Source organism: Lentzea roselyniae (assembly GCF_039537795.1).
GTDB lineage: Bacteria > Actinomycetota > Actinomycetes > Mycobacteriales > Pseudonocardiaceae > Lentzea > Lentzea atacamensis.
Genome location: NZ_BAABBE010000010.1, coordinates 53,601 through 164,699 on the forward strand (window position 1 = coordinate 53,601; position 111,099 = coordinate 164,699).

Sequence of the window (111,099 nt, forward strand, 5' to 3'; positions counted from 1 at the left end):
TGGGTCCGTCCGGCAGCGGCAAGTCGACGCTGCTGAACATGATCGCGGGCCTGGACCGGCCGACGTCCGGCTCGGTCGTCGTGCACGGCACGGACCTGGGTTCGCTGAACGAGACGGGTCTCGCCCTGTTCCGCCGGCGCGGGATCGGCATGATCTTCCAGTTCTTCAACCTGCTCGACGACCTGTCGGCGCTGGACAACGTCGCGCTCGCCGCCCAGCTGACCGGCACTCCGGCGGGTCAGGCGCGCAGGCGGGCGCTGGAGCTCTTCGGTGAGCTCGGCATCGAGAACCGCAAGAACGTCTACCCGGCCCGGCTGAGCGGCGGGGAACGGCAGCGCGTCGCGGTCGCACGGGCGTTGATGAACCGGCCCGCGTTGCTGCTCGCCGACGAACCCACCGGCGCGCTGGACAGCAGGTCGGGCGAGCAGGTGATGGACCTGCTGCTCGACCTCAACCAGATCGGCCAGACGTTGCTGCTGGTCACGCACGACGAACGGCTCGCGACCCGGTGTGCGAGCCGGGTGATCGAGGTCGTCGACGGCAGGATCGAGCGGGAGCAGAGCCTGGAGCGCACCCAGGAGAAGGCGCTGTGACCGCGGTGTGGAGCGCGGCGTGGGCCGCGGTGCGCCGCCGGATGCTGCAGACGATCGTGATCGGCGTCGTCGTGTGCGCCTCGACCGCGACGCTCGTGATGGCCCTCGGACTGCTCGAATCCGCCGCCGCGCCGTTCGACCGGGCGTTCGCCACGCACCGCGGAGCGCACCTCACCGCGGCGTTCGATCCGGCGAAGGTGTCGGAGGACCAGCTCAGGAGCGGGCAGACCGAGTCGGCCGGCCCGTTCCTCCAGTCCACTCTGGACACCTCGACCGGCGAGGTGTTCATGGGCACGCTCACCGTCGCCGGACGGGCGGATCCCGGCGGCTCGGTCGACCGCCTGTCCGTGTGGCGGGGCAGATGGGCCACCGCGCCCGGTGAGATCGTCCTGAACCGCGTGCCGGGTGGCGAAGGCCGGACGGACGTGGGCTTCGAGATCACCGCCGCCGGACGCCCGAAGCTGACGGTGGTCGGCTTCGCCCACTCCGTCACGGGTTCCGCCGACGCCTGGGTGACTCCCGATCAGGTCAAGGCGTTGCAGCCGACCGCGCTGCAGATGCTCTACCGCTTCCAGAAGGCCGCCACCGCGGCCGAGGTCGCAGAGGGACAGCAGACCGTGACCGCCGGCCTTCCGGAAGGCGCGCTGCTGGGCACCCTGTCGCACCTCACCGTCAGGGACAAGGCCACGTCCGAGCTCGGCGTGTTCATCCCGTTTCTGATGATCTTCGGTGTGCTCGGCCTGGTGGTGGCGGTCCTCATCGTCGCCAACGTCGTCAGCGGCGCGGTCGTCGCGGGCTTCCGGCACATCGGCGTGCTCAAGGCGCTGGGCTTCACGCCGGGCCAGGTCATGGCGGTGTACCTGGTGATGGTCTCGATCCCCGCGGTCGCCGGCTGCGTGCTCGGCACGGTGGCGGGCAACGTCTTCGCCAAACCGGTCGTGCAGGACGCGGTCGAGGGCTTCGGCGTGACCGAGCTGAGCTTCGCGCCGTGGGTGAACGCCGTGGCACTGCTGGGCATGCCCGCGCTCGTGATCTCGGCGGCGCTCGTCCCGGCGTTGCGTGCCCGCGGGCTGCCGGCCGCCAGGGCGATCAGCGCGGGCATCACCACGCACACCGGGCGGGCGCTGCGGATCCAGCGCTGGCTCAGCGGAACGCGGTTGCCGCGCTCGGTCAGCCTCGGCCTCGGCGTGCCGTTCGCCCGCGCCGGCCGCAGCGCGCTGACGCTGGCATCGGTGGTGCTGGGCGTCATGACCGTGACGCTCGCCGCCGGTGTCACGATGTCGGTCGCGGCGTACGACGACGCGGTCCGTCCGTCCTACACCGATCGTGTCGAGGTGCTGGCAGGACGGCCGCCGGGCATGCCGGTCATGCGGACACCCGAGACGGGGGAGCCGCCCGCCGCCACGTTGAGCGACAGCGACGACGAGAAGATGCTGCGCTCGTTGCCCGGCACGAACGCGGTGATGGCGGTGTCGCAGCTGGAAACCGAGGTCGCCGGTGGCACGCAGGACGCCATGATCTTCTTCTACCGCGGGGACACCGGCGCACTGGGTCCGCGCGTGCTCACGGGGCACTGGCCGGACGGACCGGGCCAGGTCGTGGCCCCGTCGCGGTTCCTCAACCAGCGCGGGCTCGGCGTCGGCGACACGATCACCGTGCAGGCGGGCGAGAACCGGACCGAACTGAAGATCGTCGGCGTCGTCCTCACCAACAACGAGGACCAGATCTTCGCGGACTGGACCGCCCTGGACGTTCTCGCGCCCGGCACCCGCGCGCACTCCTACCAGGTCCGGTTCACGCCCGGCACGGACCGGCAGACCTTCACCGCCGCGATCGCGGCGGGGGATCCGGGTCTGCGCGTCCTGCCACCGCGCGACGGCTCGTCGTCGACGGCGGTGATCCTCATCAGCGCCGCGACCGTGCTGACCCTGGTTCTCGGGGCGGTGGCGGCACTCGGCGTCTTCAACACCGTCGTCCTCAACGCCCGCGAACGCCGCCGCGACCTCGGCATGCTCAAGTCGATCGGCATGACCCCGCGCCAGGTCACCGTGATGCTGGTGACCTCGATGGGCGCGCTGGGCGTGGTCGGCGGACTTGTTGGCGTGCCTGTGGGCGTTGTGGTGCACCAACTCGTCGTTCCCGCCATGGCGCACGCGGGCCAGGCCGATGCCGTGGACATCCTGATGAACGTCTACCACGCGCCCGCGCTCGTGCTGCTGGCTCTCGCGGGAGTCGTGATCGCCGTGCTCGGCGCACTCGTGCCGTCCAGGGGCGCGGCACGCCTCTCGATCGCCACCGTTCTGCACAACGAATAGGGGGAACCATGCGGCTGATCGTCATGTCGCTCACGTTGCTGCTCGCTTTACCCGCCGTGAGCCACGCCGGGGGAGAGGGCGCCACGATCCGGCGGACGTCCTACGGAATCCCGCACGTGCGCGCGGCCGACCACCGGAATCTGGGGCTGGGCCTGGGCTACGCGTTCGCCGAGGACAACGCGTGCATGATGGCCGACATCGTGGTGACGCTGGAGGCGCGGCGCTCGCGGTGGTTCGGCCAGGACGCCACCACGGAGTCCGGTGAGAACAACCTCGTCAGCGACCTCTACCACCAGCGGGTCAACCAGTCCGGCGTGATCGAGCGAGCCCTCTCCGGCCAGTCCCGGCAGGCGCGGGACCTCGTGCGCGGTTACGTCACCGGCTTCAACCGCTACCTCGCCAGGACCGGGGTCGCCGACCTGCCCGACGCCCGGTGCCGGGGCGCGGCCTGGGTGCGGCCGATCACCGAGCTCGACGTGTGGCGGCGCGTCCACCAGATCGCGGGCATCACCGGTGGTGACGGGCTGCAGGAAGCCGTGGTGGCCGCCCAGCCTCCTGGGGCACCGGCTCCGACGAAGCTGGTGCGACGTCCCGAGCAACGGCCGGGCAGCAACGGGTTCGGGCTGGGACGCACGGCGACCGGCGGCACCGGGATGGTGCTGGGCAACCCGCACTTCATGTGGGACGACGACATGCGGTTCTACCAGCAGCATTTGACGATTCCCGGCGAGCTGAACGTGAGCGGTGCCGGGCTGTACGGCGTGCCGCTGGTCAACATCGGCCACAACGACCGGCTCGGCTGGACCCACACCGCATCCGAGGCGAGGACCATCACGATCAGCAGGCTCACCCTCGTTCCCGGTGACCCCACCAGCTATCTCGTCGACGGCCGGCCGCAGCGCATGACGGCGGAACAGGTCACGGTGCCCGTGCGCCAGGCCGACGGCAGCGTCAAGCCGGTGACCAGAACGCTCTACGGCACCCCGGACGGCCCGGTGGTCGCCGATCCCGGCCCGTTGCAGTGGACCACGACGAACGCGCACGTGTTGCGCGACGCCAACTTCGGCAACCTCGCGGTGTTCGACCAGTGGCTGGCAATCGCCCGCGCTCGCAGCGTCAAGGACCTGCACCAGGCACTCGTCCGCCACCAGGCCCTGCCGTGGGTGAACACGCTCGCCGCCGACTCCACCGGCGCCGCGTACTACAGCGACGTCCAGATCGTCCCGCACGTCACCGACGAGCTGCGGGCCCGCTGCGGCACCGGGCCGGACGTCGGCCTGGTGATCCTCGACGGCAGCCGCTCGTCGTGCGGCTGGGGCACCGACGCGGACGCCGTGCAACCGGGAACGCTCGGCCCCGCCAGGTTGCCGCACCTGTTCCGCGACGACCACGTGAGCAACATGAACGACAGCCCGTGGCTCGCGAACCCGGCCGCCCCGCTGACCGGCTATCCCGCGATCGTCGGCGACACCGGCACCGAACGCTCACCCCGCACCCGCATCGGCCTGGACATGATCGCGGACCGGCTCGACGGCGGCGATGGGCTGGGCCGCCCCGGCTTCACACTGTCCACTTTGGAAGCGTCAATGTTCGGCAACCGCAACCTCACCGCGGAGGAAGGGCTGAAAGCCGTTGTCGCGCTGTGCCAGGCCAATCCGACGCTGCACAGGGTCGACGTCCGCGAGGCCTGCGCGACGCTGGCGAAGTGGAGCGGCACCGGCGACACGGGCGAACAGAGCAGGGGAGCGTTCTTCTGGCGCACCTTCATCAGCCTGGCCCGGCGGCCCGGCATCGACTTCTGGCTGGTGCCGTACGACCCCGCTGATCCCGCCCGCACACCGCGCGGCCTCAACACCGCGGACCCCGGCATCGGACGTGCTTTCGCCGACACCGTCAGGGCTTTCGCGAACGCCGGCCTCCCCGTCGACGTGAAACTCGACGACGTCCAGCACTACGAGGGCATCCCGCTCCACGGCTGCCGCGGCCCGGAAGGCTGCTTCAACGTCATCTCGGTACCCGGAGTGCCACGGCCGCTGGACCGGATTCCCCGCATTCCGCACGGCACCAGCTTCGTGATGGCCGTGGAACTGACCAAGAACGGCCCGCGGATGAGCTCGCTCCTGGTCTACGGCCAGTCGGCCTACAAGGCCTCACCGCACCACCACGACCAGGCACACCTCTACGTGCAGAAGAAGTGGGTGAGCGGGCGGTTCTCCGAACAGGAGATCGCCCGCGATCCCAACCTGAAGGTGCAGCACGTGAGCTAGTGGCGCGTCCCGGACCGTTGGCGAGGTGATTCACGCTCAGCAGGGCACCTCGCGGCACCGCCCCCGCGCCCCCGTACAACCAGTACGAGGACGCGGGGGCGGCACCACGATGCACCCGTCTGACCGCGAATTCCCCCGGCAACCTTCCGGGCCACACCACTAGTGCGGATCGGTGGCGTTGAGCGTGGCGACGACCTGGTCGTAGTCGCCACGCGCTTCGCCGTAGCGCAGGAACTTCACCCGCTCGACCTGGATCTCCCGCACGTCGGGCTGCGTCTCGATGATGCTCATGACCTCGGTGATGTACTGGTCGAGCGGCATGGCGTGGTCGTTGTCCGCCTGGCCCGGCAGGAGATCCGTCTGCACCGACGGCGGCTCCAGCTCGACGACCCGCACCGACGTGTCGGCGAGCTGCAGGCGAACGGACTCGCTGAGCATGTGGATCGCGGCCTTGGAGGCGTTGTAGCTCGGCGTCACCTTGAGCGGTGCGAAGGCCAGGCCGGACGAGACGGTCATGATCGTGGCGTCCGGCCGGGTCTGGAAGTGCTCGACGAACGCGGCGATCAGGCGGATCGGGCCGAGGACGTTGGTCGTGATGATGTCCTCGGCCGACGCGAGGAACGACTCGGGGCGGCGCCAGTCCTCGACGCGCATGACACCGGCCATGGTGATCAGCACGTTCAACGACGGGAAGCGGGCGAGCACATCCTTGGCGGCCATCTGGACGCTGTCGGCGTCGGTGGTGTCGATGCGCACGGTCTCGACGCCGGGGTGCTCGGCGGCGATCTGCTCGAGGAGCTCGGTGCGGCGGCCGCCGACGATCACGGTGTTGCCGCGCTCGCGCAGCGCGAGGGCGAGCGCCAGGCCGATGCCGCTGGTGGCGCCGGGGATGAAGACGGTGTTTCCGGTGATGTCCATGCACCGAGCTTCGGGCAGAGCGCACGAGCGGCGGCAGAGAGCGCTCATCGGGGGATCGGCGATCCCTGGTTGGCCACGAGAAGGCCTCCATACTGGGTGTGTGGATCGTGCGGAACTCGCGGCCTTCCTGCGCCGCCGCCGGGAAGAGCTCAGGCCGGAAGACGTCGGCCTGCCCGTGGGTGCGCGCAGGCGAGCCCCTGGGCTGCGGCGCGAGGAGGTCGCGTCGCTCGCCGCGATGTCCACGGACTACTACACGCGCCTGGAGCAGCAACGCGGCCCGCAGCCGAGCGAGCAGATGCTGGCCGCGCTGGCCCGCGCACTGCGGCTGAGCGACGACGAGCGCGACTACCTGTTCCTCGTCGCCGGGCGCAACGCCCCGTCGCCCCAGGTCATCAGCACGCACGTCGCGCCCGCGTTGCAACGGGTGCTCGACCGGCTCAACGACACGCCCGCGCTGATCCTGAACAACCTCGGCGAGATCCTCGTGCAGAACCGGTTCGCCGAGGCCCTCTACGGCGACTCGTCCCGCTTCACCGGTCTCGCGCGCAGCGGGATCTACCGCTGGTTCACCGATCCGGGCGAGCGGCTGATCTACCCCGAGCACGACCGCGACCGGCAGAGTCGTGCCCAGGTCGCGAACCTGCGCGCCGCCCACGCCGCGATGGGCCCGCAGTCGCGGGCCGGTGAGCTGGTCCGCGTGCTGCAACGGGAAAGCGCGGAGTTCGCGGCGATCTGGGACCGGCACGAGGTCGCGAAGAGGTTCGAGGACCACAAGGTGCTCGTCCACCCGCAGCTCGGCGAGATCGAGGTGGACTGCCAGGCGCTCTTCACCGAGGACCAGTCACAGATGCTGCTGGTGCTGACGGCACCACCGCGCACGGAGGCGTTCGACAAGCTCCAGCTGCTCGGCGTGCTGGGCACCGAGAAGTTCGTCAGCTGAGCCGCAGGATCGTCTCCTCGATCTCCGCTTTCCGCGCCGGCGCGTAGCCGACGTCGGTACCGATCTTCTCGAAGCCCGCCCTGGTCAGCACCCTCAGCGAGCCGACGTTGTCACTGGCGACGCGCCCGTACAACGGCCGGACGGTCACCTCTTCGAGGATCAGCGCCACCGCGCGCCCGGCCACGCCCTGTCCCCAGACCGACCGGTCGACCCAGTACGTGATCTCGGTGTCGCCGTCCATCACGAAACAGGCGATGGTGCCCACCATCCGCCCGTCGCCGACGATCACGCGGTTGGTGACGTCGGTACGTGCCCGGATCTTGCGCATGTGTGCGTCGAACGCCTCGCGGTCGTCGGGGTCCTCCGCGGTGAACGCGGCCATCCACGCCGACTCCGGATCACGCATCATCTCGAACACCGTGTCCAGATCGGAGTCTTCGAGCTCTCGCAACGTCACTTCCCGCATCAGCGAGCCAGCCTCTCCGCCAACCACCCCAGTGAGAGCGGGTAACGGTAGTCGATCCCGCCGTGGCCCGCGTCGAAAAGCTCGAAGTGCACGCGTTCCTCCGGCACCCCGGCCTTGGCCAGCGCGGCGCGGAACGCCTCCGCACCCAGGTCGAGGAAGTACTCGTCGCTGCGGCCCGCGTCGATCCACACCGCCCGCAACGACCGGACCGCGTCGGCGTGCGTGGCGACCATGCGCACCGGGTCCCAGTCGAGCCAGCGTTGCCAGACGTCCGGCTTCAGCACACCGGTCACCGGGTCGAACGGCAGCTGCGGCGTGCCGTCCTCGTTCGCCGAGAAGCACGCCGCGACGCCCAGCGTGCCGATCAGCGTCATGTCCTCCGGCCTGGTGAACGCGGGACGGCTCTGGAAGTCCGCCCACCACGCCTGGATGTCGTGGTCGTAGTCCCGCAACGCGCGCACGGCCTGACCGAAGTCCGGGACGTAGCAGAGCTCGTACAGCGAGTCGCCCGCGTGCGTCGCCAGCGCGCCGAACAGGTCGGGCCGCAGCATCGGCGTGATCATCGCGCCGAACCCGCCCGACGACTTGCCCATGATCGCGCGGGACCGCGGCCCGGCGATCGTGCGGTAGTGCTCGTCCACCCACGGCACGATCTCGTCGCACAGGTACGAGTGGTAGCGGCCGGTGCCGGGGGAGTCGACGAACTGCGAGCCGCCGTACGACGTCCACGCGTCGACGTAGACCACGATGCAACCCGGCGTGCCGTTCGCGAACACCGCGTCGGCGGTCTCCACGAACGGCTGGCGGAACGGCGTGCGGTTGGCCCACATGCTCAGATGCCCGGTGTAGCCCTGGATGACGTACACCGTCGGGTACAGCTCGATGGTCTCGTCGTAGCCCGGCGGCACGTACACCCACAGCGGCCGCTCGTGCGGATCGCCGAGAGGGTTGCCGCGCAGCAGCTCGGACACGACGTTGTGCCGGTCGAGCCGGCCGGCCAGTTCGCCTTCCCAGGGCAGCATGACGCCAGTCAACCACAGTGGACCGTCCAGTCCAGAAAACGTAGTGTCGGGGCATGGCACTGACGGCAAAGGGCCGCGCGACCAGGCAACGCATCGTCGAGGGCGCGGCGGCGCATCTGCGCAGCGACGACCCGGCAGGCGTGACGCTGGACGACATCAGGGCGATCACCGGCACCAGCAAGGGGCAGATCTTCCACTACTTCCCGGACGGCAAGGAGGAGCTCTTCCTCGCCGTCGCGCGCTACGAGGCCGACCGGGTGCTCGACGACCAGCAGCCGCACCTCGGCGCCCTGACCTCGTGGCCCGCGTGGGAGCGGTGGCGCGACTCGGTGGTCGCCCGCTACCGCGCTCAGGGCCGGTCGTGCCCGCTGGGCGCGCTGATGAGTCAGGTGGGCAGCACACCGGGGGCGACGGAGGTGGTCAGCACCCTGGTCGGGCAGTGGGAGGCGCACATCCGCCTAGGCATCGCGGAGATGCAGGCGGCCGGTCTGGTGCGGGCGGGCGTGGACGCCGGTCGCACCGCCGCGGCGTTCATCGCGGGCATCCAGGGCGGCGTGCAGCTGCTCAGGACGACCGGCTCCGTCGGCCACCTGGAGGCGGCGCTGGACACGCTCATCGACCATCTCCGCAGCTGACGGTTCTGGACTTGTTGGTCCAAAAATACCCACCTAACTTCGAGGGCATGGCACAACGTCTGCAGGGCAGAACGGCCCTCATCACCGGTTCCACCAGCAACATCGGCCGTGCGATCGCCGTCGCGTTCGCGGCGGAAGGAGCGCACGTCGTCGTTTCCGGCCGCGACGAGGTTCGCGGCGCGGCGGTCGTCGACCAGATCCGGCAGAAGGGCGGACGGGCCGACTTCGTCCGCGCCGATCTCGACGGCACCGCGGCCGCGAGTCACCGGCTCGCCGCGCAGGCCGCGGAGGTGGTGAACGGCAGGGTCGACATCCTCGTGAACAACGCCGGCATCTACCCGCCGACGACGACCCCGACGACCGACGAGGACACGTTCGACCGCGTCTACGGCGTCAACGTGAAGGCGCCGTTCTTCCTCACCCGGGCCCTCGTCCCGGCGATGATCGGCGCCGGTGGTGGCGTGATCATCAACCTCGGTTCGTGGATCGCCCGCCTCGCCGTCCCCGTCAGCTCGCTGTACAGCTCGACCAAGGGCGCCATGGAGACGATGACCCGCGCGTGGGCGGCGGAGTTCGGGCCGCGCGGTGTGCGGGTCAACGCGATCTCGCCCGGCGTGATCGTGTCGCCCGACCGGGACACCGCGACCGACCACCCCGGCGAGGTGATGATGCGGGGAACGCCCGCCGGCCGGTCAGGGCATCCGGACGCGATCGCCGCCGCCGCCGTCTACCTGGCCTCGGACGAGGCGGCGTTCGTGCACGGCACCGTGCTCGACGTCGACGGCGGCCGGACCGGGGTGGCGGTCGTCGCCGTGTGACCTGGCTCACTTCACGGTCCGGTTTCTGTGACCTGACGTGAGACTGCCCGGTCTCCCCATGGCGTACGGAAGTCGTCGACTGAGTGAGGGTGTTGGACGTGACGGGTCGGGAGTGGCTGGGCCAGCTGGACGCGGAGCAGGTGATCGCCGCACGGGCAGGTGATCGTGCGGCGCTCGACGCGGTCGTCGCGGCCTGTCTTCCGCTCGTCTACAACGTCGCCGGCAGAGCCCTGTCCGCCGACGCCGACGTCGACGACGTCGTGCAGGACACGATGTTCCGGGTGATCCGCGGCATCGACTCCCTGCGCGAGCCGGAGCGGTTCCGGTCGTGGCTGGTCGCCGTGACGATCAACCAGGTCCGCGAGCACCACCGCCGCCGTGACCTGGCCCCGGCGCCGCTCGAGGAGTACGACCGCGCCGATCCGGGCGCCGAGTTCGTCGAGGTGGCGTTGTCCCGCCTGCACTTCGCCCAGCAACGGCGGGAGGTCGACGAGGCAGCGCGCTGGCTCGACCCCGCCGACCGCGAGCTGCTGGCGTTGTGGACGCTGGAGCGCGTCGGGCAGCTGACCCGCGCAGAAGTGACCGACGCGCTCGACCTCGGCGCACACGCGGTCACCGTGCGGCTGAGCAGGCTGAAGGGCCGCCTGGAGACGATCCGGCACCTCGTGCGGGCGCTGTCGGCCGAACCGCGTTGCCCCGGCCTCGGGCAGGCGGCGCAGGGATGGGCCGGCGAGCCGAACCCGTTGTGGCGCAAGCGGCTGCTGCGGCACGTCGACGAGTGCGGGCGGTGCCGGCGCGGGGTGGACGACGCGATGCCGGTCGAGCGGATCCTGACCGGCGCCGCGTTGCTGACGGTGCCGGCGGCGTACCTGCCGCGGTTGCTGGAGAACCTCCGCGACCCGGCGCTCGACCCCGTCGCGCACGCCTCCGACCTCGGCGCACCCGCCTCGCACCTCGCTGAACCGTCCGGCCTGGCCGGTCTCGCCTCCACGAAGCCCGTGCTCGCGGTGGCGGGCGCGGCGGCGGTCTGCGCCCTCGTCGGAGTGGTCGGCACCATGGTGCTGTTCCCGTCCGACCCGCCGGCCGCCGTCGCGATCCCGAACACCCCACCGCCCACTACGGTGGCCACCACGTCGTCCGTCGCGGAAACCACAACCACGACCTCGACAACCACACCGTCGACCACCACGACCACGCCGACTCCGGAGCCCGTTCGCGTGGTCACGCCGGAAGAGCGCGTCCTCGCGCTGATCAACGAGACCAGGGCGGCGCACGGCCTGCCCGCCCTGAAGGTGGACCCGGCGCTCGTCGTCGCGGCCGACCGGCACACCAGGGCGATGACGGCCAACGGCTGCGGGCTGTCGCACCAGTGCCCCGGCGAGAAGGGCCTGGGGGAGCGCAGCACGGCGGCGGGCGTGAAGTGGAGCTCGGTCGGCGAGAACGTCGGCATGGGCGGCCCGGTGAAGGACGCCGTCGACCCGATCTCCAGGATGGCGCTCAACCTGACCCAGAGCATGATCGACGAGAAGCCGCCGAACGACGGTCACCGCAAGAACATTCTCAGCAAGTCCTTCTCGCGCATCGGCATCGTGGTGATCCGCGACGCCGAGGGAACCGTGTGGATGACCCACGACTTCGCGGGTTGACCGACTTCGAGCTAGAAAATTTCATCCCCTGGTCGTACGGACGAACGCGACCGCAGTCGGACGCATGACGATCTGTCCGGAAAGCACTGTCTCTTCCGTGCAGATGCCGTCGACCCCGACCCACCGCCGGACCGCGCCGGTCACCACCACGACCCCGGCGCCGGAGCTGTTGCGCTGGACGGGTTTCGGCGGTGCGGTGCTGCTCACGGCGGGAGCGTGGGCGACCAGAGCGGTGCCGATGGCGCTCGCCCTGGCCATCGCGGGCGCCGGGCTCGTGGTCCTGACGTGGGCGCTGCTCGGCCGCGCGAGGCCGGACGCGCGGTGGCTGCGCCGGACCCTGGCGTGGTGGTGCGCGCCGCTGCTCGTGGCTCCGCCGCTGTTCAGCGCCGACGTGTTCAGCTACCTCGCCCAGGGTGACGTGGCGGCACGCGGCCTGGACCCCAACGTCGTGAGCCCGGCGGCCGGCGCGAGCGCGGAGGCCGTCGCACGGGTCGGCGTCTACTGGCGTGAGACCCCTTCCCCGTACGGGCCGCTGTTCACCGCGGTCGAGCGGGCGATCGCCCAGGTCACCGGCGGCGATCCCGTCGCGGGCATCGTGCTGCACCGGCTGGCCGCGGTGCTGGGCCTGCTGCTCGTGGTGTGGGCGGTGCCGAGGCTGGCCGCGATCGCCGGGACGCCGGTGCGCACGGCGCTGTGGCTGGGGGTGCTGAACCCGTTGGTGCTGTGGCACCTCGTCGGCGGCGTCCACAACGACGCGCTGATGCTCGGTCTCATGCTGTCCGGCACGGTGATCGCATTGCACGCGCTGCCGGAGCTGCGGTGGTGGCCGTTCACGGCCGGTGTCGTCCTCATCGGACTCGGGGCGCAGGTCAAGCTGCCCGCGCTGGTGGCGCTCGCGGTGGTGGGAACGGCGCTGGCACGAAGGCTTGGCGGGGGCTGGGTCCGGTTCGTGGCCGCCGGCGCGGGCATGGTCGTCGCCGCTGCCGGGGTGTCCGTCGCGACCGCGCTCGCCGGTGGCTCCGGCTTCGGCTGGGTGCAGGCGCTCGGGACCCCGTCGAAGATCAACAGCTGGATGGCGCCGACGAACTGGCCCGGTTATCTGGCGGGTGCGGTGTTCGGGCCCGAGAGCGGGCAGGCGATGATTTCCTCGGCACGGGTCGCGGGGTTCGTGCTGATCCTGTGCGGGGTCGCGGTGGTGCTGAGCCGCCAGCTGCGCGGCGGGATCTCCGAGGTGACGGCGCTGGGGATGATGATGAGCCTGATCGTGGTGCTGGGGCCGGTGATCCAGCCGTGGTACCTGCTGTGGGCGGTGCTGCCGCTGGCCGCCTGCCTGCCCGCGGGTCCGCGGCGCACCGGGGTCGCCGTGCTGGCCGGCGTGTTCGCGCTGCTGGTGCCGCCGCTCGCGGGCAACTTCGCGGGCCGTGTGCCGGAGCTGATCACGGCCTACGTGCTCGGGGTCGCGCTGGTGGGTGGCGCGTACCTGGTGCTGCGTCAGGCGCGGGTGTCCGTTGCGCAGAGCTGACCTCGCCCGCTACGGCGCGGCGGCCCTCGCCGGCGCCGCGCTGGCCCTGAGCTTCCCGCCCCGCACGCTGTGGTGGCTCGCGGTCCCGGCGTTCGTCGTGCTGTGGCTCGCGCTGAAGGGTGTGCGTGCCCGGCGTGCGGCCGGTCTGGGTTTCGTGTTCGGGCTGGCGTTCTTCCTGCCGCACCTGCTGTGGATCGAGCACTTCCTCGGCACCGAGTTCGGCCCGGCGCCGTGGCTCGCGCTGTCGGCGATCATGGCCCTGTTCGTCTGCGCTGCCCTGGCGCTCTTCCCGCTGGTCTCGCGGCTGCCGGCGGCCCCGGTGTGGGCGGCGTCGCTGTTCGTGCTGCAGGAGACCGCGCGCGGCCTGGTCCCGTTCAACGGCTTCCCGTGGGGCCGTGTGGCGTTCGGCCAGGTGGACGGGCCGTTCGGGCAGCTCGCGGTGATCGGCGGCGCCCCGCTGGTGACGTTCGCGGTCGTGCTGACCGGCTTCGGCCTGGCGGCCTGGCTGCCGCGCGTGCGGGCGGGGTGGGCGGTGGTGCCGTTCGCGGCGGCGCTCGCGGCAGGCCCGCTGGTCGCCGTCGACGCGCAGAACGGCCAGCGGACCGTCGCGGTCGTCCAGGGCAACGCCCCCGACATCGGGCTCGGGCTGCTGAACTCGCAGGACACGTTGCGCGCCAACCACCTCCGCAAGACCGCCGAGCTGACGGCGCTGATCCGCGGCGGTGCGCTGCCGAAGCCGGACCTGGTGGTGTGGCCGGAGAGCGCCACCAGGACCCGCGACCGCGACCCGGTGATCGACCGCGCCGTCGACGACCTGGGCGTGCCCGTGCTGGTGAGCGGGTTGCGCGGCGGGGAGAACTCGGTCATCGGCTGGCATCCCGGCACCGGTGCGGGGGAGTCGTACGCGAAGCAGGAGCTCGTCCCGTTCGCCGAGCACATCCCGCTGCGCCCGCTGGCCCGCCTCGTGACGCCGTTCGCCGACCAGCAGGACCTCCGCGCCGGTACCGAACCCGGCGTGCTGGACATCGCGAACACCCGTGTCGGCGTCGGCATCTGCTACGAGGTCGCCTACGACTACGTCCTGCGCGAGAGCGCGGCCGCGGGCGCGCAGCTCCTCGTGGTGCCGACGAACAACGCCTGGTACGGCCGCGGTGAGATGACCTACCAGCAGCTCGCCATGGCTCGCCTCCGTGCCGTCGAACACGGCCGTGCCGTCGTGGTCGCGGCGATCAGCGGGGTGAGCGCGGTGGTGCGCCCGGACGGCAGCGTCGTGCAGTCGACCGGCATGTTCACCGACGCCCTGATGGTGGACTCCGTGCCGCTGCGGTCGGACGTCACGTTCGCCACGAGGTTCGGCGGCGTGATCCACGTGCTGTTCACGGCCGGGGCGTTCGGTGCGTGTCTGGTGGCGTTGTGGTCGCGACGCCGAGCACGAGCGGAAGCGGAGGCCCTCCCTCGGTGAACCGCCGCGGCGTCGGCCCGGCGTCGAGGAACGCGTTGAGCAGGGCGGGCAACGGCCAGTGCGAGGCGCCGACCTTGTCGCGAATGCCCTGCTCGGTCCACGACTCCTTGGTCCAGTGCCCGTCGAGGTAGCCGGGCTTGAGCACGACTGCGGCGGGATCGCTGCGATCGGCGAACCCGCCGCAGAAGCACGGGTGCACACCGACGTGCACGAACACCCCTCCGGGTTCGAGCACCCTGGCCACCTCGCGCAGCACGGCCGGGTACTCGGGCATGTCGGTATGCACCATCACCGAGACCACGGCGGGAACGCTGTTGTCCCGCAACGGCAACCGCCCCGCGTCGGCACGCGCGACCGGCAGCCGGCCACGGGCGTGGCGCAGCATCCCCGCGGACAGGTCCACGCCGACCGGCGTCCACCCCAGCTCCCGCACGAGGACGGCGTGCACCCCGGTCCCGCAGCCGATCTCCAGGCACACGCCGCTGCCCTCGCCGAGCAGATCCCTGATCGCGCGGTCGATGCCCAGCGGGTCACGTCCGCGTTGCCCCGCCAGGAACTCTTCCTCGTACCAATCCGCGATCTCGTCGTGAGCCGCCACCACACCAGTGGACCGCCGTGGCGGTCGCGGCCGCCACGGATTCCGCGTCCGGCGAACCTCAGTTGCGCCCGAGCAACGCCGACCCCAGCACCGTTCGCTGGTGCAGCACCGACAACCCCTGCCTCTCCGTGGTCAGCAGCCCGGCCTCTCGCAGCACCGTGGTGTGCCGGCTGACCGCGGACGGCGAAGCCCCGAGCCGTTCCGCCAGCTCGGTGGTCGTGGCGCCCGCCCCGACGGCGGCCAGCACCGCGGAGCGCGTGGACCCCAGCAACGCCGACAGCGCCCCGAGCTCGCGCCGTCCACTCGCGAGCTGCCGGTGCCAGGTCCAGTCGTGGTGCACCGGATAGACCAGCGTCGGCGGCAGTCCGGGATCGGCGAACGCCACGGGAGTCCGGCGGCAGAAGTACGACGGCACCAGTCGCAACCACCGCCCGTTCAGGTGCAGCTCCCGGTTGTGGGCGTACTGCACCTCCAGCACCGGCGGCCGCCAGTTCATCAACGGCCACATCCCGTGCAGCAGGCCCTCGACCGAGCCCGTCCCGTTGCGGTGCAGCCGATCCGTCTCGACCGCCTCGTCGATCAGCGCGCTGTACGGCTCGATCACCGCGGCGTGGTACCGGGCCAGCGCCGCGGTGAGCTCGGTCAGCGCACCGTCACAGCCCTCCGCCAGCGGACGAGTCCACGACGGAGTCGGGCTGACGCCGGCCAGCAGCCTGAACTCCTCGCGCAGCCGGGCACGCGGTGTCCCGCGAATGGCTTCGAGCGCCGGAGTCAGGCCGTCCGCTCCCTCCGGCGGCGTGAGGAAGTCGGGGAAGTACGGCCCGAGCGGTGAGAGCACCGCGAGCAGCCGCACGCCCGAACGGATCACCTGTCTGTCCCCGTTGCGCCGGACGTCGCGCAGCCAGGGCTCCAGCAGGACACCGCTGTCCCCTTCGGTCAGCCGCAACCGGCTGAACACCATCTCCCAGAGCGGGTCCACCCTTTCTGCTATCTGCGTACGCTCCAGATCACCAGCGGAAAAATGGATGCGCAACACAGCAACCTCCCCAGGCCCAGGTCACCGTGGAGAACATTACCGGCCGTGTCACTCCGCCGAATTCCGCAACGAAAACCGGGCGCGAGGCCGTTGCCCCGCGCCCGGTTCTGTGATTGAGGCGTCAGCCGCAGCGGCCGTTGGTCCACTGGTGCGAGCGCACCTGGTAGGTCCCGGCCAGATCGCCCTTCTGGCCCTGCTTGGTGCAACCGATGCGGTTGTTGTACCCGGTGTTGCGGTAGAAGACGACCCCCGTCAGCGACGCGGACGTTCCCCGGTTGTAGACCGACTTGACCTCCGTGCTGGTCGCCCAGGAGCACTTCTCGGGGCCGCTGGTCCAGTCGTCGTCCCGGTTCTCCCACATGCAGCGCCTGCCCTTGCCCTGGAAGTCGTCCCAGAAGCAGACGTGACTGGTCTTGCACTCCCACTGGGCCAGCGCCTGCCCCGTCACGCTGTCGTAGGCCGCCCCCACGGCAGCTGTCTCCGCGACCGGAGCCGCCGCCTGTGCGGCCGGAGCCGCGACCCCCAGGCCCAGCAGCATCGCGATGGGAACCACGGCCAGCAAAATACGCCGAACGAACTTCAAGGATTCCTCCCTCACCCAGTGACTGAATTCAGCCCGGCGTCACCTTAAGGCGAGGAAGGAAGTCCGGAAAAGCTATTGCTCCGTGGTGCAAAAGCTCATTTCACGACCGTCGCGTGTACCTGTGTTTCACGCCGGCCGGGAAGTGCTCGGGATCGCCGGCGGGCCGCAGCACGACCTCGGGCAGCTGCCGCCCGGCCGGGACGTAGTGCGCGAACTCGCTGTTGAGCCGCAGCAGCTGCGTCCTGATCGACTCGGCGATCCGCGCGGCGTCCGCGGTCTGACCGGGCGCGGTCTCCACGGTGATCCGCAACGACCGGTCGCGGTCGGCGTCCTCGACCGACTCGATCACGAACTTGCCCGTCACCGTGTCGCTGATCCCCGGCTGTTCCAGTCCGACGGTCACGTTCTCCGGATACACGTTGGCGCCGAAGAAGGACACCGTGAACAGCGATCGTCCGAACAGGTAGACGAACGGCAGCTGCGGCCCCGGCGGGGGAGTGAACCCGTGCTCGGCGCAGAAGGCCAGCAGCTCGTCGTGCCCGAGAACCCCGCCCTCGTCGGCGATCCGGTACCGGATCAGCGGAATCCCGCCGTCCGCCGTGAACACCAGCGTGCCGTCGTGCACCTCGAAGAACCTGCTGGCCGGGTCGTACTGGACCAGCGTGGGCAGCCGCGAGTCGCCGAACACCTCCCGTGCCAGCTCCGGCCGTTCCGCGAAGAACCTCCGGATGCTCACCGACACCGCGGTCTCGTTGCCCAGCACCCCGGAATCCGCTGTGCCGTAAAGGGAAGCGACGTCGCGGACCGGATCGGCGACGCCCGCCCGCTTCGACACCAGATCTCGCCACTGCTCGCTGAACACCTCACCCGCGAGCACCAGCTTGATGTTGTACGTGCCCCAGCCGACGCCCGGCGTGTCGATGACGTCCTTGACGAACGGCGGATACCCGAGCAGCACGACCTGCTCGAAGTGCGGCGCGAGCTCGGGCAGCACCCGCAGGATCTCCGCCTTGTTGTTCCCCGGCGCCACCACCGTGATCGGGCACCCCTTGGCCGCCAGGTGCCGGACACACGCCTGCGTGAACAGCCCGCCGACCCAGGTGCCGAGCGGAAAGCACACCACCGCCAGCGTTGCCCGCTCGTCGGCCCCGAACCCGGTGACCAGCACCTGCTCGAACCGCCGCGCCACGTGCAGCTCGTCCTCGAGCGCCCGCGGCCAGATCGTCGGCCGCCCGCTCGACCCGGACGACACCGCGATCATGTCGCAGCCGGTCAGCGCGCCGTCCCTGCACAGCTCCGGCAACGGATAGCGCTCGTGGTAGCTCGGCTTGTCGAGCAGTGGCAGCGTGCGGAAGTCGTCGAGGCTCTTGATGTCCGTCGGCTCGATCCCGTTTTCCCGCAACAGCTTCCGGTAGGCGGGCACGGTCTCGGCCGTGCGCAGGAAGAGGTCGACCACCCAGTCCCCGGACTGCCCGGCCGGTGGCCCGAAGAAGTCGTCGAACGCCTGGCGCACACGGATCTGCCGACTACCGTCCATCGGCCGAGCCTATCCAGGCCGGCATGTTGGCGCCTTCGATAACTTCAGTGCAGACCGAAACAAGGTAAACTCGGGACGGTGCGAACACTCTTCTCGTGCCGGCCCGCGTACGGTCACCTGTTCCCGTTGATCCCGCTGGCCCGAGCGGCGAAGGACGCCGGCCACGAGGTCGTGTTCGCCACCGGCCCGAGCTTCCTGAGCGCGGTGCGCGACCTCGGTTTCGAGGCGCACGCGTCGGGCATCTCGATCGGCGAGGCGGAAACCGAGGCGCGCAGCCGGCACGGTGACGCGGACGTCGTCACGCTGATGATCACCATGTTCGGGGACGTGCTGCCGCGCGCGACGATCGCGGATCTCACCGCGTTGTTGCCCAGGGTCAGGCCGGACCTGGTCGTGTACGAGATGAGTGACGTCGGCGCGGCGAAGGCCGCGAGGGACGCGGGCATTCCGTTCGTGTCGCACGTGATCGGCCGGTCGATGCCGCCCGTGATCACGGAGGCGGCCTACGGGCAGATGACGTGGATGTGGGACGGGGACGTGCCCGCCGACCTGATGCTCGGCGACACCGTGATCGACATCTGGCCGGACACCGTGCGGGATCCGGTCGTGGCGGCGTTGCCGACGGTGTTGCGGCAGCGGCCGGCGGCGTTCGACCTGGACGTGCCGATGCCGGAGCTGGACTCGGCCAAGCCGCTGATCTACCTCACGCTGGGCACCGTGGCGTTCGGTGCGACCGAAGTCCTGCGCACCACGATCGACGGGCTGTCGCGCCTCGAGGCCGAGGTTCTGGTCGCGCTCGGGCCCGGTGATCCGGCGGTGCTGGGGGAGGTGCCGGACTCGGTGCGCCTGGCGGGGTTCGTGCCTCAGGCGAAGGTGCTCCAGAAGGCTGGTCTGGTCGTGCACCACGGCGGGACCGGCACGGTGCTCGGCACGTTGGCCGCGGGGTTGCCGCAACTGGTTCTGCCGCAGGGCGCCGACCAGTTCGTGAACGCGGACATGCTCGCCGAGGTGGGTGCCGGGAAGAAGCTCGTCGGCGAGGAGATCACCGCGGACGCCGTGGCAGAGGCGGCGGGCCATCTGCTGGTCGACCCTGCCGCGCGGACGGTGGCCGCGAGGGTCAGGGCCGAGATCGCGGAGATGCCGGAGCCCGCCGCCGTCGTTCAGCGGCTCACCGGGCTGGTGTGACCGCCGCTGCGGTGAAGTGGCCGCCGACCCAGCCCGCGTTCGCGACGGCGCGCAGGCCGTCGTCGCCCTCGGTGAGCCGGCCGTGCGGGCCGAGGACGTCGGTGTGGTCGCTGCCGTCGTGCCACCGCACCGGCAGGCGGTTGTGGCGTTCGAGGAGAGTGGCGAGCTTGCCGCTGAGCTTGGCCCTGCCGATGTGCACCCACCGGCTCGGGAAGAGCTCGAGCAGGTCGATCGTGGCAGGGCTGATCTCGGGCACGACGGTGATGCCGTGGTCGAGGCCGTACTCGACGACCTCGCGGATGTGGTCGGGATCGCCCTCTGGGAAGACGTGCAGGACGTTGAGCTTGTAGGCGGCCATCTTGTCGATGGCCTTGCGCATCTCGGCCGGTGGCAGCAGGGCGCTCGTGACGCCGCGCCAGGCGAACGCGGGGGAGTCCTGCACGTCGGCCGCGCGGACGGTGCCGTCGCGGGTCATCAGCTGCCGGAACGACTGGACGCCGTGCCGCAGGCCCGCCTGGGTGCCGGCGCGGAGCATGACCGCGTGGTTGCTGACCAGCAGCGCGTAGCCTTCCGGGCCGAGGCCGCGCATGGCCGGGTCGTGCGTCACCATCAGCATGCCGTCCGGTGACTCGGCCAGCAGGTAGCCGGTCTGCCGGAAGATGTGCTCGCGCAGCAGCGCCGCGGCCGTGCGGGCCTGTCCGGTCACGCGCACGGCGACTTCTTCGGTCAGTGGGAACGCACCCGTGCGACGGGGTGCGCTCGCGGGCATGGGAACGATCACCGGATTCCTCTCCAGCGGACCAACGTGGCTCGGCGTGCGCGAGTTCCACAGTTCCGTTGTAGCAGGTTTACGGCCTGATTGGTCCAGACCTTCCAGTGATCGGGAACACCGTCAGGCGACGGTGATCGACTCGATGGCGGCTTCGGCCAGCGGTGTCGCGGTCTGCGCGTAGCGCCGGGCGAGTGACTGGAACAGCTGCTCGGCCTCGATCGCGGGCCACTCGGCGTCGAGCAGTTCGGCCGGCAGGTGCGGGTCCTGCCGCACGAGCTCGAGCCAGTCGGAGTGCAGCACGAGCTGGCGGGCGAGGTCGTCCGGGAGCGTCTTCAGCGGGGTCGGCCCGCCCCAGCGGGCGAGGAAGTCGCGGTAGCGCGCGGCGATCGCGGCCGTGTCGAACGCCCGGTGCGCGAGGTCGGCGGCCTCGGTCGGCTTGGCGTGCTGGGCGGTGAAGACGGTGACGTGCTCGGCGAGACCCAGCTCCTCGACCATCCCGGTGACGTCGTGGTGTCCCGGCGCGATCCACAGGCCGTTCTGCACCGGTCCGAAGCCCGCCCACATCAGCTGGGAGCGCAGGTCGTGCCGTTCGCTGCGGCGGCTCTCCGGCAGGGAGAAGCCGATCAGCGTCCAGGTGCCGTCCCAGTCGGTGTTGAGCGCCCCGGTCTGCCAGATGCGGCGTTCACCGTCGCGGAGCACCTCGGTCGCCCGCGGGGTCAGTCCGAAGTAGACCTTCCGGCCGTTGCGGTGCTTGGTGAGCAGGCCGCGGGCGGTCATCCGGGTGAGCGTCGAGCGCACCGCGTCCTCGGAGACGTCCACGCGGCCGAAGACGTCGATCACGCTGCCCGAGTACACGGCGGTGTCGCGGCCGAAGACGTAGAGGCCGAGGAAGTTGAGCATGAGCGACTGCGGGGTCACGCTGTCACGATACATGTTGGGCAGAATCTAGACGAGCGTCACGAATATGCCTTACGTTGGTGGCGACCCCCAGGAGAGGACGAAGTCGGATGGATCTGTCGGGAAAGGTCGCGATCGTCACCGGTAGCGGCCGCGGTCTGGGCCTCGCCTACGCGGAGGCCCTGGCGCGCAACGGGGCCAAGGTCGTGGTGAACGACGTCGACGACGTCGCGGAGGAGGTCGCCGCGCGCATCGGCGGCAAGGCCGTCATCGCGCCGGTCGGCTCCACCGAGACCGCGCAACTGCTCGTCGACACCGCCGTCGAGGAGTTCGGCAGGCTCGACGTGCTGGTCACCAACGCGGGCATCCTGCGCGACCGCGTGCTGTGGAAGATGACCGACGACGACTTCGACGCCGTGATCAACGTGCACCTGCGCGGCACGTTCACCTGCGCCCGCGCGGCCGCGATCAGGATGCGCGAGCAGGGCACGGGCGGCCGTCTCGTGCTGATCTCCTCGCCCGCCGGGCAGCGCGGCAACTTCGGTCAGACGAACTACGCCGCCGCGAAGGCGGGGATCGCCGCGATGGCCCGCACCTGGGCGATGGAGCTCGCGAAGGCGGAGATCGCCGTCAACGCCGTCATCCCGGTGGCCGCCACCGAGATGACCAGGACGATTCCCGCGTTCGCGCCGCTGATCGAGGAGTCGGAGCGCACGGGCGCGCCACTGCCCGCGTGGGTGCGGCGCGACGAGGGTCTCGGCACCGTCGAGGACGTCGCGGAGCTCATCGTCTACCTCGCGTCCGACGCGGCGAAGGGCGTGACGGGCCAGGCGATCGGCATCGGCGGCGACCGGCTCGCGCTGTGGTCGCACCCCGCCGAGAAGCAGGTCGAGTTCGCCGACGGCGGCTGGAGCGCGGAGGAGATCGCGCGGAAGCTGCCCAGCTTCGAGCCCGAGACCTACGGCATTCCGATGCCGGTGGCGCCATGAACGTTCCCGGAATGAACGTCGACGAACTGACCGCCATCGACGTCCACACGCACGCCGAGATCTCGTGCGACGGCCACAGCTCGCTGAGCCCGGAGCTGATGGAGGCCTCCGCCAAGTACTTCAAGGCCGGGCACCGCCAGCCGACGATCGCCGAGACCGCCGCGATCTACCGCGAGCGCAAGATGGCCGCGGTGATCTTCACCGTGGACGCGGAGCACGCCACCGGGCACCCGCGCATCACCAACGAGGAGGTCGCCGAACAGTGCGCTGAGCACCCCGACGTGCTGATCCCGTTCGCGAGCGTCGACCCGTGGAAGGGTCGCACCGCCGTTCGTGAGGCGCGCAGGCTCGTCGAGGAGCACGGCGTGCGCGGCTTCAAGTTCCACCCGAGCCTGCAGGACTTCTCTCCGAACGACCGGATGGCGTACCCGCTGTACGAGGCGATCGAGGAGCTGGGCGTGCCCGCGTTGTTCCACAGTGGACAGACCGGGATCGGTGCCGGCGTGCCCGGCGGCGGCGGGATCAGGCTCAAGCACTCCAACCCGATGCTCGTCGACGACGTCGCCGTCGACTTCCCGTACCTCAAGATCGTGCTGGCGCACCCGTCGTTCCCCTGGCAGGACGAGGCGCTCGCGGTCGCCACGCACAAGCCGTTCGTGTACATCGACCTCTCCGGCTGGTCGCCGAAGTACTTCCCGCCGCAGCTCGTCCGCTACGCCAACACGGTGCTGCAGGACAAGGTGCTCTTCGGCTCCGACCACCCGGTGATCACGCCGGACCGCTGGCTGAAGGACTTCGCCGCGATCGACGTCAAGGACGAGGTCCGGCCCAAGATCCTCAAGCACAACGCCGCCCGCCTGCTCGGACTCGTCAAGGAGGACGCATGACCACGACCGTCGAAGGCATCGCAGAGCTCAAAGCCCTGGCGGGCAAGAACCTCGGCTGCACCGACTGGCTGCAGATCGACCAGAACCGGGTGAACACCTTCGCCGACGCCACCGACGACCACCAGTGGATCCACACCGACCCCGAGCGGGCGGCCGCCGGTCCGTTCGGCGGCACGATCGCCCACGGCTACCTCACCCTCGCGCTGCTCATCCCGCTGATGACCGAGCTGCTCGACGTCTCCGGTGTGCGGATGAGCATCAACTACGGCCTGGACAAGGTGCGGTTCCCGGCTCCGGTGCCGGTCGGGTCGAAGATCCGGCTCAAGGGCCAGGTCGCGTCCGTGGAGGACGTGAAGGGCGACGGCGTGCAGGTGACCGTGGACTTCACGGTCGAGATCGAGGGATCGGACAAGCCCGCGTGCGTCGCGCGCGGGATCTACCGCCACTACGCGTGAGGTGAACGTCATGGCGACAACAACGCAGTTACGCCGCGCCGTCACATCCAGCTTCCTCGGCAGCGTCATCGAGTACTACGACTTCCTGCTCTACGCCACGGCGTCCGCGGTGGTGTTCAACAAGGTCTTCTTCTCCTCACTCGATCCGCTGGTCGGCACCATCGCGAGCTTCGGCACGTTCGCGACCGGCTACCTCGCCCGTCCGCTCGGCGGTGTCCTCTTCGGACACTACGGCGACCTGCTGGGCCGCAAGAAGATGCTCGTGCTCACCATGAGCCTGATGGGTGTGGCGAGCTTCCTGATCGGCCTCCTGCCCACCTACGCCCAGGTCGGCTGGCTCGCTCCGGCCGGACTCGTGCTGCTGCGCGTCGTGCAGGGCATCTCGGTCGGCGGCGAGTGGGGCGGCGCGGTGCTGATGTCCGCGGAGCACGCCACCTCGCGGCGCGGGCTGTGGGCGAGTTTCACCAACGCGGGCGCGCCCTGCGGCATGGTCCTGTCCACCGTCGCCCTCAGCGGCACGGCCGCGCTGGTGGGGGAGCAGGCGTTCCTGCAGTGGGGCTGGCGGGTGCCGTTCCTGATCAGCCTGGTGCTGCTGGCCATCGGCCTGTTCGTGCGGACCAGGGTCGAGGAGACCCCGGTGTTCCAGGCGGAGAAGAAGCGCACCTCTGTGCCGCTGATGGACGTCCTGCGCAACCACCCGCGCACGTTGCTGCTCGCCGTCGGTGTCGGTCTGTCGGCGTTCGTCGCTCAGTCCACGCTCACGACGTTCATCCTCGCGTACGGCGTGCAGGCCGGGAACACCAGGCAGACGATCCTCAACGCGCTCACGCTGTCCTCGGCGCTGGCGGTGATCGGCATCCTGGGCTGGTCTGCGGTGTCGGACAAGGTCGGCAGGCGGCCGGTGGTGCTGGCCGGTGCGGTGCTGATGGCGGCGTTCGGGTTCGCGCTGTTCCCGTTGGTGGACAACGGGCTCATCGTGCTCGCGTTGGTCGTCGGCCAGGCCGTGCTGCACCCGATGATGTACGGCCCGCTGGCGGCGCTGTACAGCGAGCTGTTCTCCACCGGCAGCCGCTACACGGGAGCGTCGCTGGGCTACCAGCTCGCCGGGCTCGGCGCGGGCCTCGCACCGCTGCTGTTCGCGCAGGTGCAGGTCTCGGCCGGCACGACCGCCATCTCGTTCATCCTCGCGGCGTTCTGCGTGCTGACCGTGCTGTGCACGCTCGCACTGCGGGAGACCAGCCGCAGCAGCCTGACAGGAGATCTGAGTGCGCAACGCGGGACTGGGGAGCTGGCCGGCGCGCCGGGCCCGGATGGCGCCCCGGCGTGAGGCGTTCACGTTCGACGGCGTCTCGACCACGTACGAGGAGGTGGACCGGCGCACCACGAAACTCGCGCGGCGCCTCGAAGAGCTCGGGGTGCGGCACGGTGACCGGGTCGCCTACCTGGGCCCGAACCACCCGTCGTTCGCGGAGACGATGTTCGCCACGCACCTGCTCGGCGCGATCTTCGTCCCGCTGAACTTCCGGCTCACCGCCGCGGAGATCGACTACCAGCTCGCGGACTGCGGTGCCCGCGTGCTGGTCCACGCGCCGCGCTTCCGGTCCGACCATCCCTCGACGGTCTCGCTCGACGACTACGAGGACTGGCTCGCCGGTGGCGCGGAGGATCCGCTGGACGTGCCGGTGGCCATCGAGGACAGCGCGCTGATCCTCTACACCTCCGGCACCACCGGCAGGCCCAAGGGTGCCGTGCTCAGCCACGCCAACCTGCTGTGGAACACGTTCAACCTGATGGTCGGCGTCGACATCGCCGCCGACGAGGTCGCGCTGGTGTCCGCGCCGCTGTTCCACGTGGCGGCGCTGACCCAGACGCTGCTGCCCACGTTCGTCAAGGGCGGCCGCAGCGTGATCACCTCACGGTGGGACGTCACCGCCTGCCTGGAGCTGATCGAGCGGGAACGGGTGACGTGGATGTTCGGCGTGTCCACGATGTACGCCGACCTCGCGGCCTCCCCGCGGTGGCGCACCGCGGATCTCAGCTCGTTGCGGGTGCTGCTGTGTGGCGGATCCGCGGTGCCGGACGCGGTCATCCGCATGTACCAGGACCGTGGCCTGGTGTTCTGCCAGGGCTACGGCCTCACCGAGTCCGCGCCGGGAGCCACGTTCCTGGAGGCGGGCGACAGCGTGCGCAAGGCAGGTTCGGCGGGTGTGCCGGTGTTCCTCGGTGACGTGCGGCTTGCGGGCTCCGGGGAGATCGAGGTCCAGGGCCCGAACGTCACGCCCGGCTACTGGAACGACCCGGTCGCCACGGCGAACGCGTTCACCGGCGACGGCTGGTTCCGCACCGGCGACGTCGGGCGGCTCGACGACGAGGGCTACCTCCACGTCGTCGACCGGGTCAAGGACATGTACATCTCGGGCGGGGAGAACGTGTACCCGGCTGAGGTGGAGAACGCGATCTCCGACCACCCCGACGTCGCCGAGGTCGCCGTCGTCGGGGTGCCGGACCCGCGGTGGGGCGAGGTCGGCCGCGCCTTCGTCCGCCCGCGCTCCGGCGGTTCCCTCGACCCGGCGGGACTGCGCGAGTTCCTGCTGCTCCGCCTGGCGAAGTACAAGATCCCGGTCCACGTCGACGTCGTGGCCGAACTGCCGCGCACCGGTTCGGGCAAGGTGCTCAAACCGGCTCTGCGGCGCCTGCCCCTGCCCTGATCGGGAGGCGCACGGTGAACGTGGTGCCCTGCCCCGGCGTGCTGGTCACGCCGGCGGTACCGCCGTGCGCCTCGGTCAGTTTCCGCACGATCGCGAGCCCCAGCCCGCTGCCGCCGGTGCTGCGGGCTCGCGACTTGTCCGCGCGCCAGAACCGGTCGAACACGTGCGGCAGGTCCTCGGCGGAGATCCCGGCCCCCGTGTCCGCGACCGCGATCACCACGTCGTCGTGGTCGCGTGCCGCGCTGACCGACACCGAGCCACCGGACGGCACGTAACGGAGAGCGTTCGCCACGAGGTTGTCGAGAATCTGCCGCAACCGCAACGCGTCCGCGTCGACCGTGAGCTCCTCGGCCGACACTGACAGCGCGACCCCGGCCTGCGCGGCCCGTACCTCGTGCGCCGCCCTGACCTGCTCCAGCGCGGCCCGCACCGGCACCGGCGCCACGGTCAGCCGCAACGACCCGGCGTCGGCGATCGCGAGATCCTGCAGGTCGTCCACCACGTGCTGGAGCACCAGCGCTTCCTTCAGCAGCAACGTGACCAGCGCCGGGTCGAGGTCGCTCACCCCGTCCTCGGCCGCCTCCAGCCACCCGCGGATGTTGCTCAACGGCGTGCGCAGCTCGTGCGCCACATCGCTGACCATCGCCTTGCGCGCCTGCTCCAGCTGCGCCCTGTTCGCGACCATCGTGTTGAACGCCCTGGTCAGGCCCGCGATCTCGTCCTGCCCGCGCTCCGGCACCGGCGGGATGTCGCTGCCACCCGACAGGTGCTGCGCGGCGGCGGTCAACGCCCGCAACGGCCGCGTGATGCGGGCGCCCGCGAACGCCGCCACCCCGACCGCGACCAGCAGCACCGCGGCTGCGGCACCCACGATCTGCCAGCCGTTGCCCGACAACGAGATCGCGGTCGTCGGCGTACCGGACGGGTTCGTCAGGTACAGCAGCACGGGCGACGCCACGTACGGCGCGAGCTGCTCCTTGCGCGACGCGGCAACGCACGCCGCGACCGCCGGCTCGTCCGGGGGTGGCGTGGCCTGCTTCTGCGCCGGGGTGTAGTCGGGGTCGAGGTCCACCGACGGCAGCGACTTGCGCGCCAGGCACGCGTTGACCAGGTCCTCCAGGTCGAGCAGGGCGTGGAAGTCGGCGGCGGTGTCGAACGGCAGCTGGTGCTCACGGCAGTCCAGCCGCGCCTGCTCCTTCTTGACGAGCCGCAGGCAGTACAACGACCCGGTCCGGTCCTCGCGGTCGCGGAAGTCGATCGGCGTGCGGAACGGCCCCAGCACCCGCTTGTCGATCCGGTCCGCCGGCGCGTCCGGCACCAGCACCGGGTCGACCGCGAGCGCGTCCACCACCGCCGCGGCCGTCGCGGGCAGCTGGCCGCCGTCACCGCCCCTGTCGGCGACCTTCCTGCCGTCCTTGGTGACGAGCGCGATGCGGCGGTGCGGGTTCTCGTCGACCAGCGAGTCGAGGTAGCCGTCCACTTCGGACCAGTCGCGGTGGCCGGTGGCGTAGGCGAGCAGCGTCGCGTAGATCCTGTTGTCCGAGGCCAGCTCCCTGCCCTGCTCGCGGGCGATGGACGCCCTGGTGAGCTGGGTCGCGAGCCAGGCGGTCGCGGCGATCGAGCACACCGCGATCAGCACCACGACCACGAGCAGCCGGGTGAAGACGCTACGGCGCATCGGCGCGCCCGGCGGTGAGCTTGTAGCCGATGCCGTACACGGTGACCAGGTGCTCGGGCGTGCGGGAGTCCGTTTCGATCTTGCGGCGGAGGTTCTTCACGTGCGTGTCGATGGTGCGCGTGGTCAGGTAGCTGTCGCCGTGCATGCGGTCCAGCAGCTGTTCGCGCGTGAACACCCGGTTCACCTCCGACGCCAGCACCGCGAGCAGACCGAACTCGCCGGGCGTGCACTCGACCAGCGATCCGCGCACCGTCACCTCGTGCCGCACAGGGTCGACCACGATCGGCCCGACCCGCAGCAACGGCGCGGCCCGCGTGGCCGGACGGCGCCGCAACAACGTCCGCACCCGCGCCACCAGCTCACGCGGGCTGAACGGCTTGGTCATGTAGTCGTCCGCGCCGATCCCGAGCCCGTGCAGCAGATCGTCCTCAGTGGACCGCGCGGTCAGCATCAGCACCAGCACGTCCGAGTCCGCCCGCAAGGCACGGCACACGTCCAGGCCGCCCAGCCCCGGCAGCATCAGGTCGAGCACGACGAGTTCGGGCCGCTGGTCGCGGACCACGTCGAGCGCGTCGCGTCCGTCGTGGACGACGACAACGCGGTGGTGATCCTGCTCCAGGTAGCGTCGAACGAGCTCGGCCTGGTTCTCGTCGTCCTCCGCGACCAGGATGAGAGCGCTCACGGGCCGAGGATACGGACGCCCTCGGGGCGGTCACCGGTTCGTCACAGGATCCTCACAAGTGCTGATCAAGATCCACGGCATGCGCAAGACAGTCATCGCGGCCGCGGTGCTCGTCGTGGTCGTCACCACCGCCGTGCTGCTGGTGGTGGTGCGCGGCAGACCCGACGAGCCCGCCGCGGCGCCACCACCGGCGGTCAAGACCACGACCGTGCAGAAGGGCGACCTGACGAACACCCGCACGCTGCAGGCAAACCTCGGCTTCGGTGCGGCCAGGCCGGTCAAGGGGAGCGCCGGCACCGTCACGAAGCTGCCGGCCGCGGGGCAGGTCACCGAGCTGGGCAAGGAGCTCTACCGGGTGGACGACCAGCCGGTGGTCGTGTTCTTCGGTGCCACCCCGCTGTTCCGCGCCCTGGACACACCCGGCGTCAAAGGCTCCGACGTCGCCGTCCTGATGGACAACCTCGCCGCGCTGGGCCACCAGGTCGGCACCCGCCCGCGCGACGCCACGAAGGCCGAGCTCACCCCGAGGGTCGTCGACGCGCTGAAGAAGTGGCAGAGAAGCCTCGGCGTCGAGCAGACCGGCGTGCTGCAACCCGGCCGCGTCCTCGTGCTCGACCGCCCGATGCGCGTGGCGACGGTGAAGGCCCAGCCAGGCGCCCCGGCGACCGAGGAACTGTTCGAGCTCACGCCGACCACGCGCCTGGTCACCATGCAGGTGCCCGTGTCAGAGGCGGGCGCGGTCAAGGCCGACATGCCGGTGGTCATCGTGCGCCCGGACTCCCGCGAGATCCCCGGCAAGGTCACCTCGGTCACCACCGCACCCGCCCAGGAGAACAACGGCGGCCAGAAGGTCGACGTCCTGGTCACCCCGGACAACCCGGCCGACGTCGCCGACCTCGACACCGCACCCGTCCGCCTGAAGATCACGACCGAGAGCCGGACGGGCGTGCTGACCGTGCCGCTGACCGCACTCGTCGCGTTGAAGGAGGGCGGCTACGCGGTGCAGCTGCCGGGCGGTGCCCTGAAGGCCGTGCAGACCGGCCTGTACTCGCAGGACAAGGTGGAGATCTCCGGCGACGGCATCACCGACGGCCTCGAAGTGGTGACCGCCCAATGACCCCGGTGCTCGCGCTGCGCTCGGTGAGCAAGCACTACCCCGGCGGCGTCACCGCCCTCTCCGACGTCTCCCTGCGAATCGGCGCGGGGGAGCTGGTCGCGATCGTCGGCCCGTCCGGTTCCGGCAAGTCCACCCTGCTGCACCTGGTCGGCACCCTGGACCTGCCGTCGTCGGGCACGGTGGAGATCGACGGCCAGGACGTCTCGTCGCTGTCGGACCGCCGCCTGTCCGCGCTGCGGGGGAGCCGCCTGGGTTTCGTGTTCCAGCAGTTCCACCTGTCCGACGCGTTGACCGCCGTGGAGAACGTCGCCACCGGGCTGCTCTACGCCGGAGTGCGGCGCAAGGACCGTCGCGCGCTGGCCGTGGAGGCGTTGGAACGGGTCGGGCTCGGCCACCGCACCGACCACCGGCCGCACCAGCTCTCGGGAGGGGAGCGGCAGCGCGTCGCCATCGCCCGCGCCGTGGTGAACCAACCGGCCCTGGTGCTGGCCGACGAACCGACCGGTGCCCTCGACACCGCCAACGGCCAGGCCGTGCTGGAGCTGCTGAAGGAGTTGAACGGGCAGGGGACGACGATCGCGCTGATCACGCACGATCGGGACATCGCCGCTTCGTTGCCACGTCGCGTGGAACTGCGGGATGGGCGGATCGTCGCGGACACGGGTGCGGTCGCCGACACGGGTGGCGCCGGGCAGGTCGAGCCACGTGCCACCCGGACCTCCGCCGACACGGGTGGCGCCCACGGTGCCGGTGTGCGAGCCGCCGGGACCTCCGCCGACACGGGTGGCGCCCATGGTGCCGGTGTGCGAGCCGCCGGGACCTCCGCCGACACGGGTGGCGCCCACGGTGCAGGCCCGCGCGCCGCCCGAACCTCCGCCGACCCCGCAACCATCCGGTTCCCGCGCCTCACCACCGGGAGCGAGCGATGACCCGCCTCTCACCCGCCGACCTCCTCTCCCTGGGCTCCCTGGGCATCCGCACCCGCAGGCTGCGGGCCGCCCTGTCCGCCCTGGGCATCGCACTGGGCATCGCCACCGTCGTCGTGGTCACCGGCATCCCCGCCTCCAGCCAGCAGGCACTGCTCGACGAACTGACCGCGCTGGGCACGAACCTCCTGCGCGCCCAACCCGCCCCGCGCCAGGAAGACCCGGTGCTCCTCCCCGAAGCCTCCGTCGCGATGGTCCGCCGCATCGCCCCGGTGACCGCCGCCGCGGCGGTCGCGAACACGCACGTCCGGGTCCGCCGCAACGACCTGCTCGACCCCGGCCACAGCTCGGACATCACCGTCCTGGCCACCACCCCGAACTTGCTGGAAACCGTCAACGGCCGCGTCCAGAGCGGTGAGTTCCTGCCGCGCCCGGACTTCCCGTCGGTGGTGCTCGGTCACGTCGCCGCGGCCAGGCTCGGCATCCAGGACGTCGGTGAGCAGCCCGCGGTGTTCGTGGGGGACCGCTGGTTCACCGTCGTCGGCGTGCTCGACCCGATGCCGCTCGCCCCGGACATCGAACGCTCCGTCCTCGTCGGCTGGGAGGCCGCCCGGACCTCGCTCGGCTTCGACGGCCACCCGACCGTCGTGTACGTGAAGGCCCACGAGGAGTCCATCGAGGACGTCCGCGCCGTCCTGCCCGCCACGCTCCACGGCGAGATCCCCGCCCTGGTGCAGGTGAGCCGCCCGTCCGACGCCCTGGCCGCCAAACGCGCCACCCAGAACTCCTACAGCGCGCTGTTCCTCGGCCTCGCGGGCGTCGCGTTGCTGGTCGGCGGCGTCGGCGTGGCCAACACGATGGTGATCTCCGTCCTCGAACGCCGCAGCGAGATCGGCCTCAGACGAGCGCTCGGCGCCACCCGCGGCCACATCCGCGCCCAGTTCCTCACCGAGGCGGTCCTGCTCTCCGGGCTGGGAGGTCTCGCGGGCACCGTGCTCGGCGCGGCCGGTGTCGCCGGGTACTCCGCCCTGCACCGCTGGCCGCTGGTGATTCCGTTGCCCGTCCTGGTTTCCGGCGTGCTCGCCGCGTTCGTCGTGGGCGCCACCGCCGGCCTCTACCCCTCCATCCGCGCCGCGAGGCTCACCCCGACCCGGGCGCTCTCCGCGTGACGAAAGGAAATCCCCGATGAAGAAGGCCTCCCTGGCCCTGCTCTTGCTGACCGTGACCGCCTGCGGATCCCAGCCGGCCCAACCGCAGGTTGCGTCCATCTCGACGCCGGGCAGCAGCGCGGCACCGACCTCGGCAACCCAGGAGCAACGCCCACGCGAACGCCTCGACATGACCCCGGAGGACTACGAGGCTCTGAGCGCGCCGTACGTGCAGTGCATGAAGGAGCACGGCGTGGACGAGAAGGGCCGTTCCCCGGTGGGCAGCGGCCGGCCGCAGCCCTCCAAGGAGGAGGTCGACAAGGCGCTGAAGGTGTGCGAGCCGAAGTTCCCGCTGCCACCGTGGGAGAAGGACGTGAACAACCCGGAGGCCGTCGACTTCGCCAATCGCGTCGTGCAGTGCCTGCGCGGCAAGGGTGTCCGCTACGTCGAGGTGCACAACGAGCCGGGCGGCAACCAGGTCGGCTACGCGTTCGGCGGTCCGAACAACGACGCGGCGTCGATCTCGCTCGGCCTGGAGCACGTCAAGGAGTGCGAGATCGCGTCCTCGAAGAAGTGAGGCGGAGCTGGACTCGGTCCAACGGATCAGCTGGGGGGCGATCTCGTGGATTTCGAGCGGGAACTGGCCGACCACAGGTACTACGCGGTCTTCAAGGGCGACAGCAAAGCGTTGGGCCAGGCCGCGATGCTCGTGCGGCGGCCGGCGGGCCACCGCGAGGAAGAGTACGTCGGTCACAACACGTGGGTGCACACCGACAAGCTGTACCGGCTCAAGAGCGGCAGAGACTGGACCGACGACCACCTCGAGATCAGTGAAGCCGAGGCGGTCCGGCTCAAGCACAGCATCGACGCGAGCGTGGCGGCTCGTTGGCGCCATCACGTCATCTCCGCCGACGGTACGCCGTTCGCCGTGGTCCTGACCGCGAAGAATCCGGAGTCGCGGGCGCGGCCGCAGCAGATCTCGCGGTACGCGTACCGAGGGCTGGAGGAGACGGATCTGCTCGACCGCCTGCCGGGCGAACCGACGTGGCGCGCGGAGGACACGGAACCGGTCGTGGCCACCGAGATCATGGCGCGGATCGAGCAGCGGTGGCGCGACGAGGCGGGTTTGACCGGCGGCTACGCGGTCTTCCGCGAACAGACCGACGTGCTGGACCTCGACTCTGCCTGCGCGGTCGTGCCGGAGCCGGCCTCAGACCACGAGTTCGCCGTGCGGCTGCACGATCACGAGGCGGCGCAGCTGACGGCGCTGATTCACCTCAGGAACGCGAAGCGGCGGGCCGAGCCGGTCGGCGACCACCTGTACTTCGCGCTCTTTCACAACGTCGAGGACGCAGTGGACGTGCGCAACGCCTACTCGGTGATCCGCTCCACGGTGCGGTCGTGGCCGCAGAAGTGGGAGACCTTCCTGCGGCCGGGGGAGTGGTTGCCGACGGCGCGGCCGGCGAGTGAACGCACGTTGCTGCCGCTCGGTGAGGCGGACCTGACTGTGGTCACGGACAGGCTCGCCGCCGGCCACCACCGCTACCTGGAGGTCCGCTGCCGGGGCAGGGGACCCGTCGCACTGCTCCGGCTCACCGGCACCACCGAGGAGTCCGCGAGCGACCAGGGCTGGGAGCCGTCCGACGTGCTCACCCGCCTGCCGGGTGAGCAGTCGTGGTTCGTCTCCGAACTGGACGAGAAAACGGCGCGCCACCGGTTCCGGCCGAGGTGATCCGCCGAGGTGATCCGCCGCGTGGAGCTGCAGCAGCTGATCAGCCGAGCAGCTCCCGCACCCGCGGCACGACCTCGGTCCCGTACAGCTCGATCGTCCGCGTCAACGACTCGTGCGACAACCCGCCGATCCCGTACTTCAGATCGAACCGGCTGGCGCGCAACGCCTTCATCGTCCTGGCCATCTTCTCCGCGACCGTCTCCGGCGACCCCACGAACAGCGCGCCGTGCGGCCCCACCTCGTGCGCGTACGACGCGGGGGTCGGCGTGGCGAACCCGCGCGTCCTGCCGAGCCGGCTGATCACGTCGAGGTAGTGCGGCCAGAACTCCTCCTGAGCCTGTTCGTCGGTCGGCGCGACGTGGCCGGGGGAGTGGATGCCGATCGGCAGCGGCGCGTGGCCGAACTTTTCCAGCGCGTGCAGGTACAGCTCGGAGAACGGGGCGAAGCGGCTGGGGTGGCCGCCGATGATCGCGAGCATCAGCGAGAAGCCGTATGACGCCGCGCGCACCACGGACTGCGGGCTGCCACCCACGCCGATCCACGTCGGGAACGGCTCGGTGAACGGGACGACGTCCTGCTCGTGCAGCGACGCGCGGGTCTTGCCCTGCCACGTCACCGGGCCGCCCTTGAGGATCTCCGCGAAGAGATGCGTCTTCTCCTCGAACAGGTCCTCGTAGTCGGCGAGGTCGTAGCCGAACAGCGGGAACGAGTCCACACTGGACCCGCGGCCCAGGATGATCTCCGCGCGGCCGTCCGACACCGCGTTCAGCGTCGAGAAGCGCTGGAACACGCGCACCGGGTCGTCCGAGCTGAGCACCGTCACGGCGGAACCCAGGTGAATGCGCGACGTCCTGGCGGCGATCGCGGCCAGCACCACGTCGGCCGCCGACAGCGGCATGTCCGGCGTGTGGTGCTCGCCGATGCCGAAGAAGTCGAGGCCCACCTGGTCGGCGAGCACACCCTGCTCGACGAGGTTGCGGATGGTCTGGGCGTGCGTCAGCGGCCTGCCCTCGGCGTCGTGGGTGACGTCGCCGAACGTGTCGAGCCCGAACGTGGTGGTCATGACATCTCCTTGGTGAGCTTCTCGAAATCGGGGCGACCGGCGTCGACGCCGAACACCGGGCCGCCGGGTTCCAGCAGGCGGCCTGCGGTCAGCGGGCCCACCGGCACGGGTTCGAAACCGATGCGGGACAGGAACTCCGACACGACGTCCAGCGCCGCGGGTGAGTCACCGGCCAGGCCGATGGCGCGGCCGTCCGGCGGTTCCATGTCCTGGTAGGCGACGTGGTTGAGGGTTTTGACGACGTGCGCGCCGACGAGCCGCGCGGCCACCTCCTCGCTCGTGCCCAACGGCTCGGCAGCGGGCGGCCAGTGGTTCATCGCGTCGATGACGACCTTGCCCGCGAACATCCCCGGTTCGAGCGTCCCGAACCGGTGCCACGGGATCGCCAGCACCACCAGGTCCGCGTCGGCGACGGCGTCGGCGGCCGCCAGCGCGACGGCACCCGGCGCCAGGAACTCGGTGATCATCGCGATCCGCGCCGGATCACCCGAGCCCGCGACGGCAACCGGGTAGCCCGCCGCGAGAGCGAGGCGCGCGAGGACGGGACCGACGTGGCGCGCACCGAGAACAGCGATCCGCACAGCACACCCCACCTGGCTAGTTGACGTGTCATCATCTTTAACCGGACTGTACCCCGGTTATTCCCGGATGACGTACCCGCCGCCGTCGCACGACGCTCGCGACGGTCAGAGTCGCGTCCCTGCGGTCGGGAACCGTGTCCAACGAGCCCTCCCGTCGCAGCTTCCTGTCCGCCTCCGCCGCAGCGCTCGCGTACGGGCTGCTCAGAACGAGCCCGGCACAGGCGAGCGGAGACATCCGGCCGTTCCGGGTGCGCATCCCCGAGCGGGACGTGGCCGAGATGCGCCGCCGCGTCCTCGCGACCCGCTGGCCGGACGAGGAGGTCGTCTCGGACCACTCCCAGGGCGTGCCGCAGAGGACCTTCAAGGGCCCTCGCCCGCTACTGGGCGGACGACTACGACTGGCGCGCCACCGAGGCCAGGCTCAACGCGCTGCCGCAGTTCATGACCGAGATCGACGGACTGGACATCCACTTCGTCCACGTCCGCTCCAAGCACGACAACGCGCTGCCGCTGCTCGTCTCGCACGGCTGGCCCGGCTCGGTCATCGAACAGCTGAAGATCATCGGCCCGCTCACCGACCCGACCGCGCGCGGCGGCACGGCGGAGGACGCCTTCCACCTCGTGATCCCGTCCATGCCCGGCTAGGGCTTCTCCGGCAAGGCCACGGCGACCGGCTGGGGCCCGGACCGCATCGCCCGCACGTGGATCGAGCCGATGAACCGCCTCGGCTACGACCGGTACGTCGCGCAGGGCGGCGACCGGGACGCGTTGATCGTGGACCTGATGGCGCTGCAGAGGCCCGCCGGGTTGCTCGGCGTGCACACGAACCTGCCTGGCACAGTCCCCGTCGACGTCGACAACGGCGCCCGCGCCGGTGGCCCACAGCCTCCCGGCCCGCGGGGAGACGAGCCTCAAGGCGTGGCAGGACGTGCTCTTCCGGTACAGCATGGGACAGGCCTACGCGCGGATGATGGGCCTGCGCCCGCAGACGCTGAGCGCGTTCGCGGACTCCCCGGTCGGGCTGGCGTCGTTCATGATCGACCACAACCCGGCCGGCCTCGCGCTGATCGCCAGGGCGTTCGACGGCGGGAGAGAGGGCCTGACCCGCCAGGACGTCGTCGAGAACATCTCGCTGTACTGGCTGACCGGCACCGCGATCTCCTCGGCCCGCCTGTACTGGGAGAGCAAGTACTCGGTGATCGCCGCCAAGGGCGTCACGCTGCCGGCCGCGGTCAGCGTGTTCCCCGAGGAGGTCTACCAGGCGCCACGCAGCTGGGCGCAGAGGGTGTATCCGAACCTGATCCACTACAACCGGGCCGAGGCGGGCGGGCACTTCGCGGCGTGGGAACAGCCGCGGCTCTTCTCCGCGGAGGTCCGGGCGGGTTTCCGTCCGCTGCGCTAGCTTTCAGCCCATGTGGGACGGTGGTGACGCGTACGAACGCTACGTGGGCAGGTGGAGCCGGCCGGTCGCGGCGGAGTTCCTGCGCTGGCTGGACGTTCCGCCCGGCCGGACGTGGCTCGACGTCGGCTGCGGCACCGGCGCGCTGACCGAGACCGTGCTGGCCGAGGCGCACCCGGCCGCGGTCGTCGGCGTCGACCCGTCCGCGGCGTTCCTGGACCTCGCCAGGCAACGCGTGCCGGGCGCGGAGTTCGAGGTCGGCACCGCGGTCGACCTGGGCGACCGCACCGCCGACGTGGTGGTGAGCGGGCTCGTGCTCACCTTCGTGCCCGACGTCGCCCGTGCCGTGGCGGAGTTCGCGCGGGTGGCCCCGTACGTGGGGTCGTACCTGTGGGACTACCGCAGCGGCATGCAGATGATGCGCCTGTTCTGGGACGCCGCGAAGGACGTGGACCCCGCCGCCGAGTCCCAGGACGAGGGCCTGCGCTTCGCCGCCGTGAGCGACCCCGACCCGTTGCGCGCGTTCTGGACCGGCGCCGGGCTGAAGGACGTCGAGGTGACCGGCATCGTGGTGCCCACCGTGTTCCGCGACTTCGCCGACTTCTGGGAACCGTTCGAGGGCGGCACCGGCGCGGCACCCGCCTACGCCGCGACCCTGCCCGCGGAGCAGCGCGCGGAGATCCGCGAACTGCTCCGCTCCCGTCTCCCTCAGCAGGGCCCCATCGAGCTCACGGCCAGGGCGTGGGCCGTCAGAGGTGTGCGCTGAGGAACCGCTCCAGGTGCGGGTTCACGTCGGCGGCGTGGGTGAGGCTCAGGAAGTGCGCGCCACCCTCGATCGTGACGAGCGGCTCGGCCTTGGGCAGCGCGGCGGCGAGCGCCTCGGCCTTCGCGACGGGATAGGCGAGATCGGCCGTGCCGTGCAGCACGAGCACGGGCGCGGTGATCTCCCCGGCGCGGTCCAGAATGCCGTCGCGGCTGACCAGGGCGTTCGAGATCAACCGCAGCCGGTCGGGCTCGACGGCGCTCCACTTCGGCGTCCACTCCGAAGGGTCGTGGTCGCCCAGGCAGATCTTGGCCGTCGCCTCGACCACCGTGTCCGGTCCCTGTGCGATCCACACCTCGGTGAGCTGGTCGTACGCGGCGGCGATCTGCTCGTCCTCCGGTTCACCGGACGTGCCCAGCACCGCCAGCGCGGTGATCCGTTCCGGTGCCAGCAACGCCATTCTGATCGCGATGAACCCGCCCTGGCTCGTCCCGACGACAGCCGCGTCGCCGATACCCAGCGCGTCGAGCACCGCGAGCGCGTCCCCGGCCACGTCCCAGTAGTCGAACGGCCCGGTCGCCGGCGTCGCACCGTGGCCGCGCTCGTCGATCGCGATCAGCCGGTAGTCCCGCCCGAACGCCTCGACCTGCGGCGCCCACATCGTGACGTCCATCAGAAAGCTGTGCAGCAACACGACCGCGGGACCGTCACCGCCGTGGTCCACATAGGACACCAGCTGCCCGTCGCCTGTCGTGATCGTCGCCACGCAACACCTCGTGTCTCGCACAGTGGATCATTGCCGCCGACACAGTAGCTCCCCGATGCGCGGAGGCGCTGTTGATGATCGCCCCCACACCGGAACCGTCGCTGTGCGGCGTGGACGCACGCGACGGCCAGAAATGACATTTCCGGATTCACGAAAGGCTAGGCTCGCCTAATTCATTTCGAATTGCGGGCCTTCTGCCGTGGTGGCATCGTCCGATTCACCGAACCTTTCCCACCACGGCAGGAGCGGACATGACCACTCTCGAGAACCCGGCGATGCCCGCCGTCCACGATTGCACCGTGAGCGACTGCTCGTACAACCACGACGGCTGTCACGCCTTCGCGATCACCGTGCGCGGCGACAACGGCCAGGCGGACTGCGGCACCTTCATCCCGCTGAGCACCAAGGGCGGTCTGGAGAAGGTCGTGGCGCAGGTGGGTGCCTGCTCTCGCACGGACTGCGTGCACAACTCCTCGCTCGAGTGCACGGCGCAGAGCGTGCGCGTCGGCCCCGGCCAGGGCGGCCACCACGCGAACTGCCTCACCTACCAGCCCCGCTAGGCCTCGTCGTCCTTTCGGTCCACGGCGCGGCCGAGCTCCCGCAGGCCGACGTTGACCGCGATGATCGCGACGGTGCCGGCCGCCGCCACGACGTGCAGCCCGGCACCCGCCAGTGAGCCCACCGCGGCCGCGCACCACAGCGTGGCCGCGGTGTTCAGCCCGCGCACCGACAACCCGTCGCGAAGGATCACGCCCGCGCCCAGGAACCCGATGCCGGACACGACCTGTGCGGCGACCCGCGTGGGGTCGCCCTGGCCGTCGAAACCCTGTGCGGACAGCAGCACGAACAGCGCGGCCCCCACCGCCACGAGGGCGTTGGTGCGCAGGCCCGCCATGCGCGAGCGGTACTGCCGCTCGAAACCGATCAACGCGCCGAGGCCCATGCTCTCGGCAATGCGCAGCGTCATGTCGAAGACGTGCATCGTGTGACTCCCCTTGGTCAGGGGTGTGCGTCACACGCCAGAACTCAAGCGTGCACGAGGTGAGAAGACCCGCGCGGGCTGCTGTCGCCTGGCATGTGTCGCTCACCTCGCTTCCTCGTGTCCGGCCGGCAAGACCGGCTCACGTTATCGAACAGCCGGTGAGGCCGCGGTGAGAGTGGGACGGACGTCTCACTCCCAGAAGAAGTAGTTGTGCTCGAACACCAGGCGATGTTCTTCACGCGAGCCGCCGAGCGCGCGCAGGGTCTCGTCGAGCATCGCGGTCACGTTGGGCCACACGGGTTCGCCGTCCGCGCCGCTGTACTTGCCCCACTCCATCACGCAGCCGTGCCGCGCACCGGCACGCAGATCCACGAACAGCTCGTACCCGGCGCCGTCCCCGGCCACCGGCAGCCACGCGGGCAGCCACAGGTCCACGCACGGCGTCCCTGCCGACGCCCGCAGCGCCGTCGCCTCGAAGTCCTTCTCCTCGTCCGGCGTGGCGAAGGCGATCCCGCTGATGGCCTCGATCATCTGCGTCCGCAGCCGGAGCGCGTCGTCAAGCCCGTGCGGCTGCCAGTGCGGCGGGACGATCGGCCAGTGGGTGTAGGTCTCCGCGATGCCGCCGAACTGGCGCCACCACGTGACGAGATCGGCGGGCAGCGGAAACCCGAGAGTCTCTTCCGCTGCGGCGATGTCCGCCTCCGACGCGGGCGGCAGCAGGGCGGCGTACAGCTTCGGCGCCTTCTCGCGGGCCCAGCTCTCGATGCCAGTCCAGCTCATCCGCCGAAATCTAGAGCATCGCGAGCGGTTCGGGACCGTCCGGAGGGGGAAAGGCCCTGTCCAGGTCGGCCAAGTCCTCTGAGGACAGTCGCAACGACAGTGCCGCGGCGTTCTCCCGGACGTGTTCGGCCGTGCCCGCCTTGGGGATCGCGTTCACGTGCGGCAGCCGCAGCACCCACGCCAGGGCCACCTGAGCGGGCGTGGCGTCGTGGCGGCGCGCGACCTCCGCCAGCACCGGCGAGCTCAGCAACCTGCCCTGTTCGACAGGGGAGTAGGCCATGATCGGCATCCCGGCGGAGGCGTGCCACGGCAGCAGGTCGTGCTCGGGGCCGCGCCGCGAGAGGTTGTAGAGGATCTGGTTGGTCTGGCAGAAGCCCGGCAGCGCCGTCAGCTCGCGCATGTCGGCCAGGTCGAAGTTGCTGACGCCCCAGTACCGGATCTTGCCCGCCGCGACCAGCCCGGCGAAGGCCTCGACGGTCCTGGCGAGCGGCACGCTGCCGCGCCAGTGCAGCAGGTACAGGTCGAGGCGGTCGGTGCCCAGGCGGCGCAGGCTGTCCTCGCACGCGCGCACGGTGCCCTTGGCGGAGGCGTTGGACGGCAGCACCTTCGACACCAGGAACACCTCGTCGCGGCGGCCCCGCACGGCCTCGCCGACGAGTGCCTCTGACTCCCCGTTCCCGTACATCTCGGCGGTGTCGACCAGCGTCAGCCCGAGATCGAGGCCCGCACGCAACGCGGCGATCTCGTCGGCGCGCCTGGACGGCTTCTCGGCCATCATCCACGTGCCCATGCCGAGCGCGGGGATGGTCTCACCAGAGGGCAGCGCGACGGTCATGCGCTCCAGCTTGCCGGGTACGTTGGACGGATGCGACGTGCGGGCCTCATCTTCCTCGTCCTGCTCGTCGCCGCGCTGGCCGTGCTGGCCCATCTCGCCGAGATCCCCGACGGTGCGAGGCTGCGTGAGCTCGTGGACGACGCGGGGAACGCGGCGCCGGTGGTCTTCGTCGCCGTCTGCGCGCTCGGCACGGCGGTGTTCTTCCCGAAACCCGTGCTCGCCACGGCGGCCGGGCTGCTGTTCGGCGTGGTGTGGGGGAGTGTGCTCGCGATCGCCGGGTTCACCGCGGGCGCGATGATCGCGTTCGGCATCGCCCGCGGGCTCGGCAGGAACGCGGTCAAGGGATGGCTGGGGAAGCGGCTGCACACCTTGGAGGAGGTGTTCGCGCGCCGGGGTGTCGAGGCGACGCTCGTGGTCAGGCTGCTGCCGGTCCTGCCGTTCACGCTGGCCAACTACGGCGCGGGCGTCACGTCCGTGCGCGCACGGGACTTCGCGCTCGGCACGGCGCTGGGCCTGGTGCCGTCGACCGTGCTGGCCGCGGTGCTCGGTGACGCCCTGAGCGACCTGGGGTCACCTCGGTCGATCGTGGCGCTGTCGGTCTGGGCCGTGCTCGCGGCCATCGGCCTGTGGTGGGGCAGGGAACTGGTGCGCGGCAAGCCGGCGCGGCAGGAGACCTGACCCCGCACGAACCATCACTCGTGGTGCGGGGTCAGCGGCGGACTCTGGCTGGTGCGATGCGGCACGTCGTCGAGCGCGGCCTGGTCGCGGCGCAGGCTGTCGGCGATCCGCGCGGCGTGGTCCTGGCCCTCGCCGTCCGGCTCCAGCGTGCCGGCCTGCTGCGGGTCGTTCTCCTGCACGCTCAGCACGACAAGACAGCCGAGGATCGTGGCGGCGATCGGCGCCGTGCTCCGCGCCTGCAGGAACAACGCGCTGGCTTCGCGGTACTCGCCGATGCGCCGCAGGTGTTCCCGGGCGGCCTCGACGTCATGACCCGAGGTTCGAGAGCCGGCGACGTGGCGTTACGGCCGGTGAGGGGCCCTGACACGCAAAAAGCCGCCCCGGCGGGAGACCGGGACGGCTTGAAGCGTCTGTGATGGGTCAGGCCGTGCGGGTGCGGCGTCCGCGCAGCTCTTCGAGGCGCTCGTCGAGCAGCTCCTCGAGCTCGGGGATCGACCGGCGCTCCAGGAGCATGTCCCAGTGCGTGCGCGGCGGCTTGACCTTCTTCACCTCCGGCTCGACGCCATCGATGATCTTCGACTCGGTGCCGTGGAGACGGCATTCCCAGGTCGGCGGCAGTTCGGCGTCGTCGGAGAAGGGGACCTCGAAGTCGTGTCCCTTCGGACAGGCGTACCGCGCTGCCCGGCGCGGAGCGAGATCGTGGTTGCGGTCGGTCTCGTAGCTGACTGCTCCGAGCCGGCTGCCACGCAAAACGCGGTCGGCCATGGCGGTGTCCTTTCGCTCGGCTCAGGGCCGGGGCCCAGGCTTCTTGCTCACCGTGTGCAACGCCCGGATTGCTCCGTTTGTTTCCGGTTCGCTCTCATGGTCGCCCACAGTGACGTCGTTCACTCGTCAACGAAGGCTTCCTACTAATGGATGCGATCGCCACAGGATCGTGACGCGTTATCAAGCTACTGTGCTCATGCGTCACTCTAATGGCCTAGCGGCGGCCGTGTGTAACCGGCTAGGCCAGTCGGAGCTGACCACTTTGTGCGACGTCAGGGCCTAGGTCACCCAGCCGGAAGTGACGCCGACAGAGCACTTGATAACGGACAGTAGTTTCCGTGGTATCGGTTACACCGTTGCTCTCTGTACCCGATCGGTGCTGTTCCGTGTCCGAAACCGTGTCCGCGACCAGCACGGTGTCCCCGGCCCGGATCACCCGACCGGCCCGCACTCGCGCGTTGAACCGTCCCGGCACGCCGCACCAGCACAGCACCTCGACCTGAATGGCCTTCAGCTCGTCGGCCAGTTCGAACAGCCGCCGCGATCCCGGGAACATCTCGCCGCGGAAGTCGGTGGCGAGCCCGAAGCAGTAGACGTCGACCTGGACGTCGTCCGCGAGCTCCGACAGCTGCTCCACCTGCTCGGGGGAGAGGAACTGCGCCTCGTCCACGATCAGGTAGTCCACCCGCCGGCCCTCGGCCCACTCCGCGCGCACGAGCCGGCGGAGATCGTCGTCGCGGATCTCCGCGGCTTCGCGCGTGATGCCGATGCGGCTGGAGATCTGCGGGCGCCCCGACCTGTCGTGCCGCACCAGCAGAAGTCCTCGCCGGCCCTGCCGCGAGTTGTTGTGGTCGATCTGCAGGGCGAGCGTCGACTTGCCGCAGTCCATGGGGCCGAAGAAGAACTTGAGGTGCCCCACCACCGGCGTCGAGCGCCGGGAACCCGCGACAGGTACGGCGGAGAGGGCATCTGTCGGATCGGGAAGGGCGTCCACGGCGGGTCACCCTAGTGCCTGGCTCCTGATCAACTGGAATCCCCACGGCGTATCCCTGCCCATCGTGCGTCCCTCCGTGTCAGCCGCAGATCCGTTGGCTGGATGTTGCCGCTGCGCCGCCTGTCGAAACATCGTCTCGACTCAGCGGCATTGATGACTTCAGTGTTGACTGATTCTCGGCATCGCGCGAATGGCGGTCCCGATCATCACCCAAAGGTGAGAATCCTTCAGGTGTCAGGTACCAACGACACACCTGAAAGGACCAGAGGCGATGAACCCTGCACGTCTCCTGCTGGCTGTCGTCTGCCTGGGGCTCACCAGCGCACCCGCGGCGAGCGCGGCCGACACCCTGCGCGACGTCGTGATCGTCGGCAACTCCCAGGCCGGCACCGTCACGTTCCTCGACGGCCGCACCTTCGCCAACATCGGCACGATGGACGTCGCCGCCGACAAGCAGCAGCGCATCGACGAGATGGACCCGGTCCGCCGCGCCGCCTACGAGGTGATCCGCGGCCAGGTGGGGGACAAGTTCGTCGACGACGCCCACCTCACGCCGGACGGCCGCACGCTCGTCGTATCGCGCGGCAACCTCGGTGACGCCGTGGCGTTCGACGTCGCGTCACGGCAGCAGAAGTGGCGCACCCAACTCGACGGCTACAAGGCCGACCACGCCACGTTGTCGCCCGACGGCACCAAGTACGTCATCTCGGCCATCACCGCGGAGAAGGCCCAGGTGCTCGACGTGGCCGACGGCCGGGTGCTCGGCTCGTTCGCGACCGGCGCCTATCCGCACGAGAACATGTACTCGCCGAACGGTCAGCGCATCTACAACATGAGCATCGGCAACCCGGCACTGCCGAAGTGGATGAACTGGGCCAAGGGTGCCAAGCGGATCACCGTCGTCGACGCGCAGACCCTGCAGCAGGTGCGGTCGTACGACTTCGAGCACGGCGTGCGGCCGTCGGTGATCACGCCCGACGAGAAGACCCTTTACCTGCAGCTGTCCTACCTCAACGGGTTCGCGGAGTTCGACCTCGTCAGCGGCCGCGTCACCAGGACCGTGGAGATGCCGTTCAGCGACGCGGGCCGCAGGCTCAAGGAGGACGAGTACCCGCAGAACTCCGCGCACCACGGCATGGCGCTCAACGGGGGAGCGGACAAGCTGTGCATGGCCGGCACGATCGACGACTACACCGCGATCGTCTCGCGGCCGGGCCTCACCGCCGACCACTACGTCCACTACCCGGTGGGGGCGTTGCCGTACTGGTCTCTGACGAGCGTCGACGGCAACCACTGCTTCGTCACGCTGTCCAACCTGGACGCCGTGTCGGTGGTCGACTACCGGACGGGCAGGGAGGTGGCGCGGGTGCCGGTCGGCGACTTCCCGCAGCGTGAACGGCTCGGACGGCTCCCCACCAGCATACTCAATAGCTTCAGTGTTGCCTGAAAACAAACCAACTCGGTCATTCCGGTTCCCGATATAGCTCGCGTCGCGATATATTCAGCGACATGAGTGGTCGGGTCATGTCCGAACAGGCGTTCCTCGTGCTCACCGCACTGGCGGAGGAGCCGCTGCACGGTTACGCGATCGTGCAGGCGGTGGAGCAGCTGTCCGAGGGACGGATGGTGCTGCGCGTGGGCACGCTGTACGGCGTTCTGGACCGGTTGGTGGCGGACGGGCTCGCCGAGCGCGACCGTGAAGAGGTGCACCAGGGCCGGCTGCGGCGCTACTACAAGCTCACCGACTCGGGTGTGCGGGCGCTGCAGGCCGAGGTCGCGCGACTGAGCGCGAACGTGCGGGCGGCTTCAGCGGTGCTGAGGGGGAGGGGTGTCCAACCATGGGCGAGCAGGGCATGAGCAATCTGGAGCGGCGGTACCGGCGGCTGTTGCGGGTGCTGCCGAAGTGGTACCGGCAGGACCGAGAGGAGGAGATGGTCGGGATCTTCCTGGCCGATCGCACGGACGATCTCGACCTGGAGCACAGCTGGCCGGGGTGGGGTGAGACCGGGGCGGTTCTCGGGCTCGCGGTGCGCACGCATCTGGCGGCCGGCGCGGCGCTCACGGGCGTGCCTGCGAGGGTGGTGTGGCGCGGCGAGGTCGTGCGGGCTCTGGGCATGATCGGGCTGCTGCTCGGCGTGTTCTACGCGGGGTCGGCGATCACGAGCCTGGCTGTGGCGTACGGCAACCCGGAGTGGGCGCCGTTGATCACCTGGTGGCGGGTGCTGGACCTGGGGCCGCTGGTGGCGTTCGCGGCGCTGCTGAGCGGACGGAAGACGCTGGCCAAGATCGCGGCGTTCGCCCCGGTGGTGCTGGCGGTGATCGGGCTGGTGCAGCCGGAGTACGCGCTGTTGTGGAGCCTGTTCCAGTTGCCGGCGTTGGTGACGTTCCTGTGTCTGTGCCTGGGTTTCCACCGGGAGGCGCCGACGCCGCCGGGGCGCAGGCTCGTGTGGTGGGGCGGGGGAGCGTTGCTGCTGGGGTTGCTCGGCGGGTTCGCGACGGGGACCGGGCTGCTGGCGATCGCCTTGGTGACTGTGGTTCTGCGCGTGGTCGCGTTCGTGCGCGGCGACTTCGTGCTTGGGCGGGCGCTGTCGTTGTTCGCGGTGCTGCAGCTGGCGCCGCTGGCGTTCCTGCTCGTCGGGGGAGAGGCGCTGATCCTCGCGTTGCCGCTCGTGGTGCTGCTCGTGCTCAGCGCGCTGGCGCCGGTCCGCAAGCCGCGGGCGCGGATGTCGTGAACGCGGTGGCGCTGACCGCGGTCAGCGCCACCGCACCGGTCAGACGAGCTTCGGTTCTTCGTTCCCGACGGCCTTGATGGCGCGGCGGACGGGTACGAAGATCAGCAGGACGAAGCCGGCGACGAAGAAGATGATCAGCGCGAGGATGGCGGGCCGCAGGCTCCCTGTCGCCTGGCCGACACCGGCGAAGACCAGCGGGCCGAGCCAGCTGGTGGAGCGCTCGCCGACCTCGTAGAGCGAGAAGTACTGGGCTTCGCGGCCGGGCGGCACCATCTGGCTGAACAGGCTGCGGGACAGGGCGTTCGTGCCGCCGAGCACGATGCCGATGCCCGCGGCGACGAGGTAGAACTGCAGTTCGTCGCCGGTCTTCACGAAGAAGGCCGCGGTGATCACGACGATCCACACCAGCAGCGAGCCGAGGATGGTCTTCTTGGCGCCGACGCGCTTGGCCACCTGGCCGTGCAACACGCCGCCGAGGAAGGCGACGAACTGGACGATCAGGATGACGGTGATCAGCGTCTGCTGCTCGAACTTGAGCTCGACGCTGCCGTACTGGGCGGAGACGTTCGCGACGGTCGCGATGCCGTCGGTGTAGATCAGGTAGGTGCCGAGGAACGCGAGCGTGAGGGGGAAGGCCTTGGCCTGCTTGATGGTGGTGCCGAGCTCCTTGAAGCCGGCGGAGACCACGGAGGCGCCGTGTTCGCGGCCGTGCGGCGGCTGGTGCTCGGTGAGGCGAGTCAGGGGGATGAGCGTGAACGTGGCCCACCACACGCCGGAGATGACGAACGCGATGCGCGCTGCGTCGCCCGAGGTGATGCCGAGGGAGTCGGCGGAGAGTGTGATGGCGAGCTGGATCGCGAGCGCCACGCCACCACCGAGGTAACCGTAGGCCCAGCCGCGGCTGGAGACGCCGTCGCGTTCGTCGGGTGTGGCGATCTCGGGCAGGAAGGCGTAGTAGACGACGACGCTGGCGCCGTAACAGATGTTCGCGATGACGAACAGCAGCACGCCGAGTTTCCAGTTGGTGCCTTCGACGGCCGCGAGGGCGATGGTGGCCGCGGAGCCGGTGAAGGCGAAGGCGGCGAGCATCTTCTTCTTGTTCTGGGTCCGGTCGGCGATGGCGCCCATGACCGGCAGGACGACGACCTGGATCACGGTCGCGATCGAGAGCAGGTAGCCCCACAGCGAACCGGCGGGGAACTGCAGCCCGAGGATCGTGACGTCGCAGCGCTCGAACGCGCTGTCGTTGGCGCAGGGGGTGGCACCGTTGAGCGCGGTGTCGGCCTTGGCGGCGTTGGTCGCGATGCTCGTGAGGTACAGCGAGAAGAAGACTGTGACCACGGACGTGGGGAACACGGAGTTCGCCACGTCGTACCAGACCCAGCCGCGCTGTTCCCGGCGGCGGGCGGTTTTGGCGTCGGCGGCGTCGTCGCCCTTGACCTTCATGTCGGCGGACTGTACTTGTCCGCCGACACGTCCAATGATCGACTGTCCAACCTGTTACCAGGTGCCGCGCGACCGGAGTACTTCCCGCAGGACGTCGGGCCGGTCGGTCACGAGCCCGTCGACTCCGATGTCGAGCAACGCCCGCATGTCGGCCTCGTCGTCGATGGTCCAGACGTGCACTTCAAGATCGCGCCGGTGTGCCGCCTGGACGAACCGGCGGTCCACGACGGTGAGCCGTCCCTGGTTGACCGGCACCTGCGCGACCTGCCCGCGCACCGCCAGCCCGGCGAACGGAATCCGCCCGGCCGCCCACAGCGCGCCGGCGGACCGCGGTCCCATGGAGGTGAGCAGTTCGGGCCCGCCACTGCGCCGCAGCCGGGCGAGCCGGTTGTCCGAGAAGCTCGCCAGGCAGACCCGGTGCAGCGCCTTGGCCTTGCGCAGCAGCCCGAGGATCGGCTCGACGGCACGATCGGTCTTCACGTCGATGTTGAAGAAGGTGTCCGGCAACTCCTCCAGCACGTCCGCGAGCCGCGCGATGGGCTCCCGCCCGCCGACCCGCGCCTGCCGGACCTCGGTCCAGGGCAGGTCGGCCACTCGTCCCTGCCCGTCGGTGGTGCGGTCGAGGGTGTGGTCGTGGTGCACCACAACGACACCATCGGCCGTGGCGTGCACATCGGTCTCGATGTAGCGGTAGCCCTCCCGCACGGCACGCCGGAACGAGCTCAGCGAGTTCTCCATGCCGCTGAGGTCGTCGACGTGCCAGCCGCGGTGGGCGAAGGCTCGGGGGTGCGGGCCGGCGAGGTACGGGTGGGTCACCCCTTGAGTGTGCCTTCCACCAGTGGCTCCAGGGTGGACAGTGGGTGGCGTGACACTTTCTTCTTAATCTCTATTATTTCAGTGTGGACCAAATTCAGGCCTGACAGTCCACTGTCCCAGCCCGCACCGCCGGAACCCCAATCGTCACGAAGCGACGATGACCAAACCAAAGCTCCTCCGCCGCCCGCGCAGGGCGCCCCGCACCCCAACGAACCCATCGCAACAAAACCAAACCCAACCCAAAACCAACACCAATCGTCGAACCAGTACTGTCCGGTCCCCTACGAAGGTCTGGGTTTCTGGCGCGTCGCTGGAGCCCACCACCCGCCACCCGCTACCGTCGCGCGCCATGGAGCGCTCCATGGAGGCGGATGAGCCCAAGCACTGTGCGTGGTGCGGGAGGCGGTTGCCGGGGAGTGGGCGGATAGGCCGGCCGAGGCGGTACTGCGCGCAGCCGTGTCGTCAGCGCGCGTATGAGCGCAGGGCGGCGTTGCAGCGGGGTGGGCTTCCGGAGGACGCCGTCGTGTTGTCCACCGCCGAGCTGGCTGATCTGCAGGACAGGTTGTTCCAGCTGCGGTGTGCCGCGGAGGACGTGGTGACGGCGGCGCAGGACGGGGCGGAGAACGAGGAGCTGCGGAAGCTGGCCGCGGAGCTGGTGGAGTCGGCCAAGGGGTTGGAGCGGCTGCGATAGCCGTTCGCAAAACAGCGAACTGACCGGCGTAGCGGGTTGCTTACGTCCGGTGATCGGACGATCATGACGCGCGTGACCTCCTACTGCCGCACGGTGCTGGACCGAGCGGATGTCGGCTATGCCGTGACGGATGCGCGCGGGAACCTGTTGTGGTGCAACCGTGCGTTGGGTGCGGTGCTCGGTGTTCCGGTCGAGCAGGCGTACGGGCGGTCGTTGCCTGCCCTGTTGCCGGGGGTGCCTGAGGCGCCCGCGCCGACCAGGGAGGTGCTGGCGCCGGGTCCGAAGTGGCTCGAGGTGCGGTGTTCGCGGCTGGGTGACGACCTGATGTACGAGGTCGTGGACGTGTCGGCGTGGCGTGATCGTGAGCTGACGGTCACCCAGGAGGCGGATGCTCTGCGGCGGGCTCAGGCTCTGGGGCGGATGGGTACGTGGGAGTGGTCCATCTCGGAGGACCAGGTGACCTGGTCGGACACTCTGCTGGAGATGTTCGGGTTCGCGCCGGGGACGGCGTTCGACTTCGAGTTGTACTCGCGGCTGGTGCACCCGGACGACCTGCCGATGATCGAGGAGACGCTCGACGCGGCGCTGAAGACGGGTTCGGTCTTCACGTACACGCATCGGATGCTGCGGCCTGATGGCAAGGAGCGGGTGTTCGAGTGTTTCGGTGAGGTCGTCGTGGACGACGACGGCACGCCGGTGCGGGCGTTGGGGACCGCGCACGATGTCACTCAGTCGTCGCGGGTGCACGACGAGCTGGTGAGGATGGCGGAGCAGGATCCGCTCACGGGTCTGCCGAACCGAAGGGCTCTGACGAGGGCGTTGGAGCAGGAGCTGGCGAACAACGGTTCGGGTGCTCTGCTCGTTCTGGACCTGGACAACTTCAAGGATGTCAACGATCTGCGTGGTCATGCGGTTGGTGACCGGGTGATGCGGATGCTGGCGAGTGCTCTGCAGTCGCGGCTCGGTGACAGGTTGATCGCCAGGCTGGGTGGTGACGAGTTCGCGGTGGTGCTGCCGGGTGCGTCCTTGGAGGACGCGTCGGGTGTGGCGGACAACCTGAAGGAAGCGGTGGCGGGTTTCCCGCTGGCCGGGATCGGTACGCCGGCGCGGATCACGGTGAGCACGGGGCTGGCGGAGTTCGGTCCTGGTGACTCGTGGGAGCTGGTGCTGGCGAACGCGGATCTGGCGTTGTACGCGTCGAAGGCGGCGGGCCGGGACCGGGTGACGGTGTACGAGCCGAATCACTACGCGGACACGGTGAAGCGGGTGAGTGTGCTGGATCGGCTGAGGTCGGCGCTGGCCGGTGGTGGTCTGGCGTTGTACGGCATGCCGATGGTGGAGCTGAGCACCGGTACGACTCTTGGTCACGAGTTGTTGTTGCGGTTGGAGGACGGGCAGGAGCCGTATCTCGGTCCGGCGGACTTCCTGCCGGTGGCTGAGCGGAGCAACCTGATTCTCGAGGTTGATCGGTGGGTGTTGTCGACGGCGATCGACGCGTTGGTGGAGGAGCCGGATTCGCGGCTGCGGTTCAACGTCAACGTGTCGGGCCGGACGTTGGAAGATCCTGACTTCGGTGGCTTCGTGCTGGACAAGCTGGGTTCGGCGGGTGTCGCGCCCGGGCGTCTGGGTTTGGAGATCACGGAGACGGCGGCGGTGACCAATCTGGACGCCGCGGTGACTCTGGCGACGCAGTTGCGGAGTTTCGGGTGCCGGATCACGTTGGACGACTTCGGGTCGGGGTTCGGGTCGTTCGTGCATCTGAAGCATCTGCCGATCACGGGGATCAAGATCGACGGTGAGTTCGTGAAGGGCATCGAGACCAGTGACGCGGACGCGGTGCTGGTGTCGGGGATCGTGCAGATCGCGAACGGGCTGGGGTTGTCCGCGGTGGCGGAGTGGGTGGAGCGGCCGTCGCAGGTGGAGGCTCTCAAGAAGCTGGGTGTGCGGGTGGGGCAGGGTTTTCACCTCGGCAGGCCGGTGCCGTTGCGTGACGTGGTGAACGCGGAGCGCATGCCGCCGAATGGTGCATTGTCGTCTCGGGTGGTCGGAGCAGAGGATGGTGCGCGCTCCTGATCACCGCCTTGATGGGATGCCCGTGTCGTCTTGTGGTTTGCGTCGTCTTGAGTTGAGTGTTGCCGAGCCTGAGTCGTCGGTGGATTTTTTCGCCGGTGTGCTCGGGTGGACGGTGATCGCGGAGCCTGGTGGCTCGTTCACGGGTTGGGTGGGTGACAGACTCGCGGCGCAGGTTGTTGCGGGTGAAGAGGGTTGGCGGTTGTTCTTCGGTGGTGACGAGCCGCGCGCGTTGATGGCCAATTCCTCTGTGGACAGTGGTCGGGTGTTGCACGGTCCGTGGGCGCCGCCGCCGCGGCACGGTGAGCCGTGCTGGGTGGAGTTGATGACGAGTGCGCCGGATGAGGACGGGGCGTACTGGAAGCGTGAGCTCGGCTGGGACGCCGCGGAGGGGCAGCCGGGTCTGGGTTTGTACACGTCGGCGCGGCATGGTGATCCGCGTCCGGTCGCGGGGACCATGAACTCCTGCTTGGGTGCCGAGTCCAACTGGAGCGTCTACTTCGCTGTCGACGACATCCAGGCCGCGTGCGCGCGTGTGTCCGAGTTGGACGGTGAGGTGTCGTTCGGCCCTGGACCGTTGCCGATCGGGATGATCGCGTCGATCGAGGGTCCGCACGGCGGATACTGCCAGCTGCTGGAGAAGCCGGTGGCGTGGGGCGGGAACTGGTCCGGCTAGGGCTCAGGCTTCGAGTTCGGGCGGGAAGCCGCCGGTGGCGATGGGGCCCCAGCTGTCGATGGTGATGCGGATCAGTGCTTTGCCCTGGCGCAGCATGGCGGCGCGGTACTCGTCCCAGTCGGGGTGTTCGCCCGCGATGCAGCGGTAGTAGTCGACGAAGTCCTCCAGTGCGTCCGGCAGGTCGAGGACCTCGGCGGTGCCGTCGATCTGGACGTAGGGGCCGTCCCAGTCGTCGGAGAGCACGCACATGGTGACGGACGGGTTGCGGCGTGCGTTGCGGGCTTTCGCGCGCTGCGGATACGTCGACACGACGATGCGGCCTTCGGTGTCGACGCCGCAGGAGACGGGGGAGACCTGCACGCCGTCGGTGGTGGAGCGGCGGGTGATCAGGACGCCGTGGTGGCGGGGGCGGAGGAACTCGAGCAGCTGCGGCCGGTCGACGAGGTCGGCGGTGGCGATCTTCGGCATGATGTGCAGCATGGCACGGTTCACCTCGTTCGACGGCACCGAACTCGCCTACCGGGAGGCGGGGGAGGGTGCGCCGCTGGTCGTTCTGGCCGGTGGTCCTGGCAGGTCTTCTGGGTACCTGGAGAATCTCGGCGGTCTGGACGCGCACCGCAGGTTGGTGGTTCTGGACAACCGGGGCACCGGTGAGTCCGCTGAGCCGGCGGATCCGTTCACGTATCGCCGCGACATGCTGGTGCGGGACGTCGAGATGCTGCGCCGCCACCTCGGCCTGGACGTGGTCGATGTGCTGGGCCATTCCGCGGGCGCGGGGATCGCGATGGGGTACGCCGCCGACTTCCCGGACCGCGTCGGGAAGCTCGTGCTGCTCACCCCTGCCCTGCGCAGCGTTGGTCTGTCGCCGGAGCAGAGCGACTGGGACACCTTCCTCGCCGCCCGTGCGAACGAGCCGTGGTTCGAGAGCGCGACGACGGCGTTGCAGCGCACCGCGGCCGGTGACACGTCGGTGGAGAACCGGGTCGCCGCGTCGCCACTGCTCTACGCCCGGTGGGACGAGCGTGCCCGGGCCCACGCCAACGCGGAGCTGGGGCAGTGGAAGTACCACGTGGCGCTGGGCTACAACGCCGAAGGGGCGTTCGTGCCGGGCGTCCTGCGGCGGGCGTTGGCGGACTTCGACCACCCGGTGCTGATCTACGCCTGTGGTGAGGACCCGATCTCGCCGGTCCGCCGTTGTGCCGAGCTCGCGGAGCTGTTTCCCGACGTGACGATGTACGTGCACGAGGGTGTGGGGCATTACCCGTGGGTGGAGGAGCCGGGCCCGGTCGTGAAGCAGATCGCGACGTTCCTGGACGCCTAGTGCACGCGGGCGGTCGCGACGCGGTCGCGGCCGTTGTTCTTGGCCTGGTAGAGCGCTTCGTCCGCGGCCAGCAGCAGCGGGCTGAGCTCGGTGGCGGTGTCGGGGAACATCGCCGCGCCCACGGACGCGGTCAGGCCGGAGACGACCTGGTCGTGGCCCAGGCGGTCGTCGACGACGATGTGCAGGCTCGCGATCTCGAAGCGGATGCGTTCGGCGGTGGCACGGACTTCGTCGGTGCTGACGCCGGGCAGCAGCACGGCGAACTCCTCACCGCCGAATCTGCCCACGAGGTCGTAAGACCGCACGGAGTGTTTCAACGCGTCCGCCACGGCGCGCAGGACGCGGTCGCCGGCTAGGTGGCCGTAGGTGTCGTTGATCTGTTTGAAGTGGTCGAGGTCCAGGATCAACACGCCGACGGTGGACAGCAGACGGCGGGCCCGCTCGATCTCGCGTCCGGCGACGTCGTGCCAGAAGGTGGCGTCCACCAGCCCGGTCTTGGAGTCGGTGCGTGCCGCGACGCGGAATTGCGGCAGCAACAGCCCCATGTGCAGGGCCAGTACCGTGAGCAGCAGCATCGGCGTCAGCCACGGCCGGTTGCTCATCATGATGGCCAGCACCGAACCCAGTCCGATCGAGGCGAGGATGATGAGCTGATCGGAGGCGTTGCCCAGGGCTGCGCGGGCGGGCTGGTCGCGGTTGGTCATCACGATGGCGCCAACCACCAGCGCGTAGTTCACGAGCCAGTACGCCAGGCCCGCGCTCGCCAGGGCGAGCAGTCCGAGGGGGCCGTCAACGTCAAGAGGCTGGTCCGAGAAGAATCCCAGAACCAGTTGCGCTGCAGCGCAGGCGAGTACGACAGTGGCCGCGGAGAACACCTTGCGGAACAGGACCGCCCGCCGCTTGTAGACCCGAAGCCACGCGTGCAGGTAGCTGATGGTGATCAGCGCGACCAGCAGTGGCATCGGTAATACGAGCACGCCCGCGAACAGCCACACGGACTGCATGTGGGCGTGTGGGGAACCCTCGCGGGAAATCTCGCGGATCCGTTCGATTCCTTGAGCCGCTTCAAGATGCAGCACCGCGCCGGCGGCGAGCAGCAGGAACAGCGGTGAGACGAACGCCTCGGCAGGGGTACGCCATGCGGTGGCGAGCGTGACGAGGGACGCCGAAACATCCACCGTCACGACATAGGCCAGCACCACAGGAGGAAGCGACCATAACCTCCATCGGCGCGGGTCGAGCCAAGGCACGCTGCCACCCCCACACCACCGTCAGGAACAAACAACTGTAGCTACCGGGTAACGCAAAGTCGTGGCTCCATGTGGGGGACCTCACCCTGAGTAGTACTCACGAATTCCGCATCCATTGAAGGAGAGCGTCATGATCGTTCGTACCTCTTCCCCCCGCCCGGTTCGTCCGAACGACTGGTTCCGTCCGAACGACTGGCGTTCCAGCGAGACCCGCTGAGCCACCACACGATCGCCGCACCGCTCGCCGCGAGCACTCCGAGTGCTCCGGCGGCGGCGACGACCTGGTGGACCGCGAGGGTTTCCGCGGCCAGTCCGGCCAGGGCCACACCGATGCCCTGGGAGACCCGCAAGGCGGTCACGGCCAGGCCGAACGCCTGCCCGCGCGACGCGTCCGGTACCGCGCGCACGAACGTCGTGTTCGCGACCAGGTGATATGCACTGGCCGCACCGGACAGCGCGAACAACCCCACACTGACGGCCAGTCCCGGCCGCAGCGCGGCCGGGACGAGAACAGCGCACGCGGCGATCGCCAGCCACGGCATGACCTGAAGCTGGCGCCGCTCGCTCAGCCGTGCCACCAGGAGCATGCCTGCCGCCGCACCCGCGGCGTAGGCACCGAAGATGGACCCGACTCCCGCCGGGCCCGCTCCCAGCTGGGCGGCGTACGGCGCGGCGAGCGCCTCGCCGACGATGTAGAAGCCCGAGACGCAGGCGAGTGCGACCAGCGCCCGCAACCGCCGATCACCCCACACCAGTCGTGCCCCGCCGACCAGGTCGGCGGGCCAGGCCCGCACGTGCGGGCGGTGCGGCGCGGGTCTGTCCAGGAGGAACACCCCGATGAGGAACGCCGACAGGCCGAACGTGAAGCCGTCGGCCGCGAGCACCAGCTCCGGTCCCAGCCAGGCGACCAGCGCCCCGCCGGCGAGGAACCCGGCGACCTGGGCCGCCTGCGTCACCGTGCTCAGCACCGCCTGACCGCGCGGATACCGTTCGTCGGGCAGGATCTGCGGCAGCAGCGCCGCGCGCGCCGCTCCGTGCGGTGCCCCGGCGAACTGCACCAGCACCAGCAGTGCCGCCAGCACCCACAGCGGCGTCCCCGGTATCGCCATCAACAACAAGAGGGCCGCTCGAACCAGGTCTGCGGCCACCATCACCTCTTTGCGGGCGAACCGGTCGGCGAGCCCCGAGAGCAGGGGCCCGCCGACGAGGTCCGGCAGGAACGTCAACGCGTAGGTCAGCGCGGTCAGGCCCGCGCTGGCGGTGCGGTGGTAGACGTGCACCGTCAGCGCGACCCTCGCGAACTGGTCTCCGGCCACCGACACCACGTGCGCCACGAACAGGGCGCGGAACTCACCGTCACGGGCGAGCTCGCGGTAGCCGGGCATGCGTTACATGGTGGACGACCAGAACCCGCACTGGTGATCACGGGCGAAATCGGTGCCGGTGATTGCTCCAGGCGCCAGCGACTGCACCTGCGAATGCCACCCCGGCTCACCGGTGCGGGCGAAGCGCCCCCACGCGGCGATCATGTAGTCCGACAACTTCTGCTGCCCCGGCGTCAACGGCACCCCGAAGTCGAACAGCAACGGCAGCTCCGAGGCGTGATACGCCTTGTACCCGCCGGGAAACTCCGGCATGTCCGGGAAGATCATCGGAACGTTGGTGTCCGTGAACTCGTAGCCCGACACCTTCGCCCGACGCCCGAGCTGCTGCCGCGTGTCGTGTGTGGTGCACGCCCACGACCCGTCGGTCAGCACGGTCGCGATCTCGTCGCGGGCGTCGCCGTTGCCGTTGACCGGATACCGCGCCACGATCTGGTCTGCCTTGTTCTCGCCGTACTGCCCGGCGATCAGTGTCCGGTACTCGGTCTCGGGCACCGTCGCGGGCCAGATCATCGCGATGAACAGCGTCGCCTCGTCGTGCGTCGACCCCACCAGCGTCGGCATCCGGTGCATGCGGCCGGTCTTCTGCGCCACCGCCGGGTCCACCGGCAACACCCGCGAGTCGTAGGCGGGGAACGCGAACACGTTGTGCACCGGCAGCAGCTTCGCCACCGGCAACGCCCGCAGGCACGCGATGTCCGAGCAACCCAGCGGCTGCGCGGCACCCATCTGCTCCACCTCTGCCCGCGGCTTCCACAGCGTCACGAACGTGCCGGGCTTCTCCAGGTCAGGCGTCGTCAGCGCACACGCGCCGGACTGGATGATCGCCTTGTGGAACAGGCCGGCCGCCCGCGGTGACGCCAGCTGCGCGCACACACTCAGCCCACCGGCCGACTCGCCGAAGATCGTCACGTTGCCGGGGTTGCCGCCGAACGCTCGCGCGTTGCGCCGCACCCACCTCAGCGCCGCCTGCTGATCGGAGATCCCGAACGCGCCCGAACCCGCGAGGCCGGGATAGCCGAAGAAGCCGAACACGCCCAGCCGGTAGTTGATCGTCACGATCACGGCGTCGTTCTTCGTGGCGAGCCACCGCGCGTCGTACATGCGCGCCGCACCACTGGTGAACCCGCCGCCGTGGATCCACACCATCACCGGCCGCGGCTTCGTCGCCGCCTTCGCCGGCGTCGTGACGTTGAGGTAGAGGCAGTCCTCGGTTTCCGAGGCCGGCTGGTTGAGCTGCGGCGTCTGCGCGCAGTCCGGGCTCGGCACCGTCGCGTCCCGCACGCCCTGCCACGGCTTCACCGGCTGCGGATCACGCCACCGGTTCTCACCGACCGGGGGAGCGGCGAACGGAATGTTGCCGAACGTGCGATAAGTGCCGGTCACGGTGCCCGACACCGCGCCCTTGTCGGTCTGCACGACCCGGCCGGCCCCTTCGGCCACTGCCGGTACCTGCGTGGTGGTGAACGCCAGCGCGGCCACCACCACCGCCGTCGTGAGCAGTCGTTTCATCGGTTGAACACCCCTCACTGTTGTCCCCAGAAATCGCACCGGTGATCAGCGGCGAAGTCCGTCGGCCCGACCGCCCCCGCGGCCAGCGACTGCACCTGCGCCTCCCAGCCCGGATCACCGGTCCGTGCGAACCGCCCCCAGGCGGTGACCACGTAGTCCGACAGCGCCCTCTGACCCGGCGTCAGCGGCACACCCTCGAACTCGAACAGCAACGGCAGCTCCGAGGCGTGATAAGCCCCGTAACCGCCGGGGAACGGCGGCATGTCCGGAAAGATCATCGGCATGTCCCGTTCCGCGAACTCGTAGCCCGACACCGGCATCCGGCGCCCCAGCAGCTGTCGCGTCACGTGCGTCGGGCACGACCACGACCGGTCCGTCAGCGCTGCCGCCAGCTCATCGCGCACGTCACCGTTGCCGTTGAGCGGATACCGCGCCACGACCCGTGCGCCGAGCTCCTGCCCGAACACCGCCGCCGCCTTCGCCGGGAAAGCCGAGTCGGGCAACGGATCCGGTACGAACAACGGCACGTACATGGTCATCTCGTCGTGCGTCGACCCCACCAGCGTCGGCACCCGATGCACACGGCCGGTGTTCTGCGCGACCAGCGGACTGACCGGCAGCACCCCCGTGCCGAACGCCGGGCTCGCGAACTCGCCGTGCACCCGCAGCAGCGTCGCCACCGGCAGGCTCCGCAGACACTCGACGTCCGCACAGCCCAGCCGCAGCCGCGCGCCCTGCTGCTCGACCTCCGCGCGGGGCTTCCAGAACGACACGAGCTCGCCCGGCTCCCCACCCGGCGACGTCAGCCCGCACGGACCCGACTGGATGATCGCCTTGGCGAACAACCCCGCCGCACCCGGCGACGCCAGGTGCGCGCACACGCTCAACCCGCCCGCGGACTCACCGAAGATCGTCACGTTCCGCGTGTCACCACCGAACGCGCCGACGTTGCGCCGCACCCACCTCAGCGCCGCCTGCTGATCGGAGATCCCGAACGCGCCCGAACCCGCGAGGCCGGGATAGCCGAAGAACCCGAACACACCCAGCCGGTAGTTCACCGTCACCACCACGGCGTCGTTCCTCGTCGCCAACCGGCGGGCGTCGTACTGCGCCGCGTTGCCGTTGACGAACCCACCGCCGTGGATCCACACCATCACCGGCCGCGGCCGTTCCGCCTTCTTCGCGGGTGTGACGACGTTGAGGTAGAGACAGTCCTCGACGTCGGAGCCCCGCTCACCCAGCTGCGGCGTCTGCGCGCACACCGGGGAGGGCTTCGACGCGTCCCGCACACCCCGCCACGGCGCCACCGGCCGCGGATCACGCCACCGGTTCGGCCCGACCGGCGCGGCCGCGTACGGAATGCTGCCGAACAGGCGATAATCGCTGGTCACAGTGCCGGACACGGCACCCTTGTCGGTCTGGACGACCCGGCCCCCACCGTCTGCCCCCGCCTGCGGGACCCCGGCGAGGGCAAGCGTCATCGCGGCGGCCACGGCCACCGTCAGCTTCCCTGCCATGTGTAGTTACAACCCCCTTCGGACTCGAACGTATCGACATCCGCAAAGGGATAAAACGGCTGAAGGACGACTTGTTCCATCATCCGGAAGTCGACGTTCCCGATCACCGGTTGCCGACATACCGACCGGTCGGTACCCTCCGACTCGTGGGTGACACGACACTTCCGGAACCGCTCGTCGACGCACTGGTCTTCGACTGGGGCGGCGTCATGACGGTCTCCGTGCCCGAGTTCGTCGGCGCGTGGCTGCACGCCGAAGCCATCGACCGGGACGTCTACAACCGCGTCATGCGCGAGTGGATGAGCCGCGACGCGCTCCCGGACAACCCCGTCCACCGCCTGGAGACCGGCGAGCTGACGGTCGCGCAGTTCGAACGGCTGCTCGCCGCCGAGCTGATCACCTCCAGCGGCGCCAAGGTCGAGGAGACAGGGCTGCTGCGGCGCATGTTCGGCGGCGCCACCCCCGATCCGGCGATGGTCGAGCTCGTCCGCAAAGCCCGCGCCGCCGGCCTGCACACCGCGCTGCTGTCCAACAGCTGGGGCGAGGGCTATCCCAAGGACCTGCTGATCGAGCTGTTCGACACCATCGTGATCAGCGGCCGCGTCGGTCTGCGCAAACCCGACGAGCGCATCTACCACCACACCCTCGGCCAGATCGGCGTCCCCGCCGGCCGCGCCGTGTTCTTCGACGACGCCCCCGTGAACGTCGAAGCCGCCAAGTCCGCCGGCATGCACGCCTTCCGTCACACCACCGCCGACGACACCCGCGCCAACCTCGCCACCCTCGGAGTGACCCTGTGACCGACCTCCCCGGCCTCGACCTCGGGGCACTCGCCGCCCACCTCGGCACAGGACCGCTCACCGGCGAACTGTTCCCCGGCGGCCGCTCCAACCTCACCTACCGCGTCACCGACGGCACCCAGCGGTGGGTCCTGCGCCGCCCGCCGCTGGGCCACGTCCTCGCGACCGCGCACGACATGGCCCGCGAGTTCCGCGTCATCTCCGCGCTGGCGGGCACGACCGTGCCGGTGCCGGGCGCGAGGCTGCTCGTCGAGGACACCTCCGTGATCGGCGCGCCGTTCTACCTGATGGAGGAGATGCCCGGTGCCGCGCTGCGCGAACGGTCGCAGTGCCCGTGGCTCACCCCGGACATGGCGCGCACGCTCTCGGAGCAGCTGGTCGACGTGCTCGCCGACCTGCACTCCGTCGACCCGGCCTCGGTCGGCCTGCAGGACTTCGGCCGGCCGGAAGGATTCCTCGCCCGCCAGGTCGCGCGGTGGGGCAAGCAGCTCGACGCCTCCCGCAGCCGCGACCTGCCCGGCATCGACGACCTGCGCGCCAAGCTCGCCGACACCGTCCCGGCCTCCGCTCGCGCCGCGATCATCCACGGCGACTACCGCCTCGACAACGCGCTCGTCACCCGCGACCCGCTCGAGATCAGCGCCGTCCTGGACTGGGAGATGGCCACCCTCGGCGACCCGCTCGCCGACCTCGGCCTGCTCTACGTCTACTGGGCGGGCCTCGGCGTCGACAACGACCCCATCACCGGCAGCGTCCCCTCCCTGCCGGGATTCCTGACCCCCGACGAGCTCGTCGCCCGCTACACCGCCCGCACCGGCACCGACACCTCCGGCCTCGGCTGGTACATCGCCTTCGGCTACTTCAAGCTCGCCGTCATCGTCGAAGGCATCCACTACCGCTTCGCCAGCGGCAAGACCGTCGGAGCCGGCTTCGAGAAGCTCGGCGCCTTCACCGTCCCCCTCGTGCGGCAGGGACTCGCCGCCGCCCACAAGGAGCTCTGACATGGACTTCGCCTACGACGCCACGACCGAGGAACTCCGTTCCCGCCTGCTGGCCTTCATGGACTCCCACGTCTACCCGGCCGAAGCCGTGCTGGAGCAGCAACTCCACGACGCCGCCGACCCGTGGGAACGCCAGCCCGTCCTCGAGGAACTCAAGGCCGAGGCCCGCAAGCAAGGCCTGTGGAACCTGTTCCTGCCCGACGCCGAGCACGGCGCGGGCCTGACGAACCTGCAGTACGCGCCCCTGGCCGAGATCACCGGCCGCAGCCCGCACCTCGCCCCCGAAGCGCTCAACTGCGCCGCGCCGGACACCGGCAACATGGAGGTGCTGGCCATGTTCGGCACCGACGAGCAGAAGAAGCAGTGGCTGCAGCCGCTGCTCGACGGCGAGATCCGCTCGGCGTTCTGCATGACCGAACCCGACGTCGCCTCCTCCGACGCCACCAACATCGCGACCCGCATCGAACGCGACGGCGACGAGTACGTCATCAACGGCCGCAAGTGGTGGTCCTCCGGCGCGATGAACCCCAACTGCGCCATCTTCATCGTGATGGGCAAGACCGACCCCGAAGCCGACCGGCACCGCCAGCAGTCGCAGATCCTCATCCCGCGCGACACCCCCGGCATCACCGTCAAGCGCGCCATGCACGTCTTCGGCTATCAGGACTACGCGCACGGCGGCCACGCCGAGATCGTCTTCGACAACGTGCGCGTCCCGGCGTCCAACCTCATCGCGGGGGAGGGCGAGGGCTTCGCCATCGCGCAGGCCCGGCTCGGCCCCGGCCGCATCCACCACTGCATGCGCCTGATCGGCATGGCCGAACGCGCCCTGGAACTGATGTGCAGGCGCGCCGCCTCCCGCGTCGCGTTCGGCAAGCCCATCGCCGCCCAGGGCGTCGTGCACGAGTGGATCGCCGAGTCCCGCGTCCGCATCGAACAGGCCCGGCTGCTCGTGTTGAAGACCGCGTGGCTGATGGACACCGTCGGCAACAAGGGCGCCCACACCGAGATCCAGGCCATCAAGATCGGCACCCCGCTGATGGCCGAATGGGTCATCGACAAGGCCATCCAGGCCCACGGCGGCGCCGGCGTCAGCCAGGACTTCCCCCTCGCCGAACTCTGGGCCGCCACCCGCACCCTGCGCATCGCCGACGGCCCCGACGAGGTCCACCGCATGTCGCTGGCCAAGCGGGAGCTCAAGAAGTACCAGTAGAGCCATGGATGTGGTGCGGGGTGGACCGGCCGACGTGCCGGCGATCATGCGGATGCTCGACGACGCCCAGGACTGGCTCGCCTCCCAGGGGCGCACCGGCCAGTGGGGGACCGACCACTGGTCCGCCATTCCGGCCGCCGTCGACCGGTTCACCCAGCTCGCGTCGTCCGGCACCGTGTGGCTCGCCGTCATCGACGGGGCGGTGGCCGGGGTGATCATCACGTCCACCACGTCCCCGGACTACGTGCCACCCGCGACGGAACCCGAGCACTACGTGTCCCTGCTGGTCACCGCACGCGCCTTCGCCGGTGCGGGCGTCGGAGCCACCTTGCTGGCCCACGCCCGCACCGAGGCACGCGCCGCCGGTGTGGAACTCCTGCGTGTCGACTGCTACGACGGCGACGACCACCGCCTCGTCGCCTACTACGAGAAGCAGGGCTTCACCCCGATCGCGACGTTCACCGCCAAGAACGGCACCTGGCCAGGACGACTGCTCGCCCAGCGGCTCTAGCCCAAGAAGAGGCAGAACGGGTGCCCGTCCGGATCGAACAGCACCCGCACGTCCTCCTGCGGCTGCACCCCGGCCGGCACCGCCCCACACGCCACGGCGTGCCTCACCGCCTCGTCCAGGTCGTCGACCTCGACGTCCAGGTGCTGTGACGCCGTCTGCTCACCCGCTTCCGCCGGCCACACCGGCCGGCGGAAGTGCCGTTCGCGCTCGAATCCCAGGGTGAACCCGCCCGGCACCCGCACCTCCACCCAGTCGTCATCGGCCCAGTCGTCATCGGCCCTGCCCACCTCGGCACCGAGCAACCGCGCGTAGAAGCCGGCGAGCTCCCGCGGCTTCGAGGTGCCGACAGTGACCGCGTTGAGGCGCATGCCCTCCACGCTAGCCGCGGCGATTCAGCGCGTCCGTCCGCACCTGGTCGGTCTGCGCCCCGATCTCCGCGATCTGCTCCGCGAGCCCCGGCTGCCCGGCCCGCAAGCCGTGCTGCGCGTCCGCCAGCGGCCCCAGCAGGCTCGCGGCGTCCTCACTGCCCAGCGCCTGCCGCACCTCCGGCGAGTGCTGCCCGACCTGCGCGGCCAGCATCCGCAGCACGCTCGCGTTCTCCCGCGCCCACGCCGCCACCGCCCTGTCGCCGGCCCGCCGGTCGCGCTCGGCCTGCACCCGCTCGTCACCCGTCCCGGCCTCGCCGGTCCGCCGCACCCGCAGATACCGGCGCTCCGCCGCCTGCCGGCTCGCCACCCCTAGCGCCGGCGCGAGATCGGCCCAGCTCGTCCCCAGCGCGCGAGCCGCCTCGATCAGCTGCGGTTCCCAGCCCGACAGCTCGTCGCGCAGCTGCCGCAGCAACATCAGCGCGGCGAGCACCTGGTTCGCATCGCCGGGGGACGCGGCGGTCTTCCGGACGGTTTCGTAGTCACTCGTCATGTCATCCTTCCGACGACCGATGGCTTGTCATCGTTCCGACGACATGCTACAACGGAGGTACAGCGCATTGACAGTCCACAGAGGGATAAACAGGAGGTGTCAGATGTTGATGCGCACTGACCCGTTCCGCGAGCTGGACCGGCTGACGCAGCAGGTCTTCGGGACGCCGGGGACGTGGTCGCGGCCCACGGCGATGCCGATGGACGCCTACCGCGACGGTGACCAGTTCGTCGTGTGCTTCGACCTGCCCGGCGTGACACCGGACGCGATCGAGCTCGACGTCGAGCGCAACGTCCTCACCGTCAAGGCCGAGCGCCGTCCGGTCGGCAAGGACGTCGAGATGCAGGTGTCGGAGAGGCCGCTGGGCGCCTTCTCGCGCCAGCTGTTCCTGGGCGACACGCTCGACACCGACCACATCGACGCCAAGTACGACGCGGGTGTGCTGACGCTGCGGATCCCGATCGCCGAGCGCGCGAAGCCCCGCAAGATCGCCATCAGCTCGGGCGAGGAAGCGCCCAAGCAGATCGACGCGTGACTCACCCGGCGGGCGGCGGCCGACCGGGTGACGCCAGGTAGGCTTCCGCCCGCCATGAGACCCCAGCCCCAGTGGACGGCGTTAGACGTCTACGCGTCGAATTCCGACCTCTACGCCGATCCACGCCTGGTGGAACGGGTGGACTACCGGCGCCGATTCAAACGGCACCGGCCCCGCACGCCCTCGGTGATCCTCGCCCCGCACGGCGGCGGCATCGAGATCGGCACCTCGGAACTCTGCCTCGCGATCGCGGGCTACCACCCCTCCACCCGCGTGCCGATCGGCCAGACGCACGACTACTGGATGTTCGAGGGCCTGCGGTCGATCGCCAACGACGAGCTGCACGTCACCTCGTCCAACTGCGACGACCGCGTGGCCCGCACCCTCGTCTCCGGCGCCTCCCACGCCCTGGGCCTGCACGGCTGCACCGCCGCGGCCGCCGGGCTGGAAGACCACGACCGCGCCGTGCTCGTCGGTGGCCGCGACGCGCTGCTGCGCCTGGAACTGCTCACCAGGCTGCGCCGCGCCGGGTTCCACACCGTCGACGCCGTCGACCACCCGATACTGGGCGGCTACGACCGCGCGAACATCGCCAACCGCACCCGCTCCAGGCAGGGCGGCCAGCTGGAACTCACCACGCCGCTGCGCAACGCCATGTTCGCCGAGAACTCCCGCTCCGACCGCCGGCACACCACGACCGAGGTCTTCTGGGACTTCGTGCACGCCTGCCGCGCCGCCATCGCGGCGAGGGAAGCACTCAACAACTAGCTCAGAACGGCTGGGTCGGCGGCGGGCCACCGGACCGCAGCGGCGGCGACCGCACCGCGGACGTGCCCAGCCGCCGGAACCCGAGCGACGAGCACCGGCCGCGAAGGCCTCACCGATCAGGCCAACGGCAACGCGCCCAGCGGCCGGAACCCGAGGCGTGGCGACCATCGCCGCGCCGCCCGCGAAGCCCCCAACCGCTCAGACCGGCATCAGCCTCCGCGCCGACGCGCCCAACCGCCGGAACCCGAGCACCGCCGCGCCGCCCGCGAAGCCCCCAACCGATCAGGCGAGCGTCAACGTCCCCGCCGCCGCGTCCAGCACCGCCTCCACCCCCAGCGGCAGCGACCACTGCCCGGCGCAGTGCCCGAACCCGAAGTCACCCAGCACCGGCACCCCCAGCCCCGACAGCCGGTCGTGCAGCACCGAGCCGACGTCACCGCAGTCCGTCCACGACCCCAGCACGATCCCCGACACCGGCTCGAACCAGCCCGCCCGCACCAGCTGCGTCAGGATCCGGTCCAGCCGGTAGGGCTCCTCGCCGATGTCCTCCAGCAACGCGATCGCGCCGTCGACCGGCGGCGCCCACCGCGGCCCGCCCACCGACGCTGCCAGCAACGTCGCGTTCCCGCCCGTGAGCACCCCACGCGCGGTCCCCGCCACCACGGCGGTTCCGGCCGTCCACGACGACGTGCCCTCGAACAACAACGCCCGCAACCGCTGCTGCGCCACCGGGTCGTCCACGAAGTCCGACGTGCCCGGCATCGGCCCGAACACCGTCGCCTGACCGACCGCGTTGAGCTCCGCGTGCAGCACCGTCACGTCCGACGAACCCACGAAAACCCGTGGTGGCAGGTCCTTCCACGGCACCAGGTCGGTCATCCGCAGACACCCGTAGCCGCCCCGCACGCACACCACCGCGGCCACGTCCGAGCACCACGCCGACACGAACTCCGCCGCCCGCGCCTCGTCCGGCCCGGCCAGATACGGCAGCGACCACCGCTCCACCACAGGTGTGGTGACCTCGAGTCCCCACGAGCGCAGCACCGCCACACCCGCGTCGACCTTCGGCTCCGGAGCCGGGCCGGCCGGTGACACCAGCGCGACCCGGTCCCCGCGCGACAGCAACGTCACTCCGACAGTTCCAGCACCGGCACGCCCGGCGGGACGAACCCGAACACCTGGCCGTAGAACGACAGCTCCGCCTCCAGCGCCGTCTTGATGTTCTCCGCCTTGCGGAACCCGTGCTGCTCACCCTCGAACGTCAGGTAGGCGTGCCGGATCCCCGACCCCGCCAGATCGGCGGCGAACCGGTCGGCCTGCTCCGGCGGGCAGATCTCGTCCTCCAGGCCCTGCAGCAACAGCACCGGACCCGACACCGACCGGGCCTTCGTCGACGGCGACCGCTCCCGATACCGCTCCTCGGCCTCCGGCAGCGTGCCGACCAAGCCCTCCACGTAGCGGGACTCGAAGTCGTGCGTCTCGCCGCCCTCCGACGTCCAGCCCTTCAGATCCAGGATCGGGAACGCCACCATGCCGCACTGGTACACGTCCGTCGAGGTCAGCGACGCCGCCGACGTCCAGCCGCCCGCCGAGCCGCCCCGGATGCCCAGGCGCTGCGGATCCGCCGTGCCCTCCTTGGCCAGCTGCTGGGCCACGAACGCGCAGTCCTCCACGTCCACGACACCCCACTGCTCACGCAGCCGCTCCCGGAACGCCCTGCCGTAGCCGGTGGAGCCGCCGTAGTTCACCGCCACCACACCGATGCCGCGGCTGGTGAAGTACGCGATGTCGGAGTCGAGCTTCGGCAACGCGCGCCCCGTCGGGCCGCCGTGCACGTGCACCACGTACGGCGGCAGCTCGCCCTCGGGCGCGGCGAAGTCCGGGTTGGACGGTGCGTACACGTACGCCGGGATCTCCCCGAACATCCGCTCGACCGGCACCGGCAGATACGCGTCCTCCGGCGATGACTCGCCACCGGTCAGATACGTCAGCTCACCGTTGGACAGGTCCAGCCGCACGACCGCGAACTCCGACGTGGGCCCCGCCGCACCGCAGATCACCACGCCGTCGCGCACCGACAGTTCCGGTGCCCACGTCGGCAGGTCGGTCTGCACGTCGGTCACCGTCGCCGACCGCTCGTCGAGCACCGCGAGGTGACCTGAGCGGACCACGAGGTACCGGCCGGGCGACAGCGTGGCGAACCAGCGGTTGCCCAGCCGCCACATCGGCCCGCCCAGCTCCTCCTCGCACGGCGCGAGGTTCTTGCGCGAACCGTCCAGGCCGACGCGGAACAGGTTCCACCAGCCGTCCGGGTCCGTCAGCGCCAACAGGGAGTCGCCCTCCCACTCGAACTGGCACACCGCCTCGGTCGGCGAGCCGCACAGCACCCGGTGCTCGGCGGATCCGACGTCGGCGACGCACAGCTCGGTGCCGTCCCACGGCATCTGCGGGTGGTTCCAGCCGATCCACGCGAACTTCGTGCCGTCCGGGCTGATCTTCGGGCCGGTCATGAAGTGGTGCGAGGCGCCCAGCACCCGCACCTCGCCGTCCGGGGTGATCGCCACCAGGTCGCGGCGCACGTCGGTGCGCGCGTCACCGGTGATCGTCTCCCGCACGCACCACACCTCGCCGTCCGGGCCTGCCGAGAGGTCGGCGTAGCGCAGCCCGTGATGCCGCGGCGGCTCGGGCGTGAGCGGCACCGGCCGCGGATCGTCCGGGTTGAACACATAAACGCGCTGGTCGTCCCAGTTCGTGAACGCCACCCGGTCCTCGGCCAGCACCACGAACGGCCTGCCGCCGTACTCGTGCACCCGGTTGCGGGCGTTCCACGGGGCGGGCAGCACCTCGGCGCCGTCACGCACCAGCGCGACCCTGCCGCCCTCCGCCGGCCGGCTCTCCGCCCACCACACGCGCTCACCGGCGAGGTCGGCCCACTGGAACCCACCACCCGGCTTCGAGGTGTCGCCGGCGCTGATCGGCGAGGTCCACGTCCCGTACGAAGCGATCTTCACCACAACCCGACCCTATAGGCGGAGTGTTTGGTGGGGGAGGACCTGCCGACGATCTCCGCGTGGCCTAGGGTCGTAAGGGCCATGGCTCGTGTCATCCACGTATTCCGCGCACCCGACCGGTTCGTCGCAGGAACCGTCGGGCAGCCCGGCGACCGCACCTTCTACCTGCAGGCCTCCGAGCAGAGCAGGTTGATCAGCGTCGCGCTCGAGAAGCAGCAGGTCCAGGTCCTCGCCGAACGCATCGGCTCGCTGCTCGAGGAGGTGCACCGCCGCTTCGGCACCGACGTGCCCGACGACGCGCCGCCCGACGACCTCGACACCGAACCCCTCGACGTGCCCGTCGAGGAGGAGTTCCGCGTCGGCACCATGGGCCTCGGCTGGGACGCCGAGTCCAAGGCCGTCGTGATCGAGCTCCTCGCGATCTCCGAGGAGGAGGTCGACGAAGCCGTCGTCCTCGACGACACCGAGGAGGGCCCCGACGCCGTGCGGGTCTTCCTGTCCCCGTCGGCTGCCCGCGCCTTCGCCGAGCGCGCCGACCGCGTCGTCAACGCCGGCCGCAAACCGTGCCCCCTGTGCGCCGAACCGCTCGACCCGGACGGCCACATCTGCCCGCGGCAGAACGGCTACCGCCGCAGCGAAGAAGACTGACGTGGACGCCGCCGCGGCTCTGGAGTTGCTGAACCACGGCCGCATCGAGGTCGAGGGCCGCCTGGTCGACGCCTCCAACGCCACCCTGTTCTGCAAGATCTCGCTCGACGGCGTCGACGCCCAGTGCGTCTACAAACCCGTGCGCGGCGAACGTCCCCTGTGGGACTTCCCCGACGGCACCCTGGCGGGCCGCGAGGTCGCCACCTACCTGATCTCGGCCGGCGCGGGTTTGGACCTGGTGCCGCCGACCGTGCTGCGCCCCGGCCCGTTCGGCAGCGGCATGGTCCAGCTCTGGATCGACACCCGCGAAGAGGACGAGCTCGTCGACATCATCGGCGTCGACGACGTCAAACCCGGCTGGATCCCCGTTTTCCACGCCCACGACCGCTTCGGCGACCCCGCGGTCCTCGTGCACGCCGACCACCCGCGCATCGCCCTGATGTCCGCCTTCGACGTCGTCGTCAACAACGCCGACCGCAAAGGCGGTCACGTCCTGCACGCCCTCGACGGCGCGGTCTACGGCGTCGACCACGGCATCTGCCTGCACACCGAACCGAAACTCCGCACCGTCCTGTGGGGCTGGGCCCGCGAGCCCCTGCCCGAGGAGGTCCTGGAGTCGCTGCGGCGTCTCAGATCCGAGCTCGACGGCACGCTGGGGGAACAGCTGCACGACCACCTCACCCGCGCCGAGGTCCGCGCCGTGGGGGAGCGCACGGACAAGCTCCTCGCCGCCGGTGTCTACCCCGAACCCTCCGGTGACTGGCCCGCCATCCCCTGGCCCGCCTTCTGATCACCGCGCGACCGGCCGCGACCGCGGAACCCGGCGTTACCCTCGGCAACCATGCCGATGATCAACCCGCCCAAGCCCCAGCCCGGTGACCGAGTCGCGATCGTCTCCCCGGCGGCGGGATTACCGGGCCTGTTCCCGCTGCCCTACGAACTCGGCCTGCACCGCCTGAAAACCGAGTTCGGCCCGGAACCGGTCGAATACCCCACCACCCGCAAGATGGGCGCGACCTCGCGGGAACGCGCCGCCGACCTGCACGAGGCGTTCGCCGAACCCACCATCAGGGCCGTGATCGCCACCATCGGCGGCGACGACCAGATCACCGTGCTGCCGCACCTCGACACCGAGCTGATCACCGCGAACCCCAAGCCGTTCTTCGGGCACAGCGACAACACCAACCTGCTGCTGTGGCTGCGGAACCGGGGGATCGTCGGGTTCTCCGGCGGCAGCGTCATGGTCCACTTCGGCCGGCCCGGCGCCATGCACCCCACCAGCGCCGACTCGCTCAGGGCCGCCCTGTTCACGCCGGGGCCGTACCGGCTGACCGAGAGCTTCGCCTACGGCGACAAGGATGTGCCGTGGGAGGAGCCGGGCACCTTCGGCACCGAGCCCGTGCTGGAGGCCAGCGGCGGGTGGATCTGGCACCAGCCGGATCACGTGGCGGAAGGCAGGTCGTGGGGCGGCAACCTGGAGATCCTGTCGTGGCTGATGATGGCCGACAAGGAGATCAAAGCGCCTGAGCACTACGAGGGCGACATCCTGTTCTTCGAGACCTCCGAGGAGATGCCCACCGACGTCGAGGTCTACCGGATCCTGCGCAACATGGGGGAACGCGGGCTGCTGCAGCGGTTCGCCGGCGTGCTGGTCGGGCGGGCCAAGTCGTGGTTCTTCACCAACCAGGACACCGACCGCGCCACCTACACCACCGCGCAGCGCCAGGCGGTCCTCAAGGCGTTCACCGAGTACGCGCCGGACACGATGATCGTGTTCGACGTCGACCTCGGCCACACCGACCCGCAGGTCGTCATCCCGGTCGGCGGCACCATCAGGATCGACGGGCCGCGGCGGACGATCACGGTCACCTACTGAACCGCACCCGATCGGGCTCGGCGCCGGCTCGCTAACCTGAGCCGGGTGATCGACGACGACTCCAGATCCCGCCTCGTCCGACGGTTCGGCGACGACGTCACCGCGTGGATCGACGCGCTGCCCGGCCTGATCGCCACCCTGACCGCCCGCTGGGGCCTCACCGTCGTCACGCTCGCGCCCGGCGGCACCGGCGTCACCTTCCTGTGCACCAACGCCGTGCTGAAGGTGACCCCCGACCACGACGTCGCCGCCCTCGAAGCCCGCGCCCTCACCGCCTGGGCCGGCACACCCGCCATGGTCGACGTGCTCGACACCGACCTCGCCCGCGGCGCCCTGCTGCTGGAGAAGATCGACCCCGCGCGCGTCCTCCCGCACCTGCACACCGCGAATCCCGCCGGCTTCCCGCCGCTGCGCGACCGCGTCGACTTCCTCTTCGAAACCGTCCTCACTCGCCGCACCGGCATCTATTACGCCACCGAGCACCACCGCGCCCGCAAACTGGCCGAGGACGACGTCGACCAGGTGCTGCTGCACGGCGACATGCACCCCGGCAACGTCCTGCAGGGCCCCGACGGCCCGAAAGCCATCGACCCGCGGGCCCACGTGGGCGACCCCGCGTTCGACTGGATGGACCTCGTCCACGCCGGCCACGACCTGCACGGCGCCGACGTCGACCTCGACCGCGTCCACGAGTGGCTCACCGCCTTCAAACCGTTCTACGGCTAGGGTTCGCGGTCGTGCGATCTCACGACTACGGCCGCGACATCCTGTCCACCCCGAAGCGCAAGAAGGTCCCCGAGGTCCCGGCAGAACCCGGCCTCGTCGTCGAGGACCCCGCCAGCGGATTCTGCGGCGCCGTCGTGAGGTTCGAGCACGGCCAGGTCGTCCTGGAGGACCGCCACGGCCGCCACCGCCTGTTCCCGCTCAACCCCGCGGGGTTCCTGCTCGACGGCCGGCCCGTCACCCTCGTCAAACCCGCGCCGCAGCAGCAGAAACCCCGCATCAGCGTGTCCGGCTCCGTCAAGGTCGAAGGCCTGCGCGCCCAGACCGCCAAGGCCAGCCGCATCTGGGTGGAGGGCAAGCACGACGCCGAGCTCGTCGAACGCGTCTGGGGCCACGACCTGCGCGTCGAGGGCATCGTCGTGGAACCGCTCGACGGCGTCGACGAACTGCCGCAGCGCATCGCCGAGTTCGGCACCGCGCCCCACCGCCGCCTCGGCGTCCTGGTCGACCATCTGGTGCACAACTCGAAGGAACAGCGCATCGTCGACCGGATCCACGACGACAACGTCCTGGTCACCGGCCACCCGTACGTCGACATCTGGCAGGCCGTGAAGCCTCAGGCGCTCAGGATCGACGCCTGGCCCGTCATCCCCAGGAACGTGCCCTGGAAGGAAGGCGTCTGCGCGCAGCTCGGCTGGGGCGAGACCTGGGAAGGCTGGCAGCGGGTGCTCGGCGCGGTCAGCAGCTACCGCGACATCGAGTCCGATCTGCTCGGCGCGGTCGAGCGGTTGATCGATTTCGTCACGGTCGAGGGCCCAGCACGGTGAATCTCGCAGCCACGCGCCCGGTGTTGGTGTATGTATGGGCGCATGGCCGCGCTGATCTGGCTGATCGTCGGGATCTTGCTCGTCGTCGCCGAGGTTCTCTCCGGTGACTTCGTGCTGATCATGCTCGGCGCCGCCGCCCTTGCCGCGGCGGGCGTGTCCGCACTGGGTGCCGGCGAGCTTGTCAGCGTGCTCGTCTTCGCCGCGACGTCGCTGGGCCTGATCGTCGGAGCCAGGCCGGTGCTCAAGAAACGGCTGCAGCTCGGATCCGGGATCAAGATGCACCACGAGGCCCTGCTCGGCAGCAGGGCCGTCGCGCTGACCCCGGTCGACGAGCACAGCGGGCAGGTCAAGATCGGCGGCGACACCTGGAGCGCGCGCACCCTCGACGGGTCCGTGATCGAAGCAGGCGAAGCCGTCACCGTTGTCGAGATCTCGGGTGCGACCGCCGTGGTCATCGCCGCGGTGTAGAGCTCTTCTCAGAAGGATGTGAACCGAGTTGGACCCGATCACCGCCGTGATCGTGGCCGTCGTCGCGATCTTCGTGCTGACCATTGCCGTCAAATCGGTACTGGTCATCCCGCAGGCGCAGGCCGCCGTCATCGAACGCCTCGGCCGCTTCCGCACCATCGCGGCGCCCGGCCTGAACATCATCGTGCCGTTCATCGACAAGGTGCGGGCCCGCATCGACCTGCGCGAGCAGGTCGTGTCGTTCCCGCCGCAGCCGGTGATCACCCAGGACAACCTCACGGTGTCCATCGACACGGTCGTGTACTTCCAGGTCACGGACCCGCGCAGTGCGGTGTACGAGATCTCGAACTACATCATCGGCGTCGAGCAGATGACGATCACGACGCTGCGCAACCTCGTCGGTGGCATGAGCCTGGAGGAGACCCTCACCTCCCGCGACTACATCAACGGCCAGCTGCGCGGCGTGCTCGACGAGGCGACCGGACGGTGGGGCCTGCGGGTCGCCCGCGTCGAGCTGAAGTCCATCGACCCGCCACCGTCCATTCAGGACTCGATGGAGAAGCAGATGCGCGCCGACCGGGAGAAGCGCGCCATGATCCTCAACGCCGAGGGCCAGCGGGAGTCCTCGATCAAGACCGCGGAGGGTCAGAAGCAGTCGCAGATCCTCGCGGCCGAGGGCGCCAAGCAGGCCGCGATCCTCGCCGCCGAGGCCGAGCGCCAGTCGCAGATCCTGCGCGCCCAGGGTGAACGCGCCGCCCGCTACCTGCAGGCCCAAGGTCAGGCCAAGGCCATCGAGAAGGTCTTCGCCGCGATCAAGGACGGCCGCCCGACGCCGGAGGTGCTGGCCTACCAGTACCTGCAGACGCTGCCGCAGATGGCGCAGGGCGACGCGAACAAGGTCTGGATGATCCCGTCCGACTACGGCAAGGCCCTCGAAGGGTTCGCCCGCATGCTCGGCGCGCCCGGCGACGACGGCGTCTTCCGCTACGAGCCGCCCGCCGACACCGGTGAACGGCCCAGGCCCGAGGAGGACGACCCCTCGGTCGCCGACTGGTTCGACACCGCGTCGGACCCCAAGGTCGCCGAGGCCGTCGCCGCCGCGGAGGCCGTGGCGCGCAAGGAGGTGCCCGGCCCGCTGAGCGCGCCGCGTTCGGTCGGCACCGCCGCCGCTGTGCCGGAGCTGGAGGCGGAGCAGCCGCGCTCGCTGCACCAGCCGGACGAGCAGGCCTGAGCAACGACACGCGAGCGGCCCATCCCGGACGCCGGGTGGGCCGCTCAGTCGTCTCACCTGCGCAAACAGAAAGTTCTGGAAAATTCCGGGCCGGGTGTCGATCGAAGAGCCTGCCCGTTCGACCTTGGCGTGAAAGGGTCCACAACGGACCCTCACGATCCCACTGGGGAGAGAAAAATGAAGTTCATGCTGATCTTGCGCGTGACCTCCGACGAGGCCTGGAGCAACCTCGGCGAGATCGACTTCGACCAGATGCTCGAGACCGTCGGCCGGTTCAACGAGGAGCTGATCGAGGCCGGCGTCCTGCTCGCCGCGGAAGGCCTAGCGCCCGCCGAGGAAGGCGTGGTCGTGGACTTCTCCAGCGAACCGCCGGTCGTCACCGACGGCCCGTACGGGGAGACCAAGGAGCTGTTCAACGGTTTCTACCTGATCAACGTCCCCAGCATGGCCGACGCCATCGAGTGGGCGAAGAGGACGCCGATGACCGCCGCCGGTTTCAAGACCGAGATCCGCCGCGTCCCCACGATCGACGAGTTCCCCGCGGACAACGAGTGGATCAAGAAGGAACGGGCATGGCGCGAGCGGACCGGCCAGCTCTGATCTGCGGCGTTTGATCTAATGGGGCCCCATGAGCGACCCCACCGGCCGCAAGGCCGTAGCCGCAGTCTGGCGCATCGACTCGGCTCGGATCGTCGGTGCGCTGACCCGCTACACCGGCGACTTCGCGCTGGCCGAGGACCTCGCCCAGGAAGCGCTGGCCGAGGCCCTGGTGACGTGGCCGCGCGAAGGCGTGCCGAACAACCCGGCCGGATGGTTGCTCACGGTCGGGCGGCGCCGCGCGATCGACGCGTTCCGCCGCCGCAGCACCCGTGACGAGAAGTACGCCGCCCTCGCCCACAACCTGGCCGAGGGCGGCGCGCTCACCGGTGCCACCGATCCCGGGCCCGCGCCGGACGACGTGCTGTGGGACCCCGACCAGATCGACGACGACACCCTCGCCCTGATGTTCACCTCCTGCCACCCGGTGCTGTCGCGGGAAGCGGGGGTGGCGCTGACGTTGCGCGTGATCGGCGGTCTGACCAGCGACGAGATCGCGCGGGCCTTCCTCGTGCCGACCGCGACCGTGCAGGCCCGCATCACCCGCGCGAAGAAGACCCTCGGCGCGGCGAACGTGCCGTTCGAGGTGCCGCCGGTCAACGAACGCCCCGCGCGGCTGGCGCAGGTGCTCAGCGTCATCTACCTGATCTTCACCGAGGGCTCGTCGGCCAGCTCCGGCGACGAGGTCATGCGCCTGGACCTGGCTGGTGAGGCGCAGCGGCTCGCGCGGATCATGTCGCGGCTGATGCCGTCCGAACCCGAGGTCCACAGCCTGCTCGCGCTGCTCGAGCTCACCGCCGCCCGCTTCCCGGCCCGTCGCGGCCCCGACGGCGAGACCGTGCTGCTGGAGGACCAGGACCGCCGCCGCTGGGACCGGTCCGCGATCGCCCGCGGACGTGCGGCGCTGGCCAAGGCCGCCGACGCCGGCCGCGGCTATGGCTACTACGGGCTGCAGGCCGCGATCGCCGAGTGCCACGCGGTGGCCCCGTCGGTGCCGGAGACCGACTGGAACCGCATCGTCGTGCTCTACGAAGCGCTCGGCCGTCTCGCCCCGTCCCCGGTGGTGGAGCTCAACCGCGCGGTCGCCGTCTCCATGGCGCGGGGCCCGGCCGCCGCGCTGCCGATCGTCGACGGCCTCGCGGGCGGGGACGCGTTCAAGGACTCGCACCAACTACCGGGAGTGCGCGGGGAGCTGCTGCGCCGCCTGGGCCGGCTCGACGAGGCGCGCACCGAGCTGGAGCAGGCGATTCGCCTGTGCGGAAACGAACGCGAACGCGCCGTGCTGACCCGCAAACTCGCCGCCCTGTAGGCGTCTGACCACGCGGGGTGAACCTTAAATCCGTTAGGGCGACATCTGTGGCACTCGACCGGGCTACGCGGGAATGATGTTGTGATGACCACGCTGCCCGCCACCGTCGCCTCCGCGTTGCTCGAGGCCGACGGTGAGAACGGGGACTGGCCCGCCCGCTGGCAGGCCCTCATCGGCGTGTCGGTCGAACTGCAGTCGTTGCTGGTCACCGACCCCGGCCCGGAGCTGGTCGGGTTGATAGAACAGATCGTCACCCAGCTGGCCGACGGAGTCGCGAACAGCCGAAGACACCGGGTCGAGCTCGCCGAACTGGCCCACCGCGTGCTGGGCATCCACGCCCGCGCGTGCGCCCAGACCCGTCCCGACCCGGTCCGGCTCGCGGACTGGCTGCTCGACCTGCAGCTGCACCACCCCGACGCACCCGACGTGAGCCTCTCCGCCTACGCCGACGCCCTCGACGACGAGGGCCTGGCCCACTACCGCGAGCGCGCGGTGGCGTTGTTCGAGCCGCTGCCGGTGATCGGGTTCGGCGAGACCGGCCGCTACGACCGCGCCCGCTGGGCCCTGTTGCGGGTGATGGAGGAGCTGGCCGAGTACACCGAGGACGTCGACCTGCAGCTGCTGGTGCTGTCGAAGGACCTGTCCTCGGGCTGGCACTACCTGCAGGTCGCGACCGTGCTGCGCGACAACGGCCGCGGCGACGACGCCCTCGAATGGGTCGAGCGCGGTCTGCGCGCCGTCGGCGGGCGTGGCGCGGCGCTGCGGCTGATCGACCTGGCCGTGGAGGAACACCTGCGTCACGGCGCCTCGCAGCGGGCGGTGCAGGTGTGCAAGGAGGCGTTCTTCGCCCGGCCCAACCTCGACGTCTACCTCAAGATGCGCGCGCTGGTCGTGCACACCGACGAGTGGCCGCCGCTGCGGGCCGAGCTGGTCAACCACCTGGTGCAGGACGGCAGCCGTCTCGCGGTCGAGGTGTACCGGCGCATCGTCGAGGTCGAGCTCGCGCGTCGCGGCCTTGAGGAGCAGGACCTGGTGGTCGAATGGCTCGAACAACTACGCGGCCTGCAGCCCGACGCGTTCGCGGACTACCTGGAACACATCAAGTCGCGGCACGTCGCGGACAGTCAGCTGCTCGACGAGTTGTCCAGACGCGGACTCTGACCATTTCCAGTTCGGATAGTCCGTCCTCGTACTATCCTAGTTCGCATGACCGAGGCCGGAGGGGGTTCGGTCCGCCCACGGCCGCGCGCGTTCCAGCTGGGCGGACACCGACAGCAGCGTGCACTCGTCGTGGCGGCGGCCCACCAGCTGCACCGCGAGCGGCAGGCCGGACGACGTGCGCCCGGCGGGAACGGCGGCCGCGGGATTGCCCACGACGTTCCACATCTGCAGGAACGACGTGTAGTGCGAGGCGGCCAGCAACGCGGCCACGACGTTGCGGCGGTCCCACTCGCCGACACGGATCGGCGGGCGGGTCAGCGCCGGGGTGAGCAGCACGTCGACCGACGAGAAGATCCGGTTCGCGTACGCGGTGAGCGCCGCGTCGTCCTTGCGGGCCCAGCGCACCAGTCCCCGCGGCAGCCGCCGGCCCAGCTCGCCGACCGCGCGGGTGCGGGGCTCGAGCAGGTCCGGGAACTCCATGCCGGCGCGCGCCAGGTGCGCGTTGTGCAGGTACCGCACGGCGAACTGGGTGGACGCGACGACGTCGCGCATCGGCGGGTCGATGCGCACGACGTCGTGGCCGAGGTCGGTGAGCAGCGCCGCGGTGTCCTGCACGGCGTCGCGGACCTCGTCGGCGATCGGTATGCCCGGACCCCACGGCCGCAGCGACACCCCGATCCGCAGCTTCCCCGGATCGGTCGTGGCGGCCTCGGTGAAGCTGGTGCGCGGCGGGTGCGCGACGTGCGGGTCACCGGGCACCGCGCCGTGGATCTGGTCGGCGACCAACGCCCAGTCCAGCACCGTGCGGGTGATCGGCCCGGCCACCACGAGACCACCCCACACCTCGCGCTCGGGCGCCAGCGAGACGCGGCCGCGCTGGGGCTTGAGCCCGAACAGGCCCGTCACCGCCGAGGGGATGCGGATCGACCCGGCGCCGTCCGTGCCGATGGCCGCCGCCGCGAGCCCGGCCGCGACCGCCGCGGCGGACCCGCCGCTGGAACCGCCGGGGGAGTGCGTCAGCGACCACGGGTTGCGCGTCGGCCCCGCCCAGCCGCTCTCGGTGTAGGGCCACAGCCCCAGCTCGGGCATGCGGGTGCGGCCGATGATCACCGCTCCGGCCGCGCGCAGGCGCGCCACGATCGCCGAGTCCGCCGGTTCCGGGGTGCGGGCCGCGTTCGTGCCCTTGGTCGTCGGGAGGCCCGCGATCGCGATGTCCTCCTTGACCGCGATCGGCACGCCCAGCAACGGCAGATCCTCCCCGCGCGCCCGGCGTTCGTCCGCGGCCTCGGCCTCTGCCAGGGCTTTCTCGGCGAACACCGTGCGGAACGCGTTGAGCTGCGGATCGACGCGCTCGATGCGGCCGAGGTGATCGGCGACCAGGTCCCTCGCGGTCACCTCGCCGGACCGCACGGCGTGCGCCTGCCTCGCGACCCCGGCGAAACACAGCTCCGTCAGCTCCATGAACCGACCCTAAGCGCCGACAGGTGATCTACGGAATGGGAGTTCCACGCATGAGAGTCCTCGCAATGGCCGCCGCCGTCCTCGTAGCCGTGAGCACGACCCTGGTCTCCGCGTTGCCGGCCCAGGCCGCGACCATCAGCCGGGCGGACCTGATCGCCCGCGCGAAGACCTGGCTCACCGCGAACAACGGCGGGCCCGTCCCGTACAGCCAGACCAGCTACTGGGGTGCCGAGGGCTACCGCCAGGACTGCTCGGGCTACGTCTCGATGGCCGCCAAGATCGGCGCGCCCGGCCAGCGCACCGTCGAGCTGTACGACACCTACTCGACCAAGATCGCCGCCAAGGACATGCGGTGGGGCGACATCGTCGTCGACCCCGTGGGCACCGGCACCACCCGTCACGTCGTGATCTTCGACAAGTGGGCCGACCCCTACAAGACCGCGTACTGGGCGTACGAGCAGCGCGACGTCTACGGCACGACGTACCGCGTCCTGAAGTACGGCCTGAGCGGTACCGACGGCTACTACCCGCGCAAGCTCAACAACGTCACCGGCTGAAACCCACGCTGACCAGCCGATTGCCACAACGCGATGTGGTTGCGGTGAACCGGGCGCAGACCCTCGTGCATGACGACAGCCAACAGAAAGGGCTGAACAAATGCACAGAATCTCGCGTACGGCGGTCCGTGCCACCGTGGGTGCGCTGATCACTGCCGGCCTGGCGATCGGGTTCACCACACCGGCGTCCGCGGCCGCGAGCAGCAGCGCGATCGTCGACACCAGCAAGACCCGTGCCGGCGAGGCGTTCTTCAACCGCTCGAAGGCCGGATCGCACTCAGGCAAGGCCTGGATCGACCTCTACGACGCCAAGTGCGATGCGCACTCGGTGTACGTCGAGTACCGGATCAACAGCGGCGGGACCAAGCGCCACACCAACAGCGGGGGCTGCGGCACCACGTCCGGTGTCAACCTGCAGACCGGCTACTTCGCCATCGTGTACCGGGCCTGCGTGGACGTTCAGCTGGGCGGCGATCCGTGCTCGAAGTGGGTGGCCGACCACAACTGAAACGGCGAGGGCCGGCACGCGGCTCGCGCCGCGTGCCGGCCTCACCCGCCCGGTGCCGGGGTGAGACCGTCGAGTTGCCGTTGTACGCGGGCGGCGTCGTTGTCGCGGCCCTGGTCGCGGTACAGCTCCAGGGCCTCCTGCCAGACCGAGCGGGCGTGGTCGTGCTGTCCGAGGGCGGCGTGGGGATGGCCGATGTGGTCGAGGATGTCCGGGACCTCGTTGCCCTGGCCGTGGCCGCGGTACAGGGTGAGCGCCTGCTGGTAGAGGTCGAGGGCCTGGTGGTGGTCGCCGCTGCGGTGGGCGATGAACCCGAGGCTGTCCAGGGTGCCCGCCTCGCCGTCGGGGTTGTGGAGCTGCCGGTTGAGCGTGAGTGCGGCCTGGCAGTGGTCCCAGGCGGTGGTCAGGTCGCCCACGCGCGCGGCGAGAAACCCCACCACGTTGAGCGTCTCGGCTTCCCGCACCCGCTGGCCGGCCGAGCGGTAGAGGTCGAGGGCGTGCTGAGCGTGGTCCAGTGCCCGCCGGTCGTCTCCCCGCTGCTCCCAGGTGAACGCGAGGACCCGATGGGTGTGTGCCTGTTCGAGGACGTCCTCGCGGTGCACGGCCAGGGCGAGGGCCTGGTCGAGGTGCCCGGTGGCCTCCTCGTGCAGGCCCAGCCGGGAGCAGGCGCTGCCGAGGAATCGGTGGGCGCGGCTGCGCGTGGTGGGGTCGGGCAGGTGGGCGGCGGCGTCGAGAGCGGCCCGCCACGTGGTGAGCGCGTCACGCAGGTGCACCCGCCGGAGGTGGAAGGTGTTCAGCCTCTGTGCGAGGTGCCAGACGACGTGGTGGCGGCCGAGTGCGGCGGCGGTGCGCTGGGTGGCCAGCAGGGTCGCGTGCTCGGCGTCCAGCCACGCCAGCGCGGCCGCGGCGTCGGGCAGCGGGAGCGGGTGAACGCCGGACGCGGGTGGCTCGAGCGGCACGAGCTGGCGGATGGGGTCCAGGAGCCGGTCCGCGGCGTGGGCGGTGTGCAGGTGGAAGTCCATCACCCTCACCAAGGCCGTCTCCCGCACATCGTCGGGCAGGTCGTGGGCGGTGGTGGCGGCGTAGGCGCGGATCAAGTCGTGCATTGCATACCGGCCGCCCTGGCTTCGTTCGAGCAGGGACGCCGCCTCCAGCGCCGACAGGGCCCTGCGGGCGCGGGCCGGGGACAAGCCGGTGAGGGCGACCACGGCGGGCAGGGTGGTGTCAGGGCCGGGCGCGATGCCCAGCAGCCCGAACACGATGCGGTGTTCGCCGGTGAGGCGGCGCAGGGACCACGACAGGACGGCGGGCAGGCTGGCAGCGGGGTCCGTTTCGAGGATTCGGCGATGCAGGTCACGCAGCTCCGGGCCGGGATCGGCACCCACCTCGTCGGCCAGGCGTGCGCGGATGCGGTCGAACCTCAGGAGTGCCTCGGCTTGGCGGCCGTTGCGGTACAGCGCGAGCATCAGCTGCCCGGTGACCCGTTCGTCCAGCGGATGGGCTTGCGCTCGCTCGGTCAGCTCCGCGCACAGGGCCGCGTGTCTGCCCTGCGCGAGCCCCAGGTCCGCACGGTCGGCGTCCGCGGCGAACCGTTCCCGGGGCCAGGCCTTCCCGGACAGTGGCGATCCACGGCGAGTCCAGTCCTTCGAACGCCTCGCCGCGCCACAGCCTCGCGGCTTCCTCCAGCGACGCCAGCGCCTGTGCGTCGTCCTGGCCGCGTGCCTGCCGCACGAGATGGTGGAACCGATGGACGTCCACCGCCTCCGGGTCCACTTGCAGGACGTATCCGCCGCCGTGCCGTGCGATCGCGACGTCGCCGGGCAGCACCTGCCGTAGCCGGGACACGTAGTTGCTGGCCACTTGCCGTGCTTTGTAGGGCAACCGGTCCGCCCACACGCGGTCCAGCAGCTGCTCCATCGTGACGACCCGGTTGGCCTCCATCAGCAGGACGGCCAGGACGCACCGTTGCCGCGCGTGGCCGATCTCCACCGGTCGGCCGTCGACGCGGAGCTCGACCGGTCCGAGCACGCGCAGCTCCACCGCCACGATGCTCACCTCCCCGCGCCATTTACTACGCCACCAGCACACCGTTTACGATCCGCTGACCAGCCGATTTCGAGTGCGTGGTGGGTGGGCACGGCGTTGAACTCCACCACTGTCGGAGGGGATGACGCAGGTCACGTCATCGAAGTCAGGTCCTCTCTCTCGCTGGCTCCCAGCGACTTCCTCTGTTCTGGCCGTGGCGGCGGTGACGCTGGGCAGGCGTCCCCTCGCGCAACGGTCACCGCTGGAGGACATCCGCCGCCGGCTCACTGCCCCCGAGGCCGATGCGCGGCTGAGCGGCCTGCGGGACTGGGTCGAGTACGGCGGGCGGGCGGTGCAGAACCGGCAGCCGGCGCTGGACGTGCTGTGTGAGGCGCTGCGCGGGCTGCCGTGGCCGGGGACCGAGGCCGACCAGCGGTGGCGGATGGCGCTGCAGGCGACGCTGGCCGCGCAGCTGCGGCCGGGGCCGGGTTTCTGGCTGGGCGGCGAGATCGACCTGCGGCGCGCCACGCTCGTCGACCTCTCGCAGTGCCGGCTGGGCACGGCGCGGTTCGACGGCGCCCGGTTCCTGGGCGACACGCGGTTCGACCAGGCGACGTTCCTCGGTGAGGTCGAGGCGCCCGGCGCGTTCTTCGGCCGGCACGTGCTGTTCACGCAGTCGGTGTTCGCCCGCGGTCTCGGTCTGCGCGGGGCGACGGTGTGCGGGGAACGGCGAGTTCTCGAACATCCACGCCGCCGGTGCGGTGACGCTGCGCGGTACCCGCTTCTCCGGCCGCGCCGACTTCACCGGCGCCCGGTTCGGCTCGGACCTGGACTGCTCAGGGGTGCGTTTCGGCGGCCGCGCGGTGTTCCGGCGTGCCTGGTTCGCGGGGGCGGCGTCGTTCGCGGGCACGTGGTTCCGCGGCCGGGAGGACTTCGTGGAGGCCGCGTTCGGGGGCGAGTCGTCGTTCGAGAACACCCGGTTCGGGCATCGCGTTCACGCCGGCTGAGTTATCCGGCCTGGCGGCTGCGGTGGTTGGCCACGGCGACGCGGTTCGCGCATTTCGTGGAGCAGAAGCGGCGGCGTCCGTTGCGGCTGGTGTCGACGAACACCGTGTCGCAGCCGTCCCGGCCGCACCAGCCGATGCGCTGGGCGTCCTCGCAGAACAACGCCGCCAAGCCCGCGGCCGTGTACGCCTTGACCCGGACGTCGGTGGGCGCGTCCTCGCGCGCGTAGTGCAGGTGCGGCGCGCGGTCGTCGTGGGTGGAGATGTAGTGCGTGGTCGACGACTCGGCCAGCAGCTCGTTGAGCAGGTCCACGGTGGGCGCGCGGAAGACCTGCCGCAGCCGCTCCACCCAGTCTCTTACGTCACGTTCCTGCCGGGCGTCGAGCGAGCCCAGCGGCTTGTAGTCCGACGCTTTCAGCACGTCGATGAGGGGTGTGGCCGGGTCGGCGTTGACCAGCTTCGCGGCGAGCCCGGCCGCCGTCCCTCCGTAAGGGTTGAAATGCACTAGACCATGACATCACGCTGGGATACATGATCGCCACCTGCCCCGCCTGCCGCTGGTCCTGCTCGTCCGCCACGTCCGTGCACGCCTCCGGGCACGGCGCGGTGTCCTACGTCCGCTGTGTCTGCGGGCTGTTCCTCGTCGTCGAACGCGGGGTGGTCGTCGCGACCGTCGGGACCAGCACCTTCGCCCCGGTTCACCACACCCGTGGTGATCTTGCTAGTGTCCCGGACCGTGAGCCGTCGTGATCTTCTGTGCGACACCGCGATCCAGATCCTCGCGGTGGAAGGCGGCCGGGGACTGACCCACCGCGCGATCGACCGCGAGGCCGGCGTCCCCATCGGCACCACCAAGAACTACTTCCCGACGCGCGAGTCGATCCTCGAGGCCACCGCCGCGCGCATGACCTCGCTGCACCGGGCCGCCGTCGACCGCCTGCGCGAGACCACACCGGCCGACATCAGCCCCACCGACGTGGCCGAGCTCTACCCGGCCCTGCTGCGCCGCGCGGTGGCCGACGACCCGACCCAGATGCTCGCCATGGTCGAGCTCTACCTGGAGGCCGTGCGCCGTCCGGGGGTGCGCGCGGCGTTGTCGGGCATGGTGCTGGCCAACGCCGAGGCCGGTGCGGCGTTGCAGCAGGCGGCCGGGCTGCCCTCGACCGTGCGCGACACCGGCCTGCTCGACGCCTACTTCCTCGGTGTGGCGATCTCGCTGCTGGCGCTGCCGGTGGAGACGCTCGAGACCGTGGGCCTCGACGACCCGTACGCGCTGGGGATCGGCGTGTTCTCCGCGACCGTGCCCAGCGCCGGCCCGTCACCGGAACGGAGATCAGCAGAGTCAAGCTGATCACCGCGGGGGCGCACTGCCGGAGCCGCGCGGCTCCGACAGTTCAGGGCCGCGCCGACAGGGCGGCGATCAGCGTTTCGTATGTCCGGTCGGCGTCGTCGCCCCCGGTCTCGATCACCGTCGACTCGGCCGTGACGTAGGCGGCCAGCAGGGCGCAGCTCCGCTCGACCGCCGTCACCCCGCCCAGCGCCTCGACGACGTGGTCGATGTGGTGATCCCGCTGCCGGAACCGCCGTGTCACGACGCCGGCGGGCGCGAGCAGCACGAACTCCAGGTACTGCGCGCCTGCCGAGCGGGCGGCCTCGGCGAACCGTTCCCGTTCGGCGTGGCGGGCGATGAGCTGCGGCATCACCACGTCGTGCCCGGTGGCCAGGTGGTGGGTGGCCATGGTGATCGCGAGCGGCCGCACGAGGCCGACGGTGCCGTGGAAGTCGTCTTGCCAGCCGCCGATGAGCCGGACGATCTCGTCGGCGTCGAGGTTGAGCGTCCTGGGGTGGGCGGCGGCGTAGCGGGCGGCGATGGTCGACTTGCCGACGCCGGTGGGGCCGTTGAGGTGGATCAGCCTGGGCACCACACGAAATCTAGCGGCCGACCTTCACCAGCTGGTCGATCGCGGTGGCGACGAGGGCGATCGCGACGTCGGGGGACTTGCCGCAGCTCGCGGGCCGCGGCGGGACCGGCTGTTCGGCGAGCGTCACCCGCCACTCCCGGCCGTCGGTGTGCCGCACGGTCGCGGAGTCGGCGGTCTCGCCGACGACGGTGAGCACGTCGCGGGTCTCGCCGAGCTGGGCGCGGACGGCGACCTCGGCGACCTGCCCCCGCGGGGTGAAGCAGGAGCGGCCCCGGCACCGGTCGGCGAGGATGCCCTCCGTGACGACACGTTCGGCCAACTGGTGGTCGAGTCGCCCGTACAGGTGGCCGGTGGGCAGCAGGACGCCGGTGGGCGCGAAACGGTGCCCGCCCGTGTGCGTGCACTCCCAGAGGTTGAGCGCGGTGGCGATCGGACGGCCGTACAAGGCACAGCAGACATCGCGTTTGCTGTTGGTGCAGACGAGCAGGAGCGGATCTTCGACGGGCGTGCCGAACGCGGTCGAGCGGCCCTGCCCCAGCGCCTCGAAGTCGAGCTCGAGAGCCTCTTCCGGGGAGGCGAGGTCGGCTTGCTCCAGCCACGACGCGCCGGGCTTTGCCGAGGCCAGGTACAGGCGGCGGCTGCCACCGACGCGGGTGTCGGCGTGCCTGCCCGGGCGGCGGATCAGCAGGATGCGGACCCCGGTGCCGGCGGCGCGGCGTTGCAGCTCCGCGCCGAGCTCGGGGTCGAGGTGGCTCTCCACGATCGCGTCGCGGCCCCACGGGCCCGGCTGCTCCAGGCACAGCCACGCCGTCGCGGTCGCGGCCGTGCCGGCCAGCGGTTCGCCCGCGAAGTCGGAGAGTATCGAGCACCTCATCTGCACACTCTATACGGCCGATCGGGTGAGGAATAAGGTCACCCTTACTTCACTGGTTCCGGCTTGCACGCTGGTGGTTCTCCCGTCGAACCGCGGCTAGGTTTCCGGTCATGGACGTGGCTGCGTGGATCGTGTCCGCCGTGCTGGCGGCGCTGTACCTGATGGCTGGGTTCACGAAGGTCGCGAAGCCGAAACAGGACCTGCTCACCGAGCCGCGCCTGGGGTGGGTCGCGGACTTCTCACCCGGCCAGGTCAAGGCGATCGGCGCGGCGGAGATCGCGGGCGCGCTCGGGCTGGTCGTGCCGTGGCTGACCGGCGTCGCCACGATCCTCACCCCGGTCGCTGCGGTGGGGCTGGCGTTGCTGCAGGTCGGGGCCGCGATCGTGCACGGGCGGCGCGGAGAGTGGGCCACGGTGCCGATCAACCTCGTGCTGTGCGCGCTGGCCGTGTTCGTCGCGGCGGTCCGTTACGGTCAGGTCTGAGCCTCGAGCTCGGCGATCCGCTGCCGCAGACCCTCCTCGAGCCGTGCCCGGTAGCCGATGAACAGCTTGTTCGCCAGGTACGGGGCCCAGTTGCCCTGCTTGGCGATGTTGTGGACGCGGTGCACGAGCAGCGCGCCCTCGGGATGGGGGTGCAGCGAGTCCTCGCCGCGGTACCACCAGTCGCCCCAGTAGGCGATCACGCCCCGCGCGCGGTCGACGAGCCGGTGCGGCCCGGACTCACCGGCGTCGGCGAACATGCGTTCCCGCACGTCCTCCAGCGGCGCGCGCACCACGCCGGACACTTCGAACAGCAGTCTCATCGGTGTCGTTCCTCCCAGTCGTCGTACCCGCCGACGGTGCCTTCGCGGGTGGCGGTGGCGAACCAGGTGAGCCAGGCGCGTTCGGCGCGCAGCACGGCCATCCGGTAGTCGAGCTCGATCCACGCGAGCTGCGGCAGTCCCATCCCGGCCAGCTTCTCCAGCAGGACGGCCAGCGCGGTGAGCTGCTCGTCGAGCGCCGCGAGACGCTGCTCGACGACGGCGAGCGCGTCGTGCGGGGGCAGCAGGCCGACCAGGGAGATCCCGGCCTCGAACCGCGGGTACTCCTTGGCCGGGACGGCGATGAGCTCGCGCAGCCAGCCGTGCAGCTCCGCGGTGCCGGCCTCGGTGATCGCGTAGACGGTGCGTTCGGGGCGGTTGCCGGCTTTCTGGGTGGCGCTCGCGGCGATCAGCTCGTGGCGCCGCAACGACTCGACGACGGTGTAGAGCGAGCCGTAGTTGAGCTTGATCACCTCCTCCTGGTGGCGTTCGCGCATGGTCTGCGCCATCTCGTAGGGGTGCATGGGCCGCTCCGACAGCAGCGCCAGCACGGCGAGGGCCAGGGGGTTCGTGCGCCTGAACGTCATATCCGCTCCCAAATATCCGGCACCGAGTATAGGGTGAACGGCATGACAACGGTGATCACCGGGGGAAGCCGGGGTATCGGTGCCGCGACCGCGCGCAGGCTCGTGCGCGACGGGCACCGGGTCGTGATCAGCTATCGCCAGGCCGCCGACGAGGCCCGCGCGCTGGAGAAAGAGCTCGGCGTCCTCGCCGTGCAGGCCGACACCGCGAACGAGGACGACGTCGCGCGGCTGTTCGACGCCGCGGGAGACGACATCACCGGCGTGGTGAACAACGCCGGCATCACCTCACCGTCGGGCCCGCTCGCGCAGCTGCGCACCGAGGACCTGCGCCGCGTCGTGGACGTGAACGTGGTCGGCGCGTTGTTGGTCGCCCGCGAGGCCGCGCGGCGGATGACCCGCGGGGCGATCGTGAACGTGTCGTCGGGCGCGGCGACGCTGGGCAGCCCGGGGGAGTACGTCCACTACGCCGCCACCAAGGCCGCGGTGGACGCGATGACGATCGGCCTGGGCAAGGAGCTCGCGCCGCGCGGGATCCGGGTGAACTGCGTGCAGCCGGGCACGATCCGCACGGAGATCCACCAGCTGTCGGGCCAGCCCGACCGGCCCGACAAGGTCGCCGGGCGGGTGCCGATGGGACGGCCCGGTGAGGCGGAGGAGATCGCGAACGCCATCGCGTGGCTGCTGTCGGAGGAGGCCTCCTACGCGACGGGCGCCATCCTGCGCGTGACGGGCGGGACGTGACCCCGCGCGAACGTGCGGACTTTCGCCTCTGAAGCCCCCGGCGGCGCTGCCCCTAAGCTTCTCCGTCATGTCCGCGGCCACGCTCACCGACTTCGTGCTCGCCAACACGACCCTCACGCCGGTGCCGCTGGTGCCCGAGGTCGTCCTGCACAGCGCGGTCGAGGCGATGGACCTGTGGGAGCTCACCGACCACGACCAGCCGCCGTTCTGGGCGTTCCCGTGGGCGGGCGGCCAAGCTTTGGCGCGGCACCTGCTCGACCACCCCGGCCTGGTGCGCGACCAGAAGGTCTTCGACCTCGCCTCCGGTTCGGGACTGGTCGCGATCGCCGCGGCGCTGGCGGGCGCGGACTCGGTGACGGCCAACGACATCGACCCGCTCTCGCTGGCCGCCGTGGAGCTCAACGCCGCGGCCAACGGCGTCGCGGTCCGCACGCTGCCCGGTGACCAGCTCGACAGCGACGCCCACGGCGCCGACGTCGTGCTGGCCGGGGACGTCTTCTACGACGCGGAGATCACCGCGCTCGTGCTGCCGTTCCTGACCAGGGCCGCGGCACGGGGCGCGCTCGTCCTGCTCGGCGACCCGGACCGCGCGCACCTGCCGCGCACCCGGTTCATCGCCCAGGCCCGCTACGAGGTACCGGTGCCGCTCACGCTGGAGAGCACCGAGACCCGCAGCGCGACGGTGTGGCGCGCCTAGTTGGTCACCAGGCAGAACGGATGCCCCGCGGGGATCGGCGTAGACGCGGAACCCGATCGGCTTGGGCGAGCCCTCGAGCAACGTCGCACCCCAGCCGCAGCACGAGCGGCTCGGACTCGTCGAGGTCGGTGACCATGACGTCGAGGTGGATCTGCCGGGGGTGCTCCTGGCCCGGCCACCGCGGCGGCGAGAAGTCCTCGACGCGCTGGAACGACACCCGCCTGCCGTCCGGCGTCACCAGCGTCACCAGCGTCGTCCGCTCGCCGTCGGAGTCGGCGATCCTCCCGCCGATCACCTGCCGGTAGAACTCGGCGAGCCCGTCCGGGTCCGGGCAGTCGATCACCACGTCGTAGAGCTCACCGATCGCCACGAAACGCCCCCAGTCATCCGCCCCGGTCATCCGAGCGAGATCGCCGCGAGCTTGGCCCGCAGGTACTCGCCACCGCCGACCTCGGGGTAGCGGCCGTCGAGCGACACGATCCGCGCGTCGGTGTCGGTGTTGTAGAAGAAGATCAGCGACACCAGGTCCTCGTCCGGCGCCGAGGCGTCCGGCGGCAGCACGCGGTGCGGGGTGGAACGCCACCGGTCCGACACCCAGCGGGCCATCAGATCACCGATGTTCACGGTGAAGGCGGCCGGGTCGAACGGCGCGTCCTCCCACACCCCGTCGACGCTGCGCACCTGCAGCCCACCCACACCGTGCTGACGGTCCAGGATCGTCACGGTGCCGAAGTCGGTGTGCTCACCGATGCGGAACTGTCCCGGCCCGGCGGGCCCGACCTGCCGCAACGGCGGATAGCGGTTGACGTTCAACGTGTACGAGGCCTTGCCGGTGTGCCGGGTGAAGAGGTCCTCCTGCTCACCGAGCGCCACCGCGAAGATCGTCAGCAGCTCCTCGGCCAGCGCCCGCATCCGCCCCGCGTACTCGGTCACCGCCTGTTCGAGCCCCGGCACCTCGGCGGGGAAGACGTTGGGGCGGAAGAAGAACGGGTCGTCACCCGCCGGATCGTCCGACCCGAACGCCAGCGTCTCCTTCAGATCCGGTGGCGCCATCCCACCGCCGGCCCTCCCGGTGGCCTGCTCGTCGGGCGGCAACCAGCCCCGCCCGCCCGTGCGCACGGCGTACGGCTCCTTCGCACCGGCCGGCAGCGCGAAGAACCGGCGCGTCAGCTCCCGCGTGCGGCCACGCAGCTCGTCCGGCACACCGTGCCCGGTGATCAGCAGAAACCCCGACTCCCGCAACGCCGCGTCGACCCGCGCCGCCACCTCGGCACGCCGCGTGCCGTCGAACCACCCGGTCAAATCCACCAGCGGAACACCCATGGCTGCACTCCTACCGCCACCGGCCCTCCAGCACCAGGCGAACCAGCCCAACCGTTCCACCACGGCCAGCACGCCGCCGCGGCGTTCCACGGCTGCGGGGCGCCCCGTACGAGCGCCCCGCAGCCCGGCCACCGCTACCTCTTCGCGAAAAACCCCACCAGGTCACCGGCCAGCTGCTCCGGCGCGTCGTGCCCCGAGTAGTGCCCGCCGGTGTCGAACTCCGACCAGTGCACCAGGTTGTGGTGGTCGCGCTCGGCGAACCGGCGGATGGTCTGGAAGTCGTCGCGGAACACCGCCACACCCATCGGGAACGTCGTCGGCTCGGTCGGCGCGTCCTCGCGGTGCGCGTCCTCGAAGTACAGCCGCGCAGACGAACCCGCGGTGCGGGTGAACCAGTAGATCGACACGTTCGCCAGCAGGAAGTCCCTGGTGACGGCCGGTTCGCCCATCAGCTGCATCGTCCAGGCCAGCTGCCCGGCGGGGGAGTCGGCGAGCGCGAACGCGACGTTCTGCGGCCGCGACTGCTGAAGGCTCGCGTAACCGGACATGTTCTGCCAGAAGTTCTGCAGCACCCCGAGCCGCCGCTGGTCGTCCTCGGTCAGCCCCTCCATCTCCGCCGGATCACCCGACGGGAACGAGAAGATCTGCGTGACGTGCACCCCCGCCACGTGCCCAGGGGCCACCCGGCCGACCTCGGGCGCGATGAGCGACCCGGCGTCGTTGCCGTGCACCCCGTACCGCTCGTACCCCAGCCGCCCCATCAGCTCCGCGAACGCCTTCGCGATCCGCCCGGAGTGCCAGCCGGTCTCCGTCGTCGGACCGGAGAACCCGAAACCCGGGATCGAGGGGATCACCAGGTGGAAGTCGCCGCGCAACCGCTCGATCACGTCCACGAACTCCATGACCGACCCCGGCCACCCGTGGATCATCAGCAACGGCAACGCGTCGGGGTTCGTGCTCGTGACGTGCAGGAAGTGAACGTTCGTGCCGTCGATCTCGGTGATGAACTGCGGGTAGGAGTTGAGCCTGCGCTCGACCGCCCGCCAGTCGAACTCCTCCGCCCAGTACCGGGCCATCTCCTGCACCGTCTCGACGGCGTCCCCGTAACGCGCACCGGCCCCCGGCACCTGGTCGGTCCACCGGGTCCGCGCCAACCGGAACCGCAGCTCCTCGACGTCCGCCTCGTCGACCGCGATGTGGAATTCCCTGATCTCCGTCATAACCCAAGGCTAGAAGGCATTGCGGCCACCTCCTGTCCTAAAGTCTGGAGTCATGTTGGAAACCTCGGCGCGCCTGCTGCGCCTGCTCGCCCTCCTGCAGTCCCGCCGCGACTGGCAGGGCGGCGAACTCGCCGAGGAGCTCCAGATCAGCCAGCGCACCGTGCGCCGCGACATCGACCGCCTGCGCGAGCTCGGCTACCCGGTCAACGCCACCACCGGCACCTTCGGCGGCTACCGCCTCGGCGCCGGCGCCGAGCTCCCGCCACTGCTGCTCGACGACAACGAGGCCGTCGCTGTCGCCGCGGCCCTGCGCACCAACGCCGTCACCGGCCTGGAAGAGGTCTCCCTGCGCGCGCTGCTCAAACTCGAACAGGTCCTGCCGTCCCGCCTGCGCCACCGCGTCTCCGCCCTGCAACACGTCGAATCCGTCCCACGCGACTCCGCGGGACCCGCCCTCGACCCAGAACTGCTGTCCACCCTCGCCGCCGTCTGCCGCGACAGCGACACCATCCGCTTCGACTACCACTCCCACGACGGCACACCGTCCCGCCGCCGCGTCGAACCACACCGCCTGGTCAACTGGGGCCGCCGCTGGTACCTCGTCGCCTGGGACTGCGACCGCGCCGACTGGCGCAGCTTCCGCGTCGATCGCATCGCCCAGCCCCAGCCCCCGTTCGGCCCGCGCTTCACCCCACGCGACTTCGACGCCACCACCTACGTCGCCTCCAGCACCTCCTCAGCCGCGTGGCGCTTCACCGCCCGCGTCCTCGTCCACGCCCCGGCCGACGCCGTGGCCACCCGCATCACCGCCGCGGTCGGCACCGTCGAAGCCGTCGACGACACCTCCTGCGTCCTCGTCACCGGCGCCGACTCCGTCGAAATGCTCGCCGTGTGGATCGGCATGCTCGGCTTCGACTTCGAAGTCACCTCACCACCGGAGCTCGTGGCACACGTTCGCACCCTTGCGGCCCGCTACGCCCGCGCCGTACAAGACTGAGCATGGCCATCACCGGACGGGACATCGAGCACCTGCTCTACACCGAAACCCCGGACCCGATCCTGGTGGTCCACAACGGAACACCCGAGATCGTCGCCGCCGCCGACCTCGGCGGCCACACCGGCGCGATCGTCGTGTGCTCCCGCGCCGAGATCCTGCGCAGGGTGGGGGAGCGCGACCTCAGCGAGACCGACCTGACCGCGATCGCGCAGGCTCTGGCGGCGGCCATTCAAGACCCAGCTCGTCAGCAGCCGCTTTGGCCCGCTTGAGCAGATCCGGCCGGCCCGCGGTCAGCGCGGGGATGTCGTACGCCAGCAGGTACTCCGTCACGTCGGGATAGTCACGATCGTCCGGGAACCGGAACCCGCGCTCGTGCAGCCGCAGCCACGCGTCCAGAGCCTCAGCGTCCCGCACAGCTGCGGCGACGCCCAACCTCCGCAGGATCGCCAGATCGTCACCACCACGTCCTATCCGCGCACAGATCTCCTTGGCGAACAGCGTCGATCCCAGTGGATGTCGGGCAAGCTGCTCCAGCACGGGTAAACACTTCTCCACCGGTGTCGCCGACAGCTCGATCAACAGAGCCGCGAGTGCGACGCCGTACGTTTCCGCCAACGGCGCCACCACCTCCCGCAACGTCGCAGCGACCTCGTCCCGCGTCACGTACGGCTCCGACATCAACACCCAGCCCGCGTCCGCGTCCCCCGGCGCGACTCGCAGGTTGACGCACAAATCCTTGCCGTGAACCCGTTCGACCCAGAAGCCGCGCACGACACTCACCCATGCGCTGGACGACAGGCGGGACTTCCAGAACAACGCCTCCCGCCACCAGTCCTCCAAGTCCATCCGGAGGTCGGACGTGCAGACCTTCTGGCGCAGCACCAGCACCAGCACGATCAAGTTCAGCGAGTACGTCGCATCCCTCGCAGAATCGGTCAGCTGCACGGGTTCGTACTCGCCACGGGACAGCCGCCGTTCGTCGCGCGCCGCGAACAACCGCACCACGAGGTCGAACAGCCCGTCCCGATCCGCCGTTCTCGCGAACTCCTGCAGGAAGTCCAAGACCGGTTTGCTGGTCGTCAGCGCCATGAACGACAGCACCGTGTACAGCTCCGAGTCATCCACAGCGGACTTGCGCCGCGATCGGGCCGCGTCCTCCCGGCTCAGCTCCAGCAACACCCGCCACACGAACCGCGCCACCAGGTACTCGCCGAACGTCGCGTGCAGGAACTCGTAGGTGGCGAGCCTGGTGTCATCACTGCGCACCGCCTCCGAGACCTGCACGAAGAAGAACCGGCCCAGCGCCAGCTCACCCGGCGACAGGGGAGTGCGCGTCCCCACCTCCCGGCCGGCCGAACCGACACCGAGCAGCGCCGCGAGATCCGCTGTCACCTGACGGTCGGTCACCCACTGCACGCCGCGGTTGAACATCGCGAGCGCCACCACCGACAACCGGTCCAGCTCGAACTCGACGTCCTGCGCCACCCCGTCCTCGGTCCGCTCCACCGGCGACTTGGTCACCTCACGCCGCGCGAACCGCTCCAGCAACCGCTCGTACAACTCACCCCGGCTGATCCGCTGGTGATCACGCTGCAACGCACCGTCCACCGCGTCGTACAACGCCAGCATCAGCAACAACAACGGCTGCCGCGCCAGCTCCCGGTACTCCAACGCCACCTCGGCCGGCAACGGCGGGTTGACCGCGTTCCACACCGTCAGCCACTGCCGCACCTGCTCGTCGGAGAACGGCAGCAACCGCACCACCTGCGACCGCTCCGGCAACGCCAGCCCCGCGCACACGCTCAACCGGCTCGTCACCACGAACGCCGCCGGCCGTCCCTTCGCGAGCAAACCCTCCTGCAGCTCCTCGATCGCCGTCAGATACCGGGTCTGACTCACCCCGGTCGCCTGCATCAGCTCGTCGAGACCATCCAGGATCACCACCGGCACCGCACCACCGGTGTCACGGGAGAACGCCGCCCACCCCACCGGCTCGTCCAGCAGCCGCCACAACCCGTGCTCGATCTGCCGCACCAGATCCGCGTCCGCCGGCGCGTTGCGCAGCTCCACCCGCACCACCGGACAGCCCGACGCCGACAACCGCGCCGCCAGCATCTCCGTCAGCACCGACTTGCCAGAACCCGGATCACCCAGCACCAGCAGGGGAGCCGCCCACGCCTCGACCGACGTCAGGTGCCCCACCAGATACGCGTACAGATCCGAACGCTCCGGCCAGCGCTCCCAGAACTCCGCCGTCGACGGCACCGTCTCCCGGCCCGTGGCGGCGACCCGCTGAAACCGCGGGTCCACGTACGCCTCACCCAACGCCGGCATCCGCAGCCCTTGCGGCACATCACCGGACTTCACCAGCGGCCGCGCCAGCGCCGAGGTGTAGCTCCCCTCCAGCTCGGCCAGCCGCACATCCGGCGCCAGATCGGCCGCCGTCTCGCGCAGCACGTCCTCCAGGCGCGCCAACGCCGCCCGCGTCGCCCGGTGATCCTCGATCGAGCACCAGAACGCCAGCTCCGGGAAGTCCACCGCGAGCTGACGGAACAACTCCTGATACCGGTCCACCGCATGTCCTGGCAGCGGCTCCAGCGCGGACACCGCACGGCTCTTCTCCGTGTCGTTGAGGCGGTCCCACGCCGCCAGCGACTGGGCGACCCTCAGCAGACTGTCGTTGAGGTCCAGGTAGAAGTCGTGGATCGCGCTCAGGTTCGACTCGTAGCTCACACTCGCCGACGGCAGCGGCAGCGGCAGCTCGAACGGCGTGAACGACAGGACGTGGTCGTCGTCCTGCGCCGTGAACGAGAACGGCAGCTCCATCGCCCGGAACGCCTCGAAGTACGCCGTGACCACGACAACGGCGTGCGCCGCGTGCAACCTCTGCGTCCGGTCGTACCGGTTGAGCTTGCGACGCTTGTCCGACACCGTCGTGACCAGCTCGGAGAACAACCTCGTGAAATCCGGCTTGGCGTCGAACAGATCGAGAACCTGCCACAGCCCCAGCGAACCCGCGAGCAGCGCGCCGCCCAGCAGCTTGTCCATGGCGGCCACCACGGGGTGCTCCCTGCCGCCGAGGATCTTCAGCGCCTCGCTGTAGGAGTAGGTCCTTCGCACCCGACGCTTCTTACACGATCACGCACACGCTCAACCCGAGAACAACACCAACAGCCCGATCACGATCAACACGACCGGCAGGGTGACGTGACCCCACTTCGCCAGTGCCCGCGCGACGACCTGCCGCGACGCCAGGAACCAGCCCGCCAGGCACCACACGCCCACCAGGACCAGGAACACCACGACGTACACCCACAACGAGTCGGCCACCGTGAACACCGGCACGTACACGCCGATGTTGTCGCCGCCGTTCGCCAGCGTCACACCCGCGACGGCGAGCACCCCAGAAGCGGCGTCCGGCTCGTCATCGTCGTCGCCGCCACGCCACAGCGACCAGGCGGCCTTGAGACCCAGAGCCAGCGGGATCAAGCCCAGCCACGGACGGAACTGCTCCGGGAGCAGGGAAGCACCGAGCGCACCGACGACAGCGACCGCGAGGATGCCCGCGAAGCCCAGGTACTGACCCGCCACCACCTGCCACACCGACCTCGCCCGCGCGAAGAACAACGCGAGCAGCACCAGGTCGTCCACGTTCGTCACCGCGAACATCCCCGCCGCCTGGCCGGCCACCCCAAGATCCACCGCCGCATTCTCCCCGTACCGCCGGGCCGCACCCGCACTCGGTCAAGCCGATGAAACGGACAGATCATCCGGATATGTGCTAGCGTCATGCGCAGAGCAGTGGTGACGGCCGGGGCTGGCGGTACCGGACTGGAAACCGCAGTCGGACTGGCCAAGGCCGGATACGCGGTCACAGTGGTCGGACGCAACGCCGAACGAGGGCGTAGAGGCCCGCGACGCGCACCTGGGCCAGCGGTGAGCCGAGGTGCTCGGTGGCTTTGACGTAGAGGTCGGTGAGGCGGCGCTCGTCGGCGTCACGGGTCGTGTGGACGGCGATGACCTCCTGGTGCCACTGCCGCCGCACGGGGCGCGCAGGCCGTCGAGAGGCTCAGCGGGCCGGGGGAGTCCGCACGATTCCTGCAAGCCGACCTCGGCTCGCTCGACGAAGTGCGCGAACTCGCCGCGCGGATCGCCGCCGAAGGAGAGCTGACCGTGCTGGTCAACAACATCGGGGCGATGTTCGCGGACCGGACCGACCTCGGGGGCGTCGAGGCGTCCTTCGTCGTCAACCACCTGTCGCCCGCTCTGCTCACCGAACTGCTCCTGCCGGCGCTGCGGGCCGGAGCCCCCAGCCGCGTGGTCAACGTGACGACAGGAGCGGTGACGCTGGCAAAGAAGGTGTTCGACCAGGTCGAGCCACCTGGCGGGTACTACGGCTTCCACTGGTACGGACGCGCCAAGCTCGCGAACCTCGCCCACACACTCGACCTCGCGAAGCGGCTCGAGGGAAGCGGGATGTCGGTGTTCGCGGCGGATCCGGGAGGGCCACCACCGACATGACCGACGACACCCTGCGACAGTCCAAGATCGTGTCACCCGGACTGCGGCTGCTGCGGCCGCTGGTGCGGCGCAAGTTCGAACACTCCACCTCGGGACCGGCCTCGGACGCGGCACGCTCGTCGATCGTGGCCGCGACCGACGAAACGCTGGCAGGGCGAACGGGCGTGGTGATCGGAGCGCAGACGAAGCCCGTCGCACCCACCAGGGCAACCGAGGACCCCGAAGTGATCCAGGCCGTGCGCAGGCTGACCGAGCAACACGTGCCGCCGGCACACCGTTCCGGATGGCGTATCCAATTAACCTGGAAACATGACGTCGCTGCGCAAGGATGCCGCCCGCAACTGGGACCGCATCGTCACCGTCGCCAGAGAACTCGTCGACGAAGGCACACCGCTGCAGCTCAACGACGTCGCACGCCGCGCGGGCCTGGGCGTCGGCACGGTCTACCGGCACTTCCCGACCACCGAAGCACTGCTCGAGACCGTCGCCACGCCCTGCCTGGAAGCCCTCGCCGGCCACGGCGAGCAAGCACTGACCCGAGACGACCCCTGGCAGGCGTTCGCCGGGTTCCTCCAACGACTCGTCGACGCCCAGGTCGGCGACCCTTCACTGGCCAAGGTCGCGGCCAACACCCAGGACGCACTGCCACGCACCACCGAGCTCAAACAGCAGGTGATCGCGATCGGCCGCGAACTGCTCGCCCGCGCCAGGAAAGCCGGAGCCGTCCGCCCCGACCTCGCCGACGGCGACCTCGTCCCACTCATGTGCGGCATCGCCTACGCCACCTACGTCCACAGCGCCACACCCGCCGACCGGCTCCCCGCCGCCCGCCGCTACCTCGACACCCTCCTCAGAGGCCTACGCGCCTGAACGCGGGGGACCAGCCGCCACAAACGCCCGCAACCCCTCCAGCTCCAGCGCACCACCATCGGTGAACATCCACGTCACCCCGGCCTCCTCGTACTCCCGCACCGCCTCCGGCAACTCACCACCACCCCAGATCGCCACATCGCAGTCAGCCGGCCCGCCCGACGCCACGAACGCCGCCTTCAACGCGGCAGCGTCAGCGGGGGAGATCACCGCCAACTCGGCACCCGCGAACGTCGCCGGCACCACACCCGCCGCGTGCTCCGCCGCACGAAACGGAATCGACCGCGGCCAGACCCCACCGACCCACACCGGCACCTCCACCGGCGCGAACCGCACCCCCGACACGTCGAAGATCTCGCCGTGATGCTCAACAGGCCCGCCCGACAACAAGGCCCGCAACAACTCCACACCCTCCGACAACGCCGCAGCCCGCGAGACCCGCTCACCGAACGGCACGAAGTCATCAGGCACACCCGCACCAACACCCAGCACCAGCCGCCCACCCGACAACCGCTGCAGCGTCGACGCCTCCAACGCCACCTTCCACGGCCGCCGACGCCCCAGCGACGTCACCATCGGCCCCAACCGGATCGACGACGTCCGCGCCGCCACCGCCCCCAACGTCACCCACACATCAGCCAGCACCGACTCACCAGGCCGCACCACGTGGTCCCACAAGAAAAACCCGTCCCACCCCGCTTCCTCCGCGGCGACGGCGAGCGACACCAACACCGACGGATCACCGAGCGACGAACCAAAATTCGGCACATAGATCGCATAGCGCATGCCCCGAGTGTGGCAACCACCCCCGACAAGATCATCCAAACGCGGGGGAGCCCCACCTCACGGTCCGACACCCGTCGCACCATCGAGCTGCTCCCGCAAGATGTCCGCATGCCCGGCGTGCCGCGCCGTCTCCGTCAGCACATGCACCAGAACGCTGAACAGCATCACGTCAGGCCGCGGCCACCACGGCACAAACCCGGGGGAGTCCACCGCCAGCGCATCGATCGTCGCGTCGGAATGCGCCCACGCGCGCCGATAACGACCAACGATCTCCTCACGCGTCTCATGCTCCGCCGCCCGCATGTCCTTGCCACGCGCCGAAAGGTCGTCCCACCGCGGCAACGGCTCAGGAAACGCCCGGCCGAACACCTCGCCGAAGTACCGCGACTCCGTCAACGTCAGATGCTTCACCAGACCCAGCAGATTCGTACCGCTCGCGGTGAGCGGCCGGCGCACATCAGCCTCGGGGAGACCCTCCAGCTTCCACAGCATCACCTCACGCAACTCACGCAGATCACTGTGCAGATACGCCTTGGCGAAGTCGTCGATCATGAGAGGACACCCTGCCACGCGCCCGCACACGCCTCGACCCACGAACCCAGATCCGGCAACCCGTCGAACGAGTACAACGAGTACTCCGGACACCCTGGCAACGGCGTCACACCATCAAACGAGTGGTCAGGCGCAAACAGCACAAGGTGCCCAGTCTCGCGGTGCGCGGCCGTCAGGTTCCCATTGGCCTCTATCGCCACGGTGACGTAATCCCGCATCTCCTCGACCGGAACCAGCAGCCCCTCGTCCTTCCAGATCCAGTCGTAGTCACCGATGACCCGCACCAGCGACGTCGCCGCGGCGCCCGCCGTCAGCACCGCGTTCTGGTTCAACCACAACGTCGACGGTCCACCGAACTGCTCGACAGTCCCGCCGAAAACACTCCACGGACGACGAAGCACCGAGGGCGACTCCGAACCGGTCTGTGGAGGCGGCTCACAGAGCCACCCGGCAGAACCCCACACCAGCAACTCATAACGGCGGCCGGCCACAGACACAGGCGTGACGCGAGCAGCAGCCAGCAGAGCGGACAGCCGAGGCAAGCCCGATAGCGACCCACGCGTCCAAACAGACGAAGGACCGACGACGACCTCAGCGCCCGGCTCCACGAACCACGGCACGCATTCCAGGAACCGACCCCAGTCCGACACGGCGCACAGCATGGCAGGAGAGGCCCCGCCAGAAGTCCTGATCCACGTTACTTGACATAATGTAGATTATCGGCAAAACGGTGACCTGCGAAGATCGTCCTCAGAAGGGGCTGAAACGGCTCGTGTTGCGCGTCTGCAAGCACCACCAGCGGGCAGGCTGGCCGTACTTGCAGACGCCGCAACATCTGAACACCGGCGATGTCGGAGCGCGGTCGACACCGACGACTCGTCAGTGAGACGTACGTAGAGATGCCTCATTACGCTCACGATCCCCGATAAGTGACGCCACCTGGTCCAGCGCCCGGCGAACTCGGGCGAAACGGACATTTCATGCATAATCGCCATTATCCAGCACGGAACACGGGATTGTCGGTGCTGTGCGGTACAAGATCCATATGCACGTGCTCGCCGCTCAGGACGCCTTCTTCCTCGCCCGCCGGACGCGCAAGGACTCGCCGCACACAACGGCGGCCTACCAGCGCGATCTCGCCGGTGTGAACACACTCCTGGCCGAGACGCTCCACTCCCCTGTCGAGGACCTCACCGTCCGCGATCTCACCGGGGCCAACCTCCGCCAGGCCTTCGGGTTGTTCGCCGACACCCACGCCAAGAGCTCCGTGCTGCGGGCCTGGTCGACGTGGAACCAGTTCCTGACGTTCTGCGTGGCCGAGGACCTCATCGCCGGCAACCCGATGGGCGCGGTTGCCCGCCCGAAGACCCCTCCGCTCGTCCCCAAGCCGCTGCGAGGTGAGGACACGCCGGAACAGCTGCTCACAGCCGCCGCGGAAGGCGCGCGCAAGGGTCGTGACCCGTGGCCGGAGCGCGACGTGCTGGTCATCGCGCTGGGGCTGGTCGCGGGCTTGAGGAGCGCCGAGATGCGGACGTTGACGCTGTCGTCGATCGTCGGCAGGGAGGGTGATCAGAGGCTGCACGTGAAGGGCAAGGGCAACCGTGACCGGAGTGTTCCGATCGAGCCTCCGATGGAGCGGATCGTCGACGCCTATCTGAAGAGCTGCCGGCAGCGTTTTCCGCAGGGCCGGTTCGATCGGGACAGCGCGTTGCTGAGGGACCGGCACGGTGAGCCGATCGGCAGGGGTGGGCTGGAGTACCTGGTGAAGTCGTGTTTTCGGTGGGCGGGGCTGAACGACAGGGTGCCGACGGGTGCGAATCTGCACGCTTTGCGGCACACGTTCGCGACGCGTTTGGCCGAGGACGGTGCGAGTGCCAGCGAGATCATGGCGTTGCTGGGGCACGCGAGTTTGGCGACGAGTCAGAACTACATCGAGGCGACGGCGCGGGAGCGTCGGGCGGCGGTGGCGAGCAACAGGACGTATCGGGCGCTCAAGGACATCTAGTGGCGTGGCCCGGAACGTTGGCTGGGTAATTCACGCTCAGCAGGGCACCTCGCGGCACCGCCCCCGCGCCCCCATACGACTCCGGTATGAGGGGGCGGGGGCGGCACCACGATGCACCCGTCTGACCGCGAATTCGCCCGGCAACGTTCTGCGGGCCACACCACTAGCGATGCTCCACTCCGGTGCGGCACTCTCGGCTGTGGACACGTGAGCCGGGGGTCGCTCAGTTGCCGGATCGTTAGGCCAAGTGGGTGACCTGATAGTGCGAAAACCGCATTTCAGGGGTACCCAATGAGAATGAGATCCGTGTGGCGTGGGGCCATCTCCTTCGGGTTGGTGACGATCGCCGTGCGCCTCTACACGGCTGTCGAGGAGCACGACTTCCGTTTCAACCAGGTGCACCGGGAGGACGGCGGGCGCATCAAGTACAAGCGCGTCTGTTCGGTGTGCGGCAACGAGGTGGAGTATTCGGACATCACCAAGGGCTATGAGTTGGACGACGGCCGGATGGTGATCATGGAGAACGAGGACTTCGAGAAGCTGCCGGTGAAGACCGACAAGTCGATCGACGTTCTGGAGTTCGTGCCCGCGGAGGAGATCGATCCGATCTACTTCCAGAAGACGTATTACCTGGAGCCGGACAAGGCTGCGGCGCGGCCGTACGTGTTGTTGCGGGATGCGCTGGTGAAGACGGGTCAGCTGGCGGTCGTGAAGATCACGATCCGGCAGAAGGAGACGCTGGCGACGATCCGGGCGCGGGATGACGTGCTGGTGATGCACACGATGTTGTGGCCGGACGAGATCCGCAAGGCGGAGTTCGACTTCCTGGATCAGAACGTCGAGGTGCGGCCGCAGGAGTTGAAGATGGCGACGTCGCTGGTGGAGTCGATGGCCGGGGACTTCGATCCGGACACGTTCACCGACGACTACCGGGATGCGCTGGAGAAGGTCATCGCGGCGAAGGCGGAGGGTGCTGAGCTGCCGGAGCAGCCGGAGGTCGAGGACAAGGGTGATGTGATCGACCTGATGACGGCTCTGGAGCGCAGTGTGGAGAAGGCGAAGGCCGGGCGGAAGGGTGCGGCGAAGAAGTCTCCGCCGAAGAAGAAGGCTTCGTCGGCGTAGATGGCCGGGCTCGACGAGTACCGGCGCAAGCGGGATCCGGCGAGGACGCCGGAGCCCGTGCCGAGTGCTGAGGAGCTCCCTCACGGTGATGACGACACGTTTGTGATTCAGGAGCATCACGCGAGCAGTCTGCATTGGGATGTGCGGCTGGAGCGTGATGGTGTGCTGGTGTCGTGGGCGGTGCCGAAGGGGCTTCCGCCGACGACTGATGTGATCAGGCTGGCGGTGCACACCGAGGATCACCCTCTGGAATATGCGGAGTTCTCCGGGGAGATTCCGAAGGGTGAGTACGGCGGCGGCGAGATGTTCATCTGGGATCGCGGTCGCTATGAGACGGTGAAGTGGTCGGACCGTGAGGTCGATGTGATCTTGCACGGTCATCGGGTCGAGGGTCAGTTCGTGTTCTTCCGCTCGGGTGAGCAGGGCAAGAACTGGATGATGAAGCGTCGGCACGCGCCGGCGCGTCCGGATTGGGAGCCGCTGCCCGAGCAGGTGAAGCCGATGCTGGCGATGCCCGGTCCCCTCCCCCAGGATGATGATGATTTTTGGGCTTATGAGTTCAAGTGGGATGGCGTTCGCGCGATTCTGAGGGTCGAGGGTGGTCGTGTGCAGGCGTGGTCGCGTCTGGGCAACGACATCACGGTGGCTTATCCGGAGTTGCAGGGTGTGGGTGAGCAGCTCGGGTCGACGGAGGCGTTGCTCGACGGTGAGATCGTGGCGTTGCAGAACGGGCGGCCGAGTTTCAGCGCGTTGCAGAACCGGATGCACGTGAGCAAGTCGGAGGCCGCGCGGAAGGCGGCTCGTCAGTATCCGGTCACTTTGCTGTTGTTCGATCTGTTGCACCTCGATGGCCGGTCGACGCTGCAGCTGCCCTTTCGTCAGCGTCGTGAGCTGCTCCGGGAGCTGGAGCTCAGGGGTCCGACCTGGCTGACTCCCCCGTCGTACGACACCGATGGCGCGGCGGTGCTGGCGGCGAGTCGTGAGCAGGGCCTGGAGGGGGTGGTGGCGAAGCGGCTGGATTCGGTCTATCAGCCGGGGACGCGGTCGCCGGTGTGGCGCAAGATCACCGATCTGATGGCGCAGGAGGTGGTGATCGGTGGCTGGCGGATGGGTGAAGGCAAGCGGGCCGGGGTGATCGGTGCGTTGCTGCTGGGTATTCCTCAGGACGGCGGGTTGGCGTTCGCGGGGTCGGTGGGTACCGGGTTCAACGACGCGGAGCTGGCGGTGTTGACGCCGCGGTTGAAGGCGTTGGCGCGCAGGACGTCCCCGTTCGTGACGGAGATGCCGAGAGAGCGGGCGAAGGGCGCGAAGTGGGTGGAGCCGGAGCTGGTGGCGGAGGTGGTGTTCCGGCAGTGGACGCCGGACGGGCGGATGCGGTTTCCGGCGTGGCGGGGGTTGCGGCCGGACAAGTCGCCCGAGGAGGTGCGTCGCGTTGACCAATGACGCAACCGTGCGGGTTGAGGACCGCGTGCTGAAGCTGACGAACCTGGACAAGGTGCTGTATCCGGAGTTCGGGTTCACCAAGGGTGAGGTGATCGACTACTACACGCGGATCTCGCCGGTGCTGCTCCCCCATCTCAAGGATCGTCCTGTCACGCTCAAGCGCTATCCGAACGGCGTTGACGGGAAGTGGTTCTTCGAGAAGAACGCGCCGGAGCACCGTCCGGACTGGGTGCGGACGATGCGGCTGGAGTCGCCGGGCAGCTCGAAGGGCAACGAGACGGTCAACTACGTGATGGTGGACGAGCTGGCGACGTTGGTGTGGCTGGCGAACCTGGCGGCGTTGGAGTTGCACGTGCCGCAGTGGACGGTGGGTCCGCGCGGGGGTAAGCGGGATCCTGATCTGCTGGTGTTCGACCTGGATCCGGGGGCGCCGGCGACGGTGGTGGAGTGTTGCCGGGTCGCCGAGCAGGTGCGGGTGGTGCTGGACGACGACGGTGTGGACTCGTGGGCGAAGACGTCGGGGAACAAGGGGATGCAGGTGTACGCGTATGCCCCGGCGAAGGACACGTCGGAGTACGCGAAGGCGGTGGCGCGGCGGCTGGCGAAGGAGATGCCGAGCCTGGTGGTGGCGACGATGGCGAAGGCGCAGCGCACCGGGAAGGTGTTCATCGACTGGTCGCAGAACAATCCGGCGAAGACGACGGTGGCGCCGTACTCGTTGCGGGCTCGGGAGCGGCCGGCGGTGTCGACTCCGATCACGTGGGACGAGGTCGAGGAGTGTCAGGTGCCGGAGGAGCTGGTGTTCACGGCGGACGAGGTGCTGGACCGGGTTGGTTCGGCGGGTGACCTGTTCGGCAGTTGATATTCTGTTCGGCTGCCTGTCGGGGGTTGCCATGAAGATCGAGCTGTCCGAGTACGACGCTGCCTGGCCGGGCTTGTACCAGCGAGAACGTGAGCGGATCGTGGCCGCGTTGCCGGACGCCGAGCTGGAGCACGTGGGGTCGACGTCGGTGCCGGGGCTGTGTGCGAAGCCGCTGATCGACATGATGCTGGTGGTGGACGATCCGCGTGATGAGGCGTCGTACGTGCCCGCGCTGGAGGCTGCGGGGTACCGGGTGACCGTCCGGGAGGACGACTGGCACGACCATCGCATCCTCAAGGGGCCGGACACGAAGGTGAACCTGCACGTGTTTCCTCGTGGGTGTGCGCAGGTGCGGCGGCATCTGGTGTTCCGGGACTGGTTGCGTGTCAACGATGACGACCGGGAGTTGTACGCGCTGACGAAGCGGGAGCTGGTGGCGCGGGCGCGGGAGCGGGAGCGGGTGCAGGACTACGCGGCGGCCAAGAGGGAGGTGGTGCTGGAGATTCTCGAGCGCGCTTTTCTGGCGTGGCGGCCGTCGTCGGACGACGTGGAGTACGTGACGGAGACGCCGGCGGGGGACGTGCGGATCACGCTGGAGGACTACAACCCGGCGTGGCCTGACTGGTACGCGCGGGAGGAGGAGCGGATTCGCGGCGCGCTCGGCTCGGAGGTCGTGCGGCTGGAGCACGTGGGGTCGACGTCGGTGCCGGGGCTGGCGGCGAAGCCGTTGATCGACATTCTGCTGGTGGTGCCGGATTCCGATGACGAGGACGCGTACGTGCCGGCGTTGGTGGAGGCCGGTTATTGCCTGCGGTTGCGGGAGCCGGGCTGGTATCGGCACCGGTTGCTGAAGGACTCCGATCCGGAGGTGAACCTGCACGTCTTCTCCCCCGCGTGCGAGGAGGTCGACCGGATGCTGGCGTTCCGGGACCGGCTGCGGACGAACGTGGAGGACCGGGCGGAGTACGAGGCGGTGAAGCGGGAGCTGGCGACGCGGGGCTGGGAGCGGGTGCAGGACTACGCGGACGGGAAGACGCGGGTGGTGGAGCGGATCGTTCTGCGCGCGCTGGGGTGATCCGCCGGGTTCGCCGGGCGTGGTGCGGAAGAATCGCCTCCCGTGAGGTTCGGGGTGCTGGGGCCGGTCGAGGTGCGTGACGGCGCGGGAGTGGTGATCGCCGTGCCCGCGCCGCGTCAACGGGCTCTGCTCGCGATGCTGGTGCTGGACACGGGCCGGATCGTCGGTCACGCGCGGCTGCTGGAGGGCCTTTACGGTGAGCCGCCCGCCGGTGCCGCGAACGCGTTGCAGTCCCAGGTCTCGCGGCTGCGCAGGACGGTTCCGGGCCTGGTGGTCGAGCATCATCCCGCCGGTTATCGGCTGGTCGCCGGTCCGTCCGAAGTGGACGCGACGTACTGCGCGGAGCTGCTCGCCGCCGGGCGTGGCCTCGAAGCGCTGCGGTTGTGGCGTGGGCCGGCGCTGGCGGATGTGGACGCGCCGTTCGCCGACGATGCCCGGCAGCGGCTGGAGGAGCTGCGGATCAGCTGCGTCATCGCCGCGGGCACGCCCGGCGATCTGCGTGACCTGCTGGCCAGGCACCCGCTGCGTGAGGACGTCCGCGCGGCGTTGATGCGGGCGCTGCACCGCGAGGGCTGTCAGACCGAGGCGCTTGAGGTGTTCGCCAGGGGCAGGGAGCTGCTCGCCGACGAGCTCGGGGTGGATCCCTCCCCCGCGCTCGCCGCCGCGCACGTCGAGATCCTGCGGGCGCAGGCACCGCACCGGGGTGTGCCGGCGCAGCTCACGAGTTTCGTCGGCAGGGACGAGGATCTGCGGCGCGTGGCCAAGTGGCTGCAGGAGAACCGCCTGGTGACGCTGATCGGGCCCGGTGGTACCGGCAAGACCCGTCTCGCGGTCGAGGTCGCGAGCCGTGAGCAGGGTGAGGTGGCGTTCGTGGACCTCAGCGCCACGACCGATGTTGCGCGGGCACTGCTCGACGGTGCCGGCGTCCGGGAGGCTGGGCTGTTGTCGGCGGGAGCGCTGTGCGTCGAGGACCGGCTGCACGCGGCGCTGGCCACGAGAGATGTGCTGCTGGTCGTCGACAACTGCGAGCACGTCGTCGACGACGCCGCTCGTGTTCTCGGTGCTGTGCTGGCCGCGTGTCCGGGCGTGCGGGTGCTCGCGACGAGCCGTGAGCCGCTCGGCATCACCGGCGAGACGCTCAGCCCGGTGTCCGCGCTGGACGACGAGGCCGCTGTCCGGCTCTTCGAGGATCGGGCCCAGGCGGTCAAACCGGGGTTCAGCGCCGATCGTGAGGTCATCGTCGACGTGTGCCGGCGTCTCGACGGGATCGCGCTCGCCATCGAGCTGGCCGCGGCACGGGTGCGGTCGCTGCCGATCGCCGAGATCGCGGCCCGGCTCGACGACAGGTTCCGGTTGCTGTCGCGGGGCAGCCGGACCGCCGCGCCCCGCCATCGCACGCTGCACGCGGTGGTCGAGTGGAGCTGGGACCTGCTGACCGAGGCCGAACGTGATCTCGCCGCCCGTTTCACCGTGTTCCACGGCAGCGCGGGCCTGGACGCCGCCGTCGCCATCACCGGCTCCGACGTGGACACCCTGTCGTCGCTGGTGGACAAGTCGCTGATCGAGGTGACCGGTGACCGGTACCGGATGCTCGACACCATCCGCGCGTTCTGCGCCACCCACGCGCCCGATCTGGCCGAACGTCACGCCCGCTGGTTCCTCGCCAGGGCTCAGGAGGCGGAGCCGCATCTGCGGGCGCACGACCAGGTCGAGTGGCTGACGAGGCTCGGCGCCGACCACGACAACCTCACCGCGGCCCTCAGGTGGGCCACCGTCCACGACGTCGGCCTCGCGCTCGAGCTGGTGGCGGCGCTGGCGACCTACTACTGGTGCCGGGGGCTGCGCACCGAGGCCGCCCAGCGTGCGGAGGCGGTCATCCGCGCGTGTGGCGAGACGGCGCCGCCGGGTCGTGCGCAGGAGTACGCGTTGTGCCTGCTCCTCGCGTGGCCGATCGCGACCGGTGACCAGAGCGGCAGGATCGGCCAGGCCGACGCGTTGCTCTGCGCGCTGGACGGGCCGCCGCGTTACCCGATCATGACGATGATGTGGGGCATGGCGCTGGGCGCGCCGGAGAACGACTCCCAGACCTGGCACCACCGCAACCGCCTCATCGGCACCGACTCGTGGAGCCGGGCACTGGCCCTGGTCGGTGACGGTCTGATGGCCCGCATGCAGGGTGATCCGATTGCGGGCCGGGAGCTGCTGCGGCAGGGCGCGGAGGGGTTCGAACGGGTCGGTGACCGGTGGGGTGCGGCGCTCGCGCACCACCAGCTCGGTGAGATCGCGCTGGAGGCCGGTGAACCGGCGCTCGACGCGATCGGCCGTGCGTACACGCTGCTCACGGAGCTGGGTGCCACCGAGGACATCGCCGAGCTGCTCGTCGTGCGGGCCCGTGCCCGTCTCGTCTCAGGTGACGCCGAGGGTGCCGCGGCGGACTACGACGAGGCGTTCGAGCAGGCGAGAAGGGTGGGTTCGCCGCTCGTGCAGGCCAACTGCCACCTGGGCCGGGCCGAGCTCGCCCGCCGCAACGGCGATCTGGATGCCGCGCGGGCGGAGTGCGACCGGGCGTGGGAGCTGACGCCTGGCGGCTGGTACAGCCCCGACGAGATGCGCTGCCACATCGCGTTCGAACGCGGGCGCATCGCGAAGGCCGCTGGGGACGACGCGGGGGCCCGCGAGCACCTGCTGGAGGCGCTCAGGCGGGCCGTGGGACAGCGCAACCTGTTAACCGAGGCCGCCGTTCGCGCGGAACTCGCCGCCCCAGCCGGGCCTTGATCCGCCGCCACCACAGCCACGCCGGCAGCTTGTGGTGGGCGATGAACGTCCACAGGTCGTCCTCGGCCACGTTGTCGTGGCGACGGCGCAGCACCTCCAGGCATTCCCGGGACACGACCCCGTGGATCCGTGCCACGTGCGCCAGGGCTGTGGCGCCCTGGCGGCGGACCTCGGTGCGGTCGTGGTCCAACGCGCGCGCGACGCGGTGCAGGGTCGCCCACGGATCCGGGTACGACATCGCGAGGCCGATCACCGAGATGCCGACCATGTCCTCGCCGCGGTCGAACGCCGCGTCGACCTCTTCTGGGCGGTCGGTGCCCATCAACGCGGAGAAGTCGCGCCAGTTCATGCCCTCACCACGCCTCGCCCGGTCGAGCAGGAAACGCTGCCTGCCGTCGGAACGCTCCCCCGTGCGTTCCCAGTCCGCGGCTAAGTAGCGCCACACCGCCGCGGTGTCCGCGCGGGAGGTGGAGGCGAGGATCCGGCACAGCGCCAGCACGTGCCGCGGGTCCGTGGCCTCGGCGAGCTCGCCGAGGACTCCCGGTGGGCGGCCCAGGTCGTTCCACGCCAGCCACGCCAGCGTCGGCACGTCGTCGACACTCACCCAGCCGTCGGCCCCGCCCCGGCCGATCTCGGCAGGCGTCAGCGAGGCCCGGTAGCGGGCGTGTTCCATCGGGATCACGTCAGACCTGAGGCACGGCGCGCAGCAGCGCGCGTGTGTAGTCGTGAGTGGGGTTGAGCAGCACTTGTTCCACCGAGCCTTGTTCCACGATCTTCCCCTGATGCATCACCGCGACCCGGTCGGCGATCTGCCAGGCCAGCCCGAGGTCGTGTGTGATGATCAATGAAGCAAGGCCCAGCTCGCGCCGCAACCGGAGCAGCAGCGCCACGATCTCCCCGCGCACCGAGGCGTCGAGGGAGGCGACGGGCTCGTCGGCGACCAGCAGACGGGGTTGCAGCACCAGTGCGCCGGCGATCACCACGCGTTGCTGCTGCCCCCCGGACAGCTCGTGCGGCAGCGACTCCAGGTAGAGGTCCGCCGGACGTAGTTCCGCACGTTCAACAGCGGCGCTGACCAGCGATTCCTCGTCGCCGGGAATGCCGTGGACGCGCAGTCCCTCCGCGACCGCGTCGAGCACCGTGTGGCGGGGGTTCAGCGCGCTCGCCGGGTCCTGCAGGACGAGCTGCACCTGCCGCCGGAACGCCTTGAGCGCCTTGCCCCTGAGCGGCACCGGAACCCCGTCGAAGATCACCCGACCGGAGGACGGTTTCCGCAGCCCCATTATGGTACGAGCCAGTGTCGTTTTGCCGGAGCCGGACTGCCCGACCAACGCCACGATCTCGCCCCGGCCGATCGTCAGATCGACCCCGTCGACCGCGCGTGCCCGACCGTAGTCCACCGCGAGCCCACGCACCTGGAGCAACGGCTCCGGAGCGGCCACCGGCTCCACCCACCGGTGCGCCGGATCGCCGATCACCGGGAACGCCGCCGCCAGCGCCGCCGTGTGCGGGTGCCGAGGGTTCGCGATCACCTCCCGCGTGCCACCGCGCTCCACCAGTTCACCGCGGTACATCACCGCCAGGTCCGCGCACGTCTCCGCGAGCACCGACAGGTCGTGGCTGATCATCAGCAGCCCGAGGTCCTGCTCGGCGACCAGCCGGGTGAGCACCGACAGCACCTGTGCCTGCACCACCACGTCCAGCGCGGTCGTCGGCTCGTCCGCGATCACCAGCCGCGGCCCGCACGCCAGCGCCATCGCGATCATGACCCGCTGCCTCTGCCCGCCGGAGAGCTCGTGCGGATACGCCCGCGCCTTCTCCGCCGGCAGCTCCACCTGCTCCAGCAGCTCACGCACACTGCCCGTGGTGCCGTGCAGGCGCATCGGCTCGGCGATCTGGTCACCGACGCGGCGCACGGGATTGAGCGAGTGCATCGCGCCCTGGAACACGATCGACGCCGCCGCCCACCGCACCGCCCGCAGCCGCCCCCACGACATCGCCTGGACGTCGTCGCCGTCCAGCAGGATCTCGCCGTCGACCCGCGCGGTCCTGGGCAGCAACCGCAGCACCGACATCGCCACCGTCGACTTGCCCGACCCCGACTCACCCGCGAGCCCCAGCGTCTGACCGGGCGCGAGGGTCAGGTTCACGTCGTGCACGACGCGCTTGTGCCCGTAGTGGACGGTGAGGTTCCTCAGTTCCAGCATCCGGTCACCTCTTCGGCGTCACAACGGCTTCGAGGGCGCGCCCGACGAGCGTGAACGCCAGCACCACCACCACGATCGCGACACCGGGCGGCAGCAGGAACCACCACGCCCGCTGCGGCACCGCCCCGTGCAGCTGCGCCTGGTGCAGCATCGCGCCCCACGAGATCCGCGTCGGATCACCCAGCCCCAGAAACGCCAGCGTCGACTCCGCCACGATCGCCGACGCCACCGCGAGCGTCGCGTTCACCAGCACCAGCGGCACCACCGACGGCAACACGTGCCGCCCGATCACGTGCCCGTGCCCGCCACCGAGCGCCCGCGCGCGTTCCACGAACGGCCTGGCCTCGATCGTCAGCGTCTGCGCCCGCACCATCCGCGCCGTGGACGGCCAGCTCGTCAGGCCGATCGCCAGCACGATCGTGCCCAGCCCGCGCGGCAGCACCGTGGACAGCGCGATGGCCAGCACCAGCGCCGGCAGCACCAGGAAGAAGTCCGTGACCCGCAGCAACGCGCCCGCCAGCAGCCCGCCGAAGTGCCCGCTCACGATCCCGACGAGCGTGCCGATGCCGACCGCGAGCACCGCCGCGGTCAGCCCGACGAACAACGACGTCCCGGCGCCCTGCGCCACCAGCAGCGCGACCGACCGCCCCGTGTGGTCGGTGCCCAGCCAGTGATCCGCGCCCGGTGACTGCCACGGCGCCGCCGTCACCCGCGTGACGTCCAGCGCGTCCGCGGGGATCAGCAGCGGCGCGATCACCGCGACGAGCGCGGCCACGGCCAGGACCGCGGCACCCGCGACCCCCGCCCGGTGCGCGAGAAACCCGGTCTTGCCGCCGCGGCCCGTGCCGCGTGTGAGGAACCCGCTCATACGACCTTCACCCGTGGATCCAGCACCCCGTACAGCAGCTCCGCCAGCAGGTTCATCACCACGACCGCTCCTGCCGTGACCACCAGCAGCCCCTGCAGCAGGAAGTAGTCCGGTCCGGTCAGCGCGTCGTAGAACAACAACCCCAGACCGGGCCAGGAGAACACCGTCTCCGTCGTGATCGCCCCGGCCACCACCAGCCCGAACCGCAGGAACACCAGCGTGATCGCCGGCAGCACCGCGTTGGGCACGGCGTGGCGGCGGCGCACCAGATCGTCGCGCAGGCCCTTCGCCCGCGCCGTCGTCAGGTACGGGGCGTGCATCTCCTCCAGCAACGACGACCGCATCACCAGCATGTACTCCGCGCACACCACCGCCACCAGCGTGAGCGACGGCAGCACCAGGTGATGCCCGACGTCCAGCGCCTGCGAGACGAAGTCCGGTGCCGTGTCGGTGTCGCGCATGCCCCGCGACGGGAAGAGGTCCCCGGTCGCCATCATCAGCAGCATGCCGAGCCAGAACGTCGGCACCGCCCACAACGTCAGCGACACCCCGGTCGTCACCCGGTCGAAGGCGGAGTCACGACGCCACGCCGCCCGCACGCCCAGCCACAACCCCAGCCCGACCGCGATCACCGTCGACGTGCCGACCAGCAGCAGCGTCGGCCCCAGCCGTTCCAGGATCACCTCCGACACCGGGCGGCGGAACGTGAACGACGTGCCCAGGTCACCGCGCAGCAGCGAGGTGAGGTAGTTCCAGAACTGCTCGTGCAGGGGACGGTCCAGGCCGAACTGCGTGCGCAGTTCGGCCTGCATCGCCGCTGTCGTCGGCCGCCCGCGCGTCATGGACACGACGGGGTCGCCGGGCACCACCCGGAACAGGAAGAAGCCCAGCACCGCCACCATCACCAGGCTGAGCGCGGCACCACCGAGCCGACCCCAGAGACGAACACCGAGTCGCACCTACTCGCGCTCCCCCGCCGTGGCCCTGCGCCGGCGTGCCACCACGACACCCACCACGACCAGCGCGAGGAGCACCAGGCCGCCGATCGCCAGCGCGGGCCCCCTGCTGGAGGCCGGCGCCGCGCGTCCGGCGGGCTCGGCGCCGTAGTAACCCCACATGCCGTTCTGCGCCATGATCACGCCACCCTGCGC

116 protein-coding genes and 4 pseudogenes (2 of these 120 running past the window's edge) are annotated in these 111,099 nt (G+C 70.2%); 67 read left to right on the top strand and 53 right to left on the bottom strand.

Annotated elements, in window-relative coordinates; all coding sequences use genetic code 11:
* The 3 genes in view from ABFX45_RS19240 to ABFX45_RS19250 are tightly spaced (at most 8 nt apart) and all read left to right on the top strand, a layout consistent with a single transcriptional unit that may run on beyond the window.
* A protein-coding gene (locus ABFX45_RS19240) for an ABC transporter ATP-binding protein (protein ID WP_233441851.1) crosses the window boundary here: on the top strand, positions 1-593 show its 3' portion. The gene continues 112 nt to the left of window position 1, outside the view; only the last 593 of its 705 coding nucleotides appear in the window; its start codon lies beyond the left edge, outside the window; the stop codon is at positions 591-593.
* Positions 590-2,908 carry an ABC transporter permease gene (locus ABFX45_RS19245; protein ID WP_346131536.1) on the top strand — a complete coding sequence of 773 codons (2,319 nt, stop codon included), beginning with the start codon at positions 590-592 and terminating at the stop codon, positions 2,906-2,908. The genes ABFX45_RS19240 and ABFX45_RS19245 overlap by 4 nt, the downstream gene beginning before the upstream one ends.
* Before the next feature lie 8 nt (positions 2,909-2,916).
* On the top strand, positions 2,917-5,175 hold the full coding sequence (locus ABFX45_RS19250; RefSeq protein ID WP_346131537.1) for a penicillin acylase family protein: 2,259 nt from the start codon (positions 2,917-2,919) through the stop codon (positions 5,173-5,175).
* A gap of 159 nt (positions 5,176-5,334) precedes the next feature.
* Here ABFX45_RS19250 and ABFX45_RS19255 read toward each other — a convergent pair whose 3' ends face one another.
* The gene (locus ABFX45_RS19255; protein WP_346131538.1) at positions 5,335-6,093 is read right to left on the bottom strand and encodes an SDR family oxidoreductase; all 759 of its coding nucleotides are present in this window, start codon (positions 6,091-6,093) and stop codon (positions 5,335-5,337) included.
* A 100-nt stretch (positions 6,094-6,193) separates the two neighbouring features.
* Here ABFX45_RS19255 and ABFX45_RS19260 point away from each other — a divergent pair, with 100 nt between their 5' ends.
* Positions 6,194-7,033: a helix-turn-helix transcriptional regulator gene (locus tag ABFX45_RS19260; protein ID WP_346131539.1), complete on the top strand. Its 840-nt coding sequence runs from the start codon at positions 6,194-6,196 to the stop codon at positions 7,031-7,033.
* Here ABFX45_RS19260 and ABFX45_RS19265 read toward each other — a convergent pair.
* Together ABFX45_RS19265 and ABFX45_RS19270 are read right to left on the bottom strand one after the other, a co-directional pair.
* A complete protein-coding gene (locus tag ABFX45_RS19265; protein ID WP_109636883.1) occupies positions 7,026-7,499 on the bottom strand; it encodes a GNAT family N-acetyltransferase in 474 nt (157 codons plus the stop codon). The two genes, ABFX45_RS19260 and ABFX45_RS19265, sit on opposite strands and share 8 nt — an antisense overlap.
* Positions 7,499-8,521 carry an alpha/beta hydrolase gene (locus ABFX45_RS19270; protein WP_346131540.1) on the bottom strand — a complete coding sequence of 341 codons (1,023 nt, stop codon included), beginning with the start codon at positions 8,519-8,521 and terminating at the stop codon, positions 7,499-7,501. The genes ABFX45_RS19265 and ABFX45_RS19270 overlap by 1 nt, the downstream gene beginning before the upstream one ends.
* A 53-nt stretch (positions 8,522-8,574) precedes the next feature.
* Between ABFX45_RS19270 and ABFX45_RS19275 the strand changes: the two genes are divergently transcribed.
* From ABFX45_RS19275 to lnt, 5 genes are all read left to right on the top strand, one after another.
* A complete protein-coding gene (locus tag ABFX45_RS19275; RefSeq protein ID WP_346131541.1) occupies positions 8,575-9,156 on the top strand; it encodes a TetR/AcrR family transcriptional regulator in 582 nt (193 codons plus the stop codon).
* Positions 9,157-9,203: 47 nt separating this feature from the next.
* Positions 9,204-9,974: an SDR family NAD(P)-dependent oxidoreductase gene (locus tag ABFX45_RS19280; protein ID WP_112225252.1), complete on the top strand. Its 771-nt coding sequence runs from the start codon at positions 9,204-9,206 to the stop codon at positions 9,972-9,974.
* 98 nt (positions 9,975-10,072) lie between these two features.
* Positions 10,073-11,620: a sigma-70 family RNA polymerase sigma factor gene (locus ABFX45_RS19285; RefSeq protein ID WP_170154948.1), complete on the top strand. Its 1,548-nt coding sequence runs from the start codon at positions 10,073-10,075 to the stop codon at positions 11,618-11,620.
* Between the two features lie 103 nt (positions 11,621-11,723).
* Positions 11,724-13,142: a polyprenol phosphomannose-dependent alpha 1,6 mannosyltransferase MptB gene (gene mptB, locus ABFX45_RS19290; RefSeq protein WP_346131696.1), complete on the top strand. Its 1,419-nt coding sequence runs from the start codon at positions 11,724-11,726 to the stop codon at positions 13,140-13,142.
* Positions 13,129-14,604, top strand: a complete 1,476-nt coding sequence (gene lnt / locus ABFX45_RS19295; protein ID WP_346131542.1) for an apolipoprotein N-acyltransferase — start codon at positions 13,129-13,131, stop codon at positions 14,602-14,604. Before mptB ends, lnt begins: the two co-directional genes overlap by 14 nt.
* Here the strand turns inward: lnt and ABFX45_RS19300 are convergent.
* From ABFX45_RS19300 to ABFX45_RS19315, 4 genes are all read right to left on the bottom strand, one after another.
* Positions 14,519-15,202 (bottom strand): class I SAM-dependent methyltransferase, encoded by a 684-nt coding sequence (locus tag ABFX45_RS19300; protein ID WP_346131543.1) that lies wholly within the window; start codon positions 15,200-15,202, stop codon positions 14,519-14,521. The genes lnt and ABFX45_RS19300 overlap by 86 nt on opposite strands.
* A 58-nt stretch (positions 15,203-15,260) precedes the next feature.
* Complete coding sequence (locus ABFX45_RS19305) at positions 15,261-16,181, bottom strand: ArsR/SmtB family transcription factor (RefSeq protein WP_346131544.1); 921 nt, start codon at positions 16,179-16,181, stop codon at positions 15,261-15,263.
* Between the two features lie 178 nt (positions 16,182-16,359).
* Positions 16,360-16,821, bottom strand: coding sequence for a peptidase inhibitor family I36 protein (locus ABFX45_RS19310; protein ID WP_346131545.1), 462 nt, complete (start codon positions 16,819-16,821; stop codon positions 16,360-16,362).
* Between the two features lie 100 nt (positions 16,822-16,921).
* Positions 16,922-18,358, bottom strand: a complete 1,437-nt coding sequence (locus tag ABFX45_RS19315; protein ID WP_346131546.1) for a phenylacetate--CoA ligase family protein — start codon at positions 18,356-18,358, stop codon at positions 16,922-16,924.
* A 78-nt stretch (positions 18,359-18,436) separates the two neighbouring features.
* Here ABFX45_RS19315 and ABFX45_RS19320 point away from each other — a divergent pair, with 78 nt between their 5' ends.
* The gene (locus tag ABFX45_RS19320) at positions 18,437-19,543 is read left to right on the top strand and encodes a glycosyltransferase (RefSeq protein ID WP_346131547.1); all 1,107 of its coding nucleotides are present in this window, start codon (positions 18,437-18,439) and stop codon (positions 19,541-19,543) included.
* On the opposite strand, the gene ABFX45_RS19325 is transcribed toward ABFX45_RS19320, so the two are convergent.
* On the bottom strand, positions 19,527-20,324 hold the full coding sequence (locus ABFX45_RS19325) for a glycoside hydrolase family 20 zincin-like fold domain-containing protein (RefSeq protein ID WP_109636892.1): 798 nt from the start codon (positions 20,322-20,324) through the stop codon (positions 19,527-19,529). The genes ABFX45_RS19320 and ABFX45_RS19325 overlap by 17 nt on opposite strands.
* A gap of 111 nt (positions 20,325-20,435) precedes the next feature.
* Positions 20,436-21,233 carry a PaaX family transcriptional regulator gene (locus ABFX45_RS19330; protein ID WP_346131548.1) on the bottom strand — a complete coding sequence of 266 codons (798 nt, stop codon included), beginning with the start codon at positions 21,231-21,233 and terminating at the stop codon, positions 20,436-20,438.
* A gap of 89 nt (positions 21,234-21,322) precedes the next feature.
* Between ABFX45_RS19330 and ABFX45_RS19335 the strand changes: the two genes are divergently transcribed.
* From ABFX45_RS19335 to ABFX45_RS19355, 5 genes are read left to right on the top strand one after another with little or no spacing between them, the layout of a single operon-like run.
* Positions 21,323-22,201, top strand: coding sequence for an SDR family oxidoreductase (locus ABFX45_RS19335; protein ID WP_109636893.1), 879 nt, complete (start codon positions 21,323-21,325; stop codon positions 22,199-22,201).
* A gap of 11 nt (positions 22,202-22,212) precedes the next feature.
* Positions 22,213-23,088 (top strand): amidohydrolase family protein, encoded by an 876-nt coding sequence (locus ABFX45_RS19340; RefSeq protein ID WP_346131697.1) that lies wholly within the window; start codon positions 22,213-22,215, stop codon positions 23,086-23,088.
* Positions 23,085-23,543 (top strand): MaoC family dehydratase, encoded by a 459-nt coding sequence (locus ABFX45_RS19345; RefSeq protein ID WP_346131549.1) that lies wholly within the window; start codon positions 23,085-23,087, stop codon positions 23,541-23,543. The genes ABFX45_RS19340 and ABFX45_RS19345 overlap by 4 nt, the downstream gene beginning before the upstream one ends.
* 10 nt (positions 23,544-23,553) lie before the next feature.
* On the top strand, positions 23,554-24,870 hold the full coding sequence (locus ABFX45_RS19350; protein ID WP_109637095.1) for an MFS transporter: 1,317 nt from the start codon (positions 23,554-23,556) through the stop codon (positions 24,868-24,870).
* On the top strand, positions 24,809-26,251 hold the full coding sequence (locus ABFX45_RS19355) for an acyl-CoA synthetase (RefSeq protein WP_346131550.1): 1,443 nt from the start codon (positions 24,809-24,811) through the stop codon (positions 26,249-26,251). The genes ABFX45_RS19350 and ABFX45_RS19355 overlap by 62 nt, the downstream gene beginning before the upstream one ends.
* Here ABFX45_RS19355 and ABFX45_RS19360 read toward each other — a convergent pair.
* Together ABFX45_RS19360 and ABFX45_RS19365 are read right to left on the bottom strand one after the other, a co-directional pair.
* A complete protein-coding gene (locus ABFX45_RS19360; RefSeq protein ID WP_346131551.1) occupies positions 26,217-27,929 on the bottom strand; it encodes a sensor histidine kinase in 1,713 nt (570 codons plus the stop codon). The two genes, ABFX45_RS19355 and ABFX45_RS19360, sit on opposite strands and share 35 nt — an antisense overlap.
* Complete coding sequence (locus ABFX45_RS19365; RefSeq protein ID WP_109636898.1) at positions 27,919-28,611, bottom strand: response regulator transcription factor; 693 nt, start codon at positions 28,609-28,611, stop codon at positions 27,919-27,921. The genes ABFX45_RS19360 and ABFX45_RS19365 overlap by 11 nt, the downstream gene beginning before the upstream one ends.
* Positions 28,612-28,690: 79 nt before the next feature.
* Between ABFX45_RS19365 and ABFX45_RS19370 the strand changes: the two genes are divergently transcribed.
* From ABFX45_RS19370 to ABFX45_RS19390, 5 genes and pseudogenes are all read left to right on the top strand, one after another.
* Positions 28,691-29,728, top strand: a complete 1,038-nt coding sequence (locus ABFX45_RS19370) for an efflux RND transporter periplasmic adaptor subunit (protein ID WP_346131552.1) — start codon at positions 28,691-28,693, stop codon at positions 29,726-29,728.
* A pseudogene (locus ABFX45_RS19375) lies at positions 29,725-30,393 on the top strand (ABC transporter ATP-binding protein); the annotation flags it as partial. The gene ABFX45_RS19370 and the pseudogene ABFX45_RS19375, both read left to right, overlap by 4 nt.
* 260 nt (positions 30,394-30,653) lie before the next feature.
* Positions 30,654-31,823, top strand: coding sequence for an ABC transporter permease (locus tag ABFX45_RS19380; RefSeq protein ID WP_346131553.1), 1,170 nt, complete (start codon positions 30,654-30,656; stop codon positions 31,821-31,823).
* A 16-nt stretch (positions 31,824-31,839) separates the two neighbouring features.
* Positions 31,840-32,379: a hypothetical protein gene (locus ABFX45_RS19385; RefSeq protein WP_109636902.1), complete on the top strand. Its 540-nt coding sequence runs from the start codon at positions 31,840-31,842 to the stop codon at positions 32,377-32,379.
* A 45-nt stretch (positions 32,380-32,424) separates the two neighbouring features.
* A complete protein-coding gene (locus ABFX45_RS19390; protein ID WP_346131554.1) occupies positions 32,425-33,534 on the top strand; it encodes a hypothetical protein in 1,110 nt (369 codons plus the stop codon).
* 40 nt (positions 33,535-33,574) lie between these two features.
* Here the strand turns inward: ABFX45_RS19390 and ABFX45_RS19395 are convergent, their stop codons facing one another.
* Together ABFX45_RS19395 and ABFX45_RS19400 are read right to left on the bottom strand one after the other, a co-directional pair.
* Positions 33,575-34,597, bottom strand: a complete 1,023-nt coding sequence (locus ABFX45_RS19395; protein ID WP_346131555.1) for an LLM class flavin-dependent oxidoreductase — start codon at positions 34,595-34,597, stop codon at positions 33,575-33,577.
* Positions 34,594-35,178 (bottom strand): NADPH-dependent F420 reductase, encoded by a 585-nt coding sequence (locus ABFX45_RS19400; protein ID WP_346131556.1) that lies wholly within the window; start codon positions 35,176-35,178, stop codon positions 34,594-34,596. Before ABFX45_RS19400 ends, ABFX45_RS19395 begins: the two co-directional genes overlap by 4 nt.
* 420 nt (positions 35,179-35,598) lie before the next feature.
* Between ABFX45_RS19400 and ABFX45_RS19405 the strand changes: the two are divergent.
* The 3 genes and pseudogenes from ABFX45_RS19405 to ABFX45_RS19415 form a co-directional block, all read left to right on the top strand.
* A pseudogene (locus ABFX45_RS19405) lies at positions 35,599-35,823 on the top strand (epoxide hydrolase N-terminal domain-containing protein); the annotation flags it as partial.
* 229 nt (positions 35,824-36,052) lie between these two features.
* The gene (locus ABFX45_RS19410; protein ID WP_346131701.1) at positions 36,053-36,580 is read left to right on the top strand and encodes an alpha/beta hydrolase; all 528 of its coding nucleotides are present in this window, start codon (positions 36,053-36,055) and stop codon (positions 36,578-36,580) included.
* Positions 36,581-36,590: 10 nt separating this feature from the next.
* Positions 36,591-37,343, top strand: coding sequence for a class I SAM-dependent methyltransferase (locus tag ABFX45_RS19415; RefSeq protein ID WP_346131557.1), 753 nt, complete (start codon positions 36,591-36,593; stop codon positions 37,341-37,343).
* On the opposite strand, the gene ABFX45_RS19420 is transcribed toward ABFX45_RS19415, so the two are convergent.
* A complete protein-coding gene (locus ABFX45_RS19420) occupies positions 37,327-38,106 on the bottom strand; it encodes an alpha/beta fold hydrolase (RefSeq protein ID WP_346131558.1) in 780 nt (259 codons plus the stop codon). The genes ABFX45_RS19415 and ABFX45_RS19420 overlap by 17 nt on opposite strands.
* 251 nt (positions 38,107-38,357) lie before the next feature.
* Between ABFX45_RS19420 and ABFX45_RS19425 the strand changes: the two genes are divergently transcribed.
* Positions 38,358-38,666 carry a DUF1540 domain-containing protein gene (locus ABFX45_RS19425; RefSeq protein ID WP_109636908.1) on the top strand — a complete coding sequence of 103 codons (309 nt, stop codon included), beginning with the start codon at positions 38,358-38,360 and terminating at the stop codon, positions 38,664-38,666.
* Here the strand turns inward: ABFX45_RS19425 and ABFX45_RS19430 are convergent.
* The 3 genes from ABFX45_RS19430 to ABFX45_RS19440 all read right to left on the bottom strand — a co-directional run bounded on the left by ABFX45_RS19430 (position 38,663) and on the right by ABFX45_RS19440 (position 40,703).
* The gene (locus ABFX45_RS19430; RefSeq protein ID WP_109636909.1) at positions 38,663-39,088 is read right to left on the bottom strand and encodes an MgtC/SapB family protein; all 426 of its coding nucleotides are present in this window, start codon (positions 39,086-39,088) and stop codon (positions 38,663-38,665) included. The genes ABFX45_RS19425 and ABFX45_RS19430 overlap by 4 nt on opposite strands.
* Before the next feature lie 189 nt (positions 39,089-39,277).
* A complete protein-coding gene (locus ABFX45_RS19435) occupies positions 39,278-39,868 on the bottom strand; it encodes an SMI1/KNR4 family protein (protein ID WP_109636910.1) in 591 nt (196 codons plus the stop codon).
* Positions 39,869-39,878: 10 nt separating this feature from the next.
* On the bottom strand, positions 39,879-40,703 hold the full coding sequence (locus tag ABFX45_RS19440; protein WP_109636911.1) for an aldo/keto reductase: 825 nt from the start codon (positions 40,701-40,703) through the stop codon (positions 39,879-39,881).
* Positions 40,704-40,733: 30 nt separating this feature from the next.
* Here ABFX45_RS19440 and ABFX45_RS19445 point away from each other — a divergent pair, with 30 nt between their 5' ends.
* Positions 40,734-41,381 (top strand): TVP38/TMEM64 family protein, encoded by a 648-nt coding sequence (locus ABFX45_RS19445; protein WP_109636912.1) that lies wholly within the window; start codon positions 40,734-40,736, stop codon positions 41,379-41,381.
* A 14-nt stretch (positions 41,382-41,395) separates the two neighbouring features.
* Here the strand turns inward: ABFX45_RS19445 and ABFX45_RS19450 are convergent, their stop codons facing one another.
* The 3 genes from ABFX45_RS19450 to ABFX45_RS19460 form a co-directional block, all read right to left on the bottom strand.
* A complete protein-coding gene (locus tag ABFX45_RS19450; protein ID WP_346131559.1) occupies positions 41,396-41,629 on the bottom strand; it encodes a hypothetical protein in 234 nt (77 codons plus the stop codon).
* Positions 41,630-41,801: 172 nt separating this feature from the next.
* Positions 41,802-42,146, bottom strand: coding sequence for an RNA polymerase-binding protein RbpA (locus ABFX45_RS19455; protein ID WP_030466135.1), 345 nt, complete (start codon positions 42,144-42,146; stop codon positions 41,802-41,804).
* A gap of 238 nt (positions 42,147-42,384) precedes the next feature.
* Positions 42,385-43,140 (bottom strand): thymidine kinase, encoded by a 756-nt coding sequence (locus ABFX45_RS19460; RefSeq protein WP_109636914.1) that lies wholly within the window; start codon positions 43,138-43,140, stop codon positions 42,385-42,387.
* Between the two features lie 271 nt (positions 43,141-43,411).
* Here ABFX45_RS19460 and ABFX45_RS19465 point away from each other — a divergent pair, with 271 nt between their 5' ends.
* The 3 genes from ABFX45_RS19465 to ABFX45_RS19475 all read left to right on the top strand — a co-directional run bounded on the left by ABFX45_RS19465 (position 43,412) and on the right by ABFX45_RS19475 (position 45,872).
* On the top strand, positions 43,412-44,587 hold the full coding sequence (locus ABFX45_RS19465; protein WP_346131560.1) for a YncE family protein: 1,176 nt from the start codon (positions 43,412-43,414) through the stop codon (positions 44,585-44,587).
* Positions 44,588-44,649: 62 nt separating this feature from the next.
* Positions 44,650-44,997 (top strand): PadR family transcriptional regulator, encoded by a 348-nt coding sequence (locus ABFX45_RS19470; protein WP_233439539.1) that lies wholly within the window; start codon positions 44,650-44,652, stop codon positions 44,995-44,997.
* Positions 44,994-45,872, top strand: a complete 879-nt coding sequence (locus tag ABFX45_RS19475) for a hypothetical protein (protein ID WP_146231560.1) — start codon at positions 44,994-44,996, stop codon at positions 45,870-45,872. Before ABFX45_RS19470 ends, ABFX45_RS19475 begins: the two co-directional genes overlap by 4 nt.
* A 39-nt stretch (positions 45,873-45,911) precedes the next feature.
* Here the strand turns inward: ABFX45_RS19475 and ABFX45_RS19480 are convergent, their stop codons facing one another.
* A complete protein-coding gene (locus tag ABFX45_RS19480; protein ID WP_346131561.1) occupies positions 45,912-47,318 on the bottom strand; it encodes an MFS transporter in 1,407 nt (468 codons plus the stop codon).
* A 54-nt stretch (positions 47,319-47,372) separates the two neighbouring features.
* Positions 47,373-48,134, bottom strand: a complete 762-nt coding sequence (locus ABFX45_RS19485; protein ID WP_109636919.1) for a glycerophosphodiester phosphodiesterase family protein — start codon at positions 48,132-48,134, stop codon at positions 47,373-47,375.
* Between the two features lie 349 nt (positions 48,135-48,483).
* Between ABFX45_RS19485 and ABFX45_RS19490 the strand changes: the two genes are divergently transcribed.
* The 3 genes from ABFX45_RS19490 to ABFX45_RS19500 all read left to right on the top strand — a co-directional run bounded on the left by ABFX45_RS19490 (position 48,484) and on the right by ABFX45_RS19500 (position 51,571).
* The gene (locus ABFX45_RS19490; RefSeq protein WP_045316915.1) at positions 48,484-48,825 is read left to right on the top strand and encodes a hypothetical protein; all 342 of its coding nucleotides are present in this window, start codon (positions 48,484-48,486) and stop codon (positions 48,823-48,825) included.
* 72 nt (positions 48,826-48,897) lie between these two features.
* Complete coding sequence (locus ABFX45_RS19495; RefSeq protein ID WP_233439540.1) at positions 48,898-50,898, top strand: putative bifunctional diguanylate cyclase/phosphodiesterase; 2,001 nt, start codon at positions 48,898-48,900, stop codon at positions 50,896-50,898.
* Positions 50,899-50,914: 16 nt separating this feature from the next.
* Positions 50,915-51,571: a VOC family protein gene (locus ABFX45_RS19500; protein WP_346131562.1), complete on the top strand. Its 657-nt coding sequence runs from the start codon at positions 50,915-50,917 to the stop codon at positions 51,569-51,571.
* 3 nt (positions 51,572-51,574) lie between these two features.
* Here ABFX45_RS19500 and ABFX45_RS19505 read toward each other — a convergent pair whose 3' ends face one another.
* A complete protein-coding gene (locus ABFX45_RS19505) occupies positions 51,575-52,039 on the bottom strand; it encodes a PPOX class F420-dependent oxidoreductase (RefSeq protein ID WP_112226197.1) in 465 nt (154 codons plus the stop codon).
* A 10-nt stretch (positions 52,040-52,049) separates the two neighbouring features.
* On the opposite strand from ABFX45_RS19505, the gene ABFX45_RS19510 reads away from it, so the two are divergent.
* The gene (locus tag ABFX45_RS19510) at positions 52,050-52,892 is read left to right on the top strand and encodes an alpha/beta fold hydrolase (RefSeq protein ID WP_346131563.1); all 843 of its coding nucleotides are present in this window, start codon (positions 52,050-52,052) and stop codon (positions 52,890-52,892) included.
* Here ABFX45_RS19510 and ABFX45_RS19515 read toward each other — a convergent pair.
* The 4 genes from ABFX45_RS19515 to ABFX45_RS19530 all read right to left on the bottom strand — a co-directional run bounded on the left by ABFX45_RS19515 (position 52,889) and on the right by ABFX45_RS19530 (position 58,553).
* Positions 52,889-54,091, bottom strand: a complete 1,203-nt coding sequence (locus tag ABFX45_RS19515; RefSeq protein ID WP_346131564.1) for a GGDEF domain-containing protein — start codon at positions 54,089-54,091, stop codon at positions 52,889-52,891. The two genes, ABFX45_RS19510 and ABFX45_RS19515, sit on opposite strands and share 4 nt — an antisense overlap.
* Positions 54,092-54,270: 179 nt before the next feature.
* Complete coding sequence (locus ABFX45_RS19520; protein ID WP_346131565.1) at positions 54,271-55,527, bottom strand: MFS transporter; 1,257 nt, start codon at positions 55,525-55,527, stop codon at positions 54,271-54,273.
* A gap of 3 nt (positions 55,528-55,530) precedes the next feature.
* Positions 55,531-57,036 carry a carboxylesterase/lipase family protein gene (locus ABFX45_RS19525; RefSeq protein ID WP_346131566.1) on the bottom strand — a complete coding sequence of 502 codons (1,506 nt, stop codon included), beginning with the start codon at positions 57,034-57,036 and terminating at the stop codon, positions 55,531-55,533.
* 14 nt (positions 57,037-57,050) lie between these two features.
* Positions 57,051-58,553 (bottom strand): carboxylesterase/lipase family protein, encoded by a 1,503-nt coding sequence (locus ABFX45_RS19530; RefSeq protein ID WP_346131567.1) that lies wholly within the window; start codon positions 58,551-58,553, stop codon positions 57,051-57,053.
* A gap of 146 nt (positions 58,554-58,699) precedes the next feature.
* On the opposite strand from ABFX45_RS19530, the gene ABFX45_RS19535 reads away from it, so the two are divergent.
* Genes ABFX45_RS19535 through ABFX45_RS19550 form a run of 4 tightly spaced genes read left to right on the top strand, consistent with a single transcriptional unit; the run spans position 58,700 to position 62,078 of the window.
* Entirely contained in the window at positions 58,700-59,353 is a 654-nt protein-coding gene (locus ABFX45_RS19535) for an HAD family hydrolase (RefSeq protein ID WP_233439544.1), read from the top strand.
* Positions 59,350-60,354 (top strand): phosphotransferase family protein, encoded by a 1,005-nt coding sequence (locus ABFX45_RS19540; RefSeq protein WP_346131568.1) that lies wholly within the window; start codon positions 59,350-59,352, stop codon positions 60,352-60,354. The genes ABFX45_RS19535 and ABFX45_RS19540 overlap by 4 nt, the downstream gene beginning before the upstream one ends.
* A 1-nt stretch (position 60,355) precedes the next feature.
* Complete coding sequence (locus ABFX45_RS19545) at positions 60,356-61,567, top strand: acyl-CoA dehydrogenase family protein (RefSeq protein WP_346131569.1); 1,212 nt, start codon at positions 60,356-60,358, stop codon at positions 61,565-61,567.
* 4 nt (positions 61,568-61,571) lie between these two features.
* Positions 61,572-62,078: a GNAT family N-acetyltransferase gene (locus ABFX45_RS19550; RefSeq protein ID WP_346131570.1), complete on the top strand. Its 507-nt coding sequence runs from the start codon at positions 61,572-61,574 to the stop codon at positions 62,076-62,078.
* Here the strand turns inward: ABFX45_RS19550 and ABFX45_RS19555 are convergent.
* Together ABFX45_RS19555 and ABFX45_RS19560 are read right to left on the bottom strand one after the other, a co-directional pair.
* Entirely contained in the window at positions 62,075-62,446 is a 372-nt protein-coding gene (locus tag ABFX45_RS19555; RefSeq protein WP_346131571.1) for a VOC family protein, read from the bottom strand. The two genes, ABFX45_RS19550 and ABFX45_RS19555, sit on opposite strands and share 4 nt — an antisense overlap.
* Positions 62,447-62,456: 10 nt before the next feature.
* Entirely contained in the window at positions 62,457-62,996 is a 540-nt protein-coding gene (locus ABFX45_RS19560) for an HSP18 transcriptional regulator (RefSeq protein WP_109636929.1), read from the bottom strand.
* Positions 62,997-63,099: 103 nt separating this feature from the next.
* Between ABFX45_RS19560 and ABFX45_RS19565 the strand changes: the two genes are divergently transcribed.
* Complete coding sequence (locus ABFX45_RS19565; RefSeq protein WP_109636930.1) at positions 63,100-63,531, top strand: Hsp20/alpha crystallin family protein; 432 nt, start codon at positions 63,100-63,102, stop codon at positions 63,529-63,531.
* 54 nt (positions 63,532-63,585) lie between these two features.
* On the top strand, positions 63,586-64,299 hold the full coding sequence (locus ABFX45_RS19570; RefSeq protein ID WP_112225209.1) for a poly-gamma-glutamate hydrolase family protein: 714 nt from the start codon (positions 63,586-63,588) through the stop codon (positions 64,297-64,299).
* 282 nt (positions 64,300-64,581) lie between these two features.
* On the opposite strand, the gene ABFX45_RS19575 is transcribed toward ABFX45_RS19570, so the two are convergent.
* Together ABFX45_RS19575 and ABFX45_RS19580 are read right to left on the bottom strand one after the other, a co-directional pair.
* Complete coding sequence (locus ABFX45_RS19575) at positions 64,582-65,430, bottom strand: S66 peptidase family protein (protein ID WP_109636932.1); 849 nt, start codon at positions 65,428-65,430, stop codon at positions 64,582-64,584.
* Positions 65,427-67,313 (bottom strand): prolyl oligopeptidase family serine peptidase, encoded by a 1,887-nt coding sequence (locus ABFX45_RS19580; protein WP_346131572.1) that lies wholly within the window; start codon positions 67,311-67,313, stop codon positions 65,427-65,429. The genes ABFX45_RS19575 and ABFX45_RS19580 overlap by 4 nt, the downstream gene beginning before the upstream one ends.
* A gap of 78 nt (positions 67,314-67,391) precedes the next feature.
* On the opposite strand from ABFX45_RS19580, the gene ABFX45_RS19585 reads away from it, so the two are divergent.
* The 10 genes from ABFX45_RS19585 to ABFX45_RS19630 all read left to right on the top strand — a co-directional run bounded on the left by ABFX45_RS19585 (position 67,392) and on the right by ABFX45_RS19630 (position 76,150).
* The gene (locus tag ABFX45_RS19585) at positions 67,392-67,958 is read left to right on the top strand and encodes a DUF3090 domain-containing protein (protein WP_109636934.1); all 567 of its coding nucleotides are present in this window, start codon (positions 67,392-67,394) and stop codon (positions 67,956-67,958) included.
* A 1-nt stretch (position 67,959) separates the two neighbouring features.
* Positions 67,960-68,748 (top strand): SCO1664 family protein, encoded by a 789-nt coding sequence (locus ABFX45_RS19590; protein ID WP_109636935.1) that lies wholly within the window; start codon positions 67,960-67,962, stop codon positions 68,746-68,748.
* Positions 68,749-68,799: 51 nt separating this feature from the next.
* On the top strand, positions 68,800-69,834 hold the full coding sequence (locus tag ABFX45_RS19595) for a S66 peptidase family protein (protein WP_346131573.1): 1,035 nt from the start codon (positions 68,800-68,802) through the stop codon (positions 69,832-69,834).
* A 45-nt stretch (positions 69,835-69,879) separates the two neighbouring features.
* Entirely contained in the window at positions 69,880-70,560 is a 681-nt protein-coding gene (locus ABFX45_RS19600; RefSeq protein WP_346131574.1) for an aminoglycoside phosphotransferase family protein, read from the top strand.
* 11 nt (positions 70,561-70,571) lie between these two features.
* Complete coding sequence (locus ABFX45_RS19605) at positions 70,572-71,384, top strand: DUF3097 domain-containing protein (RefSeq protein WP_346131575.1); 813 nt, start codon at positions 70,572-70,574, stop codon at positions 71,382-71,384.
* A gap of 42 nt (positions 71,385-71,426) precedes the next feature.
* The gene (locus ABFX45_RS19610; RefSeq protein WP_109636939.1) at positions 71,427-71,852 is read left to right on the top strand and encodes an NfeD family protein; all 426 of its coding nucleotides are present in this window, start codon (positions 71,427-71,429) and stop codon (positions 71,850-71,852) included.
* 28 nt (positions 71,853-71,880) lie between these two features.
* Entirely contained in the window at positions 71,881-73,083 is a 1,203-nt protein-coding gene (locus ABFX45_RS19615) for an SPFH domain-containing protein (protein ID WP_170154951.1), read from the top strand.
* Between the two features lie 177 nt (positions 73,084-73,260).
* Entirely contained in the window at positions 73,261-73,683 is a 423-nt protein-coding gene (locus ABFX45_RS19620) for a YciI family protein (protein ID WP_109636940.1), read from the top strand.
* A 28-nt stretch (positions 73,684-73,711) separates the two neighbouring features.
* Complete coding sequence (locus tag ABFX45_RS19625) at positions 73,712-74,989, top strand: RNA polymerase sigma factor (RefSeq protein WP_109636941.1); 1,278 nt, start codon at positions 73,712-73,714, stop codon at positions 74,987-74,989.
* A gap of 84 nt (positions 74,990-75,073) precedes the next feature.
* Positions 75,074-76,150: a hypothetical protein gene (locus tag ABFX45_RS19630; protein ID WP_346131576.1), complete on the top strand. Its 1,077-nt coding sequence runs from the start codon at positions 75,074-75,076 to the stop codon at positions 76,148-76,150.
* A gap of 36 nt (positions 76,151-76,186) precedes the next feature.
* On the opposite strand, the gene ABFX45_RS19635 is transcribed toward ABFX45_RS19630, so the two are convergent.
* Positions 76,187-77,611, bottom strand: a complete 1,425-nt coding sequence (locus ABFX45_RS19635; protein WP_346131577.1) for an amidase — start codon at positions 77,609-77,611, stop codon at positions 76,187-76,189.
* A gap of 50 nt (positions 77,612-77,661) precedes the next feature.
* On the opposite strand from ABFX45_RS19635, the gene ABFX45_RS19640 reads away from it, so the two are divergent.
* Entirely contained in the window at positions 77,662-78,168 is a 507-nt protein-coding gene (locus tag ABFX45_RS19640; protein WP_211337349.1) for an NlpC/P60 family protein, read from the top strand.
* Between the two features lie 100 nt (positions 78,169-78,268).
* Positions 78,269-78,676: a hypothetical protein gene (locus ABFX45_RS19645; protein WP_109636944.1), complete on the top strand. Its 408-nt coding sequence runs from the start codon at positions 78,269-78,271 to the stop codon at positions 78,674-78,676.
* A gap of 41 nt (positions 78,677-78,717) precedes the next feature.
* Here ABFX45_RS19645 and ABFX45_RS19650 read toward each other — a convergent pair whose 3' ends face one another.
* Positions 78,718-80,421, bottom strand: a complete 1,704-nt coding sequence (locus ABFX45_RS19650; RefSeq protein WP_346131698.1) for a BTAD domain-containing putative transcriptional regulator — start codon at positions 80,419-80,421, stop codon at positions 78,718-78,720.
* Positions 80,336-80,614, bottom strand: a pseudogene (locus ABFX45_RS19655) (AfsR/SARP family transcriptional regulator); the annotation flags it as partial. The pseudogene ABFX45_RS19655 and the gene ABFX45_RS19650, both read right to left, overlap by 86 nt.
* A gap of 526 nt (positions 80,615-81,140) precedes the next feature.
* On the opposite strand from ABFX45_RS19655, the pseudogene ABFX45_RS46530 reads away from it, so the two are divergent.
* Both ABFX45_RS46530 and ABFX45_RS19665 read left to right on the top strand, forming a co-directional pair.
* Positions 81,141-81,314, top strand: a pseudogene (locus ABFX45_RS46530) (pentapeptide repeat-containing protein); the annotation flags it as partial.
* 145 nt (positions 81,315-81,459) lie between these two features.
* The gene (locus tag ABFX45_RS19665; protein WP_346131579.1) at positions 81,460-81,705 is read left to right on the top strand and encodes a pentapeptide repeat-containing protein; all 246 of its coding nucleotides are present in this window, start codon (positions 81,460-81,462) and stop codon (positions 81,703-81,705) included.
* Between the two features lies 1 nt (position 81,706).
* On the opposite strand, the gene ABFX45_RS19670 is transcribed toward ABFX45_RS19665, so the two are convergent.
* On the bottom strand, positions 81,707-82,207 hold the full coding sequence (locus ABFX45_RS19670; protein WP_112225198.1) for a CGNR zinc finger domain-containing protein: 501 nt from the start codon (positions 82,205-82,207) through the stop codon (positions 81,707-81,709).
* A gap of 26 nt (positions 82,208-82,233) precedes the next feature.
* Between ABFX45_RS19670 and ABFX45_RS19675 the strand changes: the two genes are divergently transcribed.
* Entirely contained in the window at positions 82,234-82,452 is a 219-nt protein-coding gene (locus ABFX45_RS19675; RefSeq protein ID WP_346131580.1) for a hypothetical protein, read from the top strand.
* Complete coding sequence (locus tag ABFX45_RS19680) at positions 82,439-83,053, top strand: TetR/AcrR family transcriptional regulator (RefSeq protein WP_346131581.1); 615 nt, start codon at positions 82,439-82,441, stop codon at positions 83,051-83,053. Before ABFX45_RS19675 ends, ABFX45_RS19680 begins: the two co-directional genes overlap by 14 nt.
* Positions 83,054-83,096: 43 nt before the next feature.
* Here ABFX45_RS19680 and ABFX45_RS19685 read toward each other — a convergent pair whose 3' ends face one another.
* The gene (locus ABFX45_RS19685; RefSeq protein WP_346131582.1) at positions 83,097-83,624 is read right to left on the bottom strand and encodes a P-loop nucleotide/nucleoside kinase family protein; all 528 of its coding nucleotides are present in this window, start codon (positions 83,622-83,624) and stop codon (positions 83,097-83,099) included.
* Between the two features lie 10 nt (positions 83,625-83,634).
* Entirely contained in the window at positions 83,635-84,498 is an 864-nt protein-coding gene (locus ABFX45_RS19690) for a ferredoxin family protein (protein ID WP_346131583.1), read from the bottom strand.
* Between the two features lie 110 nt (positions 84,499-84,608).
* Here ABFX45_RS19690 and ABFX45_RS19695 point away from each other — a divergent pair, with 110 nt between their 5' ends.
* Positions 84,609-84,980, top strand: a complete 372-nt coding sequence (locus ABFX45_RS19695; protein WP_112225194.1) for a DoxX family protein — start codon at positions 84,609-84,611, stop codon at positions 84,978-84,980.
* Here ABFX45_RS19695 and ABFX45_RS19700 read toward each other — a convergent pair.
* Both ABFX45_RS19700 and ABFX45_RS19705 read right to left on the bottom strand, forming a co-directional pair.
* Positions 84,971-85,300, bottom strand: coding sequence for a hypothetical protein (locus ABFX45_RS19700; RefSeq protein WP_211337350.1), 330 nt, complete (start codon positions 85,298-85,300; stop codon positions 84,971-84,973). The genes ABFX45_RS19695 and ABFX45_RS19700 overlap by 10 nt on opposite strands.
* Positions 85,297-85,884 (bottom strand): PadR family transcriptional regulator, encoded by a 588-nt coding sequence (locus ABFX45_RS19705; RefSeq protein WP_346131584.1) that lies wholly within the window; start codon positions 85,882-85,884, stop codon positions 85,297-85,299. Before ABFX45_RS19705 ends, ABFX45_RS19700 begins: the two co-directional genes overlap by 4 nt.
* A 42-nt stretch (positions 85,885-85,926) precedes the next feature.
* Here ABFX45_RS19705 and ABFX45_RS19710 point away from each other — a divergent pair, with 42 nt between their 5' ends.
* Positions 85,927-86,625: an SDR family oxidoreductase gene (locus ABFX45_RS19710; RefSeq protein WP_109637106.1), complete on the top strand. Its 699-nt coding sequence runs from the start codon at positions 85,927-85,929 to the stop codon at positions 86,623-86,625.
* 67 nt (positions 86,626-86,692) lie between these two features.
* Entirely contained in the window at positions 86,693-87,322 is a 630-nt protein-coding gene (locus tag ABFX45_RS19715) for a class I SAM-dependent methyltransferase (protein ID WP_346131585.1), read from the top strand.
* A gap of 4 nt (positions 87,323-87,326) precedes the next feature.
* Here the strand turns inward: ABFX45_RS19715 and ABFX45_RS19720 are convergent, their stop codons facing one another.
* The 3 genes from ABFX45_RS19720 to ABFX45_RS19730 form a co-directional block, all read right to left on the bottom strand.
* Entirely contained in the window at positions 87,327-87,722 is a 396-nt protein-coding gene (locus ABFX45_RS19720; RefSeq protein WP_346131586.1) for a VOC family protein, read from the bottom strand.
* On the bottom strand, positions 87,719-88,645 hold the full coding sequence (locus ABFX45_RS19725) for an isopenicillin N synthase family dioxygenase (protein WP_109636949.1): 927 nt from the start codon (positions 88,643-88,645) through the stop codon (positions 87,719-87,721). Before ABFX45_RS19725 ends, ABFX45_RS19720 begins: the two co-directional genes overlap by 4 nt.
* 134 nt (positions 88,646-88,779) lie before the next feature.
* Positions 88,780-89,865: an epoxide hydrolase family protein gene (locus ABFX45_RS19730; protein WP_346131587.1), complete on the bottom strand. Its 1,086-nt coding sequence runs from the start codon at positions 89,863-89,865 to the stop codon at positions 88,780-88,782.
* 52 nt (positions 89,866-89,917) lie between these two features.
* Here ABFX45_RS19730 and ABFX45_RS19735 point away from each other — a divergent pair, with 52 nt between their 5' ends.
* Together ABFX45_RS19735 and ABFX45_RS19740 are read left to right on the top strand one after the other, a co-directional pair.
* Complete coding sequence (locus ABFX45_RS19735; RefSeq protein WP_112225189.1) at positions 89,918-90,862, top strand: helix-turn-helix transcriptional regulator; 945 nt, start codon at positions 89,918-89,920, stop codon at positions 90,860-90,862.
* A 2-nt stretch (positions 90,863-90,864) separates the two neighbouring features.
* The gene (locus tag ABFX45_RS19740) at positions 90,865-91,131 is read left to right on the top strand and encodes a hypothetical protein (protein WP_146231563.1); all 267 of its coding nucleotides are present in this window, start codon (positions 90,865-90,867) and stop codon (positions 91,129-91,131) included.
* Here the strand turns inward: ABFX45_RS19740 and ABFX45_RS19745 are convergent.
* The 3 genes from ABFX45_RS19745 to ABFX45_RS19755 all read right to left on the bottom strand — a co-directional run bounded on the left by ABFX45_RS19745 (position 91,043) and on the right by ABFX45_RS19755 (position 94,907).
* Positions 91,043-93,982: an NACHT domain-containing protein gene (locus ABFX45_RS19745; RefSeq protein WP_346131588.1), complete on the bottom strand. Its 2,940-nt coding sequence runs from the start codon at positions 93,980-93,982 to the stop codon at positions 91,043-91,045. The two genes, ABFX45_RS19740 and ABFX45_RS19745, sit on opposite strands and share 89 nt — an antisense overlap.
* A gap of 30 nt (positions 93,983-94,012) precedes the next feature.
* Positions 94,013-94,564: a cadmium resistance transporter gene (locus ABFX45_RS19750; RefSeq protein ID WP_346131589.1), complete on the bottom strand. Its 552-nt coding sequence runs from the start codon at positions 94,562-94,564 to the stop codon at positions 94,013-94,015.
* Between the two features lie 169 nt (positions 94,565-94,733).
* Complete coding sequence (locus ABFX45_RS19755) at positions 94,734-94,907, bottom strand: hypothetical protein (protein WP_346131590.1); 174 nt, start codon at positions 94,905-94,907, stop codon at positions 94,734-94,736.
* Positions 94,908-94,960: 53 nt separating this feature from the next.
* On the opposite strand from ABFX45_RS19755, the gene ABFX45_RS19760 reads away from it, so the two are divergent.
* The gene (locus tag ABFX45_RS19760; RefSeq protein ID WP_346131699.1) at positions 94,961-95,383 is read left to right on the top strand and encodes an SDR family NAD(P)-dependent oxidoreductase; all 423 of its coding nucleotides are present in this window, start codon (positions 94,961-94,963) and stop codon (positions 95,381-95,383) included.
* A gap of 309 nt (positions 95,384-95,692) precedes the next feature.
* Entirely contained in the window at positions 95,693-96,253 is a 561-nt protein-coding gene (locus ABFX45_RS19765; RefSeq protein ID WP_346131591.1) for a TetR/AcrR family transcriptional regulator, read from the top strand.
* Here the strand turns inward: ABFX45_RS19765 and ABFX45_RS19770 are convergent.
* From ABFX45_RS19770 to ABFX45_RS19780, 3 genes are read right to left on the bottom strand one after another with little or no spacing between them, the layout of a single operon-like run.
* A complete protein-coding gene (locus ABFX45_RS19770; RefSeq protein ID WP_109636955.1) occupies positions 96,242-97,039 on the bottom strand; it encodes an LLM class flavin-dependent oxidoreductase in 798 nt (265 codons plus the stop codon). The two genes, ABFX45_RS19765 and ABFX45_RS19770, sit on opposite strands and share 12 nt — an antisense overlap.
* Positions 97,040-97,096: 57 nt before the next feature.
* The gene (locus ABFX45_RS19775) at positions 97,097-97,591 is read right to left on the bottom strand and encodes a DinB family protein (protein ID WP_346131592.1); all 495 of its coding nucleotides are present in this window, start codon (positions 97,589-97,591) and stop codon (positions 97,097-97,099) included.
* Entirely contained in the window at positions 97,588-97,992 is a 405-nt protein-coding gene (locus ABFX45_RS19780; protein ID WP_346131593.1) for a hypothetical protein, read from the bottom strand. The genes ABFX45_RS19775 and ABFX45_RS19780 overlap by 4 nt, the downstream gene beginning before the upstream one ends.
* 626 nt (positions 97,993-98,618) lie before the next feature.
* Here ABFX45_RS19780 and ABFX45_RS19785 point away from each other — a divergent pair.
* The 6 genes from ABFX45_RS19785 to ABFX45_RS19810 all read left to right on the top strand — a co-directional run bounded on the left by ABFX45_RS19785 (position 98,619) and on the right by ABFX45_RS19810 (position 106,873).
* Positions 98,619-99,596 carry a tyrosine-type recombinase/integrase gene (locus ABFX45_RS19785; RefSeq protein ID WP_109636957.1) on the top strand — a complete coding sequence of 326 codons (978 nt, stop codon included), beginning with the start codon at positions 98,619-98,621 and terminating at the stop codon, positions 99,594-99,596.
* 297 nt (positions 99,597-99,893) lie between these two features.
* Positions 99,894-100,718, top strand: a complete 825-nt coding sequence (gene ku / locus ABFX45_RS19790; protein WP_109636958.1) for a non-homologous end joining protein Ku — start codon at positions 99,894-99,896, stop codon at positions 100,716-100,718.
* Entirely contained in the window at positions 100,719-102,161 is a 1,443-nt protein-coding gene (ligD, locus tag ABFX45_RS19795) for a non-homologous end-joining DNA ligase (protein WP_346131594.1), read from the top strand.
* On the top strand, positions 102,151-103,023 hold the full coding sequence (gene ligD / locus ABFX45_RS19800) for a non-homologous end-joining DNA ligase (RefSeq protein WP_211337354.1): 873 nt from the start codon (positions 102,151-102,153) through the stop codon (positions 103,021-103,023). The genes ligD (ABFX45_RS19795) and ligD (ABFX45_RS19800) overlap by 11 nt, the downstream gene beginning before the upstream one ends.
* Before the next feature lie 31 nt (positions 103,024-103,054).
* Complete coding sequence (locus tag ABFX45_RS19805; RefSeq protein ID WP_346131595.1) at positions 103,055-104,098, top strand: GrpB family protein; 1,044 nt, start codon at positions 103,055-103,057, stop codon at positions 104,096-104,098.
* A 42-nt stretch (positions 104,099-104,140) separates the two neighbouring features.
* On the top strand, positions 104,141-106,873 hold the full coding sequence (locus ABFX45_RS19810) for an AfsR/SARP family transcriptional regulator (protein WP_346131596.1): 2,733 nt from the start codon (positions 104,141-104,143) through the stop codon (positions 106,871-106,873).
* Here ABFX45_RS19810 and ABFX45_RS19815 read toward each other — a convergent pair.
* The 5 genes in view from ABFX45_RS19815 to ABFX45_RS19835 are tightly spaced (at most 4 nt apart) and all read right to left on the bottom strand, a layout consistent with a single transcriptional unit that may run on beyond the window.
* Positions 106,794-107,555: a hypothetical protein gene (locus ABFX45_RS19815; protein ID WP_109636963.1), complete on the bottom strand. Its 762-nt coding sequence runs from the start codon at positions 107,553-107,555 to the stop codon at positions 106,794-106,796. The genes ABFX45_RS19810 and ABFX45_RS19815 overlap by 80 nt on opposite strands.
* Position 107,556: 1 nt before the next feature.
* Positions 107,557-109,080, bottom strand: coding sequence for an ATP-binding cassette domain-containing protein (locus ABFX45_RS19820; protein ID WP_346131597.1), 1,524 nt, complete (start codon positions 109,078-109,080; stop codon positions 107,557-107,559).
* Positions 109,081-109,084: 4 nt separating this feature from the next.
* Positions 109,085-109,948, bottom strand: coding sequence for an ABC transporter permease (locus ABFX45_RS19825; protein WP_109636965.1), 864 nt, complete (start codon positions 109,946-109,948; stop codon positions 109,085-109,087).
* A complete protein-coding gene (locus tag ABFX45_RS19830) occupies positions 109,945-110,907 on the bottom strand; it encodes an ABC transporter permease (protein WP_267900068.1) in 963 nt (320 codons plus the stop codon). Before ABFX45_RS19830 ends, ABFX45_RS19825 begins: the two co-directional genes overlap by 4 nt.
* A protein-coding gene (locus ABFX45_RS19835; protein ID WP_346131598.1) for an ABC transporter substrate-binding protein crosses the window boundary here: on the bottom strand, positions 110,908-111,099 show its 3' end. 1,482 nt of this gene lie beyond the right edge of the window; the window shows 192 of its 1,674 coding nt (coding positions 1,483-1,674); the start codon falls outside the window, past its right edge — the gene reads right to left on this strand; it ends in the stop codon at positions 110,908-110,910.

Excerpts from the sequence above, each read along its gene's own strand:
- ABFX45_RS19250 (WP_346131537.1), top strand. The coding sequence starts at position 2,917 with ATGCGGCTGATCGTCATGTCGCTCACGTTGCTGCTCGCTTTACCCGCC.
- ABFX45_RS19360 (WP_346131551.1), bottom strand. The coding sequence starts at position 27,929 with ATGCGCCGTAGCGTCTTCACCCGGCTGCTCGTGGTCGTGGTGCTGATC.
- ABFX45_RS19520 (WP_346131565.1), bottom strand. The coding sequence starts at position 55,527 with ATGCCCGGCTACCGCGAGCTCGCCCGTGACGGTGAGTTCCGCGCCCTG.
- ABFX45_RS19435 (WP_109636910.1), bottom strand. The coding sequence starts at position 39,868 with ATGAGCTGGACTGGCATCGAGAGCTGGGCCCGCGAGAAGGCGCCGAAG.
- ABFX45_RS19690 (WP_346131583.1), bottom strand. The coding sequence starts at position 84,498 with ATGAGGTGCTCGATACTCTCCGACTTCGCGGGCGAACCGCTGGCCGGC.
- ABFX45_RS19630 (WP_346131576.1), top strand. The coding sequence starts at position 75,074 with ATGACCACGCTGCCCGCCACCGTCGCCTCCGCGTTGCTCGAGGCCGAC.
- ABFX45_RS19765 (WP_346131591.1), top strand. The coding sequence starts at position 95,693 with ATGACGTCGCTGCGCAAGGATGCCGCCCGCAACTGGGACCGCATCGTC.
- ABFX45_RS19550 (WP_346131570.1), top strand. The coding sequence starts at position 61,572 with ATGGATGTGGTGCGGGGTGGACCGGCCGACGTGCCGGCGATCATGCGG.
- ABFX45_RS19625 (WP_109636941.1), top strand. The coding sequence starts at position 73,712 with ATGAGCGACCCCACCGGCCGCAAGGCCGTAGCCGCAGTCTGGCGCATC.
- ABFX45_RS19705 (WP_346131584.1), bottom strand. The coding sequence starts at position 85,884 with ATGACGTTCAGGCGCACGAACCCCCTGGCCCTCGCCGTGCTGGCGCTG.
- ABFX45_RS19725 (WP_109636949.1), bottom strand. The coding sequence starts at position 88,645 with ATGGGTGTTCCGCTGGTGGATTTGACCGGGTGGTTCGACGGCACGCGG.
- ABFX45_RS19740 (WP_146231563.1), top strand. The coding sequence starts at position 90,865 with ATGGCCATCACCGGACGGGACATCGAGCACCTGCTCTACACCGAAACC.
- ABFX45_RS19370 (WP_346131552.1), top strand. The coding sequence starts at position 28,691 with ATGCGCAAGACAGTCATCGCGGCCGCGGTGCTCGTCGTGGTCGTCACC.
- ABFX45_RS19445 (WP_109636912.1), top strand. The coding sequence starts at position 40,734 with ATGCGACGTGCGGGCCTCATCTTCCTCGTCCTGCTCGTCGCCGCGCTG.
- ABFX45_RS19775 (WP_346131592.1), bottom strand. The coding sequence starts at position 97,591 with ATGATCGACGACTTCGCCAAGGCGTATCTGCACAGTGATCTGCGTGAG.
- ABFX45_RS19440 (WP_109636911.1), bottom strand. The coding sequence starts at position 40,703 with ATGACCGTCGCGCTGCCCTCTGGTGAGACCATCCCCGCGCTCGGCATG.
- ABFX45_RS19490 (WP_045316915.1), top strand. The coding sequence starts at position 48,484 with ATGGAGCGCTCCATGGAGGCGGATGAGCCCAAGCACTGTGCGTGGTGC.
- ABFX45_RS19270 (WP_346131540.1), bottom strand. The coding sequence starts at position 8,521 with ATGCTGCCCTGGGAAGGCGAACTGGCCGGCCGGCTCGACCGGCACAAC.
- ABFX45_RS19595 (WP_346131573.1), top strand. The coding sequence starts at position 68,800 with ATGCCGATGATCAACCCGCCCAAGCCCCAGCCCGGTGACCGAGTCGCG.
- ABFX45_RS19500 (WP_346131562.1), top strand. The coding sequence starts at position 50,915 with ATGCCCGTGTCGTCTTGTGGTTTGCGTCGTCTTGAGTTGAGTGTTGCC.
- ABFX45_RS19695 (WP_112225194.1), top strand. The coding sequence starts at position 84,609 with ATGGACGTGGCTGCGTGGATCGTGTCCGCCGTGCTGGCGGCGCTGTAC.
- ABFX45_RS19470 (WP_233439539.1), top strand. The coding sequence starts at position 44,650 with ATGAGTGGTCGGGTCATGTCCGAACAGGCGTTCCTCGTGCTCACCGCA.
- ABFX45_RS19255 (WP_346131538.1), bottom strand. The coding sequence starts at position 6,093 with ATGGACATCACCGGAAACACCGTCTTCATCCCCGGCGCCACCAGCGGC.
- ABFX45_RS19425 (WP_109636908.1), top strand. The coding sequence starts at position 38,358 with ATGACCACTCTCGAGAACCCGGCGATGCCCGCCGTCCACGATTGCACC.
- ABFX45_RS19805 (WP_346131595.1), top strand. The coding sequence starts at position 103,055 with ATGAAGATCGAGCTGTCCGAGTACGACGCTGCCTGGCCGGGCTTGTAC.
- ABFX45_RS19640 (WP_211337349.1), top strand. The coding sequence starts at position 77,662 with ATGAGAGTCCTCGCAATGGCCGCCGCCGTCCTCGTAGCCGTGAGCACG.
- ligD (WP_346131594.1), top strand. The coding sequence starts at position 100,719 with ATGGCCGGGCTCGACGAGTACCGGCGCAAGCGGGATCCGGCGAGGACG.
- ABFX45_RS19385 (WP_109636902.1), top strand. The coding sequence starts at position 31,840 with ATGAAGAAGGCCTCCCTGGCCCTGCTCTTGCTGACCGTGACCGCCTGC.
- ABFX45_RS19340 (WP_346131697.1), top strand. The coding sequence starts at position 22,213 with ATGAACGTCGACGAACTGACCGCCATCGACGTCCACACGCACGCCGAG.
- ABFX45_RS19465 (WP_346131560.1), top strand. The coding sequence starts at position 43,412 with ATGAACCCTGCACGTCTCCTGCTGGCTGTCGTCTGCCTGGGGCTCACC.
- ABFX45_RS19720 (WP_346131586.1), bottom strand. The coding sequence starts at position 87,722 with ATGACCGGGGCGGATGACTGGGGGCGTTTCGTGGCGATCGGTGAGCTC.
- ABFX45_RS19735 (WP_112225189.1), top strand. The coding sequence starts at position 89,918 with ATGTTGGAAACCTCGGCGCGCCTGCTGCGCCTGCTCGCCCTCCTGCAG.
- ABFX45_RS19585 (WP_109636934.1), top strand. The coding sequence starts at position 67,392 with ATGGCTCGTGTCATCCACGTATTCCGCGCACCCGACCGGTTCGTCGCA.
- ABFX45_RS19770 (WP_109636955.1), bottom strand. The coding sequence starts at position 97,039 with ATGCGCTATGCGATCTATGTGCCGAATTTTGGTTCGTCGCTCGGTGAT.
- ABFX45_RS19570 (WP_112225209.1), top strand. The coding sequence starts at position 63,586 with ATGAGACCCCAGCCCCAGTGGACGGCGTTAGACGTCTACGCGTCGAAT.
- ABFX45_RS19560 (WP_109636929.1), bottom strand. The coding sequence starts at position 62,996 with ATGACGAGTGACTACGAAACCGTCCGGAAGACCGCCGCGTCCCCCGGC.
- ABFX45_RS19700 (WP_211337350.1), bottom strand. The coding sequence starts at position 85,300 with ATGAGACTGCTGTTCGAAGTGTCCGGCGTGGTGCGCGCGCCGCTGGAG.
- ABFX45_RS19275 (WP_346131541.1), top strand. The coding sequence starts at position 8,575 with ATGGCACTGACGGCAAAGGGCCGCGCGACCAGGCAACGCATCGTCGAG.
- ABFX45_RS19480 (WP_346131561.1), bottom strand. The coding sequence starts at position 47,318 with ATGAAGGTCAAGGGCGACGACGCCGCCGACGCCAAAACCGCCCGCCGC.
- ABFX45_RS19545 (WP_346131569.1), top strand. The coding sequence starts at position 60,356 with ATGGACTTCGCCTACGACGCCACGACCGAGGAACTCCGTTCCCGCCTG.
- ABFX45_RS19335 (WP_109636893.1), top strand. The coding sequence starts at position 21,323 with ATGGATCTGTCGGGAAAGGTCGCGATCGTCACCGGTAGCGGCCGCGGT.
- mptB (WP_346131696.1), top strand. The coding sequence starts at position 11,724 with ATGCCGTCGACCCCGACCCACCGCCGGACCGCGCCGGTCACCACCACG.
- ABFX45_RS19455 (WP_030466135.1), bottom strand. The coding sequence starts at position 42,146 with ATGGCCGACCGCGTTTTGCGTGGCAGCCGGCTCGGAGCAGTCAGCTAC.
- ABFX45_RS19430 (WP_109636909.1), bottom strand. The coding sequence starts at position 39,088 with ATGCACGTCTTCGACATGACGCTGCGCATTGCCGAGAGCATGGGCCTC.
- ABFX45_RS19510 (WP_346131563.1), top strand. The coding sequence starts at position 52,050 with ATGGCACGGTTCACCTCGTTCGACGGCACCGAACTCGCCTACCGGGAG.
- ABFX45_RS19565 (WP_109636930.1), top strand. The coding sequence starts at position 63,100 with ATGTTGATGCGCACTGACCCGTTCCGCGAGCTGGACCGGCTGACGCAG.
- ABFX45_RS19610 (WP_109636939.1), top strand. The coding sequence starts at position 71,427 with ATGGCCGCGCTGATCTGGCTGATCGTCGGGATCTTGCTCGTCGTCGCC.
- ABFX45_RS19825 (WP_109636965.1), bottom strand. The coding sequence starts at position 109,948 with ATGAGCGGGTTCCTCACACGCGGCACGGGCCGCGGCGGCAAGACCGGG.
- ABFX45_RS19820 (WP_346131597.1), bottom strand. The coding sequence starts at position 109,080 with ATGCTGGAACTGAGGAACCTCACCGTCCACTACGGGCACAAGCGCGTC.
- ABFX45_RS19475 (WP_146231560.1), top strand. The coding sequence starts at position 44,994 with ATGAGCAATCTGGAGCGGCGGTACCGGCGGCTGTTGCGGGTGCTGCCG.
- ABFX45_RS19525 (WP_346131566.1), bottom strand. The coding sequence starts at position 57,036 with ATGAAACGACTGCTCACGACGGCGGTGGTGGTGGCCGCGCTGGCGTTC.
- ABFX45_RS19715 (WP_346131585.1), top strand. The coding sequence starts at position 86,693 with ATGTCCGCGGCCACGCTCACCGACTTCGTGCTCGCCAACACGACCCTC.
- ABFX45_RS19415 (WP_346131557.1), top strand. The coding sequence starts at position 36,591 with ATGTGGGACGGTGGTGACGCGTACGAACGCTACGTGGGCAGGTGGAGC.
- ABFX45_RS19530 (WP_346131567.1), bottom strand. The coding sequence starts at position 58,553 with ATGGCAGGGAAGCTGACGGTGGCCGTGGCCGCCGCGATGACGCTTGCC.
- ABFX45_RS19555 (WP_346131571.1), bottom strand. The coding sequence starts at position 62,446 with ATGCGCCTCAACGCGGTCACTGTCGGCACCTCGAAGCCGCGGGAGCTC.
- ABFX45_RS19380 (WP_346131553.1), top strand. The coding sequence starts at position 30,654 with ATGACCCGCCTCTCACCCGCCGACCTCCTCTCCCTGGGCTCCCTGGGC.
- ABFX45_RS19265 (WP_109636883.1), bottom strand. The coding sequence starts at position 7,499 with ATGCGGGAAGTGACGTTGCGAGAGCTCGAAGACTCCGATCTGGACACG.
- ABFX45_RS19645 (WP_109636944.1), top strand. The coding sequence starts at position 78,269 with ATGCACAGAATCTCGCGTACGGCGGTCCGTGCCACCGTGGGTGCGCTG.
- ku (WP_109636958.1), top strand. The coding sequence starts at position 99,894 with ATGAGATCCGTGTGGCGTGGGGCCATCTCCTTCGGGTTGGTGACGATC.
- ABFX45_RS19505 (WP_112226197.1), bottom strand. The coding sequence starts at position 52,039 with ATGCCGAAGATCGCCACCGCCGACCTCGTCGACCGGCCGCAGCTGCTC.
- ABFX45_RS19710 (WP_109637106.1), top strand. The coding sequence starts at position 85,927 with ATGACAACGGTGATCACCGGGGGAAGCCGGGGTATCGGTGCCGCGACC.
- ABFX45_RS19395 (WP_346131555.1), bottom strand. The coding sequence starts at position 34,597 with ATGACCACCACGTTCGGGCTCGACACGTTCGGCGACGTCACCCACGAC.
- ABFX45_RS19315 (WP_346131546.1), bottom strand. The coding sequence starts at position 18,358 with ATGGACGGTAGTCGGCAGATCCGTGTGCGCCAGGCGTTCGACGACTTC.
- ABFX45_RS19675 (WP_346131580.1), top strand. The coding sequence starts at position 82,234 with ATGATCGCCACCTGCCCCGCCTGCCGCTGGTCCTGCTCGTCCGCCACG.
- ABFX45_RS19345 (WP_346131549.1), top strand. The coding sequence starts at position 23,085 with ATGACCACGACCGTCGAAGGCATCGCAGAGCTCAAAGCCCTGGCGGGC.
- ABFX45_RS19350 (WP_109637095.1), top strand. The coding sequence starts at position 23,554 with ATGGCGACAACAACGCAGTTACGCCGCGCCGTCACATCCAGCTTCCTC.
- ABFX45_RS19280 (WP_112225252.1), top strand. The coding sequence starts at position 9,204 with ATGGCACAACGTCTGCAGGGCAGAACGGCCCTCATCACCGGTTCCACC.
- ABFX45_RS19620 (WP_109636940.1), top strand. The coding sequence starts at position 73,261 with ATGAAGTTCATGCTGATCTTGCGCGTGACCTCCGACGAGGCCTGGAGC.
- ABFX45_RS19635 (WP_346131577.1), bottom strand. The coding sequence starts at position 77,611 with ATGGAGCTGACGGAGCTGTGTTTCGCCGGGGTCGCGAGGCAGGCGCAC.
- ABFX45_RS19730 (WP_346131587.1), bottom strand. The coding sequence starts at position 89,865 with ATGACGGAGATCAGGGAATTCCACATCGCGGTCGACGAGGCGGACGTC.